General features: G+C 68.1%; 108 protein-coding genes and 1 pseudogene (1 of these 109 only partly in view). 68 read left to right on the forward strand and 41 right to left on the reverse strand.

Annotated features, from left to right (window positions below; genetic code table 11):
• The 11 genes and pseudogenes from H7J06_RS22455 to H7J06_RS22505 form a co-directional block, all read left to right on the forward strand.
• A pseudogene (locus H7J06_RS22455) lies at window positions 1–191 on the forward strand (DUF6779 domain-containing protein); the annotation flags it as partial.
• A 97-nt stretch (window positions 192–288) separates the two neighbouring features.
• Entirely contained in the window at window positions 289–1,224 is a 936-nt protein-coding gene (locus H7J06_RS22460) for a Rossmann-like and DUF2520 domain-containing protein (RefSeq protein WP_264041401.1), read from the forward strand.
• Window positions 1,221–2,165, forward strand: coding sequence for a pantoate--beta-alanine ligase (gene panC, locus H7J06_RS22465; RefSeq protein ID WP_264041402.1), 945 nt, complete (start codon window positions 1,221–1,223; stop codon window positions 2,163–2,165). The genes H7J06_RS22460 and panC overlap by 4 nt, the downstream gene beginning before the upstream one ends.
• Window positions 2,166–2,169: 4 nt before the next feature.
• Entirely contained in the window at window positions 2,170–2,985 is an 816-nt protein-coding gene (locus H7J06_RS22470; protein WP_264041403.1) for a type III pantothenate kinase, read from the forward strand.
• Between the two features lie 72 nt (window positions 2,986–3,057).
• Window positions 3,058–5,538 carry a GcvT family protein gene (locus H7J06_RS22475; RefSeq protein WP_264041741.1) on the forward strand — a complete coding sequence of 827 codons (2,481 nt, stop codon included), beginning with the start codon at window positions 3,058–3,060 and terminating at the stop codon, window positions 5,536–5,538.
• Between the two features lie 13 nt (window positions 5,539–5,551).
• Entirely contained in the window at window positions 5,552–6,712 is a 1,161-nt protein-coding gene (locus tag H7J06_RS22480) for an aromatic ring-hydroxylating oxygenase subunit alpha (protein ID WP_264041404.1), read from the forward strand.
• A gap of 3 nt (window positions 6,713–6,715) precedes the next feature.
• Window positions 6,716–8,209 carry an aldehyde dehydrogenase family protein gene (locus H7J06_RS22485; protein WP_264041405.1) on the forward strand — a complete coding sequence of 498 codons (1,494 nt, stop codon included), beginning with the start codon at window positions 6,716–6,718 and terminating at the stop codon, window positions 8,207–8,209.
• A gap of 24 nt (window positions 8,210–8,233) precedes the next feature.
• Complete coding sequence (locus tag H7J06_RS22490) at window positions 8,234–9,775, forward strand: APC family permease (protein WP_264041407.1); 1,542 nt, start codon at window positions 8,234–8,236, stop codon at window positions 9,773–9,775.
• Entirely contained in the window at window positions 9,768–11,321 is a 1,554-nt protein-coding gene (locus H7J06_RS22495; RefSeq protein WP_264041408.1) for a GMC family oxidoreductase, read from the forward strand. Before H7J06_RS22490 ends, H7J06_RS22495 begins: the two co-directional genes overlap by 8 nt.
• Window positions 11,294–13,138 carry a putative nucleotidyltransferase substrate binding domain-containing protein gene (locus tag H7J06_RS22500; RefSeq protein ID WP_264041409.1) on the forward strand — a complete coding sequence of 615 codons (1,845 nt, stop codon included), beginning with the start codon at window positions 11,294–11,296 and terminating at the stop codon, window positions 13,136–13,138. Before H7J06_RS22495 ends, H7J06_RS22500 begins: the two co-directional genes overlap by 28 nt.
• An 11-nt stretch (window positions 13,139–13,149) precedes the next feature.
• The gene (locus H7J06_RS22505; protein WP_264041410.1) at window positions 13,150–13,959 is read left to right on the forward strand and encodes an IclR family transcriptional regulator; all 810 of its coding nucleotides are present in this window, start codon (window positions 13,150–13,152) and stop codon (window positions 13,957–13,959) included.
• Window positions 13,960–13,965: 6 nt separating this feature from the next.
• On the opposite strand, the gene H7J06_RS22510 is transcribed toward H7J06_RS22505, so the two are convergent.
• Window positions 13,966–15,210, reverse strand: a complete 1,245-nt coding sequence (locus tag H7J06_RS22510) for an amino acid deaminase (RefSeq protein ID WP_264041411.1) — start codon at window positions 15,208–15,210, stop codon at window positions 13,966–13,968.
• A gap of 34 nt (window positions 15,211–15,244) precedes the next feature.
• Between H7J06_RS22510 and lysS the strand changes: the two genes are divergently transcribed.
• The 6 genes from lysS (at window position 15,245) to H7J06_RS22540 (ending at window position 21,809) form a co-directional block, all read left to right on the forward strand.
• Complete coding sequence (lysS, locus tag H7J06_RS22515) at window positions 15,245–16,771, forward strand: lysine--tRNA ligase (protein ID WP_264041413.1); 1,527 nt, start codon at window positions 15,245–15,247, stop codon at window positions 16,769–16,771.
• A gap of 114 nt (window positions 16,772–16,885) precedes the next feature.
• Window positions 16,886–17,227: a histone-like nucleoid-structuring protein Lsr2 gene (gene lsr2 / locus H7J06_RS22520; protein ID WP_263997523.1), complete on the forward strand. Its 342-nt coding sequence runs from the start codon at window positions 16,886–16,888 to the stop codon at window positions 17,225–17,227.
• Between the two features lie 255 nt (window positions 17,228–17,482).
• Window positions 17,483–20,005, forward strand: a complete 2,523-nt coding sequence (gene clpC1, locus H7J06_RS22525; RefSeq protein WP_264041414.1) for an ATP-dependent protease ATP-binding subunit ClpC — start codon at window positions 17,483–17,485, stop codon at window positions 20,003–20,005.
• Window positions 20,006–20,208: 203 nt separating this feature from the next.
• Window positions 20,209–20,424 carry a CbtB domain-containing protein gene (locus H7J06_RS22530; RefSeq protein WP_263997101.1) on the forward strand — a complete coding sequence of 72 codons (216 nt, stop codon included), beginning with the start codon at window positions 20,209–20,211 and terminating at the stop codon, window positions 20,422–20,424.
• A gap of 20 nt (window positions 20,425–20,444) precedes the next feature.
• Window positions 20,445–21,251, forward strand: a complete 807-nt coding sequence (locus tag H7J06_RS22535; RefSeq protein WP_264041415.1) for a CbtA family protein — start codon at window positions 20,445–20,447, stop codon at window positions 21,249–21,251.
• Window positions 21,252–21,257: 6 nt separating this feature from the next.
• Window positions 21,258–21,809, forward strand: coding sequence for a histidine phosphatase family protein (locus H7J06_RS22540; protein ID WP_264041416.1), 552 nt, complete (start codon window positions 21,258–21,260; stop codon window positions 21,807–21,809).
• 10 nt (window positions 21,810–21,819) lie between these two features.
• On the opposite strand, the gene H7J06_RS22545 is transcribed toward H7J06_RS22540, so the two are convergent.
• Complete coding sequence (locus tag H7J06_RS22545) at window positions 21,820–23,151, reverse strand: serine hydrolase (protein WP_372515387.1); 1,332 nt, start codon at window positions 23,149–23,151, stop codon at window positions 21,820–21,822.
• A 4-nt stretch (window positions 23,152–23,155) separates the two neighbouring features.
• Window positions 23,156–23,467, reverse strand: coding sequence for a mycobilin-forming heme oxygenase MhuD (gene mhuD / locus H7J06_RS22550; protein WP_264041417.1), 312 nt, complete (start codon window positions 23,465–23,467; stop codon window positions 23,156–23,158).
• A gap of 59 nt (window positions 23,468–23,526) precedes the next feature.
• Between mhuD and H7J06_RS22555 the strand changes: the two genes are divergently transcribed.
• Window positions 23,527–24,288: an alpha/beta fold hydrolase gene (locus tag H7J06_RS22555; RefSeq protein ID WP_264041418.1), complete on the forward strand. Its 762-nt coding sequence runs from the start codon at window positions 23,527–23,529 to the stop codon at window positions 24,286–24,288.
• Here H7J06_RS22555 and H7J06_RS22560 read toward each other — a convergent pair.
• A complete protein-coding gene (locus H7J06_RS22560) occupies window positions 24,285–24,506 on the reverse strand; it encodes a hypothetical protein (protein WP_264041420.1) in 222 nt (73 codons plus the stop codon). The two genes, H7J06_RS22555 and H7J06_RS22560, sit on opposite strands and share 4 nt — an antisense overlap.
• A gap of 71 nt (window positions 24,507–24,577) precedes the next feature.
• Between H7J06_RS22560 and H7J06_RS22565 the strand changes: the two genes are divergently transcribed.
• Window positions 24,578–25,549 (forward strand): helix-turn-helix domain-containing protein, encoded by a 972-nt coding sequence (locus H7J06_RS22565; RefSeq protein ID WP_264041421.1) that lies wholly within the window; start codon window positions 24,578–24,580, stop codon window positions 25,547–25,549.
• Window positions 25,550–25,561: 12 nt separating this feature from the next.
• Here the strand turns inward: H7J06_RS22565 and lipJ are convergent, their stop codons facing one another.
• Both lipJ and H7J06_RS22575 read right to left on the reverse strand, forming a co-directional pair.
• Window positions 25,562–26,911 carry a bifunctional lipase/adenylate cyclase LipJ gene (gene lipJ / locus H7J06_RS22570; RefSeq protein ID WP_264041422.1) on the reverse strand — a complete coding sequence of 450 codons (1,350 nt, stop codon included), beginning with the start codon at window positions 26,909–26,911 and terminating at the stop codon, window positions 25,562–25,564.
• A gap of 9 nt (window positions 26,912–26,920) precedes the next feature.
• Window positions 26,921–27,817, reverse strand: coding sequence for an iron-sulfur binding domain-containing protein (locus tag H7J06_RS22575; RefSeq protein WP_264041743.1), 897 nt, complete (start codon window positions 27,815–27,817; stop codon window positions 26,921–26,923).
• Window positions 27,818–27,845: 28 nt separating this feature from the next.
• Here H7J06_RS22575 and H7J06_RS22580 point away from each other — a divergent pair, with 28 nt between their 5' ends.
• Both H7J06_RS22580 and H7J06_RS22585 read left to right on the forward strand, forming a co-directional pair.
• Window positions 27,846–28,466: a carbonic anhydrase gene (locus tag H7J06_RS22580; protein ID WP_264041423.1), complete on the forward strand. Its 621-nt coding sequence runs from the start codon at window positions 27,846–27,848 to the stop codon at window positions 28,464–28,466.
• 59 nt (window positions 28,467–28,525) lie between these two features.
• Window positions 28,526–29,308, forward strand: coding sequence for a hypothetical protein (locus tag H7J06_RS22585; RefSeq protein ID WP_264041424.1), 783 nt, complete (start codon window positions 28,526–28,528; stop codon window positions 29,306–29,308).
• Here the strand turns inward: H7J06_RS22585 and H7J06_RS22590 are convergent.
• The 5 genes from H7J06_RS22590 to H7J06_RS22610 form a co-directional block, all read right to left on the reverse strand.
• A complete protein-coding gene (locus H7J06_RS22590; RefSeq protein ID WP_264041425.1) occupies window positions 29,305–31,002 on the reverse strand; it encodes an HNH endonuclease signature motif containing protein in 1,698 nt (565 codons plus the stop codon). The two genes, H7J06_RS22585 and H7J06_RS22590, sit on opposite strands and share 4 nt — an antisense overlap.
• Window positions 31,003–31,129: 127 nt before the next feature.
• The gene (locus tag H7J06_RS22595) at window positions 31,130–31,762 is read right to left on the reverse strand and encodes a histidine phosphatase family protein (protein WP_264041426.1); all 633 of its coding nucleotides are present in this window, start codon (window positions 31,760–31,762) and stop codon (window positions 31,130–31,132) included.
• A 6-nt stretch (window positions 31,763–31,768) separates the two neighbouring features.
• Complete coding sequence (gene disA, locus H7J06_RS22600; RefSeq protein WP_264041427.1) at window positions 31,769–32,887, reverse strand: DNA integrity scanning diadenylate cyclase DisA; 1,119 nt, start codon at window positions 32,885–32,887, stop codon at window positions 31,769–31,771.
• 8 nt (window positions 32,888–32,895) lie between these two features.
• Window positions 32,896–34,302 carry a DNA repair protein RadA gene (gene radA, locus H7J06_RS22605; protein WP_264041429.1) on the reverse strand — a complete coding sequence of 469 codons (1,407 nt, stop codon included), beginning with the start codon at window positions 34,300–34,302 and terminating at the stop codon, window positions 32,896–32,898.
• Between the two features lie 46 nt (window positions 34,303–34,348).
• Entirely contained in the window at window positions 34,349–34,942 is a 594-nt protein-coding gene (locus H7J06_RS22610) for a copper chaperone PCu(A)C domain-containing protein (protein WP_264041430.1), read from the reverse strand.
• 305 nt (window positions 34,943–35,247) lie between these two features.
• Between H7J06_RS22610 and carD the strand changes: the two genes are divergently transcribed.
• The 4 genes from carD to rlmB are packed head-to-tail and all read left to right on the forward strand — an operon-like array spanning window position 35,248 to window position 38,647.
• On the forward strand, window positions 35,248–35,736 hold the full coding sequence (gene carD / locus H7J06_RS22615; protein ID WP_149481142.1) for an RNA polymerase-binding transcription factor CarD: 489 nt from the start codon (window positions 35,248–35,250) through the stop codon (window positions 35,734–35,736).
• A 38-nt stretch (window positions 35,737–35,774) separates the two neighbouring features.
• The gene (gene ispF / locus H7J06_RS22620; protein WP_264041431.1) at window positions 35,775–36,254 is read left to right on the forward strand and encodes a 2-C-methyl-D-erythritol 2,4-cyclodiphosphate synthase; all 480 of its coding nucleotides are present in this window, start codon (window positions 35,775–35,777) and stop codon (window positions 36,252–36,254) included.
• 51 nt (window positions 36,255–36,305) lie between these two features.
• Complete coding sequence (gene cysS, locus H7J06_RS22625) at window positions 36,306–37,709, forward strand: cysteine--tRNA ligase (protein WP_372515398.1); 1,404 nt, start codon at window positions 36,306–36,308, stop codon at window positions 37,707–37,709.
• Window positions 37,709–38,647: a 23S rRNA (guanosine(2251)-2'-O)-methyltransferase RlmB gene (gene rlmB / locus H7J06_RS22630; protein ID WP_264041433.1), complete on the forward strand. Its 939-nt coding sequence runs from the start codon at window positions 37,709–37,711 to the stop codon at window positions 38,645–38,647. The genes cysS and rlmB overlap by 1 nt, the downstream gene beginning before the upstream one ends.
• Here rlmB and H7J06_RS22635 read toward each other — a convergent pair.
• The 5 genes from H7J06_RS22635 to bluB all read right to left on the reverse strand — a co-directional run bounded on the left by H7J06_RS22635 (window position 38,631) and on the right by bluB (window position 43,558).
• Entirely contained in the window at window positions 38,631–39,869 is a 1,239-nt protein-coding gene (locus tag H7J06_RS22635; protein WP_264041435.1) for an MFS transporter, read from the reverse strand. The two genes, rlmB and H7J06_RS22635, sit on opposite strands and share 17 nt — an antisense overlap.
• Before the next feature lie 89 nt (window positions 39,870–39,958).
• Window positions 39,959–41,197, reverse strand: a complete 1,239-nt coding sequence (locus H7J06_RS22640; RefSeq protein WP_264041746.1) for an SLC13 family permease — start codon at window positions 41,195–41,197, stop codon at window positions 39,959–39,961.
• Complete coding sequence (locus H7J06_RS22645) at window positions 41,194–42,114, reverse strand: MBL fold metallo-hydrolase (protein ID WP_264041439.1); 921 nt, start codon at window positions 42,112–42,114, stop codon at window positions 41,194–41,196. The genes H7J06_RS22640 and H7J06_RS22645 overlap by 4 nt, the downstream gene beginning before the upstream one ends.
• Window positions 42,114–42,869, reverse strand: coding sequence for a LamB/YcsF family protein (locus tag H7J06_RS22650; RefSeq protein ID WP_372515399.1), 756 nt, complete (start codon window positions 42,867–42,869; stop codon window positions 42,114–42,116). Before H7J06_RS22650 ends, H7J06_RS22645 begins: the two co-directional genes overlap by 1 nt.
• The gene (gene bluB / locus H7J06_RS22655) at window positions 42,866–43,558 is read right to left on the reverse strand and encodes a 5,6-dimethylbenzimidazole synthase (protein WP_275079780.1); all 693 of its coding nucleotides are present in this window, start codon (window positions 43,556–43,558) and stop codon (window positions 42,866–42,868) included. Before bluB ends, H7J06_RS22650 begins: the two co-directional genes overlap by 4 nt.
• Before the next feature lie 15 nt (window positions 43,559–43,573).
• On the opposite strand from bluB, the gene H7J06_RS22660 reads away from it, so the two are divergent.
• Complete coding sequence (locus H7J06_RS22660; protein ID WP_264041445.1) at window positions 43,574–44,389, forward strand: sulfurtransferase; 816 nt, start codon at window positions 43,574–43,576, stop codon at window positions 44,387–44,389.
• Here the strand turns inward: H7J06_RS22660 and H7J06_RS22665 are convergent.
• From H7J06_RS22665 to H7J06_RS22675, 3 genes are read right to left on the reverse strand one after another with little or no spacing between them, the layout of a single operon-like run.
• A complete protein-coding gene (locus H7J06_RS22665) occupies window positions 44,376–45,239 on the reverse strand; it encodes a metal ABC transporter permease (RefSeq protein WP_264041447.1) in 864 nt (287 codons plus the stop codon). The genes H7J06_RS22660 and H7J06_RS22665 overlap by 14 nt on opposite strands.
• Window positions 45,232–46,023, reverse strand: coding sequence for a metal ABC transporter ATP-binding protein (locus tag H7J06_RS22670; RefSeq protein ID WP_264041448.1), 792 nt, complete (start codon window positions 46,021–46,023; stop codon window positions 45,232–45,234). Before H7J06_RS22670 ends, H7J06_RS22665 begins: the two co-directional genes overlap by 8 nt.
• Window positions 46,020–46,958, reverse strand: coding sequence for a metal ABC transporter solute-binding protein, Zn/Mn family (locus tag H7J06_RS22675; protein ID WP_264041451.1), 939 nt, complete (start codon window positions 46,956–46,958; stop codon window positions 46,020–46,022). The genes H7J06_RS22670 and H7J06_RS22675 overlap by 4 nt, the downstream gene beginning before the upstream one ends.
• A 206-nt stretch (window positions 46,959–47,164) precedes the next feature.
• Here H7J06_RS22675 and H7J06_RS32460 point away from each other — a divergent pair, with 206 nt between their 5' ends.
• Both H7J06_RS32460 and H7J06_RS22685 read left to right on the forward strand, forming a co-directional pair.
• Window positions 47,165–49,360, forward strand: a complete 2,196-nt coding sequence (locus tag H7J06_RS32460) for a YncE family protein (RefSeq protein ID WP_264041453.1) — start codon at window positions 47,165–47,167, stop codon at window positions 49,358–49,360.
• 30 nt (window positions 49,361–49,390) lie between these two features.
• Window positions 49,391–50,491, forward strand: a complete 1,101-nt coding sequence (locus H7J06_RS22685) for an Rv3575c family transcriptional regulator (protein WP_264041455.1) — start codon at window positions 49,391–49,393, stop codon at window positions 50,489–50,491.
• Here H7J06_RS22685 and otsB read toward each other — a convergent pair.
• Window positions 50,488–51,234, reverse strand: coding sequence for a trehalose-phosphatase (otsB, locus tag H7J06_RS22690; protein WP_264041457.1), 747 nt, complete (start codon window positions 51,232–51,234; stop codon window positions 50,488–50,490). The two genes, H7J06_RS22685 and otsB, sit on opposite strands and share 4 nt — an antisense overlap.
• 3 nt (window positions 51,235–51,237) lie before the next feature.
• Window positions 51,238–51,936: a cholesterol catabolism transcriptional regulator KstR gene (gene kstR / locus H7J06_RS22695; protein WP_308205819.1), complete on the reverse strand. Its 699-nt coding sequence runs from the start codon at window positions 51,934–51,936 to the stop codon at window positions 51,238–51,240.
• Between the two features lie 199 nt (window positions 51,937–52,135).
• Here kstR and H7J06_RS22700 point away from each other — a divergent pair, with 199 nt between their 5' ends.
• Both H7J06_RS22700 and msrA read left to right on the forward strand, forming a co-directional pair.
• A complete protein-coding gene (locus H7J06_RS22700) occupies window positions 52,136–54,259 on the forward strand; it encodes an acyl-CoA dehydrogenase family protein (protein ID WP_264041459.1) in 2,124 nt (707 codons plus the stop codon).
• A 72-nt stretch (window positions 54,260–54,331) separates the two neighbouring features.
• A complete protein-coding gene (gene msrA, locus H7J06_RS22705) occupies window positions 54,332–55,081 on the forward strand; it encodes a peptide-methionine (S)-S-oxide reductase MsrA (protein WP_264041461.1) in 750 nt (249 codons plus the stop codon).
• A gap of 10 nt (window positions 55,082–55,091) precedes the next feature.
• Here msrA and H7J06_RS22710 read toward each other — a convergent pair whose 3' ends face one another.
• Complete coding sequence (locus H7J06_RS22710) at window positions 55,092–55,628, reverse strand: hypothetical protein (protein ID WP_264041463.1); 537 nt, start codon at window positions 55,626–55,628, stop codon at window positions 55,092–55,094.
• Between the two features lie 38 nt (window positions 55,629–55,666).
• Complete coding sequence (locus tag H7J06_RS22715) at window positions 55,667–56,734, reverse strand: ferredoxin--NADP reductase (protein ID WP_264041466.1); 1,068 nt, start codon at window positions 56,732–56,734, stop codon at window positions 55,667–55,669.
• A gap of 185 nt (window positions 56,735–56,919) precedes the next feature.
• Between H7J06_RS22715 and hsaA the strand changes: the two genes are divergently transcribed.
• The 10 genes from hsaA (at window position 56,920) to H7J06_RS22765 (ending at window position 68,558) form a co-directional block, all read left to right on the forward strand.
• The gene (gene hsaA, locus H7J06_RS22720; protein ID WP_264041468.1) at window positions 56,920–58,104 is read left to right on the forward strand and encodes a 3-hydroxy-9,10-secoandrosta-1,3,5(10)-triene-9,17-dione monooxygenase oxygenase subunit; all 1,185 of its coding nucleotides are present in this window, start codon (window positions 56,920–56,922) and stop codon (window positions 58,102–58,104) included.
• On the forward strand, window positions 58,104–58,988 hold the full coding sequence (gene hsaD, locus H7J06_RS22725; protein ID WP_264041470.1) for a 4,5:9,10-diseco-3-hydroxy-5,9,17-trioxoandrosta-1(10),2-diene-4-oate hydrolase: 885 nt from the start codon (window positions 58,104–58,106) through the stop codon (window positions 58,986–58,988). The genes hsaA and hsaD overlap by 1 nt, the downstream gene beginning before the upstream one ends.
• A 3-nt stretch (window positions 58,989–58,991) precedes the next feature.
• Window positions 58,992–59,903: an iron-dependent extradiol dioxygenase HsaC gene (gene hsaC, locus H7J06_RS22730; protein ID WP_264041472.1), complete on the forward strand. Its 912-nt coding sequence runs from the start codon at window positions 58,992–58,994 to the stop codon at window positions 59,901–59,903.
• Between the two features lie 2 nt (window positions 59,904–59,905).
• On the forward strand, window positions 59,906–60,469 hold the full coding sequence (gene hsaB / locus H7J06_RS22735; RefSeq protein ID WP_264041474.1) for a 3-hydroxy-9,10-secoandrosta-1,3,5(10)-triene-9,17-dione monooxygenase reductase subunit: 564 nt from the start codon (window positions 59,906–59,908) through the stop codon (window positions 60,467–60,469).
• Between the two features lie 98 nt (window positions 60,470–60,567).
• Window positions 60,568–61,167: a TetR/AcrR family transcriptional regulator gene (locus tag H7J06_RS22740; RefSeq protein WP_264041476.1), complete on the forward strand. Its 600-nt coding sequence runs from the start codon at window positions 60,568–60,570 to the stop codon at window positions 61,165–61,167.
• An 87-nt stretch (window positions 61,168–61,254) separates the two neighbouring features.
• A complete protein-coding gene (locus H7J06_RS22745) occupies window positions 61,255–62,373 on the forward strand; it encodes a histone deacetylase-like amidohydrolase (protein WP_264041478.1) in 1,119 nt (372 codons plus the stop codon).
• Window positions 62,370–63,782: an aspartate aminotransferase family protein gene (locus tag H7J06_RS22750; protein WP_264041479.1), complete on the forward strand. Its 1,413-nt coding sequence runs from the start codon at window positions 62,370–62,372 to the stop codon at window positions 63,780–63,782. The genes H7J06_RS22745 and H7J06_RS22750 overlap by 4 nt, the downstream gene beginning before the upstream one ends.
• Before the next feature lie 198 nt (window positions 63,783–63,980).
• Entirely contained in the window at window positions 63,981–65,534 is a 1,554-nt protein-coding gene (locus H7J06_RS22755) for an APC family permease (protein WP_264041481.1), read from the forward strand.
• Window positions 65,535–65,616: 82 nt separating this feature from the next.
• Entirely contained in the window at window positions 65,617–67,026 is a 1,410-nt protein-coding gene (locus H7J06_RS22760; RefSeq protein ID WP_264041483.1) for a purine-cytosine permease family protein, read from the forward strand.
• Complete coding sequence (locus H7J06_RS22765) at window positions 67,023–68,558, forward strand: GMC family oxidoreductase (protein ID WP_264041485.1); 1,536 nt, start codon at window positions 67,023–67,025, stop codon at window positions 68,556–68,558. Before H7J06_RS22760 ends, H7J06_RS22765 begins: the two co-directional genes overlap by 4 nt.
• On the opposite strand, the gene H7J06_RS22770 is transcribed toward H7J06_RS22765, so the two are convergent.
• Window positions 68,548–70,050 carry an aldehyde dehydrogenase gene (locus tag H7J06_RS22770; RefSeq protein ID WP_264041487.1) on the reverse strand — a complete coding sequence of 501 codons (1,503 nt, stop codon included), beginning with the start codon at window positions 70,048–70,050 and terminating at the stop codon, window positions 68,548–68,550. The two genes, H7J06_RS22765 and H7J06_RS22770, sit on opposite strands and share 11 nt — an antisense overlap.
• An 87-nt stretch (window positions 70,051–70,137) precedes the next feature.
• Here H7J06_RS22770 and H7J06_RS22775 point away from each other — a divergent pair, with 87 nt between their 5' ends.
• The 7 genes from H7J06_RS22775 to H7J06_RS22805 all read left to right on the forward strand — a co-directional run bounded on the left by H7J06_RS22775 (window position 70,138) and on the right by H7J06_RS22805 (window position 76,916).
• Window positions 70,138–71,049 (forward strand): LysR family transcriptional regulator, encoded by a 912-nt coding sequence (locus tag H7J06_RS22775; RefSeq protein WP_264041490.1) that lies wholly within the window; start codon window positions 70,138–70,140, stop codon window positions 71,047–71,049.
• Window positions 71,050–71,164: 115 nt separating this feature from the next.
• The gene (locus H7J06_RS22780; RefSeq protein WP_264041747.1) at window positions 71,165–72,427 is read left to right on the forward strand and encodes a flavin-containing monooxygenase; all 1,263 of its coding nucleotides are present in this window, start codon (window positions 71,165–71,167) and stop codon (window positions 72,425–72,427) included.
• A 20-nt stretch (window positions 72,428–72,447) separates the two neighbouring features.
• Window positions 72,448–72,882: a RidA family protein gene (locus H7J06_RS22785; protein WP_264041492.1), complete on the forward strand. Its 435-nt coding sequence runs from the start codon at window positions 72,448–72,450 to the stop codon at window positions 72,880–72,882.
• The gene (locus H7J06_RS22790) at window positions 72,879–73,547 is read left to right on the forward strand and encodes a DUF1028 domain-containing protein (protein ID WP_264041494.1); all 669 of its coding nucleotides are present in this window, start codon (window positions 72,879–72,881) and stop codon (window positions 73,545–73,547) included. The genes H7J06_RS22785 and H7J06_RS22790 overlap by 4 nt, the downstream gene beginning before the upstream one ends.
• The gene (locus H7J06_RS22795; protein ID WP_264041496.1) at window positions 73,544–74,707 is read left to right on the forward strand and encodes a M20 family metallopeptidase; all 1,164 of its coding nucleotides are present in this window, start codon (window positions 73,544–73,546) and stop codon (window positions 74,705–74,707) included. Before H7J06_RS22790 ends, H7J06_RS22795 begins: the two co-directional genes overlap by 4 nt.
• Window positions 74,704–76,134, forward strand: coding sequence for an aspartate ammonia-lyase (locus tag H7J06_RS22800; protein WP_264041498.1), 1,431 nt, complete (start codon window positions 74,704–74,706; stop codon window positions 76,132–76,134). Before H7J06_RS22795 ends, H7J06_RS22800 begins: the two co-directional genes overlap by 4 nt.
• Window positions 76,131–76,916 carry a carbon-nitrogen hydrolase family protein gene (locus tag H7J06_RS22805; RefSeq protein WP_264041500.1) on the forward strand — a complete coding sequence of 262 codons (786 nt, stop codon included), beginning with the start codon at window positions 76,131–76,133 and terminating at the stop codon, window positions 76,914–76,916. The genes H7J06_RS22800 and H7J06_RS22805 overlap by 4 nt, the downstream gene beginning before the upstream one ends.
• A 112-nt stretch (window positions 76,917–77,028) precedes the next feature.
• On the opposite strand, the gene H7J06_RS22810 is transcribed toward H7J06_RS22805, so the two are convergent.
• Genes H7J06_RS22810 through H7J06_RS22820 form a run of 3 tightly spaced genes read right to left on the reverse strand, consistent with a single transcriptional unit; the run spans window position 77,029 to window position 79,542 of the window.
• Window positions 77,029–77,742 (reverse strand): alpha/beta fold hydrolase, encoded by a 714-nt coding sequence (locus H7J06_RS22810; RefSeq protein ID WP_264041503.1) that lies wholly within the window; start codon window positions 77,740–77,742, stop codon window positions 77,029–77,031.
• Window positions 77,743–77,793: 51 nt separating this feature from the next.
• Window positions 77,794–78,567, reverse strand: a complete 774-nt coding sequence (locus H7J06_RS22815) for an alpha/beta fold hydrolase (protein ID WP_264041505.1) — start codon at window positions 78,565–78,567, stop codon at window positions 77,794–77,796.
• A gap of 27 nt (window positions 78,568–78,594) precedes the next feature.
• The gene (locus H7J06_RS22820) at window positions 78,595–79,542 is read right to left on the reverse strand and encodes a LysR family transcriptional regulator (RefSeq protein WP_264041507.1); all 948 of its coding nucleotides are present in this window, start codon (window positions 79,540–79,542) and stop codon (window positions 78,595–78,597) included.
• Window positions 79,543–79,619: 77 nt separating this feature from the next.
• On the opposite strand from H7J06_RS22820, the gene H7J06_RS22825 reads away from it, so the two are divergent.
• Window positions 79,620–80,969: an MFS transporter gene (locus H7J06_RS22825; protein ID WP_264041509.1), complete on the forward strand. Its 1,350-nt coding sequence runs from the start codon at window positions 79,620–79,622 to the stop codon at window positions 80,967–80,969.
• Complete coding sequence (locus H7J06_RS22830; protein WP_264041510.1) at window positions 80,969–81,715, forward strand: 3-hydroxybutyrate dehydrogenase; 747 nt, start codon at window positions 80,969–80,971, stop codon at window positions 81,713–81,715. Before H7J06_RS22825 ends, H7J06_RS22830 begins: the two co-directional genes overlap by 1 nt.
• On the opposite strand, the gene H7J06_RS22835 is transcribed toward H7J06_RS22830, so the two are convergent.
• Genes H7J06_RS22835 through fadD3 form a run of 5 tightly spaced genes read right to left on the reverse strand, consistent with a single transcriptional unit; the run spans window position 81,682 to window position 87,455 of the window.
• Window positions 81,682–82,827, reverse strand: coding sequence for a pyridoxal phosphate-dependent aminotransferase (locus H7J06_RS22835; RefSeq protein WP_275079792.1), 1,146 nt, complete (start codon window positions 82,825–82,827; stop codon window positions 81,682–81,684). The genes H7J06_RS22830 and H7J06_RS22835 overlap by 34 nt on opposite strands.
• Before the next feature lie 58 nt (window positions 82,828–82,885).
• Window positions 82,886–83,827 carry an acyl-CoA dehydrogenase IpdE2 gene (gene ipdE2 / locus H7J06_RS22840; RefSeq protein WP_264041513.1) on the reverse strand — a complete coding sequence of 314 codons (942 nt, stop codon included), beginning with the start codon at window positions 83,825–83,827 and terminating at the stop codon, window positions 82,886–82,888.
• On the reverse strand, window positions 83,824–84,792 hold the full coding sequence (locus tag H7J06_RS22845; RefSeq protein WP_264041516.1) for an acyl-CoA dehydrogenase family protein: 969 nt from the start codon (window positions 84,790–84,792) through the stop codon (window positions 83,824–83,826). The genes ipdE2 and H7J06_RS22845 overlap by 4 nt, the downstream gene beginning before the upstream one ends.
• 9 nt (window positions 84,793–84,801) lie before the next feature.
• On the reverse strand, window positions 84,802–85,932 hold the full coding sequence (locus tag H7J06_RS22850) for an acyl-CoA dehydrogenase family protein (RefSeq protein ID WP_264041518.1): 1,131 nt from the start codon (window positions 85,930–85,932) through the stop codon (window positions 84,802–84,804).
• A complete protein-coding gene (gene fadD3 / locus H7J06_RS22855) occupies window positions 85,932–87,455 on the reverse strand; it encodes a 3-((3aS,4S,7aS)-7a-methyl-1,5-dioxo-octahydro-1H-inden-4-yl)propanoate--CoA ligase FadD3 (protein WP_264041520.1) in 1,524 nt (507 codons plus the stop codon). Before fadD3 ends, H7J06_RS22850 begins: the two co-directional genes overlap by 1 nt.
• A gap of 48 nt (window positions 87,456–87,503) precedes the next feature.
• Between fadD3 and ipdE1 the strand changes: the two genes are divergently transcribed.
• From ipdE1 to H7J06_RS22880, 5 genes are all read left to right on the forward strand, one after another.
• Window positions 87,504–88,652 carry an acyl-CoA dehydrogenase IpdE1 gene (gene ipdE1 / locus H7J06_RS22860; RefSeq protein ID WP_264041522.1) on the forward strand — a complete coding sequence of 383 codons (1,149 nt, stop codon included), beginning with the start codon at window positions 87,504–87,506 and terminating at the stop codon, window positions 88,650–88,652.
• Window positions 88,652–89,440: a (5R,7aS)-5-hydroxy-7a-methyl-1-oxo-2,3,5,6,7,7a-hexahydro-1H-indene-carboxyl-CoA reductase gene (ipdF, locus tag H7J06_RS22865; protein ID WP_264041524.1), complete on the forward strand. Its 789-nt coding sequence runs from the start codon at window positions 88,652–88,654 to the stop codon at window positions 89,438–89,440. Before ipdE1 ends, ipdF begins: the two co-directional genes overlap by 1 nt.
• 44 nt (window positions 89,441–89,484) lie before the next feature.
• Window positions 89,485–90,078 (forward strand): TetR/AcrR family transcriptional regulator, encoded by a 594-nt coding sequence (locus H7J06_RS22870; RefSeq protein WP_264041526.1) that lies wholly within the window; start codon window positions 89,485–89,487, stop codon window positions 90,076–90,078.
• Window positions 90,079–90,081: 3 nt separating this feature from the next.
• Complete coding sequence (gene fadA6, locus H7J06_RS22875) at window positions 90,082–91,230, forward strand: steroid 3-ketoacyl-CoA thiolase FadA6 (protein ID WP_264041528.1); 1,149 nt, start codon at window positions 90,082–90,084, stop codon at window positions 91,228–91,230.
• A gap of 142 nt (window positions 91,231–91,372) precedes the next feature.
• On the forward strand, window positions 91,373–92,287 hold the full coding sequence (locus H7J06_RS22880; protein ID WP_264041530.1) for a DUF559 domain-containing protein: 915 nt from the start codon (window positions 91,373–91,375) through the stop codon (window positions 92,285–92,287).
• Window positions 92,288–92,290: 3 nt separating this feature from the next.
• On the opposite strand, the gene H7J06_RS22885 is transcribed toward H7J06_RS22880, so the two are convergent.
• From H7J06_RS22885 to echA20, 5 genes are read right to left on the reverse strand one after another with little or no spacing between them, the layout of a single operon-like run.
• Window positions 92,291–93,190, reverse strand: a complete 900-nt coding sequence (locus H7J06_RS22885) for a hypothetical protein (RefSeq protein ID WP_264041532.1) — start codon at window positions 93,188–93,190, stop codon at window positions 92,291–92,293.
• Window positions 93,191–93,234: 44 nt separating this feature from the next.
• Window positions 93,235–94,296, reverse strand: a complete 1,062-nt coding sequence (gene ipdC, locus H7J06_RS22890) for a (3aS,4S,5R,7aS)-5-hydroxy-7a-methyl-1-oxo-octahydro-1H-indene-4-carboxyl-CoA dehydrogenase (protein ID WP_264041533.1) — start codon at window positions 94,294–94,296, stop codon at window positions 93,235–93,237.
• On the reverse strand, window positions 94,293–95,054 hold the full coding sequence (gene ipdB, locus H7J06_RS22895; RefSeq protein ID WP_264041535.1) for a cholesterol ring-cleaving hydrolase subunit IpdB: 762 nt from the start codon (window positions 95,052–95,054) through the stop codon (window positions 94,293–94,295). Before ipdB ends, ipdC begins: the two co-directional genes overlap by 4 nt.
• Entirely contained in the window at window positions 95,051–95,938 is an 888-nt protein-coding gene (gene ipdA, locus H7J06_RS22900; RefSeq protein WP_264041537.1) for a cholesterol ring-cleaving hydrolase subunit IpdA, read from the reverse strand. The genes ipdB and ipdA overlap by 4 nt, the downstream gene beginning before the upstream one ends.
• The gene (gene echA20 / locus H7J06_RS22905; RefSeq protein ID WP_264041539.1) at window positions 95,935–96,690 is read right to left on the reverse strand and encodes a (7aS)-7a-methyl-1,5-dioxo-2,3,5,6,7,7a-hexahydro-1H-indene-carboxyl-CoA hydrolase; all 756 of its coding nucleotides are present in this window, start codon (window positions 96,688–96,690) and stop codon (window positions 95,935–95,937) included. Before echA20 ends, ipdA begins: the two co-directional genes overlap by 4 nt.
• Window positions 96,691–96,743: 53 nt before the next feature.
• Here echA20 and H7J06_RS22910 point away from each other — a divergent pair, with 53 nt between their 5' ends.
• Both H7J06_RS22910 and H7J06_RS22915 read left to right on the forward strand, forming a co-directional pair.
• Window positions 96,744–97,514: an SDR family oxidoreductase gene (locus H7J06_RS22910; protein WP_264041541.1), complete on the forward strand. Its 771-nt coding sequence runs from the start codon at window positions 96,744–96,746 to the stop codon at window positions 97,512–97,514.
• A gap of 17 nt (window positions 97,515–97,531) precedes the next feature.
• Window positions 97,532–98,437 (forward strand): SDR family oxidoreductase, encoded by a 906-nt coding sequence (locus H7J06_RS22915; protein ID WP_264041543.1) that lies wholly within the window; start codon window positions 97,532–97,534, stop codon window positions 98,435–98,437.
• Here the strand turns inward: H7J06_RS22915 and H7J06_RS22920 are convergent.
• From H7J06_RS22920 to H7J06_RS22935, 4 genes are read right to left on the reverse strand one after another with little or no spacing between them, the layout of a single operon-like run.
• Complete coding sequence (locus H7J06_RS22920) at window positions 98,425–98,889, reverse strand: nitroreductase family deazaflavin-dependent oxidoreductase (protein ID WP_264041545.1); 465 nt, start codon at window positions 98,887–98,889, stop codon at window positions 98,425–98,427. The genes H7J06_RS22915 and H7J06_RS22920 overlap by 13 nt on opposite strands.
• Before the next feature lie 39 nt (window positions 98,890–98,928).
• Window positions 98,929–99,405, reverse strand: coding sequence for a nitroreductase family deazaflavin-dependent oxidoreductase (locus tag H7J06_RS22925; RefSeq protein WP_275079768.1), 477 nt, complete (start codon window positions 99,403–99,405; stop codon window positions 98,929–98,931).
• A 10-nt stretch (window positions 99,406–99,415) separates the two neighbouring features.
• Window positions 99,416–99,784 carry a DUF8021 domain-containing protein gene (locus H7J06_RS22930; protein WP_264041548.1) on the reverse strand — a complete coding sequence of 123 codons (369 nt, stop codon included), beginning with the start codon at window positions 99,782–99,784 and terminating at the stop codon, window positions 99,416–99,418.
• Entirely contained in the window at window positions 99,784–100,947 is a 1,164-nt protein-coding gene (locus H7J06_RS22935) for a steroid 3-ketoacyl-CoA thiolase (protein WP_264041550.1), read from the reverse strand. The genes H7J06_RS22930 and H7J06_RS22935 overlap by 1 nt, the downstream gene beginning before the upstream one ends.
• A 120-nt stretch (window positions 100,948–101,067) precedes the next feature.
• Here H7J06_RS22935 and H7J06_RS22940 point away from each other — a divergent pair, with 120 nt between their 5' ends.
• The 12 genes from H7J06_RS22940 to H7J06_RS22995 all read left to right on the forward strand — a co-directional run.
• Complete coding sequence (locus H7J06_RS22940) at window positions 101,068–102,309, forward strand: cytochrome P450 (protein ID WP_264041552.1); 1,242 nt, start codon at window positions 101,068–101,070, stop codon at window positions 102,307–102,309.
• 41 nt (window positions 102,310–102,350) lie between these two features.
• Window positions 102,351–103,358, forward strand: coding sequence for an acyl-CoA dehydrogenase family protein (locus H7J06_RS22945; protein ID WP_264041554.1), 1,008 nt, complete (start codon window positions 102,351–102,353; stop codon window positions 103,356–103,358).
• Window positions 103,358–104,521: an acyl-CoA dehydrogenase FadE29 gene (gene fadE29, locus H7J06_RS22950; protein WP_264041555.1), complete on the forward strand. Its 1,164-nt coding sequence runs from the start codon at window positions 103,358–103,360 to the stop codon at window positions 104,519–104,521. Before H7J06_RS22945 ends, fadE29 begins: the two co-directional genes overlap by 1 nt.
• On the forward strand, window positions 104,521–105,501 hold the full coding sequence (locus H7J06_RS22955; protein ID WP_264041557.1) for a bifunctional MaoC family dehydratase N-terminal/OB-fold nucleic acid binding domain-containing protein: 981 nt from the start codon (window positions 104,521–104,523) through the stop codon (window positions 105,499–105,501). The genes fadE29 and H7J06_RS22955 overlap by 1 nt, the downstream gene beginning before the upstream one ends.
• A complete protein-coding gene (locus H7J06_RS22960; protein ID WP_264041559.1) occupies window positions 105,498–105,896 on the forward strand; it encodes a MaoC family dehydratase in 399 nt (132 codons plus the stop codon). The genes H7J06_RS22955 and H7J06_RS22960 overlap by 4 nt, the downstream gene beginning before the upstream one ends.
• Window positions 105,897–105,898: 2 nt before the next feature.
• Window positions 105,899–107,056 carry a 17-hydroxy-3-oxo-4-pregnene-20-carboxyl-CoA lyase gene (gene ltp2 / locus H7J06_RS22965; RefSeq protein ID WP_264041749.1) on the forward strand — a complete coding sequence of 386 codons (1,158 nt, stop codon included), beginning with the start codon at window positions 105,899–105,901 and terminating at the stop codon, window positions 107,054–107,056.
• Between the two features lie 153 nt (window positions 107,057–107,209).
• Window positions 107,210–107,995 (forward strand): LuxR C-terminal-related transcriptional regulator, encoded by a 786-nt coding sequence (locus tag H7J06_RS22970; protein ID WP_264041562.1) that lies wholly within the window; start codon window positions 107,210–107,212, stop codon window positions 107,993–107,995.
• Window positions 107,996–108,113: 118 nt separating this feature from the next.
• A complete protein-coding gene (locus tag H7J06_RS22975; protein ID WP_264041564.1) occupies window positions 108,114–108,791 on the forward strand; it encodes a LuxR C-terminal-related transcriptional regulator in 678 nt (225 codons plus the stop codon).
• Window positions 108,792–108,989: 198 nt separating this feature from the next.
• Window positions 108,990–110,774 carry a glutamine--fructose-6-phosphate transaminase (isomerizing) gene (glmS, locus tag H7J06_RS22980; protein ID WP_264041566.1) on the forward strand — a complete coding sequence of 595 codons (1,785 nt, stop codon included), beginning with the start codon at window positions 108,990–108,992 and terminating at the stop codon, window positions 110,772–110,774.
• 22 nt (window positions 110,775–110,796) lie between these two features.
• Window positions 110,797–112,116, forward strand: a complete 1,320-nt coding sequence (locus H7J06_RS22985) for a UDP-glucose dehydrogenase family protein (RefSeq protein WP_264041568.1) — start codon at window positions 110,797–110,799, stop codon at window positions 112,114–112,116.
• Between the two features lie 60 nt (window positions 112,117–112,176).
• A complete protein-coding gene (locus H7J06_RS22990; RefSeq protein ID WP_264041570.1) occupies window positions 112,177–113,118 on the forward strand; it encodes a UDP-glucuronic acid decarboxylase family protein in 942 nt (313 codons plus the stop codon).
• Window positions 113,118–113,508: the beginning of a sugar transferase gene (locus tag H7J06_RS22995; RefSeq protein WP_264041572.1), read on the forward strand. The gene runs 1,106 nt beyond the window's last position; 391 of the gene's 1,497 nt are visible here — the first part of the coding sequence; it begins with the start codon at window positions 113,118–113,120; the stop codon falls past the right edge of the window. Before H7J06_RS22990 ends, H7J06_RS22995 begins: the two co-directional genes overlap by 1 nt.

Consider the following 113,508-nt stretch of genomic DNA (forward strand, 5'->3'; position numbering starts at 1 on the left):
CCCGCCGGACGCCGCCGACGCTGGCGACCCCGGCCGAAGCGCCGGACGCGCCGCCTGCGCGCCACCGCGGTGGCGACGAGGACGAGGAACCCGCCGGCCAGCACATCGGGGGTCAGCCGGTCTCCGAGCTGATGGCTCGATTGCAGGCCGGTGCCACCGGAGGCGGCCGTCGTCGGCGCCGCGAGGAGTGAGTTAGTCTCGACGCTGAGCTCATGATTCGACCGTCCGGTACCTGGCCCCGCCGGGACTGGAACGCCTGAAACCACTAGCCCTGCGAGGTCGTCTGCGATGGTGCAGCCCGACGGACTGCGTCCGGCCCGGCTCACGGTGGGCGTCATCTCCGCCGGCCGGGTGGGGACCGCATTGGGCGTCGCCCTGGAACGGGCCGAACACGTCGTCGTCGCCTGCAGTGCGATATCGCGCGCGTCGCGGCTGCGGGCCGAGCGCCGGCTCCCCGACACCCAGGTGCTGCCCGTCCAGGACGTCGCCGCCCAGGCCGAGCTGCTGATCCTGGCGATCCCGGACGTCGAGCTCGCCGGGGTGGTCGCCGGACTGGCCGCCACCGGATCGGTCCGGCCGGGCACCATCGTCGTGCACACCTCCGGCGCCAACGGCATCGCAGTGCTGGCCCCGCTGACCGAGCTCGGGTGCATCCCGCTGGCGATTCACCCGGCGATGACGTTCACCGGGTCCGACGAGGACATCGTCCGGCTCTCCGGTGCGTGTTTCGGCGTCACCGCGGCCGACGAGGTCGGGCACGCGGTGGCCCAGTCGCTGGTACTGGAGATCGGCGGCGAGCCGTTCGGCGTCCCGGAGGAGGCCCGGCCGCTGTACCACGCGGCCCTCGCCCACGGCGGCAACCACGTCGTCACCGTGGTACTCGACGCGGTGGAGGCGTTGCGGGCCGCACTGAGGGGGCAGGAACTGCTGGGTCAGGAAGCCGTCGGCGACGCCCCGGGCGGCATCGCCGAACGGGTGCTCGCCCCGCTGGCGCGCGCGTCGCTGGAGAACGCGTTGCACCGGGGTCAGGCCGCGCTCACCGGACCGGTGGCCCGCGGTGACGCCGCCGCCGTCACCGCTCATCTCGAGGCCCTCGAGGCCGTGAATCCCGAACTCGCACAGGCGTATCGGGCCAATTCGCTACGCACGGCGCAGCGGGCGCACGCCCCGGCCGACGTGTTCGCCGCGCTGGCCGGCCAGCCCAACGAAGGGGGTCGCCCGTGAGCGTCCGCAAACCGCCGAAGTTCACCCCGGGTGAGCTGAACGTCTACGCCAAGGTGCGCGACGTCGCCGGTGTCACCCGCGCGCTGCGCACCACCGGGCGACGCGTCGTCCTGGTGCCCACGATGGGGGCACTGCACGAGGGGCACCTGGCCCTGGTGCGCACGGCCAGGCGGGTCCCAGGAGCGGTCGTCGTCGTGTCGATCTTCGTCAACCCGTTGCAGTTCGGCGCTGGCGAGGACCTCGACGCATATCCCCGAACCCTCGACGACGACCTGGCGCTGCTACGGGGCGAGGGCGTCGAGATCGTGTTCACCCCGACCGCCGCCGACATGTATCCCCACGGTCAGCGGACCACGGTCCATCCCGGCCCGCTCGGCGCGGAGCTCGAAGGTGCTTCTCGCCCAACGCACTTCGCCGGGATGCTCACCGTCGTGCTGAAGCTGTTGCAGATCGTGCGGCCCGACCGGGCGTTCTTCGGCGAGAAGGACTATCAGCAGCTGGTGCTGATCCGGCAGATGTCCGACGACCTCGACCTCGACGTCCAGATCGTCGGGGTGCCGATCGTGCGGGAGGCCGACGGGCTGGCGATGTCCTCGCGCAACCGCTATCTCGACGAGGTGGAGCGCGAGCAGGCGGGAGCCCTGTCGGCGGCACTGCTCGCGGGCATGTACGCCGCCTCCCACGGGGCGACGGAGGCCCTCGACGCCGCTCGCGCCGTGCTCGACGAGGTGCCAGCGCTCGAGGTCGACTACCTCGAGATCAGGGATCCGTGGCTGGGTCCGGCACCCGCGGAGGGCCCGGCACGCATGGTGGTGGCGGTTCGGCTGGGGCACACCAGGTTGCTGGACAACATCGCGGTCGACGTCGGCGCGGCGGGGGGAATCGACGGCCATTCCCGGGTCGAGTCGGGTCAGAGCCGCGAACTGCCGTGGAGGAACTAGCGCCGTGCTGCTCGCGATCGACGTCCGCAACACCCACACCGTCGTCGGACTGATCTCCGGCTCGGGCGACCACGCAAAGGTCGTCCAACACTGGCGCATTCGCACCGAGGCCGAGGTGACGGCCGACGAGCTGGCCCTGACGATCGACGGTCTGATCGGTGACGACGCCGAGCGGCTGACGGGCGCCACCGGGCTGTCGACCGTACCGTCGGTGCTGCACGAGATCCGTCTGATGCTCGACCAGTACTGGTCCTCGGTGCCGCACGTCCTGATCGAGCCGGGGGTCCGGACGGGCATCCCGCTGCTCGTCGACAACCCCAAGGAAGTCGGCGCCGACCGGATCGTCAATTGCCTTGCCGCATACCAGAAGTACGCCAGCCCGGCGATCGTCGTCGACTTCGGTTCGTCGATCTGCGTGGACGTGGTGTCGGCCAAGGGTGAGTTCCTGGGCGGGGCCATCGCGCCGGGCATCCAGGTGTCCTCGGACGCGGCGGCGGCACGGTCGGCCGCGTTGCGGCGCGTGGAACTGACCCGCCCGCGGTCGGTGGTCGGCAAGAACACGGTGGAGTGCATGCAGGCCGGGGCGGTGTTCGGCTTCGCGGGCCTGGTCGACGGTCTGGTCAGCCGCGTCCGCCACGACGTCGAGGGCTTCGCCGGCGACGACGTCGCGGTCGTGGCCACCGGGCACACCGCGCCGCTGCTGCTGCCGGACCTGCACACCGTCGCCCACTACGACCAGCACCTCACCCTCGAGGGCCTGCGCCTGGTGTTCGAGCGCAACCAGAACGACACTCGCGGCAAGCTCCGACACGCTCGCTAGGCGTTTCCTCCTGTTGACGTGTGACCTCCGTCGGAGAATCATGTGTTGCGCATCGCAGTGTCGTTGCGCACCATGCAACAGTCGGAGGATCACTTGGCAGCCCCCAAGGTCGTCGTCATCGGTGCGGGAATAGTCGGAAGCTCACTGGCCGACGAACTCACCGCGCGAGGCTGGACCGACGTCACCGTGGTCGACCGCGGCCCGCTCTTCTCCACCGGCGGGTCGACCTCGCATGCCCCCGGCCTGGTGTTCCAGACCAATCCGTCGAAGACGATGACGGAGTTCGCGCAGTACACGGTGGCCAAGTTCGGCGCCCTCGAGCACGCGGGTGGGTGGGCCTTCAATCCGACCGGTGGCCTCGAGGTGGCGTCGACCCCGCAGCGCTGGGCCGATCTGCACCGCAAGGCCGGCTGGGCCCAATCCTGGGGGGTTCCAGGCGAACTGCTGACCCCAGGGCAGTGCGCAGAGATGCATCCGCTGCTCGACGCCGACCGCATCCTCGGCGGGTTCCACACTCCCACCGACGGTTTGGTCAAGGCGATCCGGGCCGTGGAGGCCCAGGCGCAGTCGGCCACCGCCCGCGGTGCGACGTTCCGCCCGCGCACCGAGGTGCTCGGCATCGTCGACGACGGCCGGAAGGTGACGGGCGTACGGACCGCCGACGGCGTCATCCCCGCCGACGTGGTGGTGTGCTGTGCCGGGTTCTGGGGTGCGCGGCTGGCCAAGCAGGTCGGCCTCGTCGTACCGCTGGTGCCGATGGCGCACCAGTACGCGACGACCGGCCGGATCGAGCCGCTCGTCGGACGCAACACGGAACTGACCGAGGCGACGCTGCCCATCCTGCGCCACCAGGATCAGGACCTGTACTTCCGCGAGCACGTCGACCGCATCGGCATCGGCTACTACGGGCACGACCCGATGCCGGTCGACGTCTCCACCCTGGCCGCCGACACCGCCGGTGAGCAGATGCCCTCCATGCTGCCCTTCACCGAGGAAGACTTCGTCCCTGCCTGGCGCGAGTCCACCAAACTGCTTCCCGTGCTCAACGATTCGAAGATCGAGCAGGGTTTCAACGGGATCTTCTCGTTCACCCCCGACGGCATGTCCATCATGGGGGAGCACCGCGAGCTCAGCGGCTTCTGGGTTGCCGAGGCGGTCTGGGTGACGCACTCGGCGGGCGTCGCCAAGGCCACCGCGGAATGGATCGTGGACGGAACCCCGTCCACCGACGTCCACGAATGCGACCTCTACCGCTTCGAGGACGTCGCCAAGACCGACGACTTCATCCTGACGACCAGTTCGCAGGCCTTCGTCGAGGTCTACGACATCATCCATCCGCATCAGTACCGCGAGGCGCTCCGCGGACTGCGGACCAGCCCGTTCTACGCCCGCCAACAGGACCTCGACGCGTTCTTCTTCGAGGGCGGCGGCTGGGAACGGCCCGCCTGGTACGAGGCCAACGCCGAACTGGCCCGCCGCCTCCGCGACGAGGGTCTGGCCTTCCCCGAGCGCGACGAATGGTCGGCGAAGTTCTGGTCCCCGATCTCGATTGCCGAGGCGCACTGGACCCGTCAGCACGTCGCCATGTACGACATGACCCCGCTCACCCGCTACGAGGTCGCGGGCCCAGGTGCGGTCGAGCTGCTCCAGCGGCTCACCACCAACGACGTCGACAAGAGCGTCGGGTCGGTGACCTACACGCTGATGCTCGACGAGACCGGCGGCGTCCGAAGCGATCTCACCGTCGCCCGGCTGGCCGCCGACCGCTTCCAGGTGGGCGCCAACGGGCCGATGGACTTCGACTGGCTCACCCGCCACCTGCCGGACGACGGCACCGTGACGGTCCGCGACGTCACCGGCGGCACGTGCTGCGTCGGTCTGTGGGGACCCGCGGCCCGCGACCTGGTGCAACCCCTGTGCCACGACGACCTGTCGCACGAGGGCTTCAAGTACTTCCGTGCCAAGGCGACGCACCTCGGGGCCATCCCGGTGACCATGATGCGGGTGTCCTACGTCGGCGAACTCGGCTGGGAGATCTACGCCGACGCCGCCTACGGCGCCGCGCTGTGGGACCTGTTGTGGACGGCCGGGCAGGACCACGGCGTCATCGCCGCAGGCCGGATCGCCTTCAACAGCCTCCGCATCGAGAAGGCCTACCGGTCGTGGGGCGCTGACGTGACGGCCGAGCACCATCCCGCCGCCGCCGGGCTCGACTTCGCGGTGCGGATGAGCAAGGACGACTTCGTCGGCAAGGCCGCCCTGATGGCGGCGTCGACACCGGAGAAGGCGTTGCGCAGCATCGTCTTCCACGATCCGACGGCCGTGGTGCTCGGCAAGGAGCCGGTGTACCTGGACGGCTCCCCGGACTGCGCCGGCTACGTGACCAGTGCTGCCTACTCGGCCACGATCGGACGCTGCATCGCCTATGCGTGGCTGCCCGCGTCGACCGCGCCCGGTGACGTGGTCGCCGTCGACTACCGCGGCAGCCGCTACGGCGCGACGGTGCACGCCGAACCGGTGGTGGACCCCGAGATGACCCGGATCAGGCGATGAGCAGAGGGAAGCGATGACCACGACCGAAGACTCGCCGGCACTGCTGGCCACGCTCGCCGGCGAGTTCTACACCAGCCCAACGATCTTCGCAGCCGAGCAGGACGAGATCTTCGAGAAGACGTGGTTCTGCGCCGCCCGCTCGAACGACTTGGCCAACCCGGGCCAGTTCAAGAACGTTCGGATCGGCCGCGAGAGCGTGCTGGTGGTCCGCGGCCGGGACGGCGCACTGCGGGCGTTCCTGAACGTCTGCCGCCACCGCGGCGCCGCGCTGTGCACCGAGTCCGAGGGCCAGGTCAAGCGAAGCCTGCAGTGCCCGTACCACGCATGGACCTACGCGCTCGACGGAAAGCTGATCGCCGCGCCCAACCTGGCGTCCCTCAAGGAACCGACCGGGGAGGGCATCGACCGCTACAAGTACGGTCTGGTCCCGGTGGCGCTCAAGGAGTGGCTCGGCTACGCCTGGGTCTGCCTGGCCGACGAACCGCCGTCGTTCGACGACGACGTGATCGGCGAGGTCACCCGCCGCCTCGGCAACCCGACCGCCGTCGACCACTACGGCGTGGAAAGCCTCAGCGTCGGCCGCCGGGTGGTCTACGACGTGGCGGCCAACTGGAAGCTCATCGTCGAGAACTTCATGGAGTGCTACCACTGCGCCACGATCCACCCGGAGCTCACCGAGGTGCTCCCGGAGTTCGCCCAGGGCCTCGCGGCGCAGTACTACGTGGGCCACGGCGCCGAATTCGGTTCCGACATCTCTGGTTTCACCATCGACGGCAGCGCCGGGTTCGAGACCCTTCCCGGCGTCACCGAGGACCAGGATCGGCGCTACTACGCGATCACCATCAAGCCGACGGTGTTCGTGAACCTGGTGCCCGACCACATCATCTTCCACCGGATGTACCCGCTCGCCCCGGACCGCACCATCGTCGAGTGCGACTGGCTGTACACCGCCGACGTGGTCGAGCAGGGGCGTGACGTCTCCCGGTCGGTCGAGTTGTTCCATCGGGTCAACGAGCAGGACTTCGAGGCCTGCGAGCGAACTCAGCCCGCCATGTCGTCGCGTGCCTATCGCAACGGTGGCGTGCTCGTTCCTTCCGAACACCACATCGCGGAGTTCCACGAGTGGGTAGTGTCCCGAATCGGCGAGCACGCCCACGCCAGCGACACGAGGTGACATGTGAACGGTGAGCCCGACCTCTACGTCGGAGGGCAGTGGCGCCACGCCTCCGACGCCGGGACCCGCGAGATCGTCAACCCGGCCGACGGCAGCGTCGCCGCCGTCGTCGACGAGGCAACCGACGCCGACGCCAGGGACGCCGTTCGGGCGGCGCGGGAGGCGTTCGACGACGGGGCCTGGCCCGCCACGCCGGTGGCCGAACGGGCCGCGCTTCTCGACCGGATCGCCGACCTGCTGCAGCGCGACCGGGAGGACCTGGCGCTGCTAGAGACCCGCGACACCGGGAAGACCCTGGCGGAGAGCAGGATCGACGTCGACGACGTGACGTCGGTGTTCCGGTACTACGCGAAGTTGGTCGGCGTGCAGGCCGACAGGGTGATCGACGTCGGCGACCCGGACGTCATCAGCCGGGTGGTACGCGAGCCCATCGGGGTGTGCGTCCTGATCGCGCCGTGGAACTATCCGCTGTTGCAGATGTCGTGGAAGATCGCCCCCGCGCTGGGCGCCGGTTGCACGATGGTCGCCAAGCCCAGCGAGGTCACGCCCCTGTCGACCATCGCCTTCGTGCACCTGCTGGAGGAGGCAGGCGTGCCCGCCGGCGTGGTAAACCTCGTCCAGGGCAGCGGTGCGGCACTCGGCGCCGCCCTCACCGACAACGGGGACGTCGACTTCATCTCGTTCACCGGCGGCCTCGCCACCGGGCGCACCATCGCCAAGGTCGCCGCCGAGCACGTCACCAAGGTGGCCGTCGAACTCGGTGGCAAGAACCCGCACATCGTGTTCGCCGACATCGGAACCGGGGATGCCTGGGACGCCGCGGTCGACCAGGTGCTGACGGGGGTGTTCCTGCACTCCGGACAGGTCTGCTCGGCAGGCACCCGACTGATCGTCGAGGAGTCCATCGCCGACGACTTCGTCACCGCCCTCGTCGCCCGCGCCGAGAAGATCCGAATGGGCGACGGCATGGATCCGGCCAGCGAGACCGGCCCCCTGGTGTCGGAACAACATCGGGCCAAGGTGGAAGCCCATGTGGCGTCGGCGATCTCGGAGGGGGCCAAGCTGGTCACCGGCGGCTCGCGACCCACCGATCCGGCGCTCGCGGCGGGCAGCTTCTACCTGCCGACGATCTTCGACCAGTGTGACCGATCAATGGCCATCGTTCAGGAGGAGACCTTCGGGCCGATTTTGACCGTGGAGCGGTTCACCGAAGAGGCCGAGGCGATTCGCCTCGGGAACGACACGGAATACGGTCTCGCGGCGGGCGTTCGTACGTCCGACCCGGCGCGGGGCGAACGTGTGGTGCGCGCGTTGAGGCACGGCACGGTGTGGCTGAACGACTTCGGCTACTACACCGCGGCAGCGGAGTGGGGCGGATTCGGGAAGTCTGGCAACGGTCGCGAGCTGGGCCCCACCGGGCTCGTGGAATATCAAGAGCTCAAACACATCTGGCACAACGTCGCGCCGAAGCCCGCAGGCTGGTTCAAAGGTGAATAGCCGAACCTTTCGAGAGGACGTCTCATGGCAGTCGACCCGAATGCACTAAGCGCCGACAGTGGCGGCTTGGACGACTTCGGTTACAAGGAATCCCTCGACCGAAGCATCGGCAAGTTCGCCAGCTTCGCCGCCGGGGTCAGCTACATCTCGATCCTCACCGGCACCTTCCAGCTCTTCTACTTCGGCTTCGGCACGGCAGGCCCGGCCTACCTGTGGTCGTGGCCGATCGTGTTCGTCGGCCAGATGGCGGTGGCGCTCTGCTTCATGGAGCTGGCCGCCAAGTACCCCGTGGCCGGCTCGGTCTACAACTGGTCCAAGAAACTCGGCAGCCGGATCGTCGGGTGGTCGTCGGGCTGGCTGATGCTGACTGCGTCGATCGTGACCATCTCGGCAGTGGTGCTGGCCTATCAGCTGAACCTGCCCCGCATCTGGAGCGGGTTCCAGATCATCGGCGACGGCACCGGGGAGTACGACTTCGCCGCCAACGCCGTGGTTCTCGGCAGCATCCTGATCGTGTTCACCACGGTCGTCAACGCGCTGGGCGTGAAGCTGATGGCGATGATCAACAGTGCCGGCGTGTTCATCGAGCTCATCGCCGCCGTCCTGATCGCGGTCATCCTGGCGGCCAGCACCACCCGCGGACCTTCGGTCTTCTTCTCCACCAACGGTTACGGCGCAGGTGAGAGTGGCGGCTGGCTTGGCGCGTTCCTGATCGCGTCACTCGCGTCGGGCTACGTCATGTACGGCTTCGACACCGCCAGCTCGCTGGGCGAGGAGACCGTCGAACCACGCCGCACCGCGCCCAAGGCCATCCTGCGCGCCATCCTGGCGTCGTTCGTCATCGGTGGCGCCATCCTCGTCTTCGCGGTGATGTCGGCACCCGACCTGAGTGATCCGAAGATCGGGGAGAGCACCGGCGGACTGCAGTACATCGTCGAGCAGGTGATGTGGGGACCGCTGGGCAAGGTGTTCCTGATCTGCATCGTCGTCGCCGTCACCGTCTGCACCCTGGCCGTGCACACCGCGGCGATCCGGTTGACGTTCGCGATGGCGCGGGACAACGCACTTCCCTTCGGCGACAAGCTCGCTCGCGTCAACCCGAAGACCCAGACGCCGATCATCCCGGCCGTCGTCATCGGCCTGATCGCGATCGTCATCCTCGTGATCAACATCGGGCAGCCGAAGATCTTCACCGTGCTGACGTCGATTGCCATCATCATGATCTACCTGGCCTACCTGATGGTCACCGGCCCGATGCTCAAGAAGCGCTTCCAGGGGCAGTGGCCGCCAAGGGATCTCAAGGAGGGCGGCTACTTCACGATGGGCAAGTGGGGCATGCCGGTGAACGTCGTCGCGGTGGTCTGGGGTGTCGGCATGGCCGTGAACCTGGCCTGGCCGCGGGTGGCCGTGTACGGCGACCCCTGGTACAACACCTGGGGCGCCTTCGTCTACATCGGCGTCATCCTCGGCGCAGGTCTGATCTGGTACGCCGTCAAGGGCCGCCACCACATCGGCACGCTGGAGTCGCATGCGGCAGTTGCGAAAGTCCCCGGTGTCGATGTCTGACGATCAGTTCGACTACGTCATCGCCGGCGGGGGGACGGCCGGTTGTGTGCTGGCCGCCCGCCTGTCGGAGGACCCCGACGTGACGGTCTGTCTCGTCGAGGCCGGACCGACCGACGTCGGAAACGACGACATCCTGCCGCTGGCGAAGTGGATGCACCTGCTCGACTCCGGCTACGACTGGGACTACCCGGTCGAGCCGCAGGAGAAGGGCAACAGCTTCATGCGGCACGCCCGCGCGAAGGTGCTCGGCGGCTGCTCGTCCCACAACTCGTGCATTGCGTTCCACCCGCCGGCGGAATGCCTCGACGAGTGGGTCGAGATGGGCGCCACGGGTTGGGGATCGGCCGACGTCCTGCCGCTGGTTCGGCGTGTGGAGACCAACGACGCACCGGGCGACCACGGCCACGACGGACCGGTCCGTCTGCAGGACGTGCCGCCCAACGATCCGTGCGGGGTTGCGATGCTGGAGGCGGCGGCGCTGGCCGGGCTGCCGACGGTGGCGTTCAACCGTGGCGAGACGGTGCGCAACGGCGCGGGTTGGTTCCAGATCAACGTGGGCGCCGACGGCACCCGCATGTCCACCTCGCATGCGTACCTGCACCCAATCCTGGACTCCCGCAAGAACCTCGAGGTCCGCACCGGCTGCTGGGTCTCCGAAATCCTGTTCGACGAGTCCAACGCCGCGACCGGCGTGCGGTACCAACGGCCCGATCTCACCGGCCACGACACCGTCTCGGCCCGTCGCGAGGTGATCGTCACCGCAGGATCGATCGACACGCCGAAGTTGTTGATGCTCTCCGGAATCGGCCCCGCCGAACACCTTCGCGAGATCGGCGTCGCAGTCCGGGTCGACTCACCGGGGGTGGGGTCCAACCTCGACGACCACGTCGAGGGACTGGTGTTCTGGGAGGCCGCCAAGCCGATGGTGACCACCTCGACGCAGTGGTGGGAGATCGGTCTGTTCACCTGCGTCGACGAGGGGATGACCCAGCCGGACCTGATGATGCACTACGGCAGCGTGCCCTTCGACATGAACACGTTGCGGCGCGGCTATCCGACGACGGACAACGGATTCTGCTTGACGCCCAACGTGACTCAGGGGCGATCGCGCGGAACCGTCCGGCTGCGCAGCCTGGACTACCGCGACCGGCCCCGAGTCGACCCCCGCTACTTCACCGACCCCGAGGGCTATGACGAGCGGATCATGCTGGCCGGTCTCCGGCTGGCCCGCACGATCGCCGGGCAGGCCCCGCTGAAGGGCTGGATCGCGCGCGAGCTGGCGCCTGGGCCCGACGCGACCACCGACGACGAGCTGCTGGACTACGTGCACCAGACGCACAACACCGTCTACCACCCGGCGGCCACCGCCCGGATGGGAGCGGTGACCGACCCGATGGCCGTCCTCGATCCGCAGTTGTGCGTCAAGGGCGTCTCCCGGCTGCGGGTGGTCGACGCGTCGGCCATGCCCAAGCTGCCCGCGGTGAACCCCAACATCACCGTGATGACCATGGCCGAGAAGTGTGCGGACTTGATCCGGGGGAGCTAAGCCAGTTCCTGGGCGAGCACACGCCGTTCCAGTCCGCGTCCGCCGACGAGCTGGCGGACCTGGCGGCCGGGTCGACGGTGGCCACGTTCGCCACCGGCGCGGTGATCGCCGACTACTCGGCGCAGGTGCCCGGCGACGTGTGGATGGTGTGCACGGGCCGCGTGACGCTGCAGGCGGCCGACGGTGCGGCGGTCGACGTCGTCGAACCCGGCGGCATCTTCGGGTACACGCCGCTGCTCACCGGTGGCGGCATGGAGTTCGTGGCGCGGGCCGCGGAGCCGAGCACGCTGATCCGGCTGCCCGGCGAACAGGTGCGCACCCAGTTCGCGACCCCGGCGGGATTGGCGTTCCTGGCGTCGTCGGCGTGGAGCGTCGACGCCGGCAGCCGCCCCGCCCTGGTTCCCGTCGCCGACAGCAGGCCGGTCGGCGAACTGGTCCACGGCGACGTCCTGCTCGTCACGCCCGACGTCTCGGTGCGCGACGCCGTCATCAGGATGACCGAGCGGCACGTCTCCTACGCGCTGATCGCGTTGCCCGACGGGGAGTACGGCATCTTCACCGACCGGGATCTGCGGACGCGCGTCGTCGCCGCCGGGCTGTCGGTGGAGGTGCCGATCACCCGCGTGATGAGCGCCCCCGCGCGCCGGGTCACCGCCGACCTGACCGCCGAGACCGTGCTGATGTCGATGCTCGAGAGCGGGCTTCGGCACATGCCGGTCACCTCGGCCCGCGGACAGGTCGTCGGCGTTCTCGAGGACGCCGACCTGTTGGCCGCCTCGGCGAGGCAGAGCTTCACGCTCCGGCGTTCCATCGGACTGGCCGCCGACGCCGCCGAACTACAGGCCGCCGCACAGCGCGTCACCCATACGGCGAGCGCGCTGTTTCGCAGCGGCACCAAGGCCTCGGCGACCAGCGGCATCCTCTCCATCGTGATCGACAGCGTGGTCCGGCGGGCCCTCGAGCTGGCACTCGCCGAGGCGCCGGCGGACGCGGGCACCCCGACCTCGGGGTTCGCGTGGCTGACCCTCGGCAGCATCGCCAGGCGCGAGGCCATGCCGTCCTCCGACGTCGACAGTGCACTGTCGTGGCGCGACGACCTGTCGCCGGCCGGCGATCAGCTGAGGGCCATCGCCCGGCGCACCCACGACATCCTCGACGGGTGTGGGTTGCCGTCGGACAGCAACGGCGCGGTCGCCGCGAGCCCGAACTTCGCCCGCTCGCAGGGTGACTGGGCACGCGCCGCCCGGGGCTGGCTGGACGACCCGCTCGTCGGCAAGGGGTTGATCTTGTCCTCGCTGCTGCTGGACGGCCGGGTGGTCTGGGGTGAGCCCGCGCTGCACACGGTCCCGGCGGCGTACCGCAGGATGCGTGCCGAACACCCGAACGCGTTGCGGCTGCAGTTGCTCGACGCGTTGTCCGGGCGGGTGCGCACGCGGTCGCTGCGCGACGTGCTGTCGCGGCGGGGCGGCACCTTCGACCTGAAGAGTCACGCGGTGACCCCGATCGTGAACCTCGCGCGGTGGGGCGGTCTCGTCGGCGACGTCGCCTCGGCGTCGACCCCGGCCCGGCTGACGGCGGCCGCGGCGTGCGGCGCGCTCGGTGACCGGGACGCGGCGACCCTCGGCGAGGTCTTCGGGATGCTGCAGCGGTTGCGGATGACCCACCAGGTCGAGCAACTCGTCGCCGGACACAGTCCCGGTGACGTCGTCACCATGTCCGAGCTGTCCCCGCTGAACCGGAGCCTGCTCAACGACGGCCTGCGCGAGATCGCCGCGGTGCGCAGACGTGTCGGCAACTTCGGCATCCCGGCCATATAGGGTCGGATTCGATGCCACGACCGGACAGCAGGACCCCCGAAGACGGCGGACGGTCTGCGTCCGTCCAGTCCGTGGATCGCGCCCTGCTGGTCATGGAGATCCTGGCGACCCTCGGCCAGGCCGGGGTCACCGAGATCGCCGCGGAACTCGGCGTACACAAGTCGACCGTGTCGCGGATCGTCTCGGTGCTGGAGGCCCGCGGCTACGTCGAGCAGCTCGCCGACCGGGGCAAGTACCGGCTGGGCTTCGCCATCGCCAGACTGGCGCGCGCCGGCAGTGGCCAACTGGACCTGGTCAAGCAGAGCCAGGCGGCATGCGACGCGCTGGCGTTGGAGTCCGGTGAGACCACCAACCTCGCCGTCCTCGACGGCGCCCGGATCGTCAACGTCGCCGAAGCGATCGGTGCCGCAGGCATCGCGCTGCGCACCTGGGTCGGTCAAAGCTGCCCGGCGCACGCCACCTCGAGCGGCAAGGTGTTGCTGGCCTCCCTCGACGAGGCCGAGCTGCGCGCGTGCCTGGGGGCTCGGCTCGAGTCCTTCACCGACACCACCGTGACGACGCGCAGCGCCCTGCAGGCCGAACTCGACGTGGTGCGCGAGAACGGGTGGGCCTGCGTACGGGAGGAGCTGGAGGTCGGGCTCAACGCCGTCGCCGCACCCGTCTACGACGCCGAGGGCACGGTGGTCGCGGCCCTGAGCGTGTCCGGGCCGTCCTACCGGCTCGGCGAAGACGAGTTCGACGCCACCGCCAAGCGCACCGTCGCGGCCGCCGAGACGATCAGTCGGCGCCTTGGCTGGATCGACATCTCCACCCGGCCGTAGGACTCGTCAGAAGAACGTGCGGACCAGGTCGACCACCCGGCCATCGTCGTCGAGCACCGGGATCAGCTGCCACTTGTCGAACACGGTGCACGGATGCGAGATCCCGAATTCGAGCCAGGTCCCCACCTCGACGCGGTCGCGGTCGTCGGGTCCCACCCGCAGATAGGCGTGCTGGTCGTTGAGCTTGGTCACGCCACCCTGGGCCATCCGGTAGGGCACCGGGAGGTCTTGGTCGAAGGACACGTCTCGGCGGCCCATCGTCACCAGCGCCAGATCGGGTTCGGGCCGCGACGTCACCTGTGCCCAGACGGTCAGCGCGGGCCGGAGGACGTCGGCCAGCGGCGAGGTGCGCCCGTAGAGGCCGTCGTCGTGGGTGAGGTAGCACCCGCTGCGCAGGACCGTGCGGACCGGGCCGACGCCCGACCATCCGGTCAGTTCGTCGGCGACCACGTCGAAGTACGTGCTGCCGCCGGCAGTGACCAGCACCTCGTCGCCCTGGAACGCCGTCGCCAGGCGGACCACCGAAGAGCGCAGCTCCCGCAGGTAGGCGCGCACCCGCTCGCGTGCCTCGTGGGTCACGTCGTGGCCCGTGGCGGCTTCGTAACCCGCGACCCCGACCAAGCGCAGCTGGCCGGACTCGGCCGCGGCCCTGGCGACGGCGTCGACCTCGTCGTCGCTGCGGCATCCGGTGCGACCACCGGGCATGCCCACCTCGACGCACACGTCGAGCGGTCGTCGGGCCCCGGCGTCGGCCAGCGTGGCCGACATCGTCTCGACGCCGCGCACCGAGTCGACCCAGCACACCAGGTCAAAGTTCGGGTCGTCGTCCAATTCGCTTGCCAACCAACGCAACCCGGCGTCGTCGACCAGTTCGTTGGCCAGCACGACGCGGTCGACGCCGAACGCGCGAAACGTCCGCACCTGGCTGATCGTCGCCAGGGTGACCGCCGTGGCGCCCGCGTCGAACTGCCGCACGAGCAGCTGCGGTGCCATGTGGGTCTTGCCGTGCGGGGCCAATTCGACGCCCCGGTCGCGGCACCACTCGGCCATCGTCGACAGATTGTGGGCGAGGGCGGATTCGCGCAGCACGCACAGCGGCCCGACGGCGCCGTCGGCGAACGGGTCGACGCCGGCGGCGCACACCTGGGCCGGTGTCCGTCCCCACCACTGCGACGGCAGGCCCTTGTATCGCCAGTCGAGCGACTCGTCGGACAGGGCGGCGACCGCAGTCGCGTCGACGGTCGCGGGCATCATCCCATTCAAGCCTCATTTAAGCTGGCACGTCGTGAGCTCCGCAGATGTCCCCGAGGCCGGCCCGAAGAACGACGACTCCGATCTACCCGAGCAGTTCCGGATCCGGCAGGCGAAGCGGGAACGACTGCTCGCCGACGGCCGCAACCCCTACCCGGTCGAGGTGCCCCGCACCCACACCCTCGCCGAACTCCGGACCCGATACGCCGATCTGGAGGTCGACACCAAGAGCGGTCAGATCGTCGGCATCGCGGGTCGCGTCGTCTTCGCCAGGAACTCCGGGAAACTGTGCTTCGCAACGCTGCAGGAGGGTGACGGCACCCAGTTGCAGGCGATGATCAGCCTGGACGGCGTGGGCAAGGAGTCGCTGGACGCGTGGAAGTCCGACGTCGACCTCGGTGACATCGTGTTCGTGCACGGCGAGGTGATCAGTTCGCGACGTGGCGAATTGTCCGTGCTTGCCGATTCCTGGCAGATCATCTCCAAGGCGTTGCGCCCGCTGCCCGTTGCGCACAAGGAACTCAGCGAGGAATCGCGGGTTCGGCAGCGTTACGTGGACCTGATCGTGCGACCGGAGGCCCGCACCATCGCCCGCCAGCGCATTGCGGTCGTCCGTGCGGTGCGGTCGGCATACGAGCGACGCGGTTTTCTCGAAGTGGAAACGCCGATGCTCCAAACCTTGGCGGGTGGCGCCGCGGCGCGCCCATTCGTGACGCACTCCAATGCCCTCGACGCCGATCTGTTCCTGCGCATCGCGCCGGAGTTGTTCCTCAAGCGTTGCCTGGTCGGTGGTTTCGAGAAGGTGTTCGAGATGAATCGGAACTTTCGAAACGAAGGCGCGGATTCCACGCATTCGCCGGAATTCGCCATGCTCGAGACTTATCAAGCCTACGGAACGTATGACGATTGCGCCGTCGTGACGCGTGAGGTTATTCAAGAGGTGGCCGACGAGGCGATTGGCACCCGAAACGTGCCACTGCCCGATGGCAGTACCTACGATCTCGACGGAGAATGGGCGACCGTCGAAATGTACCCGTCGTTGTCCGAGGCACTCGGTGAGGAAATCACCCCCGATACCCCGGCCGATCACCTATGGTCGATTGCCGACGCGCGCGGCGTCGAAATAGCCCGCGATCGCGGATTTGGACACGGCAAGTTGGTGGAGGAACTCTGGGAGGACGCCGTCGGAGTCGACCTCTGGGCGCCCACCTTCGTGCGGAACTTTCCCGTGGAGACCTCGCCGTTGACGCGTGAGCACCGCAGCATTCCCGGCGTCACAGAGAAATGGGACCTGTACGTCCGGAACTTCGAATTGGCCACCGGCTACACCGAATTGATCGATCCCGTGGTGCAACGGGAGAGATTCGAAGCCCAAGCCAGGGCTGCGGCCGCGGGTGACGACGAGGCAATGGTCCTCGACGAGGACTTCCTCTCGGCATTGGAGTACGGGATGCCGCCGACCGCGGGTACGGGAATGGGTGTCGACCGCTTGTTGATGGCGCTGACGGGCTTGTCGATTCGCGAGACGGTTTTGTTTCCCCTCGTACGTCGGCAGGGCTAGCCGGAAGCCGTTTCATACTTTTGTGTTGAATTGCGTCGATTCCTGTGCCAACATTGTTCAGGGTTTCGAGCGAAGTATGACTACGCGCCCGTTCAGAAGGGGCAGTGTGAGCCAATGGCCAAAAAGGTGACCGTCACGTTAGTCGATGATTTCGACGGTGAGGGTTCTGCCGACGAGACCGTCGAATTCTCTCTCGACGGCGTCAGCTATGAGATCGACCTTTCGTCGAAGAATGCGACGAAACTCCGTGGAGATCTCAAGCAATGGGTAGAGGCGGGTCGCCGCGTCGGTGGCCGTCGCCGTGGTCGTTCGGCCGGATCGGGCCGCGGTCGCGCGACGATCGACCGCGAACAGAGCGCCGCCATTCGGGATTGGGCGCGCCGAAACGGGCACAGTGTTTCCACGCGCGGCCGCATTCCGGCTGACGTCATCGACGCATTTCACGCGGCAACATAGCGACGCATAACTGGTTCACCGCATTCGCGGCCGCAACGGCCTCGAGTTTTCGCTAGCGGCGAAGCGGTGGCGGAACCGATCCTCGGGTATCGGGCGTTGGACTCCCTGCGGCGCGGAAACGGTCACCGTTTGGTCTTTCACTAGGAGAGGACAAGCGGGGCACCCCGGGCCGCCGCCCACTACAGTGGACGTCAAGTGCAGAGCACGGTTCGCCGTGTGAGGACTGCGCTATCTACGGAGGGCAGGTAACCACCGATGTTCGAACGCTTCACAGACCGCGCGCGGCGCGTCGTCGTCCTGGCTCAAGAAGAGGCCAGGATGCTGAACCACAACTACATCGGCACCGAGCACATCCTCCTTGGCCTCATTCACGAAGGCGAGGGTGTTGCGGCGAAGTCGCTCGAGTCGCTGGGGATCTCGTTGGAGGGTGTCCGCAGCCAGGTCGAGGAGATCATCGGACAGGGCCAGCAGGCTCCGTCCGGTCACATCCCCTTCACCCCGCGCGCCAAGAAGGTGCTGGAGCTGAGCCTGCGCGAGGCGCTGCAGCTCGGCCACAACTACATCGGCACCGAGCACATTCTGCTCGGCCTGATTCGTGAAGGCGAAGGCGTCGCCGCCCAGGTCCTGGTCAAGTTGGGGGCTGAGCTGACGCGCGTGCGTCAACAGGTCATCCAGTTGCTCAGCGGCTACCAGGGCAAGGAGACCGCCGAGACCGGCACGGGCGGCCGCGGCGGCGAGGCGGGCAACCCGTCGACGTCGCTGGTGCTCGACCAGTTCGGTCGCAACCTGACCGCAGCCGCGATGGAGGGCAAGCTCGACCCCGTCATCGGCCGCGAGAAGGAAATCGAGCGGGTCATGCAGGTCCTGAGCCGCCGCACCAAGAACAACCCGGTGCTGATCGGCGAGCCCGGCGTCGGCAAGACCGCCGTCGTCGAGGGCCTGGCCCAGGCCATCGTGCACGGCGACGTGCCCGAGACGCTGAAGGACAAGCAGCTCTACACCCTGGACCTCGGGTCTCTGGTGGCCGGCAGCCGCTACCGCGGTGACTTCGAGGAGCGCCTGAAGAAGGTCCTCAAGGAGATCAACACTCGCGGCGACATCATCTTGTTCATCGACGAGTTGCACACGCTCGTCGGCGCGGGTGCGGCCGAGGGTGCCATCGACGCTGCGTCGATCCTGAAGCCGAAGCTGGCCCGCGGTGAGCTGCAGACCATCGGTGCGACCACCCTCGACGAGTACCGCAAGTACATCGAGAAGGACGCCGCCCTGGAGCGTCGCTTCCAGCCGGTGCAGGTGGGCGAGCCGACCGTCGAGCACACCATCGAGATCCTCAAGGGTCTGCGTGACCGGTACGAGGCGCACCACCGCGTCTCGATCACCGACGGTGCGATCGTCGCGGCGGCCACGCTGGCCGACCGCTACATCAACGACAGGTTCTTGCCCGACAAGGCGATCGACCTGATCGACGAGGCGGGCGCCCGGATGCGCATCCGCCGGATGACCGCTCCGCCAGACCTGCGCGAGTTCGACGAGAAGATCGCCGACGCCCGCCGCGAGAAGGAATCTGCGATCGACGCGCAGGACTTCGAGAAGGCGGCCAACCTCCGTGACCGCGAGAAGACCCTGGTCGGCCAGCGCGCCGAGCGGGAGAAGCAGTGGCGTTCGGGTGACCTGGACGTCGTGGCCGAGGTCGACGACGAGCAGATCGCCGAAGTGCTCGGCAACTGGACCGGCATCCCCGTGTTCAAGCTGACCGAGGCCGAGACCACGCGTCTGCTCCGCATGGAGGACGAGATCCACAAGCGGATCATCGGCCAGGTGGACGCCGTCAAGGCCGTCTCGAAGGCGATCCGTCGTACCCGTGCCGGACTGAAGGATCCCAAGCGTCCCTCGGGCTCGTTCATCTTCGCCGGCCCGTCCGGTGTCGGTAAGACCGAGCTCTCCAAGGCGCTGGCCAACTTCCTGTTCGGCGACGACGACGCGCTCATCCAGATCGACATGGGCGAGTTCCACGACCGCTTCACCGCGTCGCGGCTGTTCGGTGCCCCTCCCGGGTACGTCGGCTACGAAGAGGGCGGCCAGCTCACCGAGAAGGTGCGCCGCAAGCCGTTCTCCGTCGTGCTGTTCGACGAGATCGAGAAGGCGCACCAGGAGATCTACAACACGCTGCTGCAGGTGCTCGAGGACGGCCGTCTCACCGACGGTCAGGGCAGGACGGTGGACTTCAAGAACACCGTGCTGATCTTCACCTCGAACCTCGGTACGTCCGACATCAGCAAGGCGGTGGGCCTCGGCTTCACCCAGGGTGGCGGCGAGAACAACTACGAGCGGATGAAGCTGAAGGTCAACGACGAGCTGAAGAAGCACTTCCGCCCGGAGTTCCTGAACCGCATCGACGACATCATCGTCTTCCACCAGCTGACGAAGGAAGAGATCGTCCAGATGGTGGAGCTGATGATCGCCCGCGTCGGTAACCAGCTCAGGGCCAAGGACATGACCATGGAGCTGACCGACAAGGCGAAGTCGCTTCTGGCCAAGCGTGGCTTCGACCCGGTGCTGGGTGCCCGTCCGTTGCGGCGGACCATCCAGCGCGAGATCGAGGACGCCTTGAGCGAGAAGATCCTCTTCGACGAGGTCGGTCCGGGTCAGGTCGTCACGGTCGACGTCGACAACTGGGACGGCGAGGGTGCCGGCGAGGACGCGGTGTTCACCTTCGTCGGTGCCACCCGGCCCGTCGTCGACGCACCGGATCTGGCCCCGGCCGGCGCCCCGGAGTAATCGGGCAGCGCTCAGCGCACACGAAATGGGCGGTATCCCTCACGGGGTACCGCCCATTTCGTCGTCTGTGCCTATGATGCTCGAGTAACCGACGCACGAAGGAATGCTGGTGAAAATCCAGAGCGGTCGCGCCACTGTGAAAGTCAGACCCGACGTACGTCAACCGTGATACGGGACGCGAACTCCCGAAAGGACACCTTCACATGACCACTTCTGACACCCGCCGGAGCGCTGCTCCCGCAATCGACTTCACCGCCACCAAGGCGGCCCTCTGGCTGTCGCTGACGGCCTTCTTCGCTCTGCTGGTGCTGTACTTCGTCGGCGTCGACCAGGGCGCCACGTCGGTGTTCGGCGACAACATGTACATCCACGAATTCGTGCACGACGCGCGTCACCTCCTCGGGTTCCCCTGCCACTGACCGGCAGGAGAAACCCCACGATGGAAAAGCGAATCATTGGGCGCGGCCTTGTGGCCGGCGCCGTCGCAGGCCTGCTCGCGTTCGTCTTCGCGAAGATCTTCCTGGAGCCCGTGATCGGGCGGGCGATCGACTTCGAGGACGGCACGTCCGCCGCGCACGAGGCCATGGAGATGGGCACGAGCGGGCACAGCCACGGCGAGGGTGGCGAGTTGTTCAGCCGCGGCATCCAGTCGACGGTCGGCATGGGCTTCGGCGTGCTCCTGTTCGCCGTGGCGATGGGCGCGCTGTTCGCCGTCGTCTTCGCGGTGGTCCACGGGCGGGTCGGCGACGTCTCGGCCCGCATGCTGTCGGTGTTGGTGGCGGCCGCGATGCTGGTCTCACTGTGGATCGTCCCGGCCCTCAAGTACCCGCCGAATCCGCCGGCGACCAGCGAGCACTCCACGATCTTCCAGCGCTCGCTGCTGTATCTGCTGATGGTCGGATTGTCGGCGCTGCTGATGGTCGCCGCGGTCTACCTCGGGCGCCAACTGGCCCCCAAGCTCGGCGCCTGGAACGCCACCCTGGTCGGCGGCGCGTCGTACCTCGTCGCGGTGTTCGTGGTGATGCTGATCCTGCCCACGATCAACGAGACCCCCGGTCCGATCGTCGACGGCGCGGGCGTCATCGTCTTCCCCGGTTTTCCGGCGGTGGACTTCTACGAGTTCCGGCTGTACACGTTCCTCACCCAGCTGATCGTCTGGACGACGATCGGCCTGGTGTTCGCGACGTCGATCTCGAAGGTGTTGGACGGCAAGCGAAGCGAGTCGAGCGCCAGCACCGCGGCGTAACCGACGGTGAGTGAAATCGTCCGGCTGACCCTCGTCTCCCACGCCATGACGGATGCGATGGCGGCCGGACGATTTCCGCGTGACGAGGCCCTGAACGCGCTGGGGCAGCGTCAGGTCGACGCGACCGTCGACCTCGGCGTCGTCGACGCCGCGGTGTGTGCGCCGGAGACGCGCACCAGGCAGACTGCGGAACTCCTTGGGTTGCGCGCCGAAACCGAGCCCATGTTGTCGGACCTCAACTGCGGCTCGTGGCGGGGCAACGTGCTCGGTGGCGTGGGAGCGGGCGAGTTGACGCTGTGGCTCACCGATCCCACCCAGGCACCCCACGGCGGCGAGTCCGTGGTCGACCTCGTCACCCGCGTCGGCGGCTGGCTTGACTCGCTGTCGGATCGGCGGGGACGACTGGTCGCGGTGACGCATCCCAGCGTCGTGCGCGCCGCGGTCGTCTACGCCCTGAGCGCGCCGTCGACGTCCTTTTGGCGCGTCGACGTCGGACCCGTCTGCCGTACCGTCATGCACCTTCGCGGCGGCTCGTGGACGCTGCGATCCACCGGCTGAGACCGGTGGCTCAGGCGGGCTGAACGAGGCCGAACGCGCCCTGCGCGATCGAGAGCAGCCAGCTGGCCACCGTCAGGCTTCGGAACTTCGGCCAGGTCATCTGGAAGCTGACCACCCAGGCTTGTCCCGTGCGGTCGACGGCATACCAGCTGAAACCGATGTCGCCAGGCAGGTTTCCGCCCTTGGCGCCGATGTAGGTCCACTTCGTCTTGTCGAGCTCGATGCCGGGCGTCACCGCGAGCACGTCCTTGACCGGCGCCGCGGGACCGACGGCGTCGGTCTGCAGGGCGGCGTGCACGCGGCAGATGTCGCCCGCGGTGCCGTACCACTCGGCGCCGTACGGGGAGGCCGGCGTGTGCGTGCGCGTCGGATCCGGTTCGTAGTGGCGGGAATCCGTCTGCGCGATCAGTCGAGCGCGGTCCGCGGGCGACCCGCTCTTCCACTGCTCGCGAAGGTCCGGTGTTCCCCACCCGACCGAGAACATCTGGTGCGTCGTGGGAAACGGCGTCAGGCTGGCCGGGTCGTGGTGGCCGGCGCGAACCAGGGCGCGGTGCAGGGCGTCCGGCCCGACGCGCGCCATCAACAGGTCCGTGGCCATGTTGTCGCTGGCCGAAATCATCTGTTGCGCAGCGTCTCTCACCGACACCCGGGACCCGGGGGGCAGGTCCTCGAAGCCGGCCGACCCCACCGCCTTGTCCTCCTTGGTGATGGTCAGCTGATCGTTCCAGCCGACCCGGCCCGCGTTGACCTCGTCGGCCAGGGCCAACAGCACGTAGAGCTTGAAGATCGAGGCCAACGGCAGCGAGTCGTCGACGTGGGTGCCGGCGACCGTACTGCAGGTGCCGTCGGTGACCTTGGAGACCTGATAGGAGTAGTGCGCGCCGGTCTTGGTGAGCTGGGCGTCGACGTCGGACCACTGCGTGATCGTCGGCTTCTGCAGCGTGACCTTGAAGCGGTCGACCAGCCCGGCGTCGTTGGTGCGAAGCTCGACGTCCTGGCCGACGCCGTAGGACGTCAGCAGGTGCAGGGTGGCCTGGCCCGCGCCGTAGTCGATGCCCGACACCGTGAAGGGCCGGTCCCACCACATCCGGTCCATCATGAACGCGACGTCGTCGACCTGGGGTTTGGCGGCGAGCGTGGCGACGCTGACGACGCCGATCGGCCAATCCGAGTTCAGCATGTCGACGGTCTGCTTGGCGCGCAGGCCGGGGGGCGTGTTCGTCTCGATGTGGGCGCCGTAGGCCGCCTCGGCCGGAGCGGTCGGACCGGCGTTGGAGCATCCGCAAGCCAGGGCGGCGATCAGAGTGGCGGCGACACCGATCGCCGTCGCCCGCCGTCCCACCTAGCTACGCTCCCGACCGCTGAACGTCCAACACGACCTCGAACTCGAGGAGCGACGCACCGGTGGCGACGGGGTTCGCGCGCTGACCGGCGTGGGCCTCGACGGCCGGGCCGCTCGCCCACGCCGCGAACGCCTCTTCGGACTCCCACTGCGTCACCACGAAGTAGCGGTCCTCGCCCTTGACCGGGCGCAGCAACTGGAAGCCGAGGAAGCCGGGCTGGCCGTCGACCGCGTGCGCACGGTTGGCGAACCGCTTCTCCAACTCGGGGCCTGCGTTGGGCGGAACCTCGATCGCGTTGATCTTCACCACTGCCATGGGCTCCACGTTACCGGTTCGTTATCTCCGGCCGGTGAGCTGCTGCCAGGATGTCGGACATGCGTTCGCCACTGCTCACGGGTCGCGGCGGTGACGGGCAGCCGATCGTTCTGGTGCACGGGCTGATGGGCCGCGGGTCGACGTGGTCGCGCCAGCTGCCCTGGCTGACCGCACTTGGCGAGGTCTACACCTACGACGCGCCGTGGCACCGCGGTCGCGACGTCGACGACCCGCACCCCGTCAGCACGGAGCGCTTCGTCGCCGACCTCGCCGATGCCGTCGAGTCGCTCGGCCGGCCCGCCGTGATGGTCGGACATTCGATGGGCGGTCTGCATTCGTGGTGCCTCGCCGCGGCGCGGCCCGAGTTGGTCACCGCGCTGGTGGTGGAGGACATGGCCCCGGACTTCCGCGGCAGGACGACGGGGCCGTGGGAGCCCTGGCTGCACGCGCTGCCCGCCGAGTTCGGCTCGGAGCAGCAGGTGCTTGACGAGTTCGGGCCGGTGGCCGGGCGGTACTTCGTCGAGGCGTTCGATCGCACCGAGACCGGGTGGCGGCTTCATGGCCGGCCCGAACGATGGATTGAGATCGCCGCTCAGTGGGGAGTCCGCGACTACTGGCAGCAGTGGCAGGCCGTGCGCGTCCCCACGCTGCTGGTCGAGGCGGGCAACTCCGTCACCCCGCCCGGCCAGATGGAGCGGATGCGGTCGACCGGGGCGCAGGTGACGTACCTGAGGGTGCCTGGGGCCGGCCACCTCGTGCACGACGACGCGCCACGGGAGTACCGCGATGCGGTGGAACCGTTTCTGGCCCAGTTCGCCTAGCGGTGTTCGCCGGTCGCGCCCGAGGTCGGCCAGGTGGGCTGATGCTCGAAGCGGGTCCGCGCGGCGTCGACCTCGTGCAGCACGCGGTAGTAGTCGGGGTCGCCGAATTCCCTGAGCAGGGCGCGGCGAACCGAGTCGTTGCGATGGCTGGCCCAGCTCAGCAGCGCGGCCAGCGCGAAGGGGGCGGACAGAATCAGGAAGGCGAGTATCACGTTCATGGCAGCAAGTATTCGACCGAAAACATTCCGCCAACAGTGGCAGTACGGACGTGGTGCGTTAAGATGCTGCCATGCTCAAGAGCGTCTCGGCGTTGGTGCTCGACGGGGTTGCGCCCTTTGAGTTCGGGGTGGTGTGCGAGGTCTTCGGCATCGACCGATCGGCCGACGGCGTGCCCAACTTCGACTTCAAGATATGCGGCCCCGAACCCGGCGCGCCGCTGCGGATGTCCGTGGGCGCCAACCTCGTTCCCGATCATGGGCTCGACGCCCTCGTCGGCGCCGACCTGGTCGCCATCCCCGCGTTCGTCCGAAGCGACTACCCGGAGGAGGCCCTTGCCGCGGTGCGAGCCGCCGCCGAGGCCGGGTCGACCATCCTGACCGTCTGCTCCGGGGCGTTCCTGGCCGGCGCCGCAGGACTTCTCGACGGCCGCAAGTGCACGACGCACTGGATGCACGCCGACGACCTGGCGGCACGTCACCCCACCGCGGACGTCGACCGCAACGTGCTGTTCGTCGACGACGGCAACCTCATCACCAGTGCGGGCACGGCCGCCGGCATCGACGCCTGCCTGCACCTGGTTCGGCGCGAACTCGGTAGCGAGGTCACCAACACCATCGCCCGCCGCATGGTGGTGCCCCCCCAACGCGACGGCGGTCAACGTCAGTACATCGAGCGACCCATTCCCGTTCGCTGTTCGGAAGGCTTTGCGCCCCAACTGGATTGGATCCTTGCCCATCTCGACACGCCGCACACCGTTGGTTCGCTCGCAGACCGGGCCAGCATGTCCGCCCGCACCTTCGCGCGCAGGTTCGTCGAGGAGACCGGGCGTACCCCGATGCAGTGGGTCACCGACCAACGAGTGCTCTTCGCCCGTCGCCTGCTCGAGGAGACCGACCTGGACGTCGACCGGGTGGCCGACAAGGCAGGCTTCGGCACGGCCACACTGCTGCGGCATCACTTCCGCCGGGTTGTCGGCGTCACGCCGTCGGACTACCGGCGTCGATTCTCCAGCGACGAATCCGACTGCGCTGCAACGGCTTAGGGCGATTCGAATTCAAAGGGCGTAGACGCACCAGGTGCCCGGCACGCCCCTGAGCCGGTGTTCACCGCGTTCGGCGAAGACCCGGTGCGAGCCGGTCACGATCTCGCGCACCGTCGACGAGACCAGAACCTCACTGGGACCCGCCAGCGCGGTGATCCGCGCGCCGATGTGCACCGCCATGCCGGCGATGTCCTGCCCGCGAGCTTCCACCTCGCCGGCGTGAATGCCGACCCGGACGTCGACCCCGAGGGTCGCGACGGCGCCGACGATCTGCTCGGCGCAGTCCAGCGCGACGCTGGGGCTGCTGAACGTGGCGACGAAACCGTCACCGGCGGTGTTGACCTCGCGTCCGCCGAAGCGTGCGAGTTCTCGACGCACCAGATTGTCGTGACTGTCCAGAAGGTCGCGCCAATGGTCGTCGCCGAGCGCGGCGGCGCGCTGGGTCGACCCGACGATGTCGGTGAACACGATCGTGGTGAGCACGCGTTCGGCGTCCGACCCGCCACGCGAGCCGGTGACGAACTCCTCGATCTCGGCAAGGACCGGTGTCGTGTCGCCGACCCAGTACAGGGTGTCGTCACCGGGGAGCTCGACGTAACGTGCGCCGGGGATCCGCTCGGCAAGGAAGCGCCCGTGGCCGACGCCGACGAACCTGGCGTCCTTGCGGTGCACGATCAGTGTCGGCGCCGTGATGGCGGGAAGCTTGTCCCGCACGTCGGCGTCGGTGAGGGCTTGGCTGGACCTCCTGGCCATGCTCGGTGAGGCTCCCCGGTTGCCGGCAACGTCCCACCACGTCCGGAAGGCCTGATCGTGGGCGACCGACGGCGCGACCGTGGCGAGGACGTCGACGCCGCGCTCGACGGCGTCGGACTCCATTGCCACCGCGGTGAACGAATTGGCGGTCTGGGGGTGGATGCCCGCTTCGTAGTCGGGTGCCCACAGCACGCGGGCGGCGCCGTTGACCACCACCAGGCCGGTCACGCGCTCGGGGCGGTCGGCGGCCAGGAAGAGCGCACTCATCGCGGTGTACCCCGAGCTCATGATGGTGGCGCTCTCGCAACCGACGGCGTCCATGACCGCCACGGCGTCCTCCGCCCAGCAGGCCGGGGTGATCTTGTCCGCCCCGATGCGCGAGGACATCCCCATCCCGCGGTGGTCGAATCGGATCACCCGGCAGAACGACGACAGGCGCCGGTAGAAGCGGTACATCGAGGGTTCGGAGTCGATTGAGTCGATCGGGACGAACGGCCCCGGCATCACGACGAGGTCCACCGGGCCGTCACCGATCACCTGGTACGCGATGTCCAGATCGCCCCGCGATGCGTACCGAGTCCGCGGAGCCCGCGAAACGGGTACGGCCACCAGCCCAGGCTAGTTCACCAGGGCGTTCGACGGCCCGGCTTCACCGCCTTCTCCGCTGAGCGCGAACAGGCCGTCGGCCGTCTGCTCGACCAGGCCGTCGGTGAGCAACGAGTCCAATGCGCGGTCGCGTTGCGCGGGGTCGGTCTGCCATGCGACGTCCAGCTGGGCCCGAGACACCGGAGCGTCGTTGGCGCGCAGGACGTCCAGCAGCCGGCCGCGAACCTGGCGGTCCGTGCCGGCGAACTTCTGCACCCGCCGGGCTGGCTCGGTCGACGGCGGGAAGCCGGCCGACCGCCACGAGCAGGTGCTCAGCGGGCACACCCCGCAGCGGGGTGACCGGGCCGTGCAGACGATCGCGCCGAGTTCCATCAGGGCGATCGAAAACCCAGGCGCGCGTGAGTCGTTGGGCAGGATGGCATCGACGTCGGCGAGGTCGCGGACGCTGGCGGGGGAGTCGGCTCGCCCGTGCACCACCCGGGCGACCACTCGCCGCACGTTGGTGTCCACCACGGGAACTCGCTTGCCATAGGCGAAGCAGGCGATCGCCCGCGCGGTGTAGGTGCCGACGCCCGGCAGCGCAAGCAGTGCGTCGACGTCGTCGGGCACCACGTCGCCGTGCTCGGTGGCGATCACCGTCGCGCACTCGTGCAGACGCTTGGCCCGACGCGGGTACCCGAGCTTCCCCCATGCTCGGAGGACGTCGGCCGCGCTCGCGGCGGCAGTCGCCGACGGCGTCGGCCAGCGGGCCACCCAATCCCGCCAGATTGGTTCGACCCGTGCGACGGGGGTCTGCTGCAACATGAACTCGCTGACCAGGATTTGCCAGGCCGGAACGCCCGGTTGACGCCACGGCAAGTCACGCTGCGCGTATGAATACCATTTGAGCAGCTCGCCCGCGTCGACCATCAGGACCAACTCCGGGCACAATGTGGCCATGCCAAACACGAGTCCGATAACCGCATGGAAGGCACTCAGCGAGGGTAACGACCGGTTCGTCGCCGGTACTCCCGAGCACCCCAGCCAGAGCATCCAGCACCGCGCGAGCCTCGCCGACGGGCAGAAGCCGACCGCGGTGGTGTTCGGCTGCGCCGACAGCCGCGTCGCCGCCGAGATCATCTTCGACCAGGGCCTCGGCGACATGTTCGTGGTGCGCACCGCCGGACACGTGCTGGACTCGGCGGTTCTCGGCTCGATCGAATACGCGGTGACGGTGCTGAACGTGCCGCTCATCGTGGTTCTCGGCCACGACAGCTGTGGTGCGGTCAAGGCGACGCTGGCGGCGCTCGACGACGGCGAGGTACCTGGCGGCTACGTGCTCGACATCGTCGAACGCATCACCCCGTCGATCCTGCTCGGCCGGAACGAAGGCCTGACGCGGGTCGACGAATTCGAGGCACGCCACGTCACGGCGACCGCCAAGCAGCTCGTCAGTCGGTCCAAGGCGGTGTCGGACGCGGTGGAATCCGGGAAGCTGGCCATCGCGGGTGTGACCTACCACTTGGCCGACGGACGGGCGGTCCTTCGCGAACACGTGGGAGACATCGGCGCAGGCTGACCCGCGACACGCCGGGCGAGGTCAGACGGCTAGGTGTGAGCTGGCCTTACCGTAGTCTCGTGCTGGAAACTGAACCGCATCACCCGCTGCCGCCGGAGATCTACCGGCGCAGACGGTTTCTCGCGATAGGCGTGGGGGCTCTGGTCCTCGTCATCGTCATTGCAATCGTCGTGGTGGTGTTCGCGAACAGCACCGGCGGTGACTCGACCGCCACTCAGCCGAGCACGACGGCCGCTCCCTCTGCGACGCAGCTTCCTGGCGCGAATCCCGAGGTCAAGACGCCCATCCTGCCGCCCGCCCAGCAATCGCCCCCGCCGACCCCGACTCCCGTCCAGGCCGTCGTGCCGCCACCGGTGCTGAATGCGGGCGACGACTGTCCCGACTCCACCCTCGCGGTGAAGGGCATCACCAGCCAGCCCAACTACGTCGTCGGTGACCAGCCGAAGTTCACCATGGTCGTCACCAACATCGGCTTGGTGGCGTGCAAGCGCGACGTCGGCGCCGCCGTGCTGGCGGCCTACGTTTACGGGCTCGACAACAACAGGCTCTGGTCGAACCTCGACTGCGCGCCGTCCAACGAGACGCTGGTCAAGACGTTCAACCCTGGCGAGCAGGTGACCACCGAGGTGACCTGGACCGGGATGGGTTCCGCCGCGAACTGCCCGCTGCCGCGCCAGCCGATCGGACCGGGTACGTACAACCTGGTGGTGCAACTGGGCAACCTGCGGTCGGCCACAGTGCCCTTCACGTTGGCCGCGCCTGCCAACGTGCCTGCGGGCGAAGCGCCTCCGGCTCCCGCCGACGCACCTCCGCCCGAAGTCCCGGCACCCGCGGGCAACTAGTTCCACTGCTGATTCACCTCACGTTCGTGTTGGACGCGTCTGGCGCGGTCGTGGGCGCGGGTGGTCTTGCGGCGCGGCATGGTGAGACCCGACGCGTGACGTGCTGGAACGCCGCTCGCCGCAACGGTTCTGGTCGGTTCGGATAGTTCGGGGAACAGTAGGCGGCTGCCCGGTGTGGTGACGCGGGTGCGGCCGTCGGGTGCGGTCCACACGATGGTGCCGTCGTCGAGTTGTTCGTCCCGCCAACCATTCCCGCCGCCCCAGAAGGTCTTCAACAAGTGATGTCGACGGCACAGGCATTTCAGGTTGGACGCCGCCGTCGGACCGCAGGGCCACGGAATCGTATGGTCGACATCACAATTCGACGCCGGCGCCCGGCAGCCCGGGAAGCGGCACGTCAGGTCGCGGCATCTGACGAAGTCGGCCAGCTTCTTCGAGGGTCGGTAGCGGGGTTCCGGTGGGGCTTGGCCGGGATGGACGATCGCGGTGATCGTCGCCCCGACCGTGGCGCGGCAGGCGATCGCCCCGGGCAGGAACTGCCCGCCCATCATCGATGCGGGACGCAGGCTCGCCAGGCGTCCCGGGGTGGGGGTGAGGGCCTCGGTCAGGGTCAGCTCGCGCAGCGGCTTGGTGAACATCGCCGGGGGTTCCCCGTCGAGGGCGGTCCGCTCGTCGGCGGGGGCGGGGGTGTCGGCCGACTCATCTGCCGCGGCAGCCTGATTGGCAGTCGCCGCGTCGTTGACGGTCGCCGAGTCGTCGGCAGAGTCGGTGTCCTCGGCGGTCTCAGTGTGTTCATCGCCGTTGCATCCGCCGTCATCCGTTGGCGAACCAGGTGCAGGGGAGGCCGGCACGGGCGGCTGCGGTGCTGCGGGTGGTGTTGGCCGCTCGTCGAGGGTGTCCTGGTGGGCGATGACGTAGACCACCACCCCCGTCGAGGGCGGGTTGTGCGCGGCGGGGCAGTCCTCGGCGCCGCACAGGCACGCCAGGCGGTCCGCCCCGTGAGACAGCGCACCCACCGCATCGGAGCGACGCTGATCCAGGGTGCGAGGATCAGCCGGGCAGACGGTGCGGGCCAACGCGTCGATACGGGCGTCGAACGCCTTGGCGTCGTGGGCGAACAGGGTCGCGAAGACGGTCGCCATCCCGCTGCCGTCCTCCTCACCCACCTCGACCGACCGGCCCCGCGCCCTAGTCTCGGTCCGGATGACCGCCTGCGGGTCGACCTGGGCGACGAACCCGTCGATCGTCTTCTCCAGCGTCGCCACCGACATGGGTTCCCGGGAGCTCAACGCCGCCGCCAGCATGGCGTCGAGCGCGTGGAGGGCGTCGGGGTCGACGACCAGGGCGCCGCGCTGCACTACCGCCTTCACCAGCTGATAGGTAATGAGACCCTCGGCGAACACCGCGGCGACCTTGGGGAACCGTTCGTGCAGCGCCACGGCGACCAACAGTTGGTTGGACGCGGCGCCGGGGGTGATCCGCAGGACCGCCCCGATGTGCGCGGCGACGGCATCGAAGTTGTCGACACACCACAGGTCCCGAGACGCCGACCCGGACACGGCGTAGGCGGCCTCGAGCATCCCGGCCATAGCGGCGACCTTGCGGGCACAGGCGGCCGATTCCGACCGAGACCACGCCTGCACCGCAGCGGCACCCGAGGTACCGGCCGTGGGAGCCACCAACGAATCGAACATACTTGCGAATTTACTCGCGGCGAACGACGAAAAGGCCGAAATTTAGGCCGCAGACCTCAAAGCTGTGGGTGGATCATGAACTGTGGACAACCGAGGCGCTCAACCCCGAATATGTCAGAGCCGCATGCTATTTGGGCCTCAAGTGGCCGGTGTCGCCAAGTCGGGCAAGCGAGCGGTTGTGGAAGTAGTCGTCCTCGCGGAGTGTGGTGATGCTGCCCGGCGCGGCGTGAAAATTGACGTAACCCAGTGCTGCCTCGGGCATGCCGATCCATGCTGCGACGACGTAGGTCAGCGCGAAACCGTGGGTCACGATCACCTGCCACTGGACCGGCTGGCACAGGATTGCGTCCATCGCGGCGTAGACGCGCTCGGCGAAGGCTGCCTTCGTCTCCGAACCGTCGACGCCCTCGTGGTGGAACAGTCGATCCCCGACTAAAGGTGGCGGCAGGAATCGGTGATCGAGCCACTCCTGCGGTCGTCCCTCGGCGACGCCGTAGGACTTCTCCCGCAGGCCCCAGTCGAACGACGGCGCCGCTCCAAGAGGTGTCGCGATCGCTTCAGCCGTTCGCCGACAACGCATTAGGTCGGACGAGTAGACGTCCACCGGAGCGCCGACGGGAATTGCGTACCGGATCGCGACGGCGATCGCATCGGCGTCACGCAACCCCTCGGGAGTCAGATCGGAGTCGTGCCATCCGCGGACGCGGCCCTCGACGTGATGAGTCGCCTCTGGGTGCACCACCACCAGAACGGTGCGCACCGACGCTCAGGCCAACTGATCGGCGATCGTCGACTCCGCCAACTGCGAGAGCCCTTCACGGACGTGCCTGGCCCACATCGACCCGATGCCGTCCACCGACTGCAGGTCGTTGGCGCTTGCGGCCAGCACGCCCTGCAGCGATCCGAACGACCGGACCAGCAGGTCGACGTGGGCGAATTGCAACCGCGGAATGCCCGCCATCGCGCGGTAGCCCCGCGAGCTCATCGCGGAGTCCTGCGCTTCGAGCGTCGACGGGTAGCCGAAAACCCTTGCCAGCGCAGTGAAGTCGAGCAGTTCGTTGTCACTGAGGGTGTCGAGCTCGTCGAGCGTGGCGAGTACCTGAGCCGTCGAGGGCGGGTCGGGATTGGAGTGGTAGTCGCGCGCAATCAGTTCCCGGGCGGTGTCGTTGTCGCCGACGAGTTCTTCGAGCTGCAGCTTGAGCTGGCGCCCGTTCGTACCCAGTTCGACGACATCGGCGTCGATCTCGAGGCTGATGCGGCGCACCATCTCCAAGCGCTGCACCACCGTCATGACGTCGCGCAGCGTCACGAAGTCCTCGATCTCCGCCGTGGAGAGCTGCCGGTTGACCTCGTCGAGACGGGCCTTGTAACGCTCGAGGGTGGCAATCGTCTGGTTCGCGCGCGACAGGATCGTCGCGGAATCGGGCACCACGTGCCGCTCACCCGCAACGTAGACCGTGACGATGCTCATCGAATGACTCACGGAGACAACGGGATAACCGGTCTGCACGGCGGTGCGCTCGGCCGACCGGTGCCGGGTGCCGGATTCGTCGGTTGGGATCGAGGGATCTGGGACGAGTTGGACGTTGGCGCGCAGGATGCGGGTTCCGTCGCTGGACAGCACGACCGCGCCGTCCATCTTCGACAACTCGCGCAGTCGAGTCGGTGCATAGGCGATGTCGAGGGCGAAGCCGCCGTCGCAGATGGCCTCGACCGAGTCGTCGAAGCCGAGGACGATCAGGGCGCCGGTACGTCCCCGCAAGATGCGCTCGAGACCGTCGCGAAGCGCGGTGCCCGGGGCGAGCTGTCCGAGCGTCTCACGCAGCGTCGGTCTCGCGAGTTGGACGACGTTGCCGCGCCCGCTTCTGGCAGCCTTCACGGCCATCATCCCTCCTAGCGTCGGCCGCCATTGTCCCTCACATTGTCGGAGATGTTCCTGAGCACCCGCAAGGCTCCCGAGATGTCGTCGGCGGACCGCACCGTCAAACCGGCCGGCACGTCCTTCACCCCGGGCGGAACCACGGCGCACGTGAACCCCAGCCGGGCCGCCTCCGCCAGCCGGCGGTCCATGCCGGTCACCCTGCGGAGGTCGCCCGCGAGACCGACCTCGCCGATGGCCACCACCGTAGTGGGCATGGGGATGTCGAAGCAGGCCGATGCGATCGCCAGGGCCACCGCGAGGTCGGACGACGGATCGGTCAACCGCATACCGCCGACGGTCGACAAATAGATGTCGTTCTGCGCGATCTTCAGTCCCGCCCGCTTCTCGAGGACGGCGGTGATCATCGCCGCGCGGGCCGAGTCGATGCCGCTGACCGCCCGCCGTGGGTTGCCCGCGGCGGGCGACCCGATGAGCGCCTGCACCTCGCCGATGAGAGGCCGTTTGCCGTCGAGCGTCACCGTCACGGAGGTACCGGGCACCGGTTGCGGCCGTTGATCCCGGAAGAGGCCCGAAGGATCGGCCACCCCTTCGATTCCGCTGTCGTGCAACAGAAAACAACCGACCTCGTCGGCCGCGCCGAAGCGGTTCTTGACACCGCGCACCATGCGCAGCGCCGAGGACCGGTCGCCCTCGAAGTGCATCACGACGTCGACGAGGTGCTCCAGCGAACGGGGGCCCGCGATGGCGCCGTCCTTGGTCACGTGGCCGACCAGGATGATGGCGACCCCGGTGGTCTTCGCGGCCATCGTCAGCGCGGTGGTGACCGCCCGGATCTGGGTGACGCCACCGGCGACGCCGTCGGCCTCGGTGGTCGACATGGTCTGCACCGAGTCGACGACGATGAGCGACGGCTTGACCTGTTCGATGTGACCGAGCGCGGTCTGCAGGTCGGACTCCGCGGCGAGGAACACTTCGTCGTGCGTGCATCCGGTGCGCTCCGCACGGAGCCGGATCTGGCCCGCCGACTCCTCGCCCGACAGGTACAGGGCACGACGACCGGACAGCGCCCAACGGTGGACGACCTCGAGCAGCAGAGTGGACTTGCCGACCCCGGGATCTCCGGCCAGCAGCGTCACCGACCCGGGGACGAGGCCGCCGCCGAGCACCCGGTCGAGCTCACTGACGCCGGTGGCGAAGTGCCTGGTGGAACCGGGATCTATCGAGCTGATCGGGACGGCGGGCGAGCTCGGCGCGACCGCACGGTTGGTGGCCGCACCGGTGATGGGGGTGAGAACGGCGATCTCGTCGACGGTGCCCCAACTGCCGCAGTCCGGGCACCGGCCGACCCACTTGGCGGTGACGTGCTTGCACTCCGAACACCGGTGCTGCGAACGCGCCTTGGAACCCACTTTTGCCACGTGCAGACCGTATCGGGCCGCACCGACAGAACGGTGGTGGCGAGGCTCAGTGGCCGGCCGTGTCGGCTTCGGCGCCTGCCTCGACCGCTGCCTCGCGGCGAGGGGCTTCGCCAGCCGAGATCGGCACGTTCACCTGGGCCTGACCCGAGCGCTCGAAGGTGAAGGTGAAGGGGTAGTTCAGGCCGTTGGTGATCGGCTTGGAGAGCCGGACCGCGGCCTCGACGGTGGCGGCGCCCTCGGTCGCGTCCAGGGCGCTCGGAGCGCCGTCCGGCGTCCCCACGATGAGGGTTCCACCGGCGGGCACCCGGGCGTCACCGGTGATGCTCACGGTGCCGATGTCGGAGGTGATCGACACCAGCCGGTCGCCGTTCTCGGCGGACTCGTTGACCGCGACGAACAGCAGTTCTGCGTCGTCGCCCGGTCGGACGTAGTCGGCGGTCTGGGGCGCCCGCAGGTGCACGTTGCGCAGGGCGATTCCCGAGGTGGGGTCGCCCACCCACGCGAGCGTGCCGTTGACGGCGGGCATCTGCGTGGCCGTCTGCGAGATCTGGCCTGCGCCACAACCGGACAGGACGATGGCGGCGGACAGCCCGCACGCGGCCAGTGCGACCACGGAAGTGCGCGATTTCGAGAGCGTCACTGAAGCCTCCTGCTCGGCGACGGGACGACCGTGACGTGCATCCCGAGTGTCGACTATGCAGAGTAGTAGGTGGCGACGAGCGGTGGAAGCCGAGGTCCGTCGACGGGGCTCGACCGTCCGTTCCGAACGGGTCTGGGGGGCATGACGATCCGTCGGCCGGGGGTTGCCAGCAGCCCTGCGCGTTGCACGGATTCTCGACCGTGTCAACCCCTAGTCTTCACCCGCGGGGCCCCTGACCTGCATCGTTGCGCAACACGTGTCTTGGCCCCGTGCTAACATTGGGTGGTGAAAGGGGCTCTAATCTGATGATTTTCAAGGTCGGAGACACCGTTGTCTATCCACATCACGGTGCTGCATTGATCGAGGCGATCGAAAGCCGAACCATCAAGGGCGAGCAGCGAGAATATCTCGTCCTCAAGGTGGCGCAGGGCGATCTCACCGTTCGAGTTCCTGCTGACAACGCCGAGTACGTCGGCGTTCGCGACGTCGTCGGCCAGGAAGGCCTGGACAAGGTCTTCCAGGTGCTCCGCGCCCCGCATACCGAGGAGCCGACCAACTGGTCGCGTCGGTACAAGGCGAACCTGGAGAAGCTGGCTTCCGGTGACGTGAACAAGGTGGCGGAGGTCGTCCGCGATCTGTGGCGTCGGGACCAGGAGCGTGGGCTGTCCGCGGGCGAGAAGCGCATGCTGGCGAAGGCTCGGCAGATTCTGGTTGGTGAGCTGGCCTTGGCCGAGAACACCGACGAGGAGAAGGCTGAAACCATCCTCGACGAAGTCCTGGCTGCCGCTTCCTGACGTCGTCGCGGCAGCAGATGCTGCAGCGGTGAACATTGATGAATTTCAGAATCGGTCTCGGGACCGACGTACACCCCATCCAAGCTGGGCGGCCCTGTTGGCTGCTGGGCTTGGTATTCGATGACGCCGACGGCTGTGCTGGGCATTCCGACGGAGACGTCGCGGCGCACGCGCTCTGCGACGCCCTGCTCAGTGCAGCCGGCCTCGGTGACTTGGGTTCCGTGTTCGGCACCGACCGCCCGGAGTGGCGCGGTGTCGGCGGTGCCGACATGCTGCGCCACGTACACGCGCTGCTGCGGGCCGAGGGGTTCCGGGTCGGCAACGCCGCGGTCCAGGTAATCGGCAATCGGCCGAAGATCGGCCCCCGCCGCGTCGAGGCGCAGCAGCTGCTGTCCGCGCTGCTAGAGGCGCCGGTGTCGGTGTCGGCGACGACGACCGACGGTCTCGGCCTGACTGGTCGCGGGGAAGGTCTGGCCGCGATTGCGACGGCCCTGATAACACCAGACGAGCAAGGATGACGGTTGAGCACTGACGGGCCGGTAAGCTGGCCCGTCGTGACCGTTCAGCCCCTGCGAATTCACGACACCATGACGGGTGTTCTGCGTGACTTCGTCCCCCTGCGCGACGGACACGCGTCGATCTATCTCTGCGGCGCCACCGTCCAGGGTCTGCCCCACATCGGCCACGTCCGCAGCGGCGTGGCGTTCGACGTGCTGCGTCGCTGGCTGACCGCGAAGGGCTTCGACGTCGCGTTCGTCCGCAACGTCACCGACATCGACGACAAGATCCTGGTCAAGGCCGCCGACGCGGGCCGACCGTGGTGGGAGTGGGCGGCGACCTTCGAGCGCGCCTTCAGTTCCGCCTACGACGCCCTCGGCGTGCTGCCGCCGTCCGCCGAACCGCGCGCCACCGGCCACATCACCCAGATGGTCGAGCTCATCGAGCGACTGATCGCCGGCGGGCACGCATACCGCGACACCAGGGAGGGCGGCAGCGACGTCTACTTCGACGTGCTGAGCTACCCCGCCTACGGCCAGCTGTCCGGTCACCGGATCGACGACGTACACCAGGGCGAGGGCGTCGCGACGGGCAAGCGCGACCCGCGTGACTTCACGCTGTGGAAGGGCGCCAAGCCTGGCGAACCGTCGTGGCCGACGCCGTGGGGCCCGGGTCGCCCCGGCTGGCACACCGAGTGCGTCGCGATGTGCGAGACCTACCTCGGCTCGGCGTTCGACATCCACGCCGGCGGGATGGATTTGGTCTTCCCGCACCACGAGAACGAGATCGCACAGGCACGGGCGGCCGGTGACGGCTTCGCGCAGTACTGGATGCACAACGGCTGGGTCACCATGGGTGGCGAGAAGATGAGCAAGTCGCTCGGCAACGTGCTGGCCATTCCCGCTGTGCTGCAACGAGTTCGAGCCGCCGAGCTGCGCTACTACCTTGGCTCCGCGCACTACCGCTCGATGCTGGAGTTCTCCGAGACCGCCCTGCAGGACGCGGTGAAGGCCTACACCGGCATCGAGGACTTCCTGCACCGCGTGCGCAACCGGGTGGGCACCGTCGTGCCGGGCGACTGGACCGAGAAATTCGGTGCCGCGCTCGACGACGATCTCGCCGTCCCGGCCGCGCTGGCCGAGGTGCACGCCGCGCGGGCCGAGGGCAATCGCGCCCTCGACGCGGGTGACCACGACACGGCGATGAGGCACGCGAGGTCCATCAGGGCGATGATGGGCATCCTCGGTTGCGACCCGCTCGACGAGCGCTGGGAGTCGCGGGACGAGACGTCGGCCGCGCTGGCCGCGATCGACGAGCTCGTCCACTGGGCCCTCGAGGGTCGCGCGGAGGCGCGCGAACAACGAGACTGGGCGAGGGCCGACGAGATTCGCGATCGACTCAAGGCGGCGGGCATCGTCGTCACCGACACCGCCGACGGACCACAGTGGGAGCTCGGCGACGGGAGCAACAAATAATGGCAGGCAACTCCCAACGACGCGGAGCGGTGCGCAAGGCGGGCACCAAGAAGGGGCCGACGATCGGTTCCGGCGGTGTGCGCAGGCGCGGGCTGGAGGCCAAGGGCGCCACCCCACCGGCCAGCGCGCGGCCGCACCACCCCGCGGGCAAGCGTGCCGCCGCGGCGGCACGCAAGGATCAGGGCCGGCACAAGAAGACCGACGAGACCGAGGTCGTGCTGGGGCGCAACCCCGTGTTGGAGTGCTTGCGCGCCGGCGTACCGGCCACCGCCCTGTGGGTGATGCTCGGAGCGGAGTCCGACGAGCGGCTCACCGAGTCGGTGCAACGGGCGGCCGACAAGGGCATCGCCATCCTGGAGGTGCAGAAGCACGACCTGGACCGCCTCAGCGCGAACGGTCTTCACCAGGGGATCGCCCTGCAGGTGCCGCCGTACAACTACGCCCATCCCGATGACCTGTTGCGGTCGGCGAAGGCGGATTCGACGCCGGCGCTGCTGGTGGCGTTGGACAACATCTCCGATCCGCGGAACCTGGGGGCGATCGTTCGCTCGGTGGCCGCGTTCGGTGGTCACGGCGTGCTGATCCCGCAGCGCCGGTCGGCGTCGGTGACGGCGGTCGCGTGGCGGACCAGTGCCGGCGCGGCGGCGCGGCTTCGCGTCGGGCGGGCCACCAACCTGACCCGCACGCTGCAGAGCTGGAAGGACGAGGGTCTGCTGGTGGTGGGTCTGGATGCTGGCGGCGACACCCAGCTCGACGAGCTCGACGCGAGCGGCCCCATGGTCGTCGTGGTCGGTTCCGAGGGCAAGGGTCTGTCCCGCTTGGTGCGGGAGAACTGTGACGCGATCGTGTCCATTCCGATGGCGGGGCCGACGGAGTCGTTGAACGCCTCGGTGGCCGCGGGTGTCGTGTTGGCCGAGATCGCTAGGCAGCGTCGCTAGTCGTCAGCTTGGTCTCCGGCATCAACTTGGCGTAGAGCACCAGGCCGATTCCCGCGACCGCGGCCAGCGTCCAGAACGCGACCGTATAGCCCTCGGTGACGATGACGAAGCCGGCCACCGTCGCACTCAGGGCGGCGCCAAGGCCCTGCACGGTCGCCACCGCGCCCTGAGCGACGTTGAACCGCCCCGATCCGCGGGTCAGGTCGGCGATCACGATCGGGAACAGCGCCCCGAAGATGCCCGCCCCGACGCCGTCGAGGGCCTGCACGGCCAGCAGCCACGCCGCGTTGTCCGACACGGTGTAGAGCAGGCCGCGGACCGTCAACACTGCGAAGGCCACCAGGAAGATCGGTTTGCGCCCCCAGCTGTCGGCCTTGCGTCCCACCACGATCGCCACCGGCACCATCACCAGCTGCGCGGCCAGGATGCACAGCGCGACCAGCGAGGTGGCGCTGTCCTTGCCGACCACCCGCGTCAGCAGCTGGCTGACCGACGTCAGCATCGCGGCGTTGGCCAGGTGGAACGTGAACGCGATGACCGCGAAGATCAGCAGCGGGCGATTCGTCACCAGCGTGGTCCACGCGCCCACGGACGTCCCGCCGTCGTCGGGAGTGAGGCCGCGGGCCAGCTCGTCGTCGATCTCGTCAGCGCGGATGCGCGAGGTGGCCACCACGCTGAGCACCGCCAGCACGCCCATCAACCAGAACACCACCACCGGGCCGAGGGACCACGCGAGCAGTGCCGCGACGCCCGCGGCGGTGGCGTTGCCCGCGTGGTTGAACGCCTCGTTGCGACCAATCCTCGGGGCGAACATGCGCGGACCCATCAATCCGAGGGTGACGGCGGCGATCGCCGGGGCGAACACCGCGGCGGCGAGCGACGCCACCGATTGACTGATCGCGATCAACGCGAATCCGCTGACGAAGGGCAGGACCACCGAGCTGGCCGTGACGGCGAGGGCGGCGACGACGATGATCGCCCGTCGGTTCTTCACGCGGTCGATCAGAATGCCCGCCGGGGTTTGGGACAGCAGGCCGACGATGCCGGCGATGGTGATCACCGATCCGACGGTGGCCTCGTTCCAGCCGTGCTCGGGTCCGCGGACCGCGAGGAGATAGATCGCGAGGTACGGGCCCAATCCGTCGCGGACGTCGGCGAGGAAGAAGTTGACGGCATCCAGTGCGCGCAGCGATTGGCGTGACGGCATCACGTGAGTCGTCAACGATCACCTCGTTCGGGTCGGGAGTGCACGAGCAAACTACCTCACCCCGACGGGCTCGGTCCCGGCGAACATCCGCCGTCTCGAACACGTCAGATTCCGAACAGCTCGATCCCGGCCCACAGCCCCAGCACGCCGACGACGAGTGTCACCGGCACCGTGACCAGACCGACGCGACTGAACTCGACGAACCCCGCGCGAACGCCCTCGCGTTGGACGACGCTGCGCCACAACAGGTTCGACAAGGAGCCGGGGTAGGTGAGGTTGGGTCCGACGTTCACCCCGATCAAGACGGCCAGCACGGCGGCGGGCCCCAGCCCGGCGACCAGCGGGAGCAACACCAGCACGGCGGGCAGATTGTTCACCACGTTCGACAGCAGCGCGGCCGCCGCGGCGATGCCCAGCAGCGCAGGCAACGTCGTGCAGGTGGGCAGCACGTGGCGCATCGCGTCGTCGAGGCCGTGCTTCATCACCGCGGTCACCACCACGCCGAGGCACAGGACGAACGCCAGGAACGGCACGTTGGCGGACAGCGCGATGCCCACGACGCTGCTACGGCGGCGGATGAGCCCCCGCACCCCGAGTACCACCGCGCCGGCGAGCGCCGCCCACGCCGGGGCGAGGTCGAGAAGAGAGGTGACCGCGAAGCCGACCAGGGTCAGCGCCAGCACGACGAGCACGAAGATCGGCATCTCGGCGGGCGGTGGCGTCACCTGGTCGTGGGGCCGCTCGGCCAACTCGTGACGGAAGAACCAGCGCAGCAGGACGTACTCCGCGGCGATCGCGAGCAGCCACGGCAGCGCCATGACGGTACTGAAGTGCGCGAAGGTGAGGCCGGCCGCTGAGAAGGCCAGCAGGTTCGTCAGGTTCGACACCGGCAGCAGCAGCGATGCGGTGTTCGCCAGGTGCGCGGTGGCGTAGGCGTGCGGTCTGGAGGGGATGTCGAGCGTGCGTGCGGTCGCCATGACGACGGGTGTCAACAGCACGACCGTGGCGTCGAGACTGAGGACCGCCGTCGTCGTCGCCGCGATGGCGAAGACGGTGCCCAGCAAGCGGTGCGGTTCACCAGCGCTGCGGCGGGCCATCGCGACGCCCGCGGCGTGGAACAGGCCCTCGTCGTCACACAGCTTGGCCAGCACCAGCACCGCCGCGAGGAACCCGACCACCGGCAGCAGGTTCCTGACCTCCACCATGGCGTCGTCTAACGACACCACGCCGAGGGCGATCAACAGCCCCGCCGCGGGCACCGCCGCCACGGCCTCCGGCCATCCCCTCGGCCGGAACATGGCGAACGCCAGGACCACGGCCAGCGCCCCCAGCGCCAGCGTCAGCTCCACGGGTCGGCGCGTTCCCACGGTGACGGAAGGTGAAGTGCCACGCCGTCCTCGTTGGCCAGCCGGGTGAGAAGCCCCATGGAGGCGTCCAGGTCGTCGAACGAGTAGGGCAGGGCACGCACCGGGTCGCGCAGCGGCCGGAAGAAGTCGTCCCAGTGGATGAGGACGACGCGGCGGGCACCGACGGCGCGGACGGCTTCGTCCCAGTAGTCACGGACGTAGCGCTCGGGTTGCGGCCCCAACTGCCCGACCCCCAGGTAGACGACGTCGGCCTGGCGTCCCCGCAGGGCGCCGGGGACGAAGCCCGCGCTGCCGACGACGAGGAGCCGTCGACCGGTCGGGCGGTGGTGGATCAGCGTCGACCACGATTCGCCGCACCGGTACGCCGAGGCGCGTACCGGTGGGACCACGGGAGCGCCGATGACGCCGGGGAAGCGGTCCGGCGGGCAGTGGTCACCCTCGACGAGAGTGACGTCGAAGGCTCCCAAGGAAATTGGCGCACCGGGGGTGACGACGACGAGCCGGTCCTCCGGAAGTCCCGCACCGCGACCCACCTGGGCGGCCGAGGTGCCGCCGACCAACGTCGCCCCGGTGCGCTGCGCCACCACCGCCGAATCCATCGCATGGTCGAAGTGGGTGTGCACGGGCAGGACGGCGTCGAGGCGGTCCACGCCCAGGCGGGCCAGGCAGCCGTCGACGCGGGGTGTCGAGGGGGCGATCTTGCGCGTCGCCACGGCGAGAAGGCCTGGGCGAGAGAAGAATCCGTCGGTCATCAGAGCGGACTGGCCGTCGTCGACGAGCAGGGTGGCGACCCCGGCCCAGGTCACGGTCAGTGGCGACTGCGGCGTCGCGGCGGGTTGGTCGAAGAACTGGCGGTAGTCGGCGAGGTTCGGTCGCCCGAGCTTGAGCCGCATCAGGTGAACGCCTTCACGGTGACGCCGTCGGCCTCGAGACGTGCGCGAACCGCCGTGGCACTCTGCACGGCACCGGGCGAATCACCGTGCACGCACACCGATTCCGCTGTGATGGGAATCGTCGTCCCGTCCGCGGCCACGACCGTCCCGCTGCCGACCATGGAGGCCACCCGGGCCGCGATGGCCTCGGCGTCGTCGAGCACCGCACCGGGTTCGCGGCGGGAGACCAGGCGCCCGTCGGGTTGGTAGGCCCGGTCGGCGAAGGCCTCGGCGACGGTGCGCAGACCCAGGGTGCCGGCGGCGGCGAGGAATGCCGAGCCGGCCAGCCCGAGGACGGGCAGCCCCGGGTCGACGGCGTGCACCGCGGCCGCGACGGCGGCGGCCTGGTCCTCGTCGTGGACGATCGTGTTGTACAGCGCGCCATGGGGTTTGACGTAGCTGACGGCGGAACCCGCCGCGGTGGCAAGGGCTTGGAGGGCACCGATTTGGTACATCACGTCGGCGGTGAGGTGGTCGGCTTCCATGTCGATGTAGCGGCGGCCGAATCCCGCGAGGTCGCGATAGCTCACCTGCGCGCCGATGCGGACGCCGCGTCGGGCCGCGGCGCGGCACACCCGAGCCAGGCCGGCCGGGTCACCGGCGTGGAAGCCGCACGCCACGTTGGCACTGGTGACGACCTCGAGCATGGCGTCGTCGTCCCCGAGTCGCCATACCCCGAAGCCCTCTCCGAGGTCGGCGTTGAGGTCGATGGTCACGGAGGACACGCCGGTAAGCCTACGGCGGGCTCGGGTGGCGCCCAGCCGTTCTCCGTGACGAACTCGCTCAGCGGTCTGCCGTAGGTCCATTGGTCGACCTCGAGCGCGGGCCGGTCGGGGAACTCGGGCACCGGACCGAGGCACAGGATCGCCACCGGTGCGGCGCCGTCGGGCATGCCGAGCAGAGCGCCGAGCCGATCGGGGTCGAATATCGAGACCCAGCCCATGCCGAGGCCCTCCGCGCGGGCGGCCAGCCACAGGTTCTGGATGGCGCACGACACCGAGGCCAGGTCCATCTGCGGCAGGGTGCGGCGTCCGAAGACGTGGCGGTCGCGACCGTCGCGCAGCGCCACGACGAGCAGTTCGGCGCAGTCGAGCACGCCTTCGACCTTCAACCTGAGGAACTCGTCGCCCCGCGGTCCCAGTGCCCGAGCGGTCTGCCGGCGTTCGTCGTCGACGAGGTCGTGAATCTGGCGTCGCAGGTCGGCGTCGGTGACGCGAATGAACCGCCACGGTTGCATCAGTCCGACGCTGGGCGCGGCGTGGGCGGCCGCGAGCAGTCGGGCGAGGACGTCGTCCGCCACGTCGCCGGGCGCGAACCGGCGCATGTCGCGACGCTCGGCGATCACTCGGTATACGGCCCGTCTCTCGTCCGCGCTGAACGCGTGCTGCTGGCCCACGCCGGTCAGCGTACGTTCAAGTGCGTGAGATCCGAAGTACTGGTCACGGCAACCGAACTCGAGGAACTGATCGCCGGAGGCGCGCCGCCCAGGATCCTGGACGTGCGCTGGCAGTTGACCGAGCCGGACGGCAGGGCGGCCCATGAGGCGGGCCATCTTCCCGGTGCGGTGTACGTCTCTCTGGAGGACGAACTGACCGATCACGGCGTGCCGGGCAGGGGCAGGCACCCATTGCCGTCGGGTGCCGACCTGCAGGCCGCGGCGCGGCGGTGGGGTATCCACGACGGCGACGCCGTCGTGGTCTACGACGATTGGAACCGGGCGGGGTCGGCGCGGGCCTGGTGGGTGTTGAGGGCTGCGGGTCTGGCCGACGTGCGCATCCTCGACGGCGGTCTGGCGGCGTGGACGGGCGCCCTGGAGACCGGCGCCGACCGCCCGGAGCCGGGTGACGTCACCGTCACCCACCACGACCTCTACGCGGGGGCCCTGCCGACGTTGAGCGCGGACGACGCGGCGGCGCTCGGCCCCCGGTTGACCGACGCGCGGGCTCCGGAGCGCTTCCGCGGCGAGGTCGAGCCCGTCGACCCCGTCGCGGGTCACATCCCCGGCGCGGTCAACGTGCCGAGCACCTCGCTTCTGGACGAGGACGGCGCGTTCCGCCCGACGGCCGAGCTGGCCGATGCGCTAGGCGACACCGCAGGCGCGTACTGCGGATCGGGCGTCACGGCGGCGGTGGCGGTCGCCGCGCTGGCCGTGGTCGGGGTGGACGCGGCGCTCTTCCCCGGGTCGTGGTCGCAGTGGTCCGCGGACCCGTCGCGTCCCGTCGCTACCGGCGGCTGACGCGGCGCCGACTGCCGATCGCCCAGCACAGCAGGAAGATCGTGAACGAAATCGTGGTCACGAACACCGAGACGGGTACGCCTGGAGCGAGCGAGAGCAGAATGCCGCCGACGGCGGATATCTCGGCGAACACCACGGAGGCGACGATCGCCGCCGGCGGCGAGGTGAAGATGCGGGCCGCGGCAGCGGCGGGCGTGATGAGCAGCGACATCACCAACAGGGCGCCGACGATCTGGACGCCTTGCGCGGCGGCGACACCCACCAGCGCGGCGAAGACGATGCCCAGCGCGCGCACGGGCACGCCCCGGCCCGCCGCCACCTCGGGGTCGACGGTCGCAAACAGCAGCGGGCGGTAGCTCACGGCGAGGACGACCACGACCAACACGGTGATGACGCTCAGCAGCGCGAGACCGGAGTAGCCGACCCCGACGATCTGTCCGGTCAGCAGCGCGAAGCTGGTTCCCGTCCGTCCCGGGTAGAGGTGGATGAACAGCACCGCAAGACCGAGGCCGAAGGCCAGGACGACGCCGATCGCGGAGTCGCGCTCGCGGGTCCGCTGCCCCAGGATGCCGAATAGTATTGCCGCCAAAGCACTTCCGACCAGTGCGCCCAGCCCGACGTTGAACCCGGTGAGCAGCGCGAAGGACGCACCCGTCAGTGACAGCTCGCTCGAGCCGTGCACCGCGAAGGACATCTGCCGCATCACGATGAACGGTCCGATCGCCCCGGCCAGCAGTGCCAACAGCGCCGCCGCGAGCAACGCCTGCTGAACGAAGTCGCGACGCAACAGGTCGGCGGTGACGTCGAACGCGAACAGCTGCGCCAGCAGGTCGGCCAGGCGGTCAGTCATGGAGGTGTCCGCTCGCATGCTCGGAATGGTCGTGGGGCGTCTCGCAGTGCTCGCCGACCACCACGTACTGCTCGCCGATCTTCACGACCTGAATGTCGGCGCGGTAGAGCTCCGAGAGCGTCTCCGACGTCATCACCTCGGCCACGGTCCCGATGCGGAAGCGGCCGTCCACCAGGTAGAGCACCCGGTCGACGTACGGCAGGACGGGATTCACCTCGTGGGTGACGAACAGGACGGCGGTGTCGGATTCGCGCCGCCGCTGGTCGATCAGCGAGGAGATCAACCGGGCGTTGGCGGGGTCGAGGTTGAGCAGCGGCTCGTCGCACAACAGCAGCGCCGGGTCGGTGGCCAGCGACTGGGCGATCCGCACGCGCTGAAGTTCGCCGCCCGACATCACGCCGACCGGGAGGTTGCCGAGGTGGGCACCGTCGACCTGGCCGAGCGCCTTCGCGACGACGGCCCGCTTGGCGGTGCGCTGGCGGGGGCTGGTGACGCCCCAGCGATGTCCGTCGTAGCCGAGGCCGACCAGGTCGCGTCCCCGCAGCGTCAGATTGCCGTCCATCGAACGGTGTTGCGGCACATAGCCGATCTGCCCGGTCACCGTGGCGGTCCCGCCGCTGAGCGGCATCTGTCCGAGCAGCACCTTCAGCAGGGAGGTCTTGCCCGTGCCGTTCGGGCCGAGCACCGCGATGAATTCGCCGGCCCGCACCTCGAGATCCAGGCCGGCCCACAGCACGCGGTCGCCGAAGGCGAGTCGGGCGCCGGCCAACTCGACGACCGTCATCGCGCCACGGCGGGGGCGCGGTCCAACTGGTCCGCGAACTCCTGGACGGTCTTGCGCTGCCAGCCGAGATAGTCGAGGCCGTCCTGCAGAGTCTCGGTGATGGTGATGACGGGAACGTTCGCCGTGTTGGCCGCGTCCTGGATCTGCTTGGTGACGGGTGTCTCGGTCTGCTGGTTCAGCACGACGGCGGACACCTGGTGGCCGGTGATCAGGTCGAGCATGGCGGCGACGTCGGCGGGCGCCGGGTCGTCGCCCTCCTCGACGGCGCTCGCGAACGACGCGGGGGTGCGATCGGTGATGCCCGCGTTCTCGAGCAGATAGTGCGCGACGGGTTCGGTGGCGACGACGGCGACGCCGGGGTGCTTGCGTCCGATCGCCCGTTCGGATTCGGCGATCTCGTCGGTCTGGGCGCCGAACGTGGCGGCGTTCTCGCGGTAGGCGGCTGCGTTGGCGGGGTCGTCGGTCGCGAGGTGCTCGGCGATGCTCGTCGCCACGGCCTTGGCGGTCGCGAGGTCGTAGAACACGTGCTCGTTGGCGGGTTGGCCGTTCGACGGTTTCGGGGTCAGCGAGTAGGCGTCGACGGTGGTGACGTCCGGATGGGCGAGGAGGACGTCGTCGGCCCACTGGTCGTAGTGGCCGCCGTTGTAGACGACCAGCGTCGCATCGGTGATCGCGGCGGCATCCGATGGGGACGCGTCGTAGGAGTGGGGGTCGGCGGTGTCGTTGGTCAGGATGGAGTGGACGGTCGAGTGGTCGCCGGCGACCGCACCCGCGATGCTGCCCCACACGTCGGTCGTGGCGACGACGGTCGGTCGCGAGGTCCGATCCGGCGAGGTGGCGGTTCCGCACGCCGACGCGGTGACCGTCGTCACGGCGACGGCGAGCGTCAGCGCGGATCGGACGCGCGTGGACCGGACACGGTGGCGACGAGACACGACTAACGCTCCTGATATTAATGAAAACCGTTCCCAAAATGTTAGGTCATGGCCGTTCGCTGGGCAAAAAGACCGACGGCATGGGGTCGCCGGCGGCAGAACCATAGGGGAATCCCCGATGCGGTCGGTGCGCGTCCCGGGCGATCATCTACGCAGACGACGTCGGAAGGACAACGTCGGAGGCGCGGCGGCGAGGGGCATCGGCGGTGAGCAACACGAAACGCCTCCGGTGCGCGGGGGCCCTCGTGGTCGCCTTCGGCTTCGGTGCGGCGGCGGTGGCCCACCCGGGCATCGTGGTTGCCGAACCGTCGGCAGAGCCCTCACCCGGCGCGTCGCAGGTCGAGGGTCCGGGATCGGGGGACCCGGGCTCGAAGACGGAGCCCGAGGTGGTGTCGTCCGGGGGGTCGACACCACCTGCGGGGGCGGGCTCCGTCGCTGCCGGGTCGGGGTCTGACGGTTCGTCGGGCCCCGGCCAGGCCTCGGGGTCGACGATCGAGCCTGCGCCCGGGGTGACGGTCCGCAGCTCGGGCGGCGCACTCACCTCGAACCTGTACGAACAGGTCGTGCCGGACGGGTCGTCGTCATCGTCATCGTCGTCGTCGACCACGACGGGCGAGCAGGTCGCGCAGAACCAGTCGACGGCGGACGACTCGTCGGTCACCACCACCACGCCCACCACGGAGCAGGTCGCGGTGCCGGCCCCGGAGGTTCAGGCCGCCACGGCCCCCGTGCCGACCGCAGCGGTCCACGACGACGCGGAGGCCGCACGGGCGCGGGCACGGGACGTCCCCGTCGGCAAGCCCCACGACCCCGTCGCGTCGGTGATCTCGACGATTCCGCCGGCGTTCGTCTCGTTCGCCGGTGGGACCACTCGGACGTCGGTCGGCGGCAGCAGCAGCCAGTTGATATCCGTTGGCGACCGCGGCACGACCGAGCCGGCGTTCGTCGCCGCCCGTCCGGTGACCACGGCGCCCGATGACGGCACGCCCGCGCGGGAACCGGCGGGCACCTTCACCGGGGTCCTCGCCGCGGCGTTGGCTCCCCTCGTCCTGCCGATGCCGGGAAGTCCCGTCGACTCACCGACGCTGTGGGCGGTCCTCGCCTGGGTGCGGCGGCAATCCGAACGCAACGTCGTCGGGGAGCGGCCGACGTCGGTCGCCGCGCAGAGGCAGACCGAGCTGATCCTCGCCGACCCGGTGACGCCCGGCGCGGTCGTCGACCGGGTCGACCACACGACGGGCCGAGTCGCCGGTCACGTCGAGCTCTCCGACTCCGGTCAGGGGGAGGCACCCACGTACTCGTTGGTCGGCCAGCTCGACCGCCGGGTGGGCGTCGTCACCGTCGACGCCGACTCCGGACAGTGGGCGTTCACCCCCACCCCGGCCGCCCGGCTGGCGACCCACCTGGATCTCGGCGACGGAATCGCGTCCTTCGCCGTCGCGACGTCGGACGGTCGGACGGTCGACGTCCGCGCGCCCGTCGACCCGGCCGAGGCCGCCGCGACCGGGACCATCGACGTCGGCACGGGGCTCACCTACGGCATGGCCGTCATCGGTGACCGCCTCTACGTCCTCAACGGTTCCGCCGACGCGGCGGGCAACGGCTCGGTGAAGGTGGTCGACGTCTCGACCAAGATGGTCGTCGGTTCGGTCGAGGTCGGCAGCATGCCCTTCGCGCTTGCGGCCAGCGGTGGACGGCTCTACGTCGGCAACGCCGACGACGGCACGGTGTCCGTGATCGACGCACGGTCCAACGAGGTGGTCGACGTCATCGACGTGGGCGCCAACCCGTTCGGCCTCGAGGTCACCGACGACCGCCTCTACGTCGCCGACCTGGCAGGCACGGTGTCGGTGATCGACCTGGCCGACAACACCGAGCTCGTCCGGATTCCCGTCGGTGGCGACCCCTTCGGACTCGCCGCCACGGCCGACCGCGTGTACGTCACCAACTACGCGGGCGGCACGGTCGCGGTGCTCGACCAGACGACCAACACCGCCGATCATGCCGACACGGCCGGGTATCCGTACTACGCGGCCGTCGTGGGCGGCCGGCTGTACGTCGTCAACGTCGCCACCAACGCGCTGACCATCGTGGACAGGTCGACCACCACCGCCGTGGACGTCGACCCCAAGAGCCGTGCCCTGGACGCGATTCCGCCCGCCGCGGCGCCGGTGGACATGGTGGTCCGCGGAGACCGCTTGTATCTGAGCAACATTCACTGTGGCACCGTGACGGTCGTCGACGTCGCCACCAACCGCGCCGTCGAGAACGTCGGGGTCGGCATCCAACCCGGCCTGATGGCTGCGAGTCGCGACGGCCGCACCGTCTACGTCTCCGACGTCATGGGCGGCACCGTCCGGGTCATCACCAGCGTGCGCCACGCAGCCCCGTCGACGCTGTGAACTGGACCGAATCCGCTAGCGTCATACAACATGTCCAGAGGCCCTGCGCCGCGCCGGCGCGCAACCCTGGCGTCGTTGGCCGCCGAACTCAAGGTCTCGCGCACCACGATCTCCAACGCCTACAACCGACCGGACCAACTCTCCGCCGATCTCCGTGAGCGCGTTCTGGCGACGGCCAAGCAACTCGGCTACGCCGGACCCGATCCGGTGGCGCGTTCTCTTCGCACCCGCCGCGCCGGTGCCGTCGGGCTGATTCTGACCGAACCGCTCAACTATTCGTTCCGCGATCCGGCGGCGCTGGACTTCGTGGCAGGGCTCGCCGAGTCGTGTGAGGCGGTGGGGCAGGGGCTGCTGCTGGTCGCCGCAGGCCCCAACCGCAGCGTGAGTGACGGGACCGCCGCGGTGCTCTCCGCCGGCGTCGACGGGTTCGTCGTGTACTCGGCCTCCGACGACGATCCCTACCTGCAGGTGGTCGCGCAGCGCGCCCTGCCGGTCGTGGTCGTCGACCAACCCCGGGACGTCCCGGACGCCTCGTGCGTCGGCATCGACGACCGGGCCGCGATGCGCAGCGTCGCCGACCACGTGATCGGGCTCGGTCACCGGCACCTCGGCGTGCTGACGATGCGCCTCGGACGCGACTGGCCGCACGGCGACGCCGACGCCGCGGAGGCCGATCCCGAGCGGATGGACAACCCGCACTTCTACGTCCAGCGGGAGCGCATTCACGGCGCCCGGGAAGCCATGGAAGCGGCTGGGCTGCAACCAAGTTCGCTGACGGTGGTGGAGAGCCGCGAGCACGTACCGACCTCCGGCGGGGCGGCGGCGGAGGTGGCGCTGGGGATCAATCCGCGGATCACGGCGCTGATGTGCACCACCGACGTGCTCGCCCTGTCGGCGATGGACTATCTGCGGGGTCGCGGCATATACGTGCCGGGGCAGATGACAGTCACCGGATTCGACGGTGTCCCAGACGCATTGGCGCGCGGGCTGGTGACCGTCAAGCAGCCCAGTGTCGAGAAGGGCCGCCGCGCAGGGGATCTGCTGCACAACCCTCCGCGGTCGGGATTGCCCGTGGTGGAGATCCTCGACACCGAGCTGGTGCGGGGCCGCACGTCGGGCCCGCCGGCCTAGCCGCGGCGCCGCTCGAGGAGGTGGCTCAGTGCCTCGGCGACGTCCTCCGGCGAGTCGACCCGGTAGGCCGCCAGGGTCTCACCCGGTCCGACCTTCACGCCGACGTCCGATCCGACCATCCGCCGGAACGCCTTCTCGTCGGTGACGTCGTCACCGAAGAACACCGCGGCCGTGGCGCCGCTCTGCGTGCGGATGACGTCGACCGCCTCGCCCTTGTCGGTGGAGATGACGGCGAACTCCAGCACGTTCTTTCCCGCGGTGATCTCGGCACCTGAGGCGTCACCCACCGCGCGTGCCGCGGCGAGCGCGGCGTCGCCGTCGTCGGCCGACGCGTTTCGGACGTGGAGGGCGACGCTGGCGGGCTTGGACTCCACCGTCACCCCGGGCCGGCCCGCCGCGATCGCGTCGAGTTCGGAGGTGATCGTCGCCAGCAGTTGCTCGTCGATCTCCAGCGCGAATCCGCTGTCGAACTCCGCGCCGTGGCTGCCGACCAAGTGCACGGTCGACGGCATGCCCGAGTACTCCCGCAGCACCGCCAGGGCGCGTCCGGAGACCAGTGCGACCTCCGTCGAGGGCAACTCGGCCAGTGCCGTCAACGCCTCGGCCGCGCGCGGCAGTGGCCGGGCGTCGGCGGGGCGGTCGACGAGGGGGGCGAGGGTGCCGTCGAAGTCGGAGGCGACGAGCAGCCGTGGCGTCGTGGCGGCGGCGTCGAGGGCGCGGACGAGGTCTGCCGGGAGTGACACCGCTCAGATCTTAGGGTGTTCCCCGTCGCCGATCAGCAGTCGGACGGCGAGGTCCAGACGCTTGCTGACGTCGGTCGCCGAGGCGCGTCGGGTCAACCAGGCCAGCAAGTTGGACAACCACACGTCGGAGATCACGCGGGCGATGTGGAACTGGTCCTCGGTGGGCTCACCGTCGCTCATCGCGCGCGCGAACATCGAGTCCATCAACTTGCCGACGTGATCGACCTCACCCGCGGCCGAGGCGTCGGCGAACACGAACGCGCGCGTCATGGCCTCGGTGAGCAGTGGGTTGCGCTGCATGGAGCGGTTGAGCTTGCCGACCATGATGTTCAGCCGCTGATACGGGGTGCCCCCCGTCAGGGACGCCCGGTCGGTCTTGGCGTCGATGCGTTCGAACTCGCGGCCCAGGGCGGACACCAGGAGGTGCACCTTGGACGGGAAGTAGCGGTACAGCGTCCCAACGGCGACGTCGGCGCGCTCGGCGACCGCACGCATCTGAACTGCCTCGTAGCCGCCTTTGGAGGCGATGGCGAGGGTGGCGTCGAGGATGCGCTTGCGCCGTTCGCGCTGGGCCTCGGATCCCAGTTCGGACTCGGCCAGGACGGCCACCTTCGTCACCTGGCGGGGGCCGGTCGTGGACGACGACCCCGACCCAGAGCCGCTGGGTGCTCGTTCGCTTGCTGGGACGGAAGAACCGGACACGCGGTGGGCATCTCCTTCGTAGTACGCATTAGGTGAAAACGATACGCACGCAAATCAGGAATGTCCCACCTCCGTGCCCCCGGGTCACCGACCTGTCCTGGACTAATGGCAGTCGACTTGACGTTAGAACGATGTCACCATTAGAACACGTTCTAGTGAGAAGCATCGCCTTCTCTCCAACACCCGGGAGGGCCCGACGATGGCTTCGACAGGCGCGGTGTCCGCCACCATCACCGACGAACAGTTTGCCGTGCGGGAGCTCGTCCGCGATTGGGCGGCCTCCTCGGGCGCCGTCGCGGCGGTGCGCGGCGTCGAGGCGGGTGACCCCGAGGCGTGGCGGCCGGTCTACGACGGCCTGGCTCAGCTCGGCATGTTCGGGGTGGCCGTGCCCGAGGAGCTGGGTGGTGCCGGCGGCAGCGTCGAGGACCTGTGCCTGATGGTCGACGAGGCGGCCGCGGCCTTGGTGCCCGGTCCGGTGGCGACGACGGCGTTGGCCACGCTGGTGATCACCGACGAGAAGCTCCTCGACGCACTGGCCTCCGGGCAGCGCACCGCCGGGGTGGCGCTCGGCTCCGACATCGCCTTCGACGGGACCACCGCGACCGGTACGGCGAAGTACGTCCTCGGTGCCCTGGTGGACGGGGTGCTGGTGCTGCCCACCACGGGGCAGGAGTGGATCCACGTGGACGCCACGGCAGCCGGGGTGACGGTCGAACGGCTGGAGGCCACCGACTTCTCCCGCCCGTTGGCCCGCGTCGAGCTGTCGTCGGCACCCGCCACCAGGATCGACCTGCCGCACCAACGCGTCGTCGACCTCACCGCGACGCTGCTGGCCGCCGAGGCCAGCGGGCTGGCGCGGTGGTGCCTCGAATCGGCCACCGAGTACGCAAAGGTTCGCGAGCAGTTCGGCAAGCCGATCGGCAGCTTCCAGGCGGTCAAGCACATGTGCGCCGAGATGCTGTTGCGTGCTCAGCAGATCGCGATCGCCGCGGCCGACGCCGCGAGTGCCGTCACCGACGCCGACCCCGACCAGCTGTCGATCGCCGCCGCCGTCGCCGCGGCCGTCGGCATCGAGGCCGAGAAGGTCAACGCCCGCGACTGCATCCAGGTGCTCGGCGGCATCGGCATCACCTGGGAGCACGACGCGCATCTCTACATGCGGCGCGCCTACGCCAACGCCCAGTTCCTCGGCGGCAGGTCGTCCTGGTTGCGGCGGTGCGCGACGCTGACGCGCGACGGCGTGCGCCGCCAGCTCCACGTCGACGTCACCGAGGGCGAGGACGTCCGGGCCGAGGTCGCCGGGATCGTCGCCGACATCGCCGCGCTGCCGGAGGACCGGCGGCAGGCCGCCCTGGCCGAGGCGGGCCTCATGGCGCCGCACTGGCCGACGCCCTACGGGCGCGCGGCGTCACCCGCCCAGCAGTTGGTCATCGACCAGGAACTCGAGGCGGCGGGCGTGGTGCGGCCCGACATCTCGATCGGATGGTGGGCGGCGCCCACCATCCTGGGGCACGGGAGCTCCGAGCAGATCGAGAAGTTCATCCCCGGAACGCTCAACGGCGACGTCTACTGGTGTCAGTTGTTCAGTGAGCCTGGTGCCGGGTCGGACCTTGCGGCATTGCGCACCAAGGCAATTCGGACCGACGGGGGCTGGCTGTTGACGGGCCAGAAGGTGTGGACGTCGAACGCCCACCGGGCGGACTGGGGGATCTGTCTGGCCCGGACCAACCCGGACGCCCCGAAGCACAAGGGCATCACGTACTTCCTGGTGGACATGACGTCACCGGGCATCGACATCCGCCCCCTGCGTGAGATCACCGGTGAGGCCCTCTTCAACGAGGTCTTCTTCGACGACCTGTTCGTGCCCGACGAGATGGTCGTGGGGCCGGTCGACGGCGGGTGGCCGCTGGCCCGCACCACGCTCGCCAACGAACGCGTGGCGATCGCCACCGGCGGCGCGCTCGACCGCGGGATGGAACATCTCCTGGAGGTGCTCGACGGTGACCTCGACCCCGCCGAAGCCGATCGTCTCGGCGTGCTCATCGTCGCGGCGCAGGTCGGTGCGCTTCTGGACGCGTTGATCGCGCAGATGGCGGTCGGCGGCCACGACCCCGGCGCCCCCTCCAGCGTGCGCAAGCTGATCGGCGTCCGCTACCGACAGAATCTCGCCGAGGCGATCATGGATTCCCGCGACGGCGCGGGCATCGTCGACTCGCCGGACGTGCGGTACTTCCTGAACACCCGGTGCCTGTCGATTGCCGGTGGCACCGAGCAGATCCTGCTCAACCTCGCCGGCGAGCGCCTGCTGGGGTTGCCGCGATAGAGACAGGCCTCCGTCAGTCTCCCGTAAGAACACCACTCCCCATCGGCGCCGGCCCGACGGGACACTGGTGACATGGTGGCGAATCGCAGCAGGCTGACCCTCGGTAGTGGTCTCGGGGCGCTCGGGGTGGTGGCCGCGCTGTTCATCGGCGTGCAGTCGGGCGCCATCACCAGCCCGGCGGTGCTCGCAGGCATCGGGACCGCAGCTCCCGTCGTCGTCCCCGCACCGACGGTCGACGAACCCGCCGCGGCGCCCGGGACGACGGAGACCGCCGTCCTCGCCGGCGGCTGCTTCTGGGGTGTGCAGGGCGTATTCCAGCACGTCAAGGGCGTGACGATGGCCGAGTCCGGATACGCCGGCGGGCAGCAGGCGACGGCGAACTACGAGACCGTCAGCATTGGCACCACCGGGCACGCCGAGTCGGTGCGCATCAGCTACGACCCGGCCCAGGTGACGTTCGGTCAGCTCCTGCAGATCTACTTCTCGGTGGTGCAGGACCCGACGCAGCTCGACCGGCAGGGTCCCGATGACGGCACGCAGTACCGGTCGGCGATCTTCGCCCAGGACCCCATTCAGCAGCGCGTCGCGGACGCCTACGTCGCACAGCTCTCCGCCGCGCACGCGTTCCCCGCACCGATCGTGACGAAGGTCGAGCCGAACACCGGTTTCTTCCCCGCCGAGCAGTATCACCAGGACTACTTGAACTCGAATCCGACGAGTTCCTACATCGCGGTCAACGACATGCCCAAGGTTGACGCGCTCAAGCAGCTGTTCCCCGCCGAGTATCGCGCGCAACCGGTTCTGGTCGGCCAGCTCGCGTAGCGAATCCGGTTCAGGCGTAGGTGGTTTGGGCGCAGGCCGTCGGTGTGGTCAAGTTGATGCCGCCGTAGACCACCTGGATGTACGCGCAGGCGATGAACCCGGCGTCGGTGTTCGGTTGTCCGGTCTCGAACTGAACGGTGCGGGCGTCGCCGCGCATGACGGGCGGGTTGCCCGCGAAGTAGACCGTCGCGAACTCGGTGTCGCTGATCGACTTGAACATCCGGGTGTTGGGGGCGTCGAAGTCCGCGTCCATGTAGACCAGTCGATTCGTCGACCGAATCGTGGTGTTCTGCCTGCCGTAGAAGTCCGACGGAAATCCCGTGGTGCCGTCGGGCGTCAGGACGTCGGCCAGCGTGTCGAAGTAGCACCTGTTCTCGGCCCTGACGCAGTTGGCCGTGACATGGATTTGCACGGTGTGGGACTCGTCGACGGCGATGCCCTTGGTGGCGGTGTTCGTCGCGGCGACCGACTGCGCGGACGGGCTGAGGACGCCGAACGCGAGCAGGAGTGCCGACACCGCTGCGAGACTCTTAGCCGATCGAAACACTGGCGCTCCTATGGGTCCAGCGAATGTTAGCCCGCACGTCATTCGTCGTAGGTGACTTCGACCGAATCGGATTTCGGCCTGGCCTGGCAGGCCAGGATCAGTCCCTCGGCGAGGTCGGAGGCTTCGAGGACGTCGTTGACCTCCATGTCCACCTCGCCGCTCTTGACCAGCACCGCGCAGGCGCCGCAATGACCTTCGCGGCACGAGAAGGGCGCGTCGAGGCCCTTGTCGAGCAGGACGTCGAGCAGCTTGGCGTTGCGCGGCCAGCGGATGTCCTGGGTTTCGCCGTCGAGGGTCACCACTGCTGTCGCGGGTCCCTCGTCGCTCTCGTCCTCGTCGATGACGACGGCAGCAAACGGGTCGGACTCCAGGGACTTGAACACCTCGAGGTGGACCCGCTCCGGGGCGGCGCCTGCGACCTTGAGGGCTTCCTCGGCCGCCACCATGAACGGGCCAGGCCCGCAGATGAACGTCTCGCGCTCGACGTAGGGGGCCACCAGGTTGACCAGGGCGGCCGCGCTCGGCAGTCCCTGGACGGTCTCGATCCAGTGCACGGCGGTGAACCGGTCGGGGTACTTCGTGGCCAGTTCGCGCAGGGCGGCCGCGAAGATCACCGACTTCTCGTCGCGGTTGGCGTAGACCAGGGTGACCTGGCCGGTGCCCTCCGACAGCGCCGACTTGAGGATCGCCATCATGGGCGTGACGCCGCTGCCCGCCGCCAGCAGGAGGAAGTCGGTGTCGAGCGTCTTGGGCACGAACGTGCCCGAGGGCGCCAGGACGTGCATCGTCATGCCGGGGTGCGCGTTGTCGCACAACCAGTTCGACGCGTAGCCGCCAGCGGTGCGCTTGACCGTGACGGTCAGGGCTTCGTCGCCGAACGGGGAGCTGCACAGCGAATAGCACCGGGCGACCGATCCCGTGCGGTCGCTGGGCACGCGCAGGGTGAGGAACTGACCGGGCTGGTGTCGGAGCCGTTCCGGCGGGATGGCCTGCGCTCCGGGTCCGTCGGGCACCTTGAAGACCAACGAACGTGCGTCGGCGGTTTCCTCGACGACTGCGGCCAATTGCAGCTCCAGCACGTGGGTGCCGAGCGGCTCGTCCGTCACGGTCTGTCCTCCATCAGTCGAAAATCACGGTGCTGCACAGCTCCCGGGGTCAAAACTAGAACACGTTACAAAAACATACTTCCGCAGGTCTAGCCGTCATGGGAATGCCTTACTCGACACAAATCGTAACGTGTTCTAATCTTGGACCAGTTCTTGATCCGCCCCACGATGCCCGGAGGCAACCAGTGACGTCTATTGAACAACGCGACGTGCAATCGGTCCTAGACGGCATCGACGATTTGTTGCCGTTGATCGCCAAGCGTGCGCAGGCCGCCGAGGATCTGCGACGCATCCCCGACGAGACGATCGAGGAACTCGACCAGGCCGGTTTCTTCAAGCTGCTGCAGCCCGAACAGTGGGGCGGCCTGCAGTGTGACCCCACCGCGTTCTACGAGGCGGTGCGCAGGCTTGGCAGCGCGTGTGGATCGACCGGCTGGGTCAGCTCGATCATCGGCGTGCACAACTGGCACCTCGCCCTGTTCGACCAGCAGGCGCAGGAGGAGGTCTGGGGTGACGACACCTCGGTCCGCATCTCGTCGTCGTACGCGCCCATGGGGGCGGGCACCGTCGTCGACGGCGGTTACCTCGTCAGCGGCGCCTGGCAGTGGTCCTCGGGTTGCGACCACGCGACGTGGGCGTTCCTCGGCGGACCGGTCATCAAGGACGGCCGCCCCGTCGACTTCGGCAGCTTCCTCATCCCGCGGTCGGACTACCGCATCGACGACGTCTGGCACGTCGTGGGACTCAAGGCCACCGGCAGCAACACGGTCGTGGTCAAGGACGTCTTCGTGCCCAAGCACCGCTTCCTGTCCTACAAGTCGATGAACGACCGGACCGCGGGCGGTCTGCAGAACAACACCGCCCCGGTCTACAAGATGCCTTGGGGCACCATGCATCCCACGACCATCACCGCACCGATCATGGGGATGGCCTACGGCGCCTACGACGCGCACGTCGAACATCAGGGCAAGCGCGTCAGGGCCGCCTTCGCCGGGGAGAAGTCCAAGGATGACCCGTTCGCCAAGGTGCGCATCGCCGAGGCGGCCAGCGACATCGACGCCGGCTGGCGTCAACTGATCGGCAACGTCGGAGACGAGTACGCGCTCCTGACGTCCGGGCAGGAGATTCCCTTCGAGCTTCGCGCCCGTGCGCGTCGCGACCAGGTACGCGCCACCGCCCGCGCGATCGCGTCGATCGACCTGCTCTTCGAGGCGTCCGGCGCGACCGCGCTGGAGACCGACAAGCCGGTGCAGCGATTCTGGCGCGATGCCCACGCGGGTCGGGTGCACGCCGCCAACGAGCCGGAGCGGGCGTACCTCATCTTCGGAAACGAGGCCTTCGGGCTGCCTCCCGCGGACACGATGGTCTGATGACATCGTTCGCTCAGGAAGTCGAGAACCAGCAGGAGATCACCTTCGAGTCCACCTCGCGCTACGCGCAGGTTCGCGACGACATGCGCCTGCATTATCACGAAGCGGGCGTTGGCAATTCGGAGACGATCGTGCTCCTGCACGGCGGCGGTCCCGGCGCGTCGAGCTGGTCGAACTTCTCGAAGAACATCGCCGTGCTGGCCCGGCACTTCCACGTGCTCGCCGTCGACCAGCCCGGATACGGGTGGTCCGACAAGCACACCGAGCACGAGCAGTACAACCGTTACAGCGCGACCGCCCTGCTGAACCTGTTCGACCAGCTGGGCATCGAACGTGCTGCGCTGGTGGGGAATTCGCTCGGCGGCGGCACGGCGGTGCGCTTCGCGCTCGACAACCCGAAGCGGGCGGGCCGGTTGGTGCTGATGGGCCCCGGCGGCCTGAGCGTCAACCTCTTCGCGCCCGACCCGACCGAGGGCGTCAAGCTGCTCGGCAAGTTCACCGTCGACCCCACGCGCGAGAACATGGAGAAGTTCCTGCGCATCATGGTCTACGACCAAAAGCTCATCACCCCCGAACTGGTCGACGAACGCTTCGCGATCGCCAGCCAGCCGGAGTCCCTCGCGGCGGCCAAGGCGATGGGAAAGTCGTTCGCCGGGGCGGACTTCGAGCTGGGCATGATGTGGCGCGACGTCTACAAGCTGCGCCAGCCGGTGCTGCTGATCTGGGGTCGCGAGGACCGCGTGAACCCCATCGACGGTGCGTTCGTCGCCCTCAAGCAGATCGCCCGCGTGCAGCTCCACGTGTTCGGCCAGTGCGGTCACTGGGCACAACTGGAGAAGTTCGACGAATTCAACGAGCTCACTGTTGATTTCCTGAGGAGTTAGACCATGAGCATCAAGGCGCTGGGGTACATGCGCATCGAAGCGACCGATGTGTCGGCATGGCGTGAGTTCGCGCTGAAGGTGCTGGGCATGGTGGAAGGCTCCGCCCCCGACAAGGCGTCCACCGAGGGTGCGCTCTATCTACGCATGGACGAGATGGCGGCCCGGCTGGTGATCGTGCCGGGTGAGCACGACCGTCTGCTCGTCTCCGGCTGGGAGGTCGCCGACGCACCCGCTCTGCAGGCCCTGCGCGAGACGCTGGCCAAGGCCGGCGTCGAGTTCACCGAGGGCACCCGCGAGGACAAACTCGAACGGCGCGTCGAGGGCCTGATCCGGTTCGTCGATCCTGCGGGCAATGTTCTGGAGGCGTTCCACGGCGCCCAGTATCTGGGCCGCCGGTTCGTCAGCCCGTACGGCCACAAGTTCGTCACCGCCGAGCAGGGCCTCGGGCACGTGGTGCTCACGTGCGACGACGATGCCGCGGCCCAGGCGTTCTATCAGGACGTGCTGGGCTTCCGGCTGCGGGACTCGATGAGCCTGCCGCCGCAACTGGTCGGCCGTCCCGCCGACTCCGATCCGATCTGGTTGCGCTTCTACGGCTGCAACCCGCGCCATCACGCGCTGGCCTTCATGCCGATGCCCAACCCGACCGGGATCGTGCATCTGATGGTGGAGGTCGAGGAAGCCGACGACGTCGGCCTATGCCTGGACCGCGCGCTGCGCCGCAAGGTGAAGATGTCGGCGACATTGGGCCGGCACACCAACGACAAGATGCTGTCCTTCTACATCAAGACTCCCGGCGGATTCGACATCGAATTCGGTTGCGAGGGGCTCGAAGTCGAAGACACCAGTTGGGTGGCCCGGGAGAGCACCGCGGTGTCGTTGTGGGGTCACGACTTCAGCGTCGGCTTCAAGTAGTCATGTCTGAACCGATCGACGCCCGCACGTTCCGCCACGTGCTCGGGCAGTTCTGCACGGGCATCACCATCATCACCACCGTGCACGACGACGAACCAATTGGCTTCGCGTGTCAGTCCTTTGCGGCGCTGTCGCTGGATCCGCCGCTGGTGCTGTTTTGCCCGACCAAGCAGTCACGGTCCTGGCAGGCCATCGAGGCGAGCGGGAAGTTCTGTGTCAACGTGCTGCACGAGGACCAGAAGGACGTCTCGGCCCGATTCGGCTCGCGGGAACCGGACAAGTTCGACGGCGTCGAGTGGAGTCCGTCGCATCTGGGGTCGCCGGTGCTCGCCGGGACGCTTGCGCACATCGACTGCAGCGTGGCTTCCGTGCACGACGGCGGGGACCACTTCGTGGTCTTCGGCGCGGTGCACGCCATGTCGGAGCCGCCGAAGACGAAGCCGCGACCGCTGCTGTTCTACCGCGGGGAGTACACCGGCATCGAACCGGACAAGACCTCGCCGGCCCAGTGGCGCGACGACCTGGACGCCTTCCTGACCGCGACCACCGCCGACACCTGGCTGTAGGCGATCCGAACGAACCGTTTCTTGCGCTCCGACGGAACGAATGCAACCCAGGCATACGATGACGTCGGCAGAGTGGTCTGGGTGCGGAGGAGGATCGTGTGGCGCGGGTGCGAAACCAGGACGCGCGGCGCGGCCAGCTTGCCGCGGTGGCGATCGACGTCATCGCCGAGCGAGGTTTGGGTGCGGTCCGCGTCAAGGACATCGCCGAAGCTGCGGAGGTCTCTCCGCGTCTGGTCGCCTACTACTATCCCGAGATCGACGACCTCATCGACGAGGTCTACCGCGTCGCCGTGGACCGCTACTACTGGCAGCGGTTGGAGGCGATCACCAAGCTCGACAGCCCCGTCGACCGACTCGCGAACCTCATCGAATCCGGATTGCCCGCCGGTGACGGCGATGTGCTGAGTCGCGCAGTCTACGAATTCTCGGTCAATGCGGGGCGCGACCCCACTCACGGCACGTTGATGACCCTGCTGTTCGAGCGTGAAGTATCGCTCTACGTGGCCGTCCTCGAGGCCGGCGGCGCCTCGGGAGACTTCGCGCTCACCGAGCCGGTGCAGGCGGTCGCGCAGAACTTCGTCGCCCTCGAAGACGCCTTCGGCATGTACCTCAACGGCGGGAATTCCTCCCTCGACACGGCTGCGGCCGTGGCATTGCTGCGCAGCTATGCACGCTCCGCCACCGGCGTCCAGCTGTGACCGACATGCCCGCGGGTCTTGACGCGTCATCCTCGTAGGTGCATTCTTTGCGTCTAAGCGCAAAGAATCCACTCGTAGAGGACGGCCATGGCGAAGGAAACGGGTTTCTTTCACGACGAGCGCTGTCTGTGGCACAGCACGGGTGAGGCCGTGTTGTTCCTGCCCGTGGGCGGGTGGTTGCAGCCCTTGGCCGGCGGCGGCCATCCGGAGTCGCCCGAGTCGAAGCGTCGTCTCAAGTCGTTGCTGGACGTATCGGGCTTGACCGGCAGGTTGGCGGTGCGCAGCGCCGAGCCCGTCACCCGCGAGGATCTGCTGCGCGTGCACACCCCTGAGTACGTCGACCGCTTCCAGGAGTTGAGCGCAGGCCGCGGCGGCGAGATCGGCCCGGAGGCACTGTTCTCCAACGGCGGCTTCGAGATCGCCACGCTGTCGGCGGGTTTGGCCACGCGGGCCGTCGCCGACGTGCTCGACGGCTTACTGCCCAACGCGTATGCGTTGTCCCGCCCACCGGGACATCACTGCCTGCCCGACAGCGGAATGGGATTCTGTCTGCTGGCCAACATCCCCATTGCGATCGAAACGGCGAAGGCAAGTCGGGGGCTCGGCAAGGTCGCCGTCATCGACTGGGACGTCCACCACGGCAACGGAACTCAGCACATCTACTACCAGCGCGACGACGTCCTGACGATCTCGCTGCATCAGGAGAACTGCTTTCCCACCGACAGTGGCGCCGTGGCAGAACGTGGTGAGGGGGCCGGACTGGGCTTCAACCTCAACGTGCCCCTACCGCCTGGCTCCGGTCACGAGACCTACCTGCATGCCATGCGCAGCATCGTCATCCCCGCCCTGGAGGAGTTTCGTCCCGAGCTCATCGTGGTCGCCAGCGGCCTCGACGCCAACGCGGTGGATCCATTGGCGCGACAACTGTTGCACGCCGGGTCTTTCCGTGAATTGACCCGCATGGTCAAGGACGCCGCAGACGCCCTGTGCGACGGCCGGCTGGTGGTGGTCCACGAAGGCGGATATGCCGAGTCCGCCGTGCCCTTCTGCGGGCTGGCGATCATCGAAACACTGTCCGGTCTGCGCACCGAGGTCGTCGACCCGTTCGAAGAGACGTTCATCGCCCAACAACCCACGATCCGGGTCGTCGACTATCAGATCGCCATCGTCGACGACATCGCCCGGGAACTGAAAGGACAGTCATGACCGACACCATCGCGCATGCGGACACCAGCCCACCCGCCACCGAGAGCCTCGGCGAACTCGCCCAGCGCCACCTCGTCATGAGCTTCACCGCGGGATCGGTCTACACCGATGCACCGCCGCCGGTGATGGTGCGCGGGCGAGGGAGTCTGCTCTGGGATGACCAGGGCAAGGAGTACGTCGACGCCTTGGCCGGACTGTTCTGCGTCAACGTCGGCTACAGCTTCGGCGGCGAGATCGGCGACGCCGTTCGCGAGCAGATGGCCGAGCTGCCGTACTACACCAACTGGTGCGCAGCGCACCCGCCCGCGGTGAAGCTTGCCGCCAAGATCGCCGAACTGGCTCCGGCCGGGCTGGACCGGGTGTACTTCACCTCCGGCGGAGGCGAGTCGAACGAAGCCGCCATCAAACTCATCAGGCAGTACCACCAAGCGCGTGGTGAGCATGCCCGGATGAAATTCATCTCGCGCCGGGTCGCCTATCACGGAACCTCCTATGCGGCACTGTCATTGAATGGGATGACCAACCTGCGAAAGCAATTCGAACCGCTCATGTACGGCTCGCGCCACGTGTCGAACAGCAAGCGGTACAAGCGACGCGCAGACGAGACCGAACAGCAGTTCACCGAGCTGCTGCTCAACGAGCTCGAATCGCTCATCGTGCACGAGGGCCCCGACACGGTGGCGGCCATCTTCCTGGAGCCCCTGCAGAATGCCGGCGGCTCGCTGGCGCCCCCAGCGGGATATCACGAAGGCGTGCGGGAGATCTGCAACCGCCACGGAATCGTCCTGGTGGCCGACGAAGTCATCTGCGGCTTCGGCCGCCTCGGTGAATGGTTTGGCTCGACCCGCTTCAACGTGCAGCCCGACGTCATCACCTTCGCCAAAGGTGTTTCCTCGGCGCATGTTCCGCTCGGTGGCATGATTACCACCTCCCACATCCTCGACACCGTGAACAACGGGCCGGACGGTATGTACCTGCACGGACTCACCTTCGGCGGGCATCCCGCCGCTTGCGCTGCCGGACTGGCCAACATCGCCGTCATGGAACGCGAGGACGTCCTGGGCAACGTCAGACGCAACGAAGAGTACTTCCGGGAGCAGCTGGACACGCTTCTCAATCAGCCACTCGTCGGCGACGTCCGCGGCCTCGGATACCACTACTCGCTGGAGTTGGTCACCGACAAGACGCGCTGCACGTGGTCGGCCGAGACGGGCGCGAACGACTTCGTCTACACCATCCTGCAGCCCGCGTTATTGGAGGCGGGCATCCTCTGTCGTGCGGCGGTGGACCACGAAGGAACGCCGTTGATGCAGTTCTCGCCGCCGTTGGTGTTCAGCCGCGACGACATCGACACGTTGGTCGGCCGGGTACGTCGCGTGCTCGACGAGCTGGCCGCTCGGGTGCTGTAGCCGATTGTCGGTCGCCCGTGACCCACGTTGGGGCACGGGCGATTTGGCATGTCCAATCAAAGCGTCTGTGCCCGAACATGTATCGGATTCTTCGATGTTCGAGACAAGAAAAGACCGCTTTACAGACGCGCGGCCGGGCCGCAGTGTCATGGCAGGGAGTGACCGCGCTCACTCGGACCTTGCAAGGAGCGAATTGCCATGAAAGACAAACAGTTCGAGATTTCTGCCGGTGAGCAGACGGCCCGGGCGGCGAGTGAGTCCCAACATCTGCAGAAGACGCTCGGGCGACTCGACATCGTCTTCCTGATCGTGGCAGCGGTCGTGTCGATCGAAGTGCTGGGCCAGGTATCCAGCTTCGGGGGGCAGACGTTCACGTGGGCGCTGGTGCTCGCGGTCTTCTTCCTGGTGCCCTACGGCCTGATCTTCGCCGAGATCGGCAGCACGTTCACCGACGAGGGCGGTGTCTACGTGTGGGTGCGAAGCGCCTTTGGCCGGCCCGCGGCCGCGATTGCCTCGTTGCTCACGTGGGTGACGCAGCCGGTCTGGGTCGGGGGATCGTGCACGTTCATCGCCTCGGAGGTCTGGAGCCAGTACGTGACGCCCTTCGAGCACGGGTCGTCGACCGACTACGCCTTCAAGACGGTGTTCATCTGGATGACGGTGCTGGCGGCGGTCGTCAGCCTCAAGCACGGCAAGTGGATCCCCAACGTCGGCGCCATCCTCAAGATCCTGTTCCTGCTGAGCTTCGTCGTGACCGCCGGCATCTACGCCGTGCGACACGGCTTCGCGGGACTGACCGCCAGTGACTTCTCGCCGACGTTGGCGGGGCTGCTCGGCGTCACCCCGCTCCTGCTGTTCTCCTACCTGGGCTTCGAATCGGGCAACAGCGCTGCGGGTGAGATGAAACGCCCCGGCCGCGACGTACCGATCGCGATCGCGCGATCCTCGGCGATCGCGGCCGCGGCATATCTCCTGCCCATCGCGGCGATTCTGCTGGTCGTGCCCGCCGAGCAGATCACCGGTATCGGGGGTCTGATGGACGCCGTGGCCGTCGTGTACGGCGTCTACGGATCGGCGGCTCCCGTGATGATGACCCTGACGGCCGTCACCTTCGCACTGGTCCTGATGACGCAGGGTTCGGCCTGGATGATCATCAGCGATCGGATGCAGGCGATGGCCGCGGCGGACGGGTCGTTCTTCGGTGGGTTCTTCGGCCGCTTCCATCCCAAGCTGGGCACCCCGGTGCGGGTCAACCTTCTGTCGGGGGTGGTCGGCACGATCTTCATGCTTGCCGCGATGGCACTCAGCGGTTCTGCCGCCGCGGTGTTCGCGGTGGTGCTCTCGATCGCCATCTCCACGTTCCTGCTGAGTTATCTCCTCGCGATCCCCGCGGCGATCCGCCTGCGGACGGCATTCCCCGACGTTCCCAGACCCTTCAAAGTGCCGGTCTCGGACAACGGATTCCGGCTCCTGGGCGTCCTGTGCTTCGCCTGGGTGGCGCTGGGCAGCTGGGTGGCGGTGTTCCCGGGGACACTGGAGCGGCTGTTCGGCCTGGACTACGACTTCGAGCAGACCTGGGGCGTCGGCGCCGGCGTCTTCGAACTGTTCACCATCGGTACCCTCGCGGCTCTGACCGCGTTCGGCATCGTCGGGTACGTCGTGGCGGCGCCATTGCGGGTCGGGCGGGTCGCCGACGAGCCGGTCGGCGACATTGCATCGTCAAAACCGATTCAAAATGCCGGTTCTTTGTGATTTATCTGTGCTACCGAAGGTCGAATACTGAGGTGATCGCGGTCACCCCGCCACAGTTGAACCATCTGGAAAGCCGGTGCCCATGACCGAACCCGTGTCCGCCCCAGACTCCATCGAACGTCGAACCATCGAGCACATCCCGCTCGACGAACGGCACGGCCGAGCCCGTGACCTGTTCACGGTGTGGTTCGGCTCCAACATCATGCTGCTGACCATCATCACCGGAGCCCTGTCCACCACGGTGTTCGGCCTGCCGTTGTGGGCGGGTGCGCTGTCGGTGGTGCTCGGCAACGTCATCGGCGCCGTGGTGATGGCGCTGCACGCTGCGCAGGGACCGCAGATGGGCGTCCCGCAGATGCTGCAGACCCGCGCCCAGTTCGGCTCGTACGGCAGCCTGCTGGTGGTCGTCCTCGTGGTGTTCATGTACCTGGGTTTCTTCGCCTCCAACGCCGTCCTCGGTGGTCAGGCGCTGGCTCAGGTCACCGGACTGCCGACCAACATCGCCATCGTGGTCATCGGCGTGATCAGCGTCATCGCCACCATCGTCGGGTACCGGCTGATCCACAAGGTGACCGCCGTGCTGTCGGTGGTCGCCGGCGGGGCGCTCATCGTCGCGTTCGTCTGGATGATCGGCGTCAACGGTGTTCCGGCGGAGACGTGGCATTCCGGCGGGTTCACCTGGGCGGGCTTCATGGCCACCTTGTCGGTGGCTGCACTGTGGCAAATCGCCTATGCCCCCTACGTTTCGGACTACACCAGGTACATGCCGCGCGACACCGGTCAGCGGGCTGCCTTCTGGGGCACCTACTCCGGTTGCGTGCTGGGGTCGGTCCTGCCGATGCTGCTCGGTGTTCTGGTCGGTGCCGCCCTACCCGACGACGACACCCTGGCGGGGTTGTCCACGCTGACGCACGGTGTCAGCACGGGCATCTTCGCGATCTTCGCGATCGGAATCACCGCCACCAACGCGATGAACCTCTACTGCGGGACGCTGTCGACGATCACCGTCGGGCAGACGTTCTTCCCGAAGTGGAAGGCCGGCGCCGGCGGTCGCGCCGTGGTGTCGATCGTGCTGTTCGCGATCACGCTGGTGCCCGCACTACTCAGTGCCGAGGACTTCCTGGCCAACTACGCCAACTTCCTGGCTCTGCTGCTGTGTGTGCTGATCCCGTGGACCGCCGTCAACCTGGTCGACTTCTACCTGCTGCGGCATGGCGACTACGACATCGACGCCCTGTTCGAGCGCGACGGTGGACGCTACGGGCGCTTCAACTGGGTCGCGATCGGCTGCTACTTCGCCGGCATCCTGGTGCAGATCCCGTTCCTGTCCACCACCTTGTTCACCGGCTTCATCGCCGAGAGCATGGGCAAGGTCGACATCTCCTGGATAGTCGGCCTGGCGGTGATCTGCCCGCTGTACTACGTGCTGATGAAGCCCAAGCTGCGCGCCAAGTCCGTCCAGGACACCGACCGCGCCGGAAGCGCGGTATGACGACGGCCGACTACGTCATCGTCGGCGGCGGCACTGCGGGATGCATTGTCGCCGCTCGACTCTCGGAGGATCCCGACGTCACGGTGACGGTGCTGGAACCCGGCCCGTCCGACGCCGACGAGCCCCGCGCGCTGGACATCCGTCGCTGGGCGGAGATGCTCGAAGGCGAGTACGACCTCGATTACCGCAGCGTCACCCAGGTTCGAGGCAACTCGAACATCCGGCAGGCCCGGATGCGGATCCTGGGCGGCTGCTCCACGGCCAACACCATGATCACCTGGCGGCCGCTGCCCGCCGATCTCGACGAATGGGTCGGTCTCGGTGCGAAGGGCTGGGACGCCTCGACCGTCCATCCGTATTACGACAGGCTGGCCACCCCCATCACCCCGGTGGCGGAGAAGGACCAAAACCCCTACGTCGCCGACGTGGTCGAGTCGGCGCGGCGGGCCCTGGCCCTGCCCGCCAGGACCAAATGGAACAGTGACGCCGACTTCGCTGAAACAGGCAGGGGCGCAGGCTTCTTCGAGATCGGTTACACCCCGGGAACTCATCTGCGATCGTCGACGTCGGTGCACTACCTGCACGAGGCGATCCGCACCCGCGACAATCTCGCCGTCCGCCACGGCATGCACGCCAACCGGGTGCTCGTCGAGGGCGGGTCCGCGGTCGGCGTGCTTGCCACGGACGGTGACGGAATCGAGCACCGGTTCGACGCCGCCCGCGAGGTGATCGTCTGCTGTGGTGCCATCGACACCCCAAAACTACTGCAGCTGTCCGGTATTGGTCCACGCAAGGTACTTTCGGACGCCGGCGTCGACGTCGTCGTCGACAGCCCCGGCGTGGGGGAGAACCTGATGGACCACGCCGAGGGTCTGATCGTGTGGCAGGCAGTGCGCGAAGTGCCCGAGACCTGTGCGACGGGATGGGATGCCGGTGCCGCGGTGCGCCTTCACGACGACGGGCCAGCGCGGCCGGACGTCCTGATGCACTTCCCGGTCGAGGCCGTCGCCGATCACGCGGTCACCTACGGCGCCGAGCTGCCTGAACGCATCGTCTCGATCGCACCAAACGTCGCCAAGCCGAAAAGCCGGGGCCGCGTATGGATTACCTCAGACGATGCCGCCGCGGCGCCCAGCATCGACTACGGCTACTTCACCGATCCCGACGGGGCGGACGAAGCGACGCTGATCGCCGGTATCCGCCTGGCCCGTCGCATTGCCGCCGAATCCCCGATGTCGCAGTGGATCGGACCGGAGGTGTTCCCGGGGAGCGATGTGACGTCCGACGAGGATCTTTCGGCGGCACTCCGTTCGACGCATCAGACCGTCTACCACGTGTCGGGTACCTGCCGGATGGGTGCCGCCGACGACCCCATGGCGGTGTGCGATCCCGAACTGCGGGTGCAGGGCGTCGACGGCCTGCGGATCGTCGACGCGTCGATCTTCCCGACCATCCCCTCGGTGAACCCGGTGGGCACGATCATGACGGTCGCCGAACGGGCCGTTGACCTGATCCGTTGCGCTACAGCTTGATCCAGGTGGTCTTGAGGCCGGTGTACTTGTCGAGGGCGTGCAACGAGAGGTCACGTCCGAAGCCGGACTGCTTGAACCCGCCAAAGGGGGTCTGCGCGCTCAGCGCGTCGACGGTGTTCACCGACACCGTCCCGGCCCGCAGCGCCGCAGACACTCGGTGCGCGCGCCGCAGATCGTTGGTCCACACCGAGGCCGCCAACCCGTAGACGCCGTCGTTCGCCATGCGGATGGCCTCGTCCTCGTCGTCGAAGGTCTGGACGGCGAGAACGGGGCCGAACACCTCGTCGGTGACGAGCTCGGCTGAGGAGCCAAGGCCGGTGACGATGGTCGGCTCGATGAAGCACCCACCGCCGTCGACGATGCGTCGTTCCCCGCCCACCCGGATCTGGCCGTCTTGCCGGGCCCGATCGATGAAGCCCAGGACGTGGGCGGTGTGGGCTTCGTCGACGATGGCACCCTGCGTCGCAGCCGGGTCCAGCGGGTTGCCCGGCAGCATGGCGGCGGCCTTCTCGATCAAAGCGGCGGTGACGTGCTCGGCGATCGACTCGTGCACCAGCAGTCGGGAATTCGACGAACACACGGCGCCCTGGTTGTAGAACGCACCGAAGGCGGCCATCTCGATCGCCTCGTCCAGGTCGGCGTCGGCGAACACGACGTTGGGGCTCTTGCCGCCGCATTCCAGCCATACCTGCTTGAGGTTGGACTCCGATGCGTAGCGCAGGAACCGCCGTCCGGTGGCGGTGGATCCGGTGAATGCCAGTACGTCGACGTCCGGGTGCAGTCCCAGGGCGGCACCCGCGGTGTCGCCGAAGCCGGGGACGACGTTGAGAACGCCGTCGGGCAGGCCAGCCTCGGTCGCCAGCTCGGCGAGTCGCAATGACGAAAGTGGCGCCCGCTCAGAGGGTTTGAGAACGACGGAGTTGCCGGCGGCGAGCGCGGGCGCAACCTTCCAGATGGCCAGGTCCAACGGGAAGTTCCACGGTGTGACGGCCCCGACGACGCCGAGTGGCTCACGGGTGACCAGGGCCAGGTTGCCGGGCTCGGTGGGAGCGATCTCGCCGTTGATCTTGTCGAGTGCCTCGCCGTAGTACGCGAATAGTCCTGCGCCGGAGGGTACGTCGACGGTGTGTGCCTCGGTGACCAGCTTGCCCATGTCCAGAGAATCCAGCAGCGCCAGCTCGACGCCGTTGTCGTTGATCAACTCCGCCAGCCTCAGCAGAACCCGTTTGCGCTCGCTCACCGACGCGTGCGACCACTCGCCGCCCTCGAAGGCGCGGCGCGCCGAGGTCACCGCAACGTCCACGTCTTCGGTCTGTCCCGAGGCCACCGACGCCAGCACGCGGCCGGTGGCCGGGTCGAGGGAGTCGAACGTCGCGCCGGATTGGGCCGGACGGAAGGAGCCGTCGACGTAGATGCCGTCGCGCGGGGTCAGTGCCGCTGCGTGTCGGGTCCAGTCAGTCAGCGTGGCCGGGGTCGCTTCGGGAGAAGTCACGGGATTTACCCTGCTCCTCCAGGGCGCACCTGTACAGCCGGTGTTTCCGAACCTTAAGATCAGTTTTCTCAATGCACCGGGGGTGCCATGCCGGACTACACGCTCAGGCAGCTCGAATACTTCGTCGCGGTGGCCGAGGCCGGCAGCGTCACTCGGGCGGCCGCCGCAGTGCACCTGTCGCAGTCGGCGATGTCGGCGGCGCTGGCCGATCTTGAGAACGCACTGTCGGTGCAACTGCTGGTCCGTCACCATGCGCGCGGTATCAGTCTGACACCGGCCGGACGGGAACTGCTCGTCGAGAGTCGCCGGTTGCTGGCCTCGGCGGCGGATCTGCGAGCCGTCGCGCAAGGGCTGGGCACCTCGCTGAGCGGCACTCTGTCAATCGGGTGCTTTCAGGTGGTGGCGCCCTACCTGCTGCCGGAACTGCTGGCTGCCGCCGCCGAGAAGCTGCCGAAGCTGTACCTGCACACCACCGAGGCGGATCTCGCCGAACTCGCCGAAGGCGTCGCCAACGGCACCTTCGAGCTCGGCATCGGCTACGACCTCGTCGACGACCCACGATTGAGGCGTTGGCCTCTCTTCAGCTTGCCGCCCTACGCACTGGTGTCCGGATCGCACCGCTTCGCCAATCGTGAGCAGGTCGATCTGGCCGAATTGGCCGACGAACCGATGGTCCTGCTCGATCTGCCGCACAGTCGCGATTACTTCCAAAGCGTTTTCACCGCAGCAGGTGTCACGCCGAACATTCGTTATCGGTCCACGACCGTCGAGACGTGTCGCGCCCTGGTTGGCCGGGAACTCGCCTACTGCGTGCTCAACCTGCGGGCGGCCGTTCCGACTGCCCTGGACGGGCATGCCGTCGCCGTCGTCCCGATCAGCGGAGGCGTACCCAGCCTGACCGTGGTCCTGCTCGACGCTCTCGCGGCCAGGCCGACCCGACGGGCCAGCGTGGTGGCCGAGCTGTGTCGCAATCTGTTCGCGAGCGCACCGAACAGCTGACATGCGTGAAATCGATTTTCCCAATGCCGTACATCGGATCTATGCGCTGTACAGATGCAACGGGCCGTTGAACGATGGAGGAGCGAGTAAAACTGCCCAGTTCGTGGAGGTCGTGTTGAACCACCAAGAGGTCGAAGTTCTCATCGTCGGAGCCGGCCAAGCCGGGATCGCGATGAGCGAGCATCTCGGCGTCAAGGACATCCCGCACCTCGTGCTGGAACGTGACCGGGTCGCCGAGCGCTGGCGCTCGTGGCGCTGGGACTCGCTAGTGGCCAACGGGCCCGCCTGGCATGACCGCTTTCCCGGTCAGGAGTTCGACGTCGCCCCCGACGGCTTCCCCACCAAGGAGGAGGTCGCGGACTACCTGGTCTCCTACGCCGGCCGGATCGACGCTCCGATTCGCACCGGAGTCGACGTGACCTCGGTACGAAAGATCGACGGCCGCTCCGGTTTCCGCGTCGAAACCTCCGACGGGACGATAGACGCCCGCTACGTCGTCGCGGCGACGGGTGCGTTCCAGAAGCCGATCATCCCACCGGTCGTCCCCGAGACCTCCGGGTTGCACCAGATCCATTCCAGCGGCTACCGCAATCCCCAGCAGCTGCCCGACGGAGCCGTCCTGGTGGTCGGTGCCGGATCCTCCGGCGTCCAGATCGCCGACGAACTCCGTCAGGCCGGCCGCCAGGTGTACCTGGCCGTTGGACCGCACGACCGGCCACCACGTAGCTACCGCGGCCGCGACTTTTGTTGGTGGCTGGGTGTTTTGGGAAAATGGGACCTGGCCGCGCCGCCGCGGGGTGCCGAGCACGTGACGATCGCGGTCAGCGGCGCCCACGGTGGGCACACCGTCGACTTTCGCGAACTCGCGGCCACCGGTGTGACGCTCACCGGACTGGCCGGCCCGTTCGTCGACGGTGTCATGCACTTCGCCGACGACCTGCGCACCAACATCGCAGCAGGTGACGCGAACTACCTGTCCATGCTCGACGAAGCGGACGCCTACGTCGCCCGCAACGGGCTGGACCTGCCCGAGGAACCACGGGCCCGTGAGTTCCTGCCCGATCCAGCATGCGTCACCGATCCGCTGCGCGAACTCGACCTCGCAGCAGCGGGCGTCACCTCGATAATCTGGGCGACCGGTTTTGCCTTCGATTACGGCTGGTTGCAGGTCGACGCCTTCGACGAACGGGGCAAGCCACTGCATCAGCGGGGCGTGTCGACCGAACCGGGAATCTACTTCCTGGGACTGCCCTGGCAGTCACGACGCGGATCCAGCTTCATCTGGGGGGTCTGGCACGACGCCAAGTACCTTGCCGACCAAATCGCCATTCAGCGAAGCTATTTGGCCTACGAGGCGCCGGCGCTCGCCGAGCGCTGACGGAAGAGGAGCGCTCACACATGCTCGACGCGACCCCAGAAGGCGCGACGCACCGGCGAATCCGGCCCTTCAACACCAAGATCACCTATCCCGAACAGAACCTCGACAACGACCTCTGCCAGGCCGTCGTCGCCGGGGGCGTCGTGTATCTGCGCGGCCAGATCGGCCAGGACCTCGACACCAGAGAGTCCGTCGGTGTCGGCGACGTCGAAGCCCAGGCCGAGAAGGCGATGGCCAACATCGCGATGCTGCTCGACGAGGCGGGCAGCAGCCTCGCCGACATCGTCAAGGTCACCGTGTACCTGGTCGACATCCGCTACCGCGAACCGGTGTACCGCGTCATGGGGCGCTGGCTCAAGGGCGTGTACCCGGTGTCCACCGGACTCGTCGTCGACGCCCTCGCCCGACCCGAATGGTTGGTCGAGATCGACGCCACCGCGGTGCTCAGCCAATGACGTTCTCACTCGTCGTCCGCGACGGTTCGGCGTTCGGGATGGTGGTGTGCTCGTCGAGTCCCGCCGTCGCGTCACGGTGCGTGCACCTGCGGGCCGGGGTCGGAGCGGTGGCCTCTCAGAACGTCACCAACCCGAATCTGGGGTTCGTCGCGCTGGAGGCACTGGCCGGCGGCGCGGACGCCGCGACCGCTCTCGCCGCCGCCGTCACCGCCGAGCGACACCCCGAATACCGACAACTGATCGTCGTCGACCGCACCGGCGGCACGGCGATTCACACCGGAGCCCAGGCATTGGGCATCCGTCACGAGGTGCGAGCGGAAGACGTTGCGGCCGCGGGCAACATGCTGAGTGACGCAGGGGTCATCCAGGCCCTGGTCGACGGATACTCGGCCTCGACCGCGCCTGCGCTGGAACGACGGCTGCTCGACGGGCTGAGCGCGGCGCTCACCGCAGGCGGGGAGGCCGGTCCCGTGCACTCGGCCGGACTGCAGGTGACAGCGGACGTGGCGTGGCCGGTAACCGATCTGCGCGTCGACTGGCACGACGACCCGATCGCGGAACTTCATCGGCTGTGGACGGTGTGGGAACCGCAGAAGGCCGACTACCGCACCCGTGGACTCGACCCGACGGCCGCACCGTCCTACGGCGTGCCGGGGGACCTGTGACCACCGCACTGGAAGATGCCGTCCGCACGACCGGTGACCGGGTCGTCGACGGGATCCTGGCCCTGTCCCACGATCTGCACGCGCACCCCGAAATCGCTTGGGAGGAAGTCAGATCCAGCGCCCGGGTCGCCGGTAACCTTGCCGACGCCGGATTCACCGTGCAGGAGAACTACACGGATTTGCCGACCGCGTTCCTGGCGCGCCGTGGCACCGGGCCGCTGCATCTGGCGGTGTGCGCCGAATACGACGCGCTGCCCGGCATGGGACATGCCTGCGGACACAACGTCATCGCCGCCATCTCGACCGGTGCTGCGATCGCACTCGCGCCGTACGTCGACGACCTCGGGATCACCCTGTCGGTCTTCGGCACCCCGGCCGAGGAGGGCGGGGGAGGCAAGATCGAAATGCTGGACCGCGGCGGGTTCGCCGGAGTGCACGCCGCCGCGATGGTGCACCCCGGGCCGGTCGACGTGGCCCGCGCCGAACCGTATGCCGTGTCGCACAGCCACATTCGCTACGACGGCAAGTCCGCGCACGCGGCGGCCTACCCCGACCGCGGGATCAACGCCGCGGACGCGTTCACGCTGGCGCAGGTCGGCATCGGCCTGTTGCGTCAACATCTTCCGCCCGACACCCGGGTGCACGGCATCATGACCAACGGCGGCGAAGCGCCCAACGCCATTCCGCAGCGCACCGAGGGACGCTGGTATGTCCGCGCCGGCTCGCTGGCCGAACTCGCCGACCTCGAGCGACGGGTCAACCGGTGCTTCGAGGCCGGCGCACTGGCCACCGGTTGCGAGTTGACGATCAGCCCGGAGAGCAAGCCTTACTCCGAATTCCGCACCGACGAACGCCTGCTCGGCCACTATGTGCACCGGGCCGAGCAGCTGGGCAGACGCTTCAGCTCGGGATCGGACTCGTTGATGAATCGCGCCTCGACCGACATGGGCAACGTCTCGCAGCAAGTGGCGGCCATTCACCCCTACATCGGCATCGATTCGCTCCCCGCGGTCAACCATCAACCCGAATTCGCCGCTGCCGCCGCGACTCCGGCGGCCGACCGCGCGGCAGTCGAGGGCGCACGTGCGCTGGCACTGACCGTGTTGGATGCCGCGCTCGACCCCGGTACCCGGGACCATCTGATCGGCGGCACGCCATGACCTCGACCGAGCTGCGCCGCGAGCACGATCTGCTCGGCGACTTCGAGGTGCCCGGCGACGTGTACTACGGAGTGCACACCGCCCGTGCGCTGGAGAACTTCCCCATCACCGGCATGCCGATCGCGCGCTATCCGGAACTGATCGTCGCCCTGGCTTGCGTCAAGCTCGCGGCGGCGCGTGCCAATCACCGGCTCGGGTTGCTCAGTGCCGAACGGACCGATGCGATCGTCGCAGCCTGCCGGGAGATCAAGGCCGGAGCACTGCACGACCAGTTCGTCGTCGACGTCATCCAGGGTGGTGCGGGCACGTCGACCAACATGAACGCCAACGAGGTGATCGCCAACCGCGGCCTGGAACTGCTCGGTCACCGACGCGGTGACTACGCCCACCTGCATCCGCTGGAACACGTGAACCTGGGGCAGAGCACCAACGACGTGTACCCGACCGCGGTGAAGGTCGGCCTCCAATTCGCGGTGCACAGACTGCAATTGGCCATGACCGAACTGGTGTCGGCGTTCGCCGACAAGGCGGTCGAATTCGGGAGCCACCTCAAGATGGGCCGCACCCAACTCCAGGACGCCGTACCGATGACGTTGGGTCAGGAGTTCGGCAGCTACGCCATCATGGTCGGCGAGGACGCGGATCGACTGGGGGAGGCCAACGTTCTGATCGCCGAGATCAACCTCGGCGGCACCGCGATCGGCACGGGCCTCAATGCGCACCTGGATTACGCCGGCCTGGTCTGCGAAGAGCTCCGCGCCGTCACCGAACTGCCGTTGGTGACCGCGTCGAACCTCGTCGAGGCCACCCAGGACGTTGGTGCCTTCGTCCAGTTGTCGGGGGTGCTGAAGCGGACCGCGGTCAAGCTGTCGAAGATCTGCAACGACCTGCGGTTGCTGTCGTCGGGGCCCCGCGCCGGGTTCGGTGAGATCAATCTTCCACCGGTGCAAGCGGGTTCGAGCATCATGCCCGGCAAGGTCAACCCGGTGATACCCGAAGTGGTCAATCAGGTGGCATTCGAAGTGGTCGGCAACGACGTCGCGATCAGCATGGCCGCCGAGGGCGGGCAACTCCAGCTCAACGCATTCGAACCGATCATCGCCCACAGCCTCTTCGAGTCGTTGGCGCACCTGACCGCTGCCTGCGAAACCCTGCGGAGCCGGTGCGTGGTCGGCATCACCGCCAACGTCGAGCACATGAGGTCGACGGTCGATCGTTCGATCGGTCTGGTCACCGCACTCAACCCCTACATCGGTTACGAGGCGGCGACACGGCTCGCGGCCGAGGCCCTGCGTTCGGACACCGACATCGCCTCACTGGTCTTGGACCGAGGATTGCTGACTCCCTCGGACCTGGCGAAGATCCTGCTTCCGGACAACCTGACCCGGCCGTGGCGCGGGTTGGCCGACGAACCCGAGCAGCGATGACCGTCACCATCGGATTGGCGCAGTGGCTGCCACGCTGCCACGAGCCCGACGAGAATCTGCGCGCCGCGCAGGGCTTCATCGGCGCATTGGCCGACCGTGGCTGCAATTGGGTGGTGCTCCCCGAGCTGTGGCCCTGTGGGTATGACCCCGCGACGCTCGCTCGCGATGCGGGTGACGCCGCCGAACCGATCGACGGCCCCCGGGGTGAGGCACTGGCAGCGGCTGCCCGTGCCAACCAGGTATGGCTCTTCGCCGGCACGGTACCCGAGCGCGACGGAGACGTCCTCTACAACACCGCCGTCGTCTACGACCCGGCAGGCCGGCGTGCAGCGGTACATCGCAAGGTTCACCTGTACACACCACTTGGTGAAGACAAGGTCTTCGCGGCGGGAGATGAACCCACCGTCGTGCACGTCGACGGGATCGGGGCGGTAGGTCTGAGCACGTGCTTCGACGGTGACCATCCCGCCTACGCCAGGCAGCTGAACCGGCTCGGCGCCCGGGTCGTGGTCGCACCGTGTGCGTACGAAGTCGCCGCAGAATCGTGGTGGGACGTGCTCTACCCGGCCAACGCCCTGGTCAACGGCCAGTGGTGGGTCATGGCGAATCAGTGCGGCGACGAACTACTCGGCAAGAGCAGGGTCATCGCGCCGGACGGTTCGGTGGCGGCGCAGGCGGATCGTGTCGGACAGCGCGACACGCCAGAGCTTCTCGTCACGACGGTCGACCTCGAGTCCGGCATCCGCGCGGCGGAACGTGCCGCCGGTGCGCTGTGGCGTTGACGGGAAGTACACGCGTGTAATTCATCCACACTGTGCACAACTCCTGTGGATGAAGCTCAGTCCAGGTGTCGGCCGACGAAGTCGACGATCGCGGCGGCGACCTCCCGATGGGTCACGTCGTTGAGGATGTCGTGCCCGCCACCGTCGATCTCGACGAGCGACAGTGGCTCGATCTGCTCGGCGTAGGCCCGCACCGCACCCACCGGCGCGATGGGATCGTTGCTGCCGTGCACCGCGAGCGTGGGCACCGCCAGGGTGGGCAGGGTCGCGCCGAAGGCGTCCCAGCCCCGGTCCAACTCACGCGCCAGGGGCCGCCGTCGGCGTCGACGAACGCCAGCGGATCGTTCTCGATGGCGTCGAGGTAGAACGGATCGGCCGACAGCTGACTCGGAGCGATCTCGAAGGTCGAGTCGACGTCGACCAGACCGGGGACCGGCACCAGCGGTGCGCCCGAGACCACCGCCGCCCGGTATGGCGCGGGGTTGGCGAGGAGCTTCCACAGCGTGGCCACCGCGCCGAACGAATGACCCTGGGCGACAAGCGGTGTGCCCGGGCGTTCGGCCTCGGCTAGCTCGGCGAGGCGGTCGGCCAACCCGATGCTGGCCTCCAGGGTGGTGAAGTCCCCGCGCTCACCCGGGGTCAGGCCGTGCCCGAACTGGTCGACCGCCCACAGGTCCACGCCCGCGGCGTTCAGCGCGAAGCCGTAGCGATGGTAGAGCCCGGTGTGCTCGCCGAACCCGTGCAGGAAGATCACGGCAGCCCGCGGGTTGAGGGCCGCCCAGTGCCGGTAGTACGCCCGGCCGTCGTCCGTTTCGAGAAATGGCATGCGTCGACCCCATCAGGTGGGCCGCGGTCCCGCAAGACATCCGCTCAACGGTTACCCGATGGACTCGAGGATGAGGCGTTCGGTCTCGCGCGGCCGATCCCAGTGCGGGAAGTGCCCACACCCGGAGAACCAGTGCAGGGAGGCATCCGGGAACAGCTGGGTCGCGCGCTCCGCCTGGCTGGGCGCCGTCACGCGGTCGTTGCGGCCCCACCCCATGACGACGTTCCCCCGCAGCGAACCGGCCGGGGCGCCTTGCTGTTTCGGCCCGTGCACCAGGTCGTGCAGGGCCTCGTCGAGGCTGGGGGAGCCGGCGAAGTTGCGCAGCTCCTGCAGCACCAGGTCGGCGGGCAGCCGCCAGGGCTTGGCCGAGAACTGCAGCAGTAGGGCGGTGCGCCCGAACGGGTTCGCGGTCAGGGCGGGCAGCAGCGGCTGGATGCGCCGCACCAACGCGATCGACGGGCCGACGGTGGCGCCGAACACCTTCACCTGGCGGTCGGTCCAGAAGCCGCCGGGGTCGAGTGCGACGACGTTGCCGCGATGGCCGCGGCGGGCGAGTTCGAGCGACATGCGGGCACCCATCGAACTGCCGACCACGTCGACGTCGCCGAGACGTTCTTCGGCGATGAACGTCTCCACCGCGTCGGTCAACGACGCGACGGTCACCTCACCCGGCAGGGCCTCGCTCTTGCCGAACCCGGGCAGGTCGACGGCGACCACGGTGCGCTCCCGGGCCAACGCGGGAACGATCGGATCCCAGTTGTGCAGGTTGGAGATTCCGTGGAGCAGGAGGAGTGGCTTGCCGGATCCGGTCCGTACTGAATGCATGCCGTGGGGATACCCACGGACGGCCGGTCACACGGCGCCGCCGAGGAGCGCCTCGCGCTGGTCGTCCATCTGGGCGCCAATGGCCTCGACCAGGGCGCGCACCTCCGGGCGGCGCAGGGTCTCGGCGCGGGCCACCAGCCAGTAGCTCAGCAGCAGCGCGACGTCGTCGCGGAGCACGCGCACCAGATCGTCGTGCCGGTCGGCCATGAAACAGGGCAACAACCCGAGCCCGGCCGACGCACGGGTCGCCTCGACGTGGACGAAGACGTTGGTCGAGGTGACCGATTCCCGCATGGCGGGGGCGAACGTGCGAGCCAGGTCGAGGTCGTCGACCTGCAGCATGGAGTCGATGAAGTACACCAGTGGATGGCCGGCGAGGTCGACGGTGGACGCGGGCGCACCGTGCTCGCCGAGGTACCGCCGCGACCCGTAGAGGCCCAGACGGTAGTCGCCGAGCCGGGTGACTTCGGCGCGGTGCACCTGGGGTTCGCCGACCACGACTTCGACGTCGAGACCCGCGCGCTGCTGGGTGACCCGTCGGGTGGCGGTGACGATTTCAACGGATACCTTCGGGTGCCGCTGCTGGACGCGGGCCGCCGCGGGCGCGGCGATGTAGGCGCTGAACCCGTCGGTGGCCGACATGCGGACGACGCCTTCGAGCGTCCGCGTCCCCGCGGGCCCGGCCAGCGAGCGCACGGCGGACTCGACCGCTTCGGCGGCCGTCAGTGCCTCCCGGCCGAGTTCGGTGAGCTCCCAGCCCGCCGAGTTGCGAGCGAGCAGCCGACCGCCGACCGACCGCTCCAGAGCCGCGATGCGGCGCGAGACGGTGGTGTGGTTGAGGCCGAGTTCTTCGGCGGCCGAGACGAAGCGGCCCGAGCGGCCGACGGCGAGCAGGACCAGCAGGTCATCGGCGCTCAGCCGTTTCGGATCGGTCACGTCTGCATTTTTGCAGAGCACTCCTGCGTCGTTGGGCATTGCCGGAGAAGTGGGGTGCAGGAATACTCAGATGGAATGTGTGGTGCGTCACATGCACCGGCGGAACGGAGAGTCAGATGAGCACGTCGACGCCGACCGGTTTGCGCCGCGTCGTCGCAGCCTCGATGGCAGGCACGGTGGTCGAGTGGTACGAGTTCTTCCTCTACGGCACGGCCGCCACCCTGGTGTTCAACAAGATCTTCTTCTCGGAGGCCACCAGCGACCTCAATGCGATCTTCCTGGCCTTCGCCACGTATGCCGTCGGCTTCATCGCGCGACCCGTGGGCGGCGTGGTGTTCGGCCACTACGGCGACAAGTTCGGCCGCAAGAAGCTCCTCCAGTTCAGCCTGATCCTCGTCGGCGCCGCGACGTTCCTGATGGGCTGCCTGCCGACGTTCGGGCAGATCGGCTACTGGGCACCGGGACTGTTGGTGGCCCTGCGGTTCATCCAGGGCTTCGCGGTCGGCGGCGAGTGGGGCGGGGCCATCCTCCTCGTGGCCGAACACAGCCCGGACCGCCAGCGGGGTTTCTGGGCCAGTTGGCCGCAGGCCGGCGTTCCCATGGGCAACCTGCTGGCCACGATCGTGCTCCTGGTGCTGACCGGCACGCTGTCCGACGCGGCGTTCCTGTCCTGGGGCTGGCGCGTGGCGTTCTGGCTGTCCGCCGTGGTCGTGCTGATCGGCTACTACATCCGCACCAAGGTCACCGACGCGCCGATCTTCGTCGAGGCGCAACGGGAAGCCGAGCGGATCAAGGCGTCGTCGTACAGCGTCGTCGAGGTGCTCAAGCGCTATCCCCGCGGCGTCTTCACCGCGATGGGTCTGCGCTTCGGCGAGAACATCATGTACTACCTGGTGGTCACGTTCTCCATCACCTATCTGAAGGTTCAGGTGGGCGCCGACACCAGTTCGATCCTCTGGTACTTGCTCGTCGCGCACGCGGTGCACTTCGTCGTCGTGCCGTTGGTCGGGCACCTGTCGGACCGGCTCGGCCGCAAGCCCGTCTACATGGTGGGTGCGGTCCTCGGCGCCTCCTGGGGGTTCTTCGCCTTTCCCATGATGAACAGCGGCAACTACGTCGTCGTGACCGCCGCGGTGACGATCGGCTTGGTCTTCCATGCCTTCATGTACTCCCCGCAGCCGGCCATCATGGCCGAGATGTTCCCCACCCGGATGCGGTATTCCGGTGTCTCCCTTGGTTATCAGGTGACGTCCATCGTGGCGGGCTCGCTGGCACCTCTGATCGCCGTCAAGCTGCTCGAGATCTACGACTCCTCGGTGCCGATCGCGATCTACCTGGCGGCGGCGTGCGCCGTCACGTTCGTCGCGGTGCTCTACACCAGGGAGACCAACGGCCTCGACCTCGAGACGCTCGACGTCGCCGACGCCGACGAGCTCGTCGCGGAGCGGCGCAGGGCCGCCGTCTGATGCCGGACCTCGACGGGCGTTCGGCGTTGGTGACGGGTGGGGCGAGCGGGATCGGGGCGGCGTGCGCGAGGGCGCTCGCCGAGCTGGGAGCCACCGTCACGATCGCCGACGTGGATGCCGACGCGGCGCAGTCGCTGGCCGCCGAAATAGGTGGAACCGCCTGGGCCGTCGACCTTCTCGACGTGTCGGCACTGGAGTCGCTGCACCTCGAGACCGACGTCTTGGTGAACAACGCCGGCATTCAGACCGTCGCGCCGATCCCCGAGTTCGACCCGGCGCGCTTCCGCGCCATGCAGGTGCTGATGGTCGAGGCGCCGTTCCTGCTGATCCGGGCCGCGCTGCCGCACATGTACGCCCAGGGCTTCGGCCGCATCGTCAACGTCTCGTCGGTGCACGGCCTGCGCGCCTCGGAATTCAAGGTCGCCTACGTCACCGCCAAGCACGCCCTCGAGGGGCTGTCGAAGGTGACCGCGCTGGAAGGCGGGTCCCGCGGCGTCACCAGCAACTGCGTCAACCCCGGCTACGTGCGGACGCCGTTGGTGGCCAAGCAGATCGCCGATCAGGCCCGCTCCCACGGCATCTCCGAAGACGAGGTGCTCGACGAGGTGTTGCTGACCGAGAGTGCGATCAAGCGCCTCGTCGAACCCGAGGAGGTCGGGTCGCTGGTGGGCTGGCTCGCGTCGTCCCACGCGGGCATGGTGACCGGGGCGTCCTACACGATGGACGGCGGCTGGTCGGCGCGCTGACCGGCCAGCCAGGTACCCATTCGAGCCAGCGCCTCGGAGACCTCGGCCGTGGCGCCCGCGAAGGACAGCCGGACATAGCCGCCGCCGTGGACGGTGTCGAAGTCCACGCCGGGGGCAATCGCCACCCCCGTGTCGGCGAGCAGGCGGGCGCAGAAGTCCAGGGAGTCCGTCGAGTAGTCGGAGATGTCGGCGTAGACGTAGAACGCGCCATCGGCGGGGGCCAGCCGGGGCAGCCCGATCTCGGGTAGTCCGCGCAGCAGGATCTCCCGGTTGACCGCATAGTCGTCGACGAGCGCGTCGGCCTCGGCGATCGACTCGGGCGTGAACGCGGCGACCCCTGCGAGCTGGGGCAGCGTCGGCGGACAGATCGAGAAGTTGCCGGTCAGACGGTCCACCGCGCGATGGAGGGCGGGCGGTACCAGCAGCCAGCCGAGGCGCCAGCCCGTCATCGCGAAGTACTTCGAGAAGCTGTTCACCACGATGGCCTCGCGCGAGGTCTCCCAGGCGCAGCTCGTCGCGGGCGCGCCCGGGTAGACGAGGCCGTGGTAGAGCTCGTCGCTGACCAGTTGGACCCCCGACGTCTCACACCACGTCGCGATGGCCGCCAGATCCTCCGGTGGAATGACGGTGCCGGTCGGGTTGGCCGGGCTCGCGAGGACGAGCCCCGTGACGGGCGGGCTGACGGCCGCCAACGTCTCGACCGTCGGCTGGAACCTGGTCTCCGGCCCGCACGGAATCTCGACGACCTCACATCCCAAGGCGGACAGGATGTTTCGGTAACAGGGATACCCCGGACTGGCGACGGCGACGCGATCGCCGACGTCGAAGGAGGCCAGGAAGGCCAGCAGGAAGCCGTTGGTGGACCCGGTGGTGACGACGACGTCGCGAGGGTCGACGATGATGCCGTAGCGCCGCGGGTAGGACTCCGCGATGGCCTCGCGGAGCTCCGGAATGCCAAGGGCGACGGTGTATCCCAGATTGTGGTTGGCCAGCGCGTCGGCCGCCGCCGCGCGGACCGGGGCGGGCGCCTGTGCACTCGGCTGTCCCGCGGACAGGTTGACCAGGTCGCCGTGGGACCGTTGGCGTTCCGCGGCGGCCAGCCAGACGTCCATGACGTAGAACGGCGGGATGCCCGCCCGCTGCGCGACTCGGTGGCTCACCCCAGCCAGGCTAGAGCACCTCGGATTCGAGCCGGCGCAGGAAGTCCCTCGGGGGTCCGAGCAACTGCGCGCTGCCGTGGGCCCGCTTGAAGTACAGCTGGACGTCGTACTCCCAGGTGATGCCGACTCCGCCGTGCATCTGGATGGCCTCGCCCGCGACGGTGGTGAACGCCTCGCTCGCGGCGACCCGCGCCAGCGCCGCGGCCGTCGGCGACGGGTCCGCCACGGCGTCGTCGACCAGGGCACGCGCGGTCTGGACCAGGACGTAGAGGTCGGCCATCCGGTGCTTGAGCGCCTGGAAGCTGCCGATGGGTCGGCCGAACTGGACCCGCTCCTTGGTGTAGGCGACGGTCAGGTCGAGGCACCGTGCGGCGGCGCCGATCTGTTCGGCTGCCATCAGGATTGCCGCGACGTCGGCGAGGCCGGGATCGGAGCCGATCGTCACCGTGTCGCCTGCGTCGACGCGGGCGAGCCTGCGGGTGGGGTCCATCGTGACGGCGGGGTGTGCGGTGAAGCTCGTCCACCTCTCCAGCCGGCCGTCTACGCACGCCAGCACCACGTCGGCGACGTCGCCGTTGAGGACGTAACCACGATCGAAGACCACCGTGCCGATCGAGGTGCCCGCCGCCAACGCCTCGAGCGCGTCGACGTCGGGTTCGTCGGCCGCCAGCAGGGCCAGCTCCGCCAGGGTGGTGCCCAGCAGGGGTGTCGGAACCAGCGCGCTTGCAAGCGCTTCGACGACGACCGCGGCGTCGGCGAGCTCACCACCCGCCCCACCCAGCTCCTCGGGGACCACCAGCGCCGCTGCACCAACCTGTTCGCACAGCAGCGTCCACAGTGCGTCGTCGTAGCCGCGCTCGGAGTCCATTGCGCGACGCACCGCTTCGGACGTGGCGTGCTTCGCGACGATGGCTGCGACGGTGTCGCGCAACATCTCTCGTTCTTCGCTCATGACGCGCTTCCGGCCAGCGCCTCCAGGACGCGACGTCGGTGCCAGGTCGGGTCGCCCCAGGCCGAGTGCAGCGCCTGAACCCGCAGGATCAACAGGGAGAGGTCGTGCTCTTGGGTGTATCCGATGGCGCCGTGGGTTTGTAGCGCCGTACGGGCCGCCAGCAGCGCCGCGTCCGAGGCCGCCGCCTTGGCGGCGCTGACGTCGCGTGCGGTGTCCGGCGAGTCGTCGGCGAGCGACAGCGCAGCACCGTAGACCAGCGGACGGGCCAGCTCGACGGCGATGTGCACGTCGGCGAGGGCGTGTTTGATCGCCTGGTAGGAGCCGATCACCCGGCCGAATTGGCTGCGCTGCTTGGCATATTCGACCGAGCCGTCCAGCATCGCCTGGCCGGCGCCGATCAGCTGGGCGGCGGTGGTCAGCGCGCCGAACTCGAAGGCCCTCGCGGTGTCTGCGGTGCGCGCCTCGCCGGTGGAGGTGACGTCGGCGAGGTGACGCGACGGGTCCACCGAGTCGTGCCGCGATCCCGCCTCGGCGTCCCACACCTGGCCGTCGACGGCCAGCAATACCAGTCCCGCGACGTCGGCGTCGACGGCGCGGGGTACGAGCGGCGGCATGGCGACGGTCGCAATCAGTTCGCCGGCGGCCAGCGCCGAGAGCCGCTCGTCACCGGCCAACAGGATCGGTGCGACGGCCGTCGACTCGGCGACCGGACCGGGTACGCCCCAGCGGCCCAGGCGTTCCGCGGCCACCACGAGGTCAACCGGGTGGGCCCCGATGCCGTCGAACTCCTCGGGCACCATCAGCGCGGTGACGCCGAGATCGGCCAGCGTCGACCACACCTTGCGACCCGGTCCGGTGTCGCCCGCCGACCAGGCGCGGATGGCGCTCGGCACGTCGGCAGCAGCCAGTGCGCCGTCGATGCTGGCGGCGAAGTCACGCTGCGAAGCGTCCAACTCAAAGTGCACGGCGAAGCCTCATTTCGGCTCCCGAGGCAGGCCCAGTAGCCGCTCGGCGATGATGTTGCGTTGAATTTCGTTGGTGCCCGCGTAGATTGGGCCACCCAATGCGAACAGCAGGCCCTCGGTCCAGCCGTCCACCAGCTCGGCGTCGGCGCCTCGCAGGTCGAGGGCGCTCTGGTGCAGGGCGACGTCGAGGTCGGACCAGAACACCTTGGTCACCGAGGACTCTGCGCCAAGTTCACCGCCGGCGGCCAACCGGGTGACGGTGCCGAACGTGTGCAGGCGGTATGCCTGCGCCTTGATCCAGGCGTCGGCGACACGGTCGGCGAAGGCGGGGTCGCGCTCGGATCGCCAGGCCTGCACCAGGCGTTCGGCCGGTGCGAGGAAGCGCGCGGGACTGCGCAGGGACATACCGCGCTCGTTGCTCGACGTGCTCATCGCCGCGGTCCAGCCCGCACCCACGGTGCCGATGACGTCGTCGTCGGGGACGAACACGTCGTCGAGGAAGATCTCACCGAAGCCGGTGGCCCCGCCCAGTTGCGCGATGGGCCGGACGGTGACGCCCTCGGCGCGCAGGTCGAACATGACGTAGGTCAGGCCCTTGTGGCGCTGGGCCGACGGGTCCGAGCGGAACAGTCCGAAGGCCTTGTCGCCGAACGGCGCTCGCGAGCTCCAGATCTTCTGGCCGTTGAGCTTCCAGCCACCGTCGGTCTGCGTCGCAGTCGACCGCAGCGAGGCGAGGTCGCTACCCGACTCCGGCTCCGACCAGGCCTGGGCCCAGATCTCCTCGCCGCTGGCCATCTTGGGCAGGATGCGGTTGCGCTGTTCGGAGGTGCCGTGCGCGAACAGCGTTGGCCCCAGCATCGAGGTACCGTTTGCGCTGGCCCGGCCCGGTGCGCCCGCGCGGAAGTACTCCTCCTCGTAGACGATCCACTGCAGCAGCGTCGCGTCCCGGCCGCCGTACTCCTTCGGCCACACGATCACCGACAGACCCGCGTCGAACAGCACCTTGTCCCAGTGACGATGCTGCTCGAAGCCCTCGGCGAGGTCGTAGGACACGACGGGGAAGTGCTCGGTGTTGGCGGCGAGGAAGTCGCGAACCTCGGCGCGGAATTCCTCGGTCTCGTCGTCGAACGTCAGATCCATCAACGAATCTCTCGCAGCAGGGGTTTGACCACTTTTCCTCCAGGGTTGCGTGGCAGGACGTCGACGAACACCACCGAGCGCGGGGTCTTGAAGTTCGCCAGACGTTGGCGGGCGTGCGCGATCACGGTCTCCTCGTCGAGGTGGTGGTCGGCCTTGACGACGACGAATGCCTTGCCGACCTCGCCGAGGCGCTCGTCGGGCACCCCGATCACGGCGCTGTCGGCGACTCCGTCCAGCCGGGCGAGGACCTGTTCGATCTCGGCGGGGTAGACGTTGAAGCCGCCGCAGATGTACATGTCCTTCAGGCGGTCGGTGATGCTGAGATTGCCTGCCGCGTCCAGTATTCCGACGTCCCCGGTGTGCAGCCAGCCGTCGGCGTCGACGGCGGCGGCGGTGGCCTCGGGGTCGTCGAGGTAGCCGAGCATGACGTTGGGTCCACGCAGCAGCACTTCGCCTGACCCGTCGGCTATCCGCAGCTCGAAGCCCGCGATCGGTCGGCCACACGTCGTCGCGACGGTCACGGCGTCGTCCTCGGCGCGGCACATCGTGCCGAAACCGGTTGCCTCCGTGAGGCCGTACGCCGTCAGCACGATGTCGATGTCCAGTTCGTCCTGCATGCGCTCGATCAGCACGACGGGGACGACGGCGGCACCGGTGACGGCGAATCGCAGCGACGTCAGGTCGTAGTCGCCACGTCGGGGATGGTCGAGCAGCGTCTGGTAGATGGTGGGCGGACCGGGAAGCACGGTGATCCGTTGGTCCTGCACCGCCCGCATCGCCTTCTCGGGGTCGAACGTCAGCTGTGGGATCAACGCCGCCCCGGTTTGCAGGCACGCGAGGATGCCGGCCTTGAAGCCGAAGTTGTGAAAGAACGGATTGATGCAGAGGTAGCGGTCCGCGCTGGTGAGCTGGCCGCAGGCGGCCCAAGCGGCGGGCGCGTCGAGGGACTGGCGGTGCGCGCTGAGGACGCCCTTGCTGCGTCCGGTGGTGCCGGAGGTGAAGAGGATGTCGGAGACGTCGTCTGGTCGGACGGCTGCGGCGCGGGCGTCCGCGGCGTCGAGATCGGTTCCCCGCGAAAAGAATTCGTCCCACGTGCCGTCGTCTTCGTCGACTGGCACCCGCACGACGTGCCGCAGCGCGGGCAGTGCCGTCCGGTCGAGTTCGGAGGTCCGGTCGTTGCCGAGGAACCGGCCCATGCCGATCAGCAGTGGCGCGGCGGTACGGGCCAGGATGTCGGTGGCCTCGCTGGCGGTGTAGCGCGTGTTGAGGGGGACGACGACGGCGCCGGCGTACTGCGTCGCCAGGCACGCGACCACCCAGTGCCACGTGTTGGGGGACCAGATTGCCACCCGGTCCCCGGCGTCGACGCCGAGGTCGACGATGGCGGCCGCGACGCGCTTGACCTCTGCCCCGAGCTCGGCGTAGGTGAACGTCCGATCGTCGGTGACCAAGGCGTCGTGGTCGGCGAACTCGACGCTGACGTGGTCCAGCACCCCCGGGATGGTCCTCGGGTCGCTCGTCATTGACGCTCCCTCTAACAAAGCAAGTGCTTGGTAGGTTAGCCTACAGGGGTGATAGAGGTCCAGGAGTTCCGGGCCGAGGTCCGCCAGTGGCTCGCCGACAATCTCGTCGGCGAATTCGCCGCGCTGAAGGGCCTCGGCGGGCCGGGTCGAGAACACGAGGCGTTCGACGAGCGGCGCGCGTGGAACCAGCACCTGGCCGCGGCCGGGCTGACGTGCCTCGGGTGGCCCGAAGAGCACGGCGGGCGAGGGTTGACCGTCGCGCACCGCGTCGCGTTCTACGAGGAGTACGCGCTGGCCAACGCCCCCGACAAGGTCAACCACCTCGGCGAGGAGTTGGTGGGGCCGACGCTCATCGCGTACGGCACTCCCGAACAGCAGAAGCGCTTCCTGCCCAAGATCCTCGACGTCACCGAGCTGTGGAGTCAGGGCTACTCGGAGCCGGGCGCGGGCAGCGATCTGGCCAACGTGGCGACCACCGCCGAACTCGACGGCGATCAGTGGGTGGTCAACGGGCAGAAGGTGTGGACGTCGCTGGCCCACTGGGCGCAGTGGTGCTTCGTCATCGCCCGCAGCGAGAAGGGCTCCAAGCGGCACGCGGGACTGTCCTACCTGCTCATCCCGCTCGACCAACCCGGCGTCGAGATTCGCCCCATCATTCAGCTCACCGGCGACTCGGAGTTCAACGAGGTCTTCTTCGACGACGTCCGCACCGACGCCTCCCTGGTGGTCGGCGAGCCTGGGGACGGGTGGCGCGTCGCGATGGGCACGCTCACCTTCGAACGCGGTGTGTCGACACTCGGCCAGCAGATCCGTTACGCCCGTGAGCTGTCCGGCATCGTCGAACTGGCCAAGAAGAGCGGCGCGGTCGACGACCCGGTCATCCGGGAGAAGCTGACACGCTCCTGGGTGGGTCTGAAGGCCATGCGCTCCTACGCGATGGCGACGATGGACGTCGAGCGTCCCGGGCAGGATTCCGTGTCGAAGTTGTTGTGGGCCAACTGGCATCGCGAGCTCGGCGAGATCGCCATGGACGTCCAGGGCACGGCCGGACTGGTGCTCGACGACGGCGAATTCGACGAGTGGCAGCGACTGTTCCTCTTCTCGCGGTCGGACACCATCTACGGCGGGTCCAACGAAATCCAGCGCAACATCATCGCCGAGCGAGTCCTCGGCCTACCCCGAGAGGCAAGGGGATAGTGGATCTTTCCATTGCGCCCAAGGAGATCGACGGCCACGGCCTGTTGACTGGCAAGGTGGTCCTCGTGACCGCCGCGGCCGGCACGGGGATCGGGTCCGCGGCGGCCAGGCGGGCACTCGCCGAGGGCGCCGACGTCGTCGTGTCGGACTTTCACGAACGTCGCCTCGGTGAGACCCGGGACCAATTGGCCGAACTCGGCTTGGGTCGGGTCGACGCGGTGGTCTGTGACGTGACGTCGACTCCGGCGGTCGACGCCCTGATCACCGACACGGTGGCCAAGATGGGCCGGCTCGACGTGCTGGTCAACAACGCGGGCCTCGGCGGCCAGACCCCCGTCGTCGACATGACCGACGACGAGTGGGACCGCGTGCTCAACGTGACGCTGACCTCCGTCATGCGTGCGACCCGCGCGGCGCTGCGCTACTTTCGCGACGTCGAGCACGGCGGTGTCATCGTCAACAACGCGAGCGTGCTCGGCTGGCGCGCGCAGCACTCGCAGTCGCACTATGCCGCGGCGAAGGCCGGCGTGATGGCGCTGACCCGTTGCAGCGCAATCGAAGCCGCTGAGTACGGCGTCCGCGTCAACGCCGTGTCACCCAGCATCGCCAGACACAAGTTCCTCGAGAAGACCAGCAGTTCGGAGCTTCTCGACCAGCTGTCGTCCGACGAGGCCTTCGGCCGGGCGGCCGAGCCGTGGGAAGTGGCGGCTACCATGGCGTTCCTGGCCAGCGACTACTCCAGCTATCTGACCGGCGAAGTGGTCTCGGTGTCGAGTCAGCGCGCATGAAGCGCCCGCTAGCCAAGCAAGCGCTTGGTTGATACTCTGAACGGGTGGACAGGGCGATTCCGACGCGCCGCGACGAGCTTCTGGAGCTCGCCGCGGCCATGTTCGCCGACCGTGGACTGCGGGCCACCACCGTGCGCGACATCGCGGATTCCGCCGGAATCCTCTCCGGCAGCCTCTACCACCACTTCAAGTCCAAGGAGCAGATGGTCGAGGAGGTCCTCCGGGATTTCCTCGACTGGCTCTTCGGCCGCTACCAGGAGATCGTCGAGAGCGAGACCGATCCGCTGAAGCGCGTCGAGGGGCTCTTCATGGCGTCGTTCGAGGCCATCGAGCACCGGCACGCCCAGGTCGTCATCTATCAGGACGAGGCCAAGCGGCTGTCGGCTCTCCCGCAGTTCGGCTTCGTCGACGAGCGCAACCGCGAACAGCGAACCATGTGGGTGAACGTGCTCAAGCAGGGCGTCGCCGAGGGCTGCTTCAGTGCCGACCTCGACGTCGACCTGGTGTACCGGTTCATCCGCGACACGACCTGGGTGTCCGTCCGGTGGTACCAACCGGGCGGACCCCTCACCGCCGAGCAGGTGGGCAGGCAATACCTCGCCATCGTGCTCGGCGGCATCACCAACGAAGGAGATTGACCAATGGGTGAGGCATACATCGTCGACGCCGTGCGAACCGCGGTCGGCAAGCGCAACGGAGGTCTCTCCGGTGTCCACCCGGTCGATCTCGGCGCCGCCGCATGGCGTGGCCTCTTCGACCGCAACGACGTCGACCCGGGAGCCGTCACCGACGTCATCGCCGGATGCGTCGACGCGATCGGCGGGCAGGCCGGCAACATCGCCCGGTTGTCGTGGTTGGCCGCGGGCTTCCCCGAGGAAGTGCCCGGCGTCACCGTCGACCGGCAGTGCGGCTCCAGCCAGCAAGCGATTTCCTTTGGCGCGCAGGCCATCATGTCCGGTACCGCCGATCTGATCGTCGCGGGCGGCATGCAGAACATGAGCCAGATCCCAATCTCGTCGGCGATGATCGTCGGCGAGCAGTTCGGCTTCACCTCCCCGACCAACGAGTCGAAGAGTTGGCTGCACCGCTACGGTGACCAGGAGATCTCGCAGTTCCGCGGCTCGGAGATGATCGCCGAGAAGTGGAATCTGTCGCGTGAGGCCATGGAGCAGTTTGCGCTGACCAGCCACCAGCGCGCGCAGGAGGCCATCCGCGCGGGCTACTTCGAGAACGAGATCATCCCGGTGGACGGATTCGTCACCGACGAGGGACCGCGCGAGACGTCGCTGGAGAAGATGGCCGGGCTCAAGACGCTCGTCGACGGCGGCCGGTTGACCGCGGCGATGGCCAGCCAGATCTCCGACGGTGCCAGCGCGGTGCTGATCGCCTCCGAGCAAGCCGTCAAGGACCACGGGTTGACCCCGCGCGCCCGGATCCACCACGTCAGCGCCCGCGGCGCCGACCCGGTGTACATGCTGACCGGCCCGATCCCGGCGACGCACTATGCGCTGGAGAAGACCGGGCTGACGATCGAGGACGTCGACACCGTCGAGATCAACGAGGCCTTCGCGCCCGTCGTGATGGCGTGGCTGCAGGAGACCGGCGCCGACCCCGCAAAGGTCAACCCGAGCGGCGGTGCGATCGCGCTCGGCCATCCGCTGGGGGCGACGGGGGCAAAGCTGTTCGCGACGATGCTGAACACGTTGGAGCGCACCGGAGGTCGCTACGGTCTGCAGACGATGTGCGAGGGCGGCGGCACCGCCAACGTGACGATCATCGAGCGGCTCTAGGCCCTGCCCTCTTCCCCGACTGTGAACCTCACGGCGCTCTGAGCTCGTTTTTGCCGTCAGATTCCCACTCGCGGTGCCAGCGCCTGTGGACAACCAGCCGCGGGCCGTCGTCGCCGTCGGTGTCCGGCCCGATGATGCGGGCATGCCCGCAGCACCCTGGCCATTCATCGGCGCCGAAGCCAGGTCGAGCGCCGTCGTCGCCGACCGTGCGATGCGCCGGGACTACGAGCAGCTCTATCCCGGCGTGTTCGTGCCCCGCGGTGCCGAGCCGTCGGCGCGACAGCGGGCGGAGGCGGCGTGGCTGTGGTCCAAGCGCCGCGGAGTCGTGGCGGGTCAGTCGGCCGCCGCACTGCTCGGCGTCAGGTGGGTGGACGGCCGCGCACCGGCTGAGTTGATATACGACAACCGAAAGGCACCTTCGCAATTGGTCGTGCGAACCGAACGGCTGGCTGCCGGAGAGACGTTCGCGCTCGGATCGATGCGGGTCACCACCGCTGCCCGAACGGCATTCGACGTCGGCCGACACACCGCCTCGCGGGTGAGCGCGGTCCAGCGACTCGACGCACTCGCCAATGTCAGCGGCCTGACGGTGACCGAGGTCGACGCCGTCGCCGCCGCCCATCCAGGTGTCCGTGGCCTGCGGCGGCTGCGCAGCGTCCTTGCATTGGTGGACGGCGGCGCCGAGTCGCCGCAGGAGACGGTCGCGCGATTGGCGCTCGTCGACGCCGGACTTCCAGCGCCGCGAACGCAGCTGCGGGTCTTCGGTGACGCCGGTGAGTTCATCGCGCGCCTCGACATGGCCTACGGCGAGGCGAAGGTCGCGATCGAATACGACGGCGCGCAGCACTGGACGGACCCGGCCGTCCGCCAACGCGACATCGACCGGCACTTCGCGCTGGCGGAGCAGGGGTGGCTCGTCATCCGGGTCAGCCGGGACCTGCTCCGCTACCGTCGGCCCACCTATGTCGCCCGCGTCGAGGGCGCGCTGCGCGAGCGTGGCTTCGACCTCTCCGCGACTGTGAATCCCGTGACCGGTCAGCAGCGGTTGGCGTCGTGAGATTCACACTCGTGCAGCGGCGTCGTCCTCGGTCTGCGACTCGACGACCGTCTGTGACGGCGCGTTGCGCTCCCACAGCACCGCCCCGACGCATGCCGTCACCACCCACCCCGTGCCGACCGCGCCGCACCACGTAAGCAGTGCCATCGCAACACCGATCGGGCCGAGTTCCTCCCAGCCTGCGAGCACCGGCGGGAAGAGCCAACGCGAGCCGAGGGGTAGCACGACGCCGTCGATGACCACCCCCGCGAGGCCGGCGAGCATCAGGTATTGGCGTCCCCGCCCGCCGTCCCTGACCAGCAGGGCCGGAGTCACCGACCAAAAGACCCACACCGGGATCAGTGACAACAGGAAGCGCACGACCCGCATCCCCGCGTGGTGGTCGCCGCCGAACGCGATGCGGTCGCGGAAGCCGATCATCACGAGGTACAGGGCGAACCACAGCACGCCGCGCCACAGCCTGCCCGTCAACGGGAACTGTTCGCGACGCCAGGCCTTGGCGAACAAGCCGGCGATCATGATGCCCATCGGGATGCCCCAGACGAGGAAGCCCGCGACACCGAGGAAGGTCCAGCTGGAGCGCAATGCCGCCGAGTCCCCGAATGCCGAACGCACGTGGTCGGACGCGGGGTGCACCAACCCCAGTTCGCGGATGATCAGCGTGCCGGGGCTGGCGTTGTCCGCGAATCCCCGCATGTAGCTGAAGCCCATGATCATCAGCGGGATGACGGTGGTGAACAGCTGCACCGACACCATCGCGCCCAGCGTGCCGCCCTCGATCTCGGTGTAGCGCGCGACGATCGCGGTGACGGGCCGTAACCGACGGGCCTCCGCCAGTCGCCGGTACTGCTCCGCAAGCCGCTGACGGCGCAGCCCGGTGTCCGATGGGGAGTCTTCACTCATGACGGTCGTGACGCTACCCGCGGTACCTGAGCGCGCCCTGCAAGCTACGCCACGTAGCCGGAGGCGGCCTCGAGGTGCCTGATTGCGTCGGCGACGATCGCCGGCACCAGCTCCGCGCATGACGGCAGGTCGCCGAGGATGCCGGCCACCTGGCCCGACGCCAGCACGCCGGCGTCGGTGTTGCCGTCGACGAGTCCCGCCTTCAACAGCATCGGCGTGTTGGCCGCCATCACGATCTGCGACCACGTCAGTTCCTTGCCGCGGCGCATGGCGAGGCCGTCGGTGACGATCGAGCGCCACGTCATGCCGGACATCTTCTTGAACTTCTGGGCGTTCAGGACCGCCGCGGTGAAACCACGCACCGGCGAACCGCTTTCGAGCTTCTCGACGAGCCCGGTGCGCAGCACCCGGTGCGGCATGCCGTCCACGCGCTTGGAGACGACGGTGGCGTCGAAGGCCGAGTCGAGGTAGCGGCGCTTGACCTCGTCGGGCACGGTCGAGTCCGTCGTCAACAGGAAGCGCGTGCCCATCGCCACACCCGCGGCGCCGTACGACAGGGCGGCGGCCAAACCACGGCCGTCGAAGAACCCGCCCGCCGCGATGACGGGGATGTCCACCGCGTCGAGCACCGACGGCAGCAGCAGCGTGGTGGCGACCGGACCGGTGTGGCCACCGCCCTCACCGCCCTGCACGATCACCGCGTCGGCGCCCCAGCCGGCGACCTTCTTCGCGTGCTTGGCGGCGCCGACCGACGGGATCACCACCACGCCGGCCTCTTTGAGCTTGGCGATCAGATCGGGCTTGGGGGCTAAGGCGAAGGAGGCGACTTTGACTCCTTCGCGGATCAGGAGGTCGACGCGCTCACCGGCGTCGCCCGCGTCGGCACGCATGTTGATGCCGAATGGTTTGTCCGTGGTGGCCTTGACCTTCGTCACGGCGGTGGCCAGCTCCTCGAGGGTCATCGTCGCGGAGGCGAGGATGCCGAGGCCGCCGGCGTTCGACGTCGCCGCGACCAGCCGGGCACCGGCCACCCAGCCCATGCCGGTCTGCACGACGGGATGTTCGATCCCGATCAGCTCGGTGAGCGGCGTCTTGAGGTGGCTCACGACCGGATCTCGCGATCGCGCAACGACTTCGGGTCGATCACCTCGCGGATCAGACGCAGTTCCTCGTCCGACGGCACGCGGGACACCTCGGCCTCGGCCAGCCCGTGCACCTCGAACGACGTGTTCTCGGCGACCTGGTCGGCCTCCACCCCGGGATGCAGCGACAGCGCGCGCATCCGATGGTCGGGGCCGTTGAAGTCGAAGACGCCGAGGTTGCTCACCACGCGGTAGACGTTCGTGAACCGGTAGGCGGGATTGTCGGCGTCGACCTTGTCCCAGCCGATGCCGGAGACGATGTCGACCGAGTCGCAGAACACCCGCGGCGAGTGCGCGCCGACCCAGTAGCTGGTGGCGTGGTTGATGGTGTTGCCCGGTGCCCCGCGCACGCCGAACATTTGGCGTTTGGGCTGCTGGATCGGGCCGAACGCCGACAGGTTCTGATTGCCGTAGCGGTCGATCTGATTGGCGCCCATCACGACGTGACGCCGGCCCCAGGTGAGCGTCTCGAAGACGCGGCCGAACGGCATCCAGCCCTCGATGGCGCCGGTGGCCCCCATCGCGGGCGTGTCCGCCAGGATGCGGGCCTCGCCGTCGGTCAGCAGGATGTCGGGGGAGAACGTCAGCCGCGCCAGGCGGGCACCGACGGATACCATGTTCGCCATTGGGCTGACCATGATTTCGCCTGCGTCCCGGAACAATTCGGCGCACGCGACGGCGCACACCTCGGCACGGGTCACGGCAGTCGTCTCGGCGGTCATCGCGCACCTTCCTGCTGTTCGGCGAACTTGCGGACGGCGGCCTGGTAGTCGGCCTCGCTGCCCGAGAGGTACACCTCGACGAACTCCGCCCAGGTTTCCTCGGACGCGGCGGCCTCGGCATAGTGACGCTGAAACTTCTCGTCGCGGCGGTAGTCCGGTTCGGCGGTGGTGAAGTGTCCCCCGTTGGGCGCTTCAACCACGCTGTCGACCATCATCCGGTTGACCAGAAGTGCTTGTGGCGGAACGGAAGCGACTAATTCCTCGGTCGAGACCACGCGCTCGACGCTCATCAACCGCTTCGTCGCCGACATCAGGAACAGGTCGTCGAAGTAGGGGTCGATGCCGGTGTAGGCCGCGTTGCCGCGCGCGTCCCCGAGGTTGAGGTGCACCAGCGCGGCGTCGAGATTCAGCGCGGGCATGGCGACGAGTTCTTCGTAGGCGTCTCCGGTCGGATAGGGCGAGCGCACGGTCTTCAGCTCGTCACCCCAGAAGGTGCGGACGTCGCTGCCCAGGCCGGCGCGGATGGGAAGGAACGGAAGTCGTTGCGCGGCCGCCTGTAATCCGCAGCGCAGCATGCCCTCGTCCATCTCGCGTGCTTCGATGGCGCCGGTGGTGCGAGCCTTGGCGAACCAAGGGTCGTAGAACGGGGGCGAGTCCAGCGACACGAAGCCGTAGTAGACGCGCTTGACCTTGCCCGCCGAGCACAGCAGGCCAAGGTCTGGACCGCCGTAGGTGACGACGGTGAGGTCGGTGACGTCGGTGCGCAACAGCGCGCGGACGAGCGCCATGGGCTTGCGCCGTGACCCCCAGCCGCCGATGCCGATGGTCATGCCGCTCTCGATCGAGGAGACGGCCTCGTCCAAGGAGGTTCTCTTGTCGGTCACTCTTTCCCCTTCGACGTTCCCGCGAATGCGTCCCGGTGTTCGTCCGCCACGCCGGCGAGGTTCAGTTCGAACGTAAAGCCCTGTTCCATGCGGTAACTGGCGTTGACGCGCTGCACGTCGATCAGGTTCAGGGCCTCCTTCGCGGCCCGGATCACGCGGGTGTCCTTGACGGCGATGTCGCGGGCGACGCGCAGGGCGGCCTCGTCGAGGTCGGCGCGGGGCACCACCTCGTGCACGGAGCCGAACTGGTGCAGCGTGGCGGCGTCGACCGTCGCGGCGGTGAAGAACAACCGGCGCATCATGTGTTGGGGCACCAGTCGCGAAAGATGCGTGGCCGCACCGAGTGCGCCGCGTTCCACCTCGGGAAGGCCGAACTTCGCGTCGTCGGAGGCGACGATCACGTCGGAGTTGCCGACCAGGCCGATGCCGCCGCCGACGCAGAACCCGTTGACCGCCGTGACGACGGGCACCTCGCACTCGTACACGGCGCGGAAGGCGTGGAAGCAGCCGCGGTTGGCGTCGATGAGCGCGGTGAAGCCCTCGGTGTTCTGCATCTCCTTGATGTCGACGCCGGCATTGAAGCCGCGCCCCTCGGCGCGGAGGATCACCACGTGGGTGTTCCTGTCACGCCCGGCAGCGGTGACGGCGTCGCCGAGCTCGAACCATCCGCGCGAGGGGATGGCGTTGACGGGCGGGTAGTCGACGGTGACCGAGACGATGCCCGGCTCCACGGTCTTGGTGGTGATCGTCATACCAACTCCTGGGGTGGCTACCTAAGCAAGCACTTGCTTGGTACGCTAGCACAGTGACCGACCCGGCTGGAATCAATCTTCGACTCGCCGGCCGCGTGGTTCTGGTGACCGGCGGCGTTCGAGGGGTCGGTGCCGGCATCAGCGCCGTATTCGCCGGTCAGGGGGCGACCGTCGTCACGTGCGCCCGCCGCGCCGTCGACGGTCTGCCCTACGAATTCATCCCCTGCGACGTCCGCGACGACGATTCGGTCAAGGCACTCGTCGACGCGATCGTCGAGCGCCACGGCCGGCTCGACGTGGTGGTCAACAACGCGGGTGGTTCGCCGTACGTGCTCGCCGCCGACGCCTCGGCCAGGTTCAGCACGAAGATCGTCGAGCTGAACCTGCTGGCGCCGCTGTCGGTGTCGCACCACGCCAACGAGCACATGCAGAACCAGGAGAACGGTGGCTGCATCGTCAACGTCGCGAGTGTCAGCGGGCGCCGGCCGACGCCGGGGACCGCGGCCTACGGCGCGGCCAAGGCGGGCGTCGAAAGCCTCACCACCACGCTGGCCGTGGAGTGGGCGCCCAAGGTGCGGGTCAACTCGCTCGTCGTCGGCATGGTCGAGACGGAGCAGTCCGAACTCTTCTACGGCGACGCCGAGTCGATCGCCGCGATCTCGGCCAACGTCCCGCTGGGGCGACTCGCCACCCCGGCCGACGTCGGCTGGGCGGCCGCGTTCCTGTCCAGCGACGTGGCGTCCTACATCAGTGGAGCATCACTCGAGGTGCACGGCGGCGGGGAACCGCCGCACTACCTCGCCACGACCAGTGCCATCAAATAACCGAGGAGACAACGTACATGGGCTTGCTTGACGGCCGGGTGGTCATCGTGACGGGATCCGGCGGCGGAATCGGACGGGCGCACGCGCTGGCCTTCGCCGCCGAGGGCGCGCGCGTCGTCGTCAACGACATCGGCGTCGGACTCGACGGTTCCCCCGCGGGTGGCGGCAGCGCCGCCCAAAGCGTGGTCGACGAAATCACCGCTGCGGGTGGCGAAGCCGTCACCAGCGGGGCCAACGTCGCCGACTGGTCTCAGGCCGAGGGACTCGTCCAGACCGCGGTGGACGCCTTCGGCGGACTCGACGTGCTGGTGAACAACGCCGGCATCGTCCGGGATCGGATGTTCGCCAACACCAGCGAGGAGGAGTTCGACGCCGTCACCGCGGTGCACCTCAAAGGTCACTTCGCGACCATGAAGCACGCCGCGGCGTACTGGCGGGCGAAGTCGAAGGCGGGCGAGGCCGTGGATGCCCGAATCGTCAACACGAGTTCCGGCGCCGGACTGCAAGGCAGTGTGGGACAAGCCAATTACAGCGCGGCCAAGGCCGGCATCGCGGCTCTGACCCTGGTGGCGGCGGCCGAGATGGGCCGCTATGGCGTCACCGTCAACGCCATCGCCCCCTCGGCGCGCACGCGGATGACCGAGACGGTGTTCGCCGAGATGATGTCCACTCAGGACGCCGCGTTCGACGCGATGGCCCCGGAGAACGTCTCACCGCTCGTGGTGTGGCTGGGTAGCGTCGAATCCCGCGACGTCACGGGTCAGGTGTTCGAAGTCGAGGGCGGCGTCATCCGGGCGGCCGAGGGTTGGGCACACGGGCCGCAGGTCGACAAGGGTGCGCGCTGGGATCCCGCCGAGTTGGCCCCCGTCGTCACCGACCTGCTGGCCACGGCGCGGCCACCGGTCCCGGTCTACGGCGCCTGAGCGGGTTCGCACACCACCAGCGGAATCACCCGGTCGGTGGCGTCGCGGTACCCCTTGTACGGCGGGTACATCCTGATGAGCACCGGCCAGTAGCGGCGGCGTTCGTCGTCGGTGGCGTCGCGGGCCGTCATCGACAGGTGCTCGTCGCGGACTTGCACCCGCACATCCGGATTGGCCTTGAGGTTGAGGTACCACGCCGGGTTGCCGTCGCGGCCGCCGAACGACGCTGGGAGAACCACCTTCTCGCCGTCGCGCAAGCAGAGGGTGGCGGTGGTTCGCGGCACGCCGGTCTTGCGACCGGTGGTGGTGAGGAGGGCCGCGGGGAACCACAGCAGCTTCGCACCCACCTTGCCGTTGGTGCGTTGGTACACCGCGATGTGGGCGCGCGAGAAGTACTTCAGCGCGAGCGCCAACGCCCCTGAGTTACGGATCTTCTCGGCGACGTCGACCATGGGCAGTACTTAGCCGGGACCGACCCACCGCAAACGTACCTACGGGTCGCAGATGACGATCGGGATCTCGCGGTCGGTGTAGGACCGGTAGTTGACGAAGTCCGGATACATCGCGTCGAGCTTTGGCCAGTACTCCGCGCGTTCCTGCTCACTGGCGTCCCGCGCGGTCAGCGCGTGGACTCCGCCCTTGGTCTGGAAGGTGACCTTGGGGTTGGCCTTCAGGTTGAGGTACCACATCGGGTTGGTGGCCCGGCCGCCCTGAGACGCGACCAGCACGATGCGCTCACCTTCTTGGAGGAAGAGCAGGGGACTGTCGCGGGGTTCGCCCGACTTGCGGCCGATCGTCGTGAGGATGCCGACCTCGGTCCCCTTGAGGAACTTGTTGCCAATCTTGCCCTTGGTCTTCTTGAAGACGAAGGTCTGCGCCTTGGACATCCACTTGATGGCGGTGCCGACCTTGGCCGAGTTGAGGCCTTCGATCTGCTTGGGGGTCAAGGGCCGGGACGGGTCTGTCATGGGTGGCACGCTATCGCTTGACGAAGGGTCGGATGTTGGCCCTGATGTGTCGGATCTTGCCGTCGGTGGTGAAGAGGAAGGTCTCGTCGACGTGGGCGCACACTCGTCGGCCGGCCAGCGACGGTTTGGTGATGACGTCGAACGTCGCCCGCAGCCCGTCGCCGACGACGGTGAACTCCGGCACAGTGGTGGCCTCGATGATCCGGTACTGCGGACCACGGTTGAGGCTGCGCCGCAGGTGTTCTCCCGAGAAACCCGTCTTGAGACCCACCTCGACCCGAGTGCAGTCCGGCGCGAACGGGACGTCGTCGGCTCGATGATTGGCGAGCGCGCTGATGTAGGCCTGGGCGGCCGTCACGCGGTCGGGATCCGGACCCACTAGATCCGCTCGATGATGGTGCCGGTCGACAGCGCACCACCGGCACACATCGTGATCAACGCGGTGCTCTTGTCGGTGCGCTCCAGTTCGTGCAGGGCCGTGGTGATGAGCCGGGCGCCGGTGCTGCCGACGGGATGGCCGAGGGCGATGGCGCCGCCGTTCACGTTCACCTTGTCCATGTCGGGCTCGTGGACACGGGCCCAGGACAGCACGACGGAGGCGAAGGCTTCGTTGATCTCGACGACGTCGATGTCGCCCATCTTCATGCCGGCCTTCTCCAGCACCCTGGCGGTGGACTGCACGGGTCCGTCGAGGTGGTAGTACGCCTCGGACCCGACGTTGGCCTGGCTGACGATGCGGGCGCGGGGCGTGAGTCCCAGGGCCTTCGCCTTGTCCTCGTCCATCCACAGCACGGCGGCCGCGCCGTCGGAGATCTGCGACGACGTGCCTGCGGTGTGAATGCCGCCCTCCATCACCGGCTTCAGCTGAGCCAGGCCTTCGAGCGTGGTGTCGCGCAGGCCCTGGTCGCGCGTGACGGGTGCCCGCTCGTCGGTGGGTCGCTTGTTCTCGTCGAGCACCGGAGCGACGATCGGGGAGATCTCGCGGTCGAAGCGTCCCTCGGCCCAGGCCCGCTTGGCCTTCTGCTGAGACGCGAAGCCGAATGCGTCGACGTCCTCGCGAGTGATGCCGCGCCGCTTGGCGATCCGCTCGGCGGCGGTGAACTGGTCGGGCATGTCGATGTCCCACGACTTCGCGCGGATGATCGAACGGTCCGGCCCGGCGTTGGCGCCAAGTCCGACCCGGCTCATCGCCTCGACGCCGCAGGCGATGCCGACGTCGATGGCGCCCACGGAGATCAAACCCGCGACCAAGTGATTGGCCTGCTGCGCGCTGCCGCACTGGCAGTCGACCGTGGTGGCGCCGACGTGCTCGGGCAGTCCCGCGGTCAGCCAGCTCACGCGGGTGATGTTGTTGGACTGCTCGCCGAACTGCGTGACGCAGCCCCCGATGACCTGTTCGACGAGCCCGGGATCGATGCCGGCCTTCTCGACGAGAGCCTTCTGAGTGAGGCCGAGCAACTCGGTGGCGTGTAGTCCGGACAGCCAACCATTTCGCTTGCCGATGGGGCTGCGGGTGGCTTCAACGATGACGGGGTTGCCCATTCCGTCAGGCTAGAACACGTTTCATAAGTCTGACAAGCCGTGATGCGGCCGCGCCTTTGATCTGCAGTGAAGGCATGTTTTACTGGCACTAGAACACGTTGCAATTAGGAGCGCACACACATGGCACCCCTCAATATCCCAGCAGACTTCGACTTCCTCGATCCGGACGTCAACCTCGTCGGACTCCCGGTGGACGAACTCGCCGAGCTGCGCAAGTCCGAGCCGATCCACTGGGTGGACATTCCGGGTGGCGCCGGCGGTTTCGAGGACAACGGTTACTGGCTCGTCACCAAGCACGCCGACGTCAAGGAGGTGTCGCGCCGCAGCGACGTATTCTCCAGTTGGCAGAACGGCGCGATCCCGACGTGGCCCAAGGAGATGACGCGCGAATCCGTCGAGATGCAGCGAGCAGTCATGCTCAACATGGACGCGCCGCACCACACTCGCCTGCGCAAGATCATCTCCCGCGGCTTCACCCCGCGTGCCATCGGCCGGCTCGAGGAAGAGCTCGCCCAGCGCGCCCAGAACATCGCCAAGACCGCCGCGGCCGAGGGCAGCGGCGACTTCGTCGAGCAGGTCAGCTGCGAGCTGCCACTGCAGGCAATCGCCGGTCTCCTCGGTGTCCCGCAGGACGATCGCGACAAGCTCTTCCGCTGGTCGAACGAGATGACCGGCGGCGAGGACCCCGAGTTCGCCGACGTGGACCCGGCGCAGTCCTCGATGGAACTGATCATGTACGCGATGGCCATGGCCGACGAGCGGGGCAAGAACCCGACCGACGACATCGTCACCACGCTCATCCAGGCCGACGTCGACGGCGAGAAGCTCTCCGACGACGAGTTCGGCTTCTTCGTCATCATGCTGGCGGTGGCCGGCAACGAGACGACGCGCAACTCGATCACTCACGGCATGATCGCCCTGGCGGACAACCCGGAGCAGTGGGAGCTCTACAAGAAGGAGCGCCCGTCGACCGCAGCTGACGAGATCATCCGTTGGGCGACACCGGTTTCGGCGTTCCAGCGCACGGCGCTGGAGGACACCGAGCTCGCCGGCGTGCAGGTCAAGAAGGGGCAGCGGTTGGTCATGTCCTACCGCTCGGCGAACTTCGACGAGGACGTCTTCGACGATCCGCACACGTTCGACATCCTTCGCGACCCGAATCCGCACGTCGGTTTCGGCGGTACGGGTGCGCACTTCTGCATCGGCGCCAATCTTGCCCGGATGACGATCAACCTGATCTTCAACGCCGTCGCCGACCACATGCCGGATCTCAAGCCCGTCGGCGAGCCCGAGCGGCTACGGTCGGGGTGGCTCAACGGAATCAAGCACTGGCAGGTCGACTACACGGGCGCGAGCGCCTAGCTCCGACCGGCGACATCCGCTAGGAATCAAGGAGGATTCGGGTGGACTTCAGTCCCGACGAAGGACAACGGGCCGTCGCCGACGTGGTGACGTCTGCGCTCGACCGGGACAACACCTGGGACGCGCTGGTCGCCGGTGGGGTCATCGCATTCGGAGTGCCGGAACGGCTCGGCGGGGACGGGCTGGGACTCGCCGAGATCACGACCGCGCTCACCGAGATCGGTCGCCACGGCACGGTGAGCCCCGCGCTGGCCACGCTGGGCTACGGCCTCATCCCGCTGGTGGCGTTGGCGTCCGACGAGCAGCAGGACCGCTACCTTGCCGGCGTGGCCGCCGGCGGCGTGTTGACCGCCGCGCTCAACGAGCCGGGGTCGTCGCTGCCGGAGCGGCCGTCGACCAATCTGCACGGTGGCAAGCTCTCCGGCACCAAGATCGGCGTTCCCTATGCGGGACAAGCAGATTGGATCGTGGTGACGACAGACGGCGGCGTCGTCGTGGTGGCCGCCACGGCCGACGGTGTGACGCTGACCAAGACGCCGACTGCGAACGGGTCCGACGAATACGCCGTCACCTTCGCCGAGGTCGCCGTGCCGGAGTCCGACGTGCTGGCCGGAGTCGACGCCGTGCACCGGGTCAACCAGCTGGTGCTGGCGTCGAGCGGGGCGTTCGCGGCGGGTCTGGTGGCCGGCGCGCTCCGGCTCACGGCCGACTACGTCGCCAAGCGCGAGCAGTTCGGCAGGCCGCTGTCGACGTTCCAGACCGTGGCCGCTCAGCTGGCCGAGGTCTACATCGCGTCGCGCACCCTCTCGTTGGCCGCGACCTCGGCCGTCTGGCGGCTCTCCGAGGGCCGGGACGCCGACGTCGACCTGAACGTCCTCGGGTATTGGCTTGCCTCACAAGCGCCGCCGGTGATGCAGACCTGCCATCACCTGCATGGCGGCATGGGAATGGACATCACCTACCCCATGAACCGCTACTACTCCACGATCAAGGACCTGACCCGGCTGCTGGGCGGTCCATCGCATCGTCTCGATCTGGTGGGAGCCTGATGTACATCGAACTGACCCCCGAGCAGCGTCAGCTGCAGGCCGAAATGCGGCAGTACTTCAGCACTCTCATCTCGGCGGAAGAAGCCGCAGAGATGGAGACCGACCGGCACGGCAAGGCCTACCGCGCGATCATCAAGCGGATGGGTTCCGACGGCAAGCTGGGCGTCGGTTGGCCAAAGGAGTTCGGCGGCCACGGTTTTGGCCCCATCGAGCAGCAGATCTTCGTCAACGAGGCGGCGCGGGCCGACGTCCCACTGCCCGCGGTGACGTTGCAGACCGTGGGGCCGACGCTGCAGAAGTACGGCACCGACCTGCAGAAGAAGAAGTTCCTGCCCGGCATCCTGTCCGGTGACGTGCACTTCGCCATCGGCTATTCGGAGCCGGAGGCAGGCACCGATCTTGCGTCGCTGCGCACCAGCGCGGTGCGCCACGGCGACGAATACGTCGTCAACGGCCAGAAGATCTGGACCACCGGTGGGCACGACGCCGACTACCTTTGGCTGGCCGTCCGTACCGACCCGGAAGCCGTGAAGCACAAGGGCATTTCGATCCTCATCGTCGACACGTCGGATCCCGGCTACTCCTGGACGCCGATCATCCTGTCCGACGGGGCGCATCACACCAACGCGACGTACTTCAACGACGTGCGCGTGCCCGTCGAGATGCTGGTCGGCGAGGAGAACGCCGGCTGGCGTCTGATCACCACCCAGCTGAACCACGAGCGCGTGATGCTCGGGCCCGCGGGCAAGATTGCGGCCATCTACGACAAGGTGCACGCCTGGGCGTCCAAGCCGGGTGGCAACGGCGTCACCCCCATCGAGCACGACGACGTTCTGCGCCTGCTCGGCGAGGTCAAGGCGATCTGGCGCGTCAACGAACTGCTCAACTGGCAGGTTGCCGCCGGCGGCGAGGAGATCAACGTCGCCGACGCCGCCGCCACGAAGGTCTTTGGCACCGAACGCATTCAGCGGGTTGGCCGACTCGCCGAGGAGATCGTCGGCAAGTACGGCAACCCCGCCGAGTCCGCGACCTCGGAGCTACTCGAATGGCTGGACAGTCAGACCAAGCGCAACCTGGTCATCACCTTTGGTGGCGGTGTCAACGAGGTAATGCGGGAGATGATCGCGGCGTCCGGTCTGAACGTTCCCCGGGTTCCGCGCTAGTGGGCGCCGTCGACGACATCCGGGCGGCTGCCGAACGAGTGAAGTCGGAGGGCCGCAGCACGCCGCGGGTCGGCCGTCATCCGGTCAACCAGCCAATGGTGGACCATTGGACCGACGCACTCGGTGACGCCAATCCGATCTACCACGACGAGGACGCGGCGAAGGCCGCCGGCCACCCCGGTGTCGTGGCGCCGCCCGCCATGATCCAGGTGTGGACGATGATGGGTCTGGGCGGTGTCCGTCCCGACGACGATCCACTCGGCAAGATCCTCGAGTTGTTCGACGAGGCAGGCTATGTCGGCGTCGTGGCCACCAATTGCGAGCAGACCTACCACCGCTACCTGCGTCCGGGTGAAGAGGTCAGCGTGACCGCCGAGTTGACCGACGTCATCGGGCCGAAGCAGACCGCCCTTGGCGAGGGGTTCTTCGTCAACCAGAGGATCACCTGGTTCAGCGGTGACGACGAGGTGAACCCGGTCGCCGAAATGGACTGGCGCATCATGAAGTTCATTCCGCGCGACACACAGGACGCCGAGCCCGCACCGTCGTCGGTACCCGAGGATCTCGACCCGGACAACGCCATGCGGCCCGCGTCGTCGAAGGACACCAGGTTCTTCTGGGATGGCGTCAACGCCCACGAACTGCGCATCCAGAGGCGTGCGGACGGTACGTTGCAGCACCCACCGGTGCCCGCGCTGTGGCTCGACCGCGAGGAGACCACCGACTACCAGGTCGCCAGCGGCAACGGCACGGTGTTCAGCTTCGTCGTTCACCACGCGCCCAAGGTGCCCGGCCGCACTCCGCCGTTCGTGATCGCCCTCGTCGAACTGGAGGAGGGCGTGCGGATGCTCGGTGAGCTGCGCAACGTCGACCCCGCTCGCGTGGAGATCGGAATGCCCGTGCGCGCCACCTACATTGACTTCCCGGCCAACGACGTCGGGCCGGCCTGGACCAACTACGCCTGGGAGCCCGTCACGTGAGCGTCGTCGAAGTGGGAGCCAAGCTCCCCGAACTCGTGCTGTACGGCGACCCGACGTTCATCGTCTCGACGGCCATCGCCACGCGGGACTACCAGGACGTGCACCACGACCGCGACAAGGCGCAGGCGAAGGGGTCCAAGGACATCTTCGTCAACATCCTCACCGACACCGGTCTGGTGGAGCGCTTCATCACGGACTGGGCGGGTCCGACCGCGCGGGTCAGGTCGATCAAGTTGCGGCTCGGCGTGCCCTGGTACGCCTACGACACGGTGACGTTCTCCGGTGAGGTCACCGCCGTGGAGGACGGCCTGGTCACGGTGAAGGTCGTGGGCGCCAACAGCCTTGGTGATCACGTCATAGCCAACGCCACCCTCGTGATGGGAGCAGACGCGTGAGCCTGTCCGGCAAGGCGGCGATCGCCGGCATCGGCGCCACCGACTTCTCCAAGAACTCCGGCCGCAGTGAGCTGCGGCTCGCGGCCGAGGCGGTTCTCGACGCGCTCGACGACGCGGGCCTGACGCCTGCCGACGTCGACGGCATGACCACGTTCACGATGGATTCCAACACCGAGGTCGCGGTCGCCCGAGCCACGGGCATCGGAGATCTCAAGTTCTTCTCCAAGATCCATCACGGCGGCGGTGCGGCGTGCGCGACCGTTCAGCAGGCCGCGATGGCCGTCGCCACCGGCGTCGCGGACTGCGTGGTGGCGTACCGCGCCTTCAACGAACGCTCCGGGATGCGGTTCGGGCAGGTGCAGATGCGCCTGGTGGAGAACGCCGACTCGACCGGCGTGGACAACTCCTTTTCCTATCCACACGGATTGTCCACCCCCGCAGCACAAGTCGCGATGATCGCCAAGCGGTACATGCACCTGTCCGGCGCGACGAGCCGGGACTTCGGCGCGATCTCGGTCGCCGACCGCAAGCACGCCGCCAAGAACCCGAAGGCCTACTTCTACGAGAAGCCGATCACCATCGAGGAGCACCAATCCTCCCGGTTCATCGCCGAGCCACTTCGCCTGCTCGACTGCTGTCAGGAGACCGACGGCGGTGTGGCACTGGTGATCGTCTCCGCCGAACGGGCCAAGGACCTCAAGAACAGGCCGGCGGTCATCGAGGCCGCCGCCCAGGGCGCCAGTCCGGATCAGTATTCGATGGTCAGTTACTACCGTCCGGAACTCGACGGTCTTCCCGAGATGGGCCTGGTCGGGAGGCAGATGTGGGCACAGTCCGGGCTGAAGCCGACCGACATCCAGACCGCCATTCTCTACGACCACTTCACGCCGTTTACCCTGATTCAGCTCGAGGAGCTCGGGTTCTGCGGGTGGGGTGAGGCGAAGGACTTCATCGCCGACGGGGCCATCGAGATCGGCGGTCGGCTGCCCATCAACACCCACGGCGGCCAGCTTGGCGAGGCGTACATCCACGGCATGAACGGCATCGCCGAGGGGGTTCGTCAGTTGCGGGGAACCTCGGTCAACCCGGTGCCCGACGTCGAGCATGTCCTGGTCACCGCGGGCACTGGTGTCCCTACCTCGGGGTTGATCCTCGGTTAGCTGACGCACGCTAGTAGGCCATTCGCACCAAGTGCACAGTTTTAGCAAATGTCGCAGGCTGTCAAATTGTCTCTTCCCACCTGGCTGACGCGTGCGTAGTATGTCGCTTTACGGGCGCTCAAGCAGACAAAGCGCCCATGGGGGTGACAGGCAATGGGGGAAGTCGAACACGACGTTGCATATTTGGCAAAGTTTCGACCAGGCCAACTCGTCAACGCGATCCACGCCTCGAGGGCAACGACCCTCGTCGGCCACGGCCACGTGCCGTCGCGACCAGAGCCGGATCGTCACCGGCTGCTCGGCACCACGGTCCTGATCGTCGACGACAACACGCTCTACCGGCAGAACCTGGCCGCGGCGTTGGCGCCGAGCCTGGACTGCGCACCGCACGTCGCGTGGGACACCGCGTCGCTCCAGTCCTGCCTCGAGCAGTGCCCTGCCGACGTCGTCCTGCTGAGCATGAGCACCGCTGGTGCCGCGGCGCTATTGCAGTTTGTCTCGCGGAGCAGACCCGAAGCCAAGGTGATCGCGGTCGGGGTCTGGGAGGGTGACGAGTCGACGATCATCGCGTGCGCAGAAGCGGGCGTCACCGGATACCACCTTCGCGACGAATCCTTCGACGACCTGGTGTCGCTGATCGCCAAGATTGCTGCCGGTGAGTCCATGTGTTCGCCCAAGGTCGCGGCCGTTCTGCTGCGCCGCCTCTCGACGCTGGCAGCCGAGCGCAAGCCCGACACGGGCGAACTAGTCCTCACCGCCCGAGAGGCCCAGATCCTGCGCATGCTCGAACAAGGTCTGTCCAATCGGGAGATCGCAGATCAACTGTGCATCGCGCTCCACACGGTCAAGAACCACGTGCACAGCATCTTGAGCAAGCTAGGAGTGCGGACGCGGGGACAAGCCGTGGCGCTGTCCCGTTCGGTCAACGTGTCCGGGTGAGCTCAACGAACCGGTTCTTCGCGTGCCCGAAAATAGCCCCAACGGTTCATGTACGACCATGCCCGCCCGCGCAATAGTGAGGCGGTGCGACTCGAGATAGCCTGCGGGCAGATCTGAAATGGGTTGGGAAGACACGATTCCGGATCCGCTGCGGGACACGAGCATCCTGATCATCGACGACTGCATGCTCTATCGCGAGAACTTGGCCGCCACCTTCGAACCCAATCTGAGGGCGGACCTCCACATCGCTTGGGATCTACCCTCATTGGTGTCGGCACTCCAGGAGACCGAACCGCGCATCGTTCTGCTGAACATCACCGCACGTGACAGTGCCTTGCTGCTGCGGGCCGCGATGGATCTCAGCCCGGAAGCCCGCGTCATCGTTCTCGGTGCATCCGACGACAACGAGGCAGAGGTAATCGCCTGTGCCGAAGCCGGAGTCGCCGGCTATCACATGAGAAGCGACTCGCTGGAGGACCTTCTCAGCCTGATGCGGCACGTCGCCGACGGAAACACCTCGTGTCCGCCCGAAGTCGCCGCGATGTTGCTCCGTCGGGTGTCCGCGCTGGCGGCCCGGCGAGAACCGCCGGGGAGGGACCTAGCTCCCCTCACGACCCGGGAGAACCAGATTCTGGCGATGCTGGAACTGGGGCGGTCGAATCAAGACATCGCCGCGCACCTCTCCATCGCGGTACACACCGTAAAGAACCACGTTCACAGCGTTTTGACGAAGCTGGGCGTCAGCACTCGCGCCGAAGCGGCCGCGCTGTCCCGCGCATCACGCCTGCACGTCTAGGACCCACGATCTAGTCCGTGGTGCTACCCGAATTTGGGCCCGATGGCCCATGTACGGAAGCGGTGCGGGCCCCGATAGTTATGGGGTGCTCATCCAGTTAGCTCCAGACTCAAGATCACCATCGCTGGCATCGTCCACGAGGTCGACAGCTGTGGCGCAACGGATTTCGCCCACCGTCTTGAGACGGGCGGAAGGATGATGTGCGGCATCATCGCCTGCCGCACGCATTCGCCCGCGACGGACTATCTCCTCGTCGCCCTCGGTCGGCTCGAGTATCGCGGCTACGACTCCGTCGGAATCGCCGTTCGGACCACCACCGGTGACGTCGTCCGGATGCGCGCCGTGCGACGGATTGGTGCGCTCGACAGCGCCTTCCGTAGCTGGACCGGAGCCGCCTTCGACGGCGTGGGCATCGGCCACACCCGATGGGCGACGCACGGACCGGCAACCGAGGCCAACGCGCACCCTCACGTCGACTGCACTGGACGAATCAGCATCGTGCACAACGGGATCATCGAGAACGCCAGCGAACTCCGCTCCGACCTACGGCACGCGGGACACGGCATCGTCACCGACGTCGACAGCGAAGTGATCGCCCACCTGATCGAAGACCGGATGACGACGTCCGACGACCTCGTCGACGCGGTGAGGTCCGCGCTCACCGTGCTGCGCGGCTCGTGGGCCCTCGCGGTGCTCGACGAGCGATCCGGTCGGATCGTGGTTGCTGCCCATCGTTCCCCACTGCTAGTCGCGCACACCCGACACGGCGACTTCGCCACCAGCGACATCGCCGCGGTTGCCGACTGGGTCACCGAGTTCCGAGCCCTCGACGACGGGGAGGTCGTCGAACTCACCGGCCACAACGGTTGGACGAATCACGGTACCGGCGAACTGATCTCACGACTCGTGCCGTGTGCATGGAAGGCCGAGGAGGCCGACTTGAACGGTCGTGCCGACTACATGGCCAAGGAGATCGACGAACAGCCCGCTGCGGTCGCACGGGTCGTCGACGAGTTTGCCGGGGGCATGGCCGACGGCAGTCTCTGGCGAAGCCTGGGATTGGCATCCTTCGACCGGGTGGAGGTGATCGGATGCGGCACCTCCCTGAATGCCGGGCGCGTCATCGGCAATGCGCTCCGCCGAGTGGGCGGACTCCCGGTGCGGGTCACCGTGGCAAGCGAAGCCGAAGCGGAGATCGCCGAGCCGAACACCATGCGACTTGCCATCAGCCAGTCCGGTGAGACCGCCGACGTGCTGAGCGCGATCAGTCAAAGAAATTTCCCGACAACGCTTCTCGCGCTCACGAACAACTCGCACTCGACGTTGGCCCGTGGCGCGGACGCAGTCGTCACCTGCCTGGCCGGGCCCGAGATCGGGGTGGCGGCGACCAAGACGTTCGTCTGCCAAGTCGTCTCCGGCGTGGCGGTGATCGTATCGGCACTGGTGGACAGTGGGCGGCTGTCCCCATCGGCGGCGCGCGTGGTCGTCGACGACCTTCGGCGCCTCCCGGATCGACTCGCGGCGGCCGCCACGGTGGCCAAGTGTGCGGTGCCCCAAATCATCGACGAGTTGGTCGACGCGAGCGGCTTCATCTTCATCGCCCGGGGATCCGGGCTGCCCTATGCCGCAGAGGGTGCGCTCAAGCTCAAGGAGCTCAGCTACCGGTGGGCGGAGCACTATCCGGCGGGCGAACTCAAGCATGGACCCCTCGCGCTCGTCGACGACGGCACACCGGTCGTGGTGGTGGACAACGGCGATCCGCGTCTGGCGACGAACGTGGCAGAGGTGCGCACCCGCGGTGGGCGTGTCGTGAGCGTCGGAACACCCGGCGGCACCGTCGCCGTCGACTGCGACCCCGCTGCGGTGTGGGGTCCGATCGAGACCGTTCTCCCGCTGCAGATCTTGGCCCGCGACCTCGCGCTTGCCTTGGGGCGCGACGTCGACCGGCCCCGCAACCTCGCCAAATCGGTGACGGTCGAGTAGATCCCAGGATCAAGGAATCGCGATGAAGGTTTCGGTAATCGGCGCCGGCTACCTGGGGACGACCCACGCGGCGTGCCTGGCTCGACTCGGTCACGACGTGCTGGCCGTAGACGTGGACGCCGACAAGGTGGCGAAGCTGCAATCGGGTGTGGTGCCGTTCTTCGAGCCCGACCTGCAGACGGCGGTCGAAGCGGGGCTGGCGGCGGGTCGGCTCCGATTCAGCGGATCCGTCGCCGAGGCGGCCGGCTTCGCGGACGTGCACTTCCTCGCCGTCGGGACGCCCCAGAATGCGGCTGGTTCGGGGGCGGACCTGTCCTACCTCGACGCGGCGATGGCGGCACTGTGTCCGCACCTGGACCGGCCGACGCTCATCGTCGGCAAGTCGACGGTGCCGGTTGGAACCGCACAACGGCTGGCAGAACGAGCGCGCAGTCTCGCCCCCGCGGGTGACGCGGTGGAGTTGGCCTGGAACCCCGAGTTCCTCAGAGAGGGGTTCGCGGTGCAGGACACCCTGCATCCGGATCGCATCGTAGTTGGCGTCGAGGTCCACCGGCAGTCGCGTGCCGAGGCGACGCTGCGGGAACTCTACGGACGCGTGCTCGAGGAGGGCGTCCCGCTGATCGCGACGAACCTCGCCACGGCCGAACTGGTCAAGGTCGCCGCCAACGCCTTTCTGGCCACCAAGATCTCGTTCATCAACGCCATTGCGGAAGTCTGCGAGGCCGCCTCGGCCGACGTCACGACCCTCGCCGACGCCATCGGGTGGGACGAGCGCATCGGGCGTCGATTCCTCGACGCCGGTCTGGGCTTTGGAGGTGGGTGCCTGTCCAAGGACATTCGCGCCTTCATCGCCAGGGCCGACGAGCTCGGAGTGGGCAGTTCCCTGACGTTCCTGCGCGAGGTCGACGAGATCAACCTGAGGCGTCGCGGACAGATCGTCGCGATCGCCGAGGAGGAGTGCGGTTCGCTACGTGGTGCGCGGGTGGCCATCCTCGGGTCGGCGTTCAAGCCCAATACCGACGACATTCGTGATTCGCCAGCCCTCGACGTGGCCGACCAGATTCGCGCCCACGGCGCAGAGGTCACGGTGTACGACCCGAAGGCAATGGACAACGCCCGGAAGGCGTTCCCGGACTTGAACTATGCGTTCTCGGCAGTCGAGGCCTGCATCGGCGCCGACGCGGTGATGGTGCTGACCGAGTGGCACGAGTTTCGCCGGATGCAGCCCACCGAACTCGCGGGCGTCACCAGGTCGAAGTGCATCATCGACGCCCGCAACTGCCTCGATTCGCGCATCTGGCGAGACGCCGGCTGGGCCTACCGAGGCTTCGGGTGTGCGTGAGAACGCACACCGACCACCAGACACCCATCACACCACCACGCGGGGCACCGGGGGGAGCTCATGAAGATACTCGTCACTGGCGGAGCTGGTTTCGTCGGATCGCATCTGTGTGAGGCTCTCGTCGACCGCGGCGACACCGTCGTCTGCCTCGACGATCTCTCCAGCGGTTCGCGCGCCAACGTCACGCGGCTCCTCTCGTCGCCGCGGTTCACGTTCGTCGAGGCGAGCGTGCTCGACGTGCTCGACGTCGCCGACGTCGACGGCGTGATGCACCTCGCCAGTCCGGCGTCACCGGTGGCGTATCTGCGGCGGCCGATCTTCACTCTCCGCACGGGCTCGGAGGGAACCCGCAACGCGCTCGACGTCGCCGTGGCCAACTCGGCGCGCTTCGTTTTGGCCTCGACCAGCGAGGTCTACGGCGATCCGCTGGTCCACCCCCAGACCGAAGAGTATTGGGGCAACGTCAATCCTGCCGGTCCACGGAGCGTCTACGACGAGGCCAAGCGTTACGCCGAAGCCCTGACGACCGCCTACCGCACGGCCTGCGGGGCCGACACCGGCATCGTGCGGATCTTCAACACCTACGGCCCACGGATGCGGTCGGACGACGGTCGCGTCGTGTCGAGCTTCATCGATCAGGCTCTTCGGTGTGCGCCGCTGACCGTCTTCGGTGACGGCAGCCAAACTCGAAGTCTGTGCTACGTCGACGATCTGGTGCGTGGGCTGCTGGCGATGCTCGACTCACGTGAAACGGGACCCGTCAATCTCGGTAATCCGGTGGAGCTCACCATTCGCCAGATTGCCACGTTGGTCCGTGACCTGGTCGGTTCGCCGTCGAAGATCGAGTTTCACCCGCTGCCGCAAGACGACCCGACCCGCCGCAAGCCCGACATCACGAAGGCGCGCGAGCGTCTGGGCTGGAGCCCACGGGTGCGGGTACGCGACGGGATCGCCAGAACCATCGAGTGGCATGCCAAGGCATTGCAGGAAGTCGGTGCGTGATGACCATTCAGAGTGTTCGGCCGGTCGGCTCCGGCGAGGGCGTGACGTCACCACCGCCCGACTTCAGCCGATCGCGTTGGCAACGGCGCCACGCCACCTACCTTCGGGTGGCGGACACGGTCGTGGTCTGCGGCGCGGTGACCTTCGCGCAGTACGCCCGATTTGGCCAAGCGCCACTGGTGGCAGGTCACGACGACCACCGGTACGCCACCGCGTCGTCGATTTTGATCGCGGTCGTCTGGCTGGCCACCCTGGCCGGCTTCCGCGCCAGGTCGACCAAGATCATCGGAGGCGTCGAGGAGTATCGGCGCCCGGTGGAGGCGTCCCTGTGGACATTTGGGGCGATCGCGATCGCCGAACTGTTGCTCAAGCTGGACATCGCGCGGGGAT

The organism is Mycolicibacterium hodleri, assembly GCF_025822245.1.
Lineage (GTDB): Bacteria > Actinomycetota > Actinomycetes > Mycobacteriales > Mycobacteriaceae > Mycobacterium > Mycobacterium hodleri.

What these genes read in the sequence shown, in the direction of transcription:
- H7J06_RS22460 (WP_264041401.1), top strand. Translation starts at nt 289, where the DNA reads ATGGTGCAGCCCGACGGACTGCGTCCGGCCCGGCTCACGGTGGGCGTC.
- H7J06_RS22475 (WP_264041741.1), top strand. Translation starts at nt 3,058, where the DNA reads ATGCAACAGTCGGAGGATCACTTGGCAGCCCCCAAGGTCGTCGTCATC.
- H7J06_RS22480 (WP_264041404.1), top strand. Translation starts at nt 5,552, where the DNA reads ATGACCACGACCGAAGACTCGCCGGCACTGCTGGCCACGCTCGCCGGC.
- H7J06_RS22490 (WP_264041407.1), top strand. Translation starts at nt 8,234, where the DNA reads ATGGCAGTCGACCCGAATGCACTAAGCGCCGACAGTGGCGGCTTGGAC.
- H7J06_RS22495 (WP_264041408.1), top strand. Translation starts at nt 9,768, where the DNA reads ATGTCTGACGATCAGTTCGACTACGTCATCGCCGGCGGGGGGACGGCC.
- H7J06_RS22505 (WP_264041410.1), top strand. Translation starts at nt 13,150, where the DNA reads ATGCCACGACCGGACAGCAGGACCCCCGAAGACGGCGGACGGTCTGCG.
- H7J06_RS22510 (WP_264041411.1), bottom strand. Translation starts at nt 15,210, where the DNA reads ATGCCCGCGACCGTCGACGCGACTGCGGTCGCCGCCCTGTCCGACGAG.
- lsr2 (WP_263997523.1), top strand. Translation starts at nt 16,886, where the DNA reads ATGGCCAAAAAGGTGACCGTCACGTTAGTCGATGATTTCGACGGTGAG.
- clpC1 (WP_264041414.1), top strand. Translation starts at nt 17,483, where the DNA reads ATGTTCGAACGCTTCACAGACCGCGCGCGGCGCGTCGTCGTCCTGGCT.
- H7J06_RS22530 (WP_263997101.1), top strand. Translation starts at nt 20,209, where the DNA reads ATGACCACTTCTGACACCCGCCGGAGCGCTGCTCCCGCAATCGACTTC.
- H7J06_RS22535 (WP_264041415.1), top strand. Translation starts at nt 20,445, where the DNA reads ATGGAAAAGCGAATCATTGGGCGCGGCCTTGTGGCCGGCGCCGTCGCA.
- mhuD (WP_264041417.1), bottom strand. Translation starts at nt 23,467, where the DNA reads ATGGCAGTGGTGAAGATCAACGCGATCGAGGTTCCGCCCAACGCAGGC.
- H7J06_RS22555 (WP_264041418.1), top strand. Translation starts at nt 23,527, where the DNA reads ATGCGTTCGCCACTGCTCACGGGTCGCGGCGGTGACGGGCAGCCGATC.
- H7J06_RS22560 (WP_264041420.1), bottom strand. Translation starts at nt 24,506, where the DNA reads ATGAACGTGATACTCGCCTTCCTGATTCTGTCCGCCCCCTTCGCGCTG.
- H7J06_RS22565 (WP_264041421.1), top strand. Translation starts at nt 24,578, where the DNA reads ATGCTCAAGAGCGTCTCGGCGTTGGTGCTCGACGGGGTTGCGCCCTTT.
- H7J06_RS22575 (WP_264041743.1), bottom strand. Translation starts at nt 27,817, where the DNA reads ATGGTCGACGCGGGCGAGCTGCTCAAATGGTATTCATACGCGCAGCGT.
- H7J06_RS22580 (WP_264041423.1), top strand. Translation starts at nt 27,846, where the DNA reads ATGCCAAACACGAGTCCGATAACCGCATGGAAGGCACTCAGCGAGGGT.
- H7J06_RS22590 (WP_264041425.1), bottom strand. Translation starts at nt 31,002, where the DNA reads ATGTTCGATTCGTTGGTGGCTCCCACGGCCGGTACCTCGGGTGCCGCT.
- disA (WP_264041427.1), bottom strand. Translation starts at nt 32,887, where the DNA reads ATGGCCGTGAAGGCTGCCAGAAGCGGGCGCGGCAACGTCGTCCAACTC.
- carD (WP_149481142.1), top strand. Translation starts at nt 35,248, where the DNA reads ATGATTTTCAAGGTCGGAGACACCGTTGTCTATCCACATCACGGTGCT.
- ispF (WP_264041431.1), top strand. Translation starts at nt 35,775, where the DNA reads ATGAATTTCAGAATCGGTCTCGGGACCGACGTACACCCCATCCAAGCT.
- rlmB (WP_264041433.1), top strand. Translation starts at nt 37,709, where the DNA reads ATGGCAGGCAACTCCCAACGACGCGGAGCGGTGCGCAAGGCGGGCACC.
- H7J06_RS22645 (WP_264041439.1), bottom strand. Translation starts at nt 42,114, where the DNA reads ATGCGGCTCAAGCTCGGGCGACCGAACCTCGCCGACTACCGCCAGTTC.
- H7J06_RS22665 (WP_264041447.1), bottom strand. Translation starts at nt 45,239, where the DNA reads ATGACTGACCGCCTGGCCGACCTGCTGGCGCAGCTGTTCGCGTTCGAC.
- H7J06_RS22670 (WP_264041448.1), bottom strand. Translation starts at nt 46,023, where the DNA reads ATGACGGTCGTCGAGTTGGCCGGCGCCCGACTCGCCTTCGGCGACCGC.
- H7J06_RS22685 (WP_264041455.1), top strand. Translation starts at nt 49,391, where the DNA reads ATGTCCAGAGGCCCTGCGCCGCGCCGGCGCGCAACCCTGGCGTCGTTG.
- H7J06_RS22700 (WP_264041459.1), top strand. Translation starts at nt 52,136, where the DNA reads ATGGCTTCGACAGGCGCGGTGTCCGCCACCATCACCGACGAACAGTTT.
- msrA (WP_264041461.1), top strand. Translation starts at nt 54,332, where the DNA reads ATGGTGGCGAATCGCAGCAGGCTGACCCTCGGTAGTGGTCTCGGGGCG.
- hsaD (WP_264041470.1), top strand. Translation starts at nt 58,104, where the DNA reads ATGACATCGTTCGCTCAGGAAGTCGAGAACCAGCAGGAGATCACCTTC.
- hsaC (WP_264041472.1), top strand. Translation starts at nt 58,992, where the DNA reads ATGAGCATCAAGGCGCTGGGGTACATGCGCATCGAAGCGACCGATGTG.
- hsaB (WP_264041474.1), top strand. Translation starts at nt 59,906, where the DNA reads ATGTCTGAACCGATCGACGCCCGCACGTTCCGCCACGTGCTCGGGCAG.
- H7J06_RS22745 (WP_264041478.1), top strand. Translation starts at nt 61,255, where the DNA reads ATGGCGAAGGAAACGGGTTTCTTTCACGACGAGCGCTGTCTGTGGCAC.
- H7J06_RS22750 (WP_264041479.1), top strand. Translation starts at nt 62,370, where the DNA reads ATGACCGACACCATCGCGCATGCGGACACCAGCCCACCCGCCACCGAG.
- H7J06_RS22755 (WP_264041481.1), top strand. Translation starts at nt 63,981, where the DNA reads ATGAAAGACAAACAGTTCGAGATTTCTGCCGGTGAGCAGACGGCCCGG.
- H7J06_RS22760 (WP_264041483.1), top strand. Translation starts at nt 65,617, where the DNA reads ATGACCGAACCCGTGTCCGCCCCAGACTCCATCGAACGTCGAACCATC.
- H7J06_RS22765 (WP_264041485.1), top strand. Translation starts at nt 67,023, where the DNA reads ATGACGACGGCCGACTACGTCATCGTCGGCGGCGGCACTGCGGGATGC.
- H7J06_RS22775 (WP_264041490.1), top strand. Translation starts at nt 70,138, where the DNA reads ATGCCGGACTACACGCTCAGGCAGCTCGAATACTTCGTCGCGGTGGCC.
- H7J06_RS22785 (WP_264041492.1), top strand. Translation starts at nt 72,448, where the DNA reads ATGCTCGACGCGACCCCAGAAGGCGCGACGCACCGGCGAATCCGGCCC.
- H7J06_RS22790 (WP_264041494.1), top strand. Translation starts at nt 72,879, where the DNA reads ATGACGTTCTCACTCGTCGTCCGCGACGGTTCGGCGTTCGGGATGGTG.
- H7J06_RS22800 (WP_264041498.1), top strand. Translation starts at nt 74,704, where the DNA reads ATGACCTCGACCGAGCTGCGCCGCGAGCACGATCTGCTCGGCGACTTC.
- H7J06_RS22805 (WP_264041500.1), top strand. Translation starts at nt 76,131, where the DNA reads ATGACCGTCACCATCGGATTGGCGCAGTGGCTGCCACGCTGCCACGAG.
- H7J06_RS22810 (WP_264041503.1), bottom strand. Translation starts at nt 77,742, where the DNA reads ATGCCATTTCTCGAAACGGACGACGGCCGGGCGTACTACCGGCACTGG.
- H7J06_RS22815 (WP_264041505.1), bottom strand. Translation starts at nt 78,567, where the DNA reads ATGCATTCAGTACGGACCGGATCCGGCAAGCCACTCCTCCTGCTCCAC.
- H7J06_RS22820 (WP_264041507.1), bottom strand. Translation starts at nt 79,542, where the DNA reads ATGCCCAACGACGCAGGAGTGCTCTGCAAAAATGCAGACGTGACCGAT.
- H7J06_RS22825 (WP_264041509.1), top strand. Translation starts at nt 79,620, where the DNA reads ATGAGCACGTCGACGCCGACCGGTTTGCGCCGCGTCGTCGCAGCCTCG.
- H7J06_RS22830 (WP_264041510.1), top strand. Translation starts at nt 80,969, where the DNA reads ATGCCGGACCTCGACGGGCGTTCGGCGTTGGTGACGGGTGGGGCGAGC.
- H7J06_RS22835 (WP_275079792.1), bottom strand. Translation starts at nt 82,827, where the DNA reads ATGGACGTCTGGCTGGCCGCCGCGGAACGCCAACGGTCCCACGGCGAC.
- ipdE2 (WP_264041513.1), bottom strand. Translation starts at nt 83,827, where the DNA reads ATGAGCGAAGAACGAGAGATGTTGCGCGACACCGTCGCAGCCATCGTC.
- H7J06_RS22850 (WP_264041518.1), bottom strand. Translation starts at nt 85,932, where the DNA reads ATGGATCTGACGTTCGACGACGAGACCGAGGAATTCCGCGCCGAGGTT.
- fadD3 (WP_264041520.1), bottom strand. Translation starts at nt 87,455, where the DNA reads ATGACGAGCGACCCGAGGACCATCCCGGGGGTGCTGGACCACGTCAGC.
- fadA6 (WP_264041528.1), top strand. Translation starts at nt 90,082, where the DNA reads ATGGGTGAGGCATACATCGTCGACGCCGTGCGAACCGCGGTCGGCAAG.
- H7J06_RS22880 (WP_264041530.1), top strand. Translation starts at nt 91,373, where the DNA reads ATGCCCGCAGCACCCTGGCCATTCATCGGCGCCGAAGCCAGGTCGAGC.
- H7J06_RS22885 (WP_264041532.1), bottom strand. Translation starts at nt 93,190, where the DNA reads ATGAGTGAAGACTCCCCATCGGACACCGGGCTGCGCCGTCAGCGGCTT.
- ipdB (WP_264041535.1), bottom strand. Translation starts at nt 95,054, where the DNA reads ATGACCGCCGAGACGACTGCCGTGACCCGTGCCGAGGTGTGCGCCGTC.
- echA20 (WP_264041539.1), bottom strand. Translation starts at nt 96,690, where the DNA reads ATGACGATCACCACCAAGACCGTGGAGCCGGGCATCGTCTCGGTCACC.
- H7J06_RS22915 (WP_264041543.1), top strand. Translation starts at nt 97,532, where the DNA reads ATGGGCTTGCTTGACGGCCGGGTGGTCATCGTGACGGGATCCGGCGGC.
- H7J06_RS22920 (WP_264041545.1), bottom strand. Translation starts at nt 98,889, where the DNA reads ATGGTCGACGTCGCCGAGAAGATCCGTAACTCAGGGGCGTTGGCGCTC.
- H7J06_RS22925 (WP_275079768.1), bottom strand. Translation starts at nt 99,405, where the DNA reads ATGACAGACCCGTCCCGGCCCTTGACCCCCAAGCAGATCGAAGGCCTC.
- H7J06_RS22935 (WP_264041550.1), bottom strand. Translation starts at nt 100,947, where the DNA reads ATGGGCAACCCCGTCATCGTTGAAGCCACCCGCAGCCCCATCGGCAAG.
- H7J06_RS22940 (WP_264041552.1), top strand. Translation starts at nt 101,068, where the DNA reads ATGGCACCCCTCAATATCCCAGCAGACTTCGACTTCCTCGATCCGGAC.
- fadE29 (WP_264041555.1), top strand. Translation starts at nt 103,358, where the DNA reads ATGTACATCGAACTGACCCCCGAGCAGCGTCAGCTGCAGGCCGAAATG.
- H7J06_RS22970 (WP_264041562.1), top strand. Translation starts at nt 107,210, where the DNA reads ATGGGGGAAGTCGAACACGACGTTGCATATTTGGCAAAGTTTCGACCA.
- H7J06_RS22975 (WP_264041564.1), top strand. Translation starts at nt 108,114, where the DNA reads ATGGGTTGGGAAGACACGATTCCGGATCCGCTGCGGGACACGAGCATC.
- glmS (WP_264041566.1), top strand. Translation starts at nt 108,990, where the DNA reads ATGTGCGGCATCATCGCCTGCCGCACGCATTCGCCCGCGACGGACTAT.
- H7J06_RS22985 (WP_264041568.1), top strand. Translation starts at nt 110,797, where the DNA reads ATGAAGGTTTCGGTAATCGGCGCCGGCTACCTGGGGACGACCCACGCG.
- H7J06_RS22990 (WP_264041570.1), top strand. Translation starts at nt 112,177, where the DNA reads ATGAAGATACTCGTCACTGGCGGAGCTGGTTTCGTCGGATCGCATCTG.